This window comes from Aeromonas sp. V90_14 (genome assembly GCF_029967615.1).
Lineage (GTDB): Bacteria > Pseudomonadota > Gammaproteobacteria > Enterobacterales > Aeromonadaceae > Aeromonas > Aeromonas hydrophila.
The window spans coordinates 1-115,343 of the sequence record NZ_JASCAS010000003.1 but is presented as its reverse complement, the minus strand read 5'-3'; the positions used below and the strand labels follow the sequence as shown (position 1 = coordinate 115,343).

The 115,343-nt window shown below is 61.7% G+C and carries 88 protein-coding genes and 1 tRNA gene (1 of these 89 running past the window's edge); 46 read left to right on the top strand and 43 right to left on the bottom strand.

Going from position 1 to position 115,343, the window contains the following annotated elements:
• Nucleotides 1-1,560, bottom strand: the 5' portion of a protein-coding gene (locus QLG02_RS04125) for an ABC transporter substrate-binding protein (protein ID WP_011706430.1). Its footprint begins 60 nt before the window's first position; the window shows 1,560 of its 1,620 coding nt (coding positions 1-1,560); the start codon lies at nucleotides 1,558-1,560; the stop codon falls past the left edge of the window.
• Nucleotides 1,561-1,839: 279 nt separating this feature from the next.
• Nucleotides 1,840-2,475, bottom strand: coding sequence for a YchE family NAAT transporter (locus tag QLG02_RS04120; protein WP_016351085.1), 636 nt, complete (start codon nucleotides 2,473-2,475; stop codon nucleotides 1,840-1,842).
• A gap of 269 nt (nucleotides 2,476-2,744) precedes the next feature.
• Here QLG02_RS04120 and QLG02_RS04115 point away from each other — a divergent pair, with 269 nt between their 5' ends.
• From QLG02_RS04115 to QLG02_RS04065, 11 genes are all read left to right on the top strand, one after another.
• Nucleotides 2,745-3,377: a 2OG-Fe dioxygenase family protein gene (locus tag QLG02_RS04115; RefSeq protein WP_282464580.1), complete on the top strand. Its 633-nt coding sequence runs from the start codon at nucleotides 2,745-2,747 to the stop codon at nucleotides 3,375-3,377.
• Between the two features lie 295 nt (nucleotides 3,378-3,672).
• Nucleotides 3,673-6,336 carry a bifunctional acetaldehyde-CoA/alcohol dehydrogenase gene (gene adhE / locus QLG02_RS04110; RefSeq protein ID WP_016351087.1) on the top strand — a complete coding sequence of 888 codons (2,664 nt, stop codon included), beginning with the start codon at nucleotides 3,673-3,675 and terminating at the stop codon, nucleotides 6,334-6,336.
• A 109-nt stretch (nucleotides 6,337-6,445) separates the two neighbouring features.
• Nucleotides 6,446-7,681, top strand: a complete 1,236-nt coding sequence (locus tag QLG02_RS04105) for an HD-GYP domain-containing protein (protein ID WP_011706434.1) — start codon at nucleotides 6,446-6,448, stop codon at nucleotides 7,679-7,681.
• A 353-nt stretch (nucleotides 7,682-8,034) separates the two neighbouring features.
• Nucleotides 8,035-9,705: a sensor histidine kinase gene (locus QLG02_RS04100; protein ID WP_282464579.1), complete on the top strand. Its 1,671-nt coding sequence runs from the start codon at nucleotides 8,035-8,037 to the stop codon at nucleotides 9,703-9,705.
• A gap of 57 nt (nucleotides 9,706-9,762) precedes the next feature.
• Complete coding sequence (gene btsR / locus QLG02_RS04095; protein ID WP_041217000.1) at nucleotides 9,763-10,467, top strand: two-component system response regulator BtsR; 705 nt, start codon at nucleotides 9,763-9,765, stop codon at nucleotides 10,465-10,467.
• A gap of 140 nt (nucleotides 10,468-10,607) precedes the next feature.
• On the top strand, nucleotides 10,608-12,029 hold the full coding sequence (locus tag QLG02_RS04090; RefSeq protein ID WP_282464578.1) for a carbon starvation protein A: 1,422 nt from the start codon (nucleotides 10,608-10,610) through the stop codon (nucleotides 12,027-12,029).
• A gap of 289 nt (nucleotides 12,030-12,318) precedes the next feature.
• The gene (locus QLG02_RS04085) at nucleotides 12,319-12,657 is read left to right on the top strand and encodes a DUF3302 domain-containing protein (RefSeq protein WP_042064510.1); all 339 of its coding nucleotides are present in this window, start codon (nucleotides 12,319-12,321) and stop codon (nucleotides 12,655-12,657) included.
• A gap of 3 nt (nucleotides 12,658-12,660) precedes the next feature.
• Nucleotides 12,661-13,698: an HlyD family secretion protein gene (locus QLG02_RS04080; protein WP_282464577.1), complete on the top strand. Its 1,038-nt coding sequence runs from the start codon at nucleotides 12,661-12,663 to the stop codon at nucleotides 13,696-13,698.
• A gap of 114 nt (nucleotides 13,699-13,812) precedes the next feature.
• Complete coding sequence (locus tag QLG02_RS04075; protein ID WP_282464576.1) at nucleotides 13,813-15,573, top strand: DEAD/DEAH box helicase; 1,761 nt, start codon at nucleotides 13,813-13,815, stop codon at nucleotides 15,571-15,573.
• 131 nt (nucleotides 15,574-15,704) lie between these two features.
• Nucleotides 15,705-17,141, top strand: a complete 1,437-nt coding sequence (gene dacB / locus QLG02_RS04070; RefSeq protein WP_011706441.1) for a D-alanyl-D-alanine carboxypeptidase/D-alanyl-D-alanine-endopeptidase — start codon at nucleotides 15,705-15,707, stop codon at nucleotides 17,139-17,141.
• A gap of 142 nt (nucleotides 17,142-17,283) precedes the next feature.
• Entirely contained in the window at nucleotides 17,284-17,547 is a 264-nt protein-coding gene (locus QLG02_RS04065) for a GrxA family glutaredoxin (RefSeq protein ID WP_010633640.1), read from the top strand.
• 57 nt (nucleotides 17,548-17,604) lie between these two features.
• Here the strand turns inward: QLG02_RS04065 and QLG02_RS04060 are convergent, their stop codons facing one another.
• Nucleotides 17,605-17,817, bottom strand: a complete 213-nt coding sequence (locus QLG02_RS04060) for a DUF1653 domain-containing protein (protein ID WP_162901889.1) — start codon at nucleotides 17,815-17,817, stop codon at nucleotides 17,605-17,607.
• A gap of 379 nt (nucleotides 17,818-18,196) precedes the next feature.
• Between QLG02_RS04060 and QLG02_RS04055 the strand changes: the two genes are divergently transcribed.
• Nucleotides 18,197-19,411 carry a pyridoxal phosphate-dependent aminotransferase gene (locus QLG02_RS04055; RefSeq protein ID WP_011706443.1) on the top strand — a complete coding sequence of 405 codons (1,215 nt, stop codon included), beginning with the start codon at nucleotides 18,197-18,199 and terminating at the stop codon, nucleotides 19,409-19,411.
• A gap of 65 nt (nucleotides 19,412-19,476) precedes the next feature.
• Here QLG02_RS04055 and QLG02_RS04050 read toward each other — a convergent pair whose 3' ends face one another.
• A complete protein-coding gene (locus QLG02_RS04050) occupies nucleotides 19,477-20,952 on the bottom strand; it encodes a YfcC family protein (RefSeq protein ID WP_103828540.1) in 1,476 nt (491 codons plus the stop codon).
• Between the two features lie 163 nt (nucleotides 20,953-21,115).
• On the bottom strand, nucleotides 21,116-22,309 hold the full coding sequence (fabV, locus tag QLG02_RS04045; RefSeq protein ID WP_029300362.1) for an enoyl-ACP reductase FabV: 1,194 nt from the start codon (nucleotides 22,307-22,309) through the stop codon (nucleotides 21,116-21,118).
• A 326-nt stretch (nucleotides 22,310-22,635) separates the two neighbouring features.
• Between fabV and QLG02_RS04040 the strand changes: the two genes are divergently transcribed.
• Nucleotides 22,636-23,934: a PAS domain-containing methyl-accepting chemotaxis protein gene (locus QLG02_RS04040; protein WP_282464575.1), complete on the top strand. Its 1,299-nt coding sequence runs from the start codon at nucleotides 22,636-22,638 to the stop codon at nucleotides 23,932-23,934.
• Between the two features lie 59 nt (nucleotides 23,935-23,993).
• Here the strand turns inward: QLG02_RS04040 and QLG02_RS04035 are convergent, their stop codons facing one another.
• Both QLG02_RS04035 and QLG02_RS04030 read right to left on the bottom strand, forming a co-directional pair.
• Nucleotides 23,994-24,191 (bottom strand): hypothetical protein, encoded by a 198-nt coding sequence (locus QLG02_RS04035; protein ID WP_282464574.1) that lies wholly within the window; start codon nucleotides 24,189-24,191, stop codon nucleotides 23,994-23,996.
• A gap of 50 nt (nucleotides 24,192-24,241) precedes the next feature.
• Nucleotides 24,242-25,138 carry a DMT family transporter gene (locus QLG02_RS04030; RefSeq protein WP_282464573.1) on the bottom strand — a complete coding sequence of 299 codons (897 nt, stop codon included), beginning with the start codon at nucleotides 25,136-25,138 and terminating at the stop codon, nucleotides 24,242-24,244.
• 112 nt (nucleotides 25,139-25,250) lie between these two features.
• Between QLG02_RS04030 and rsxA the strand changes: the two genes are divergently transcribed.
• From rsxA to gloA, 8 genes are all read left to right on the top strand, one after another.
• Complete coding sequence (gene rsxA / locus QLG02_RS04025) at nucleotides 25,251-25,832, top strand: electron transport complex subunit RsxA (RefSeq protein ID WP_005302262.1); 582 nt, start codon at nucleotides 25,251-25,253, stop codon at nucleotides 25,830-25,832.
• Nucleotides 25,833-25,836: 4 nt separating this feature from the next.
• Nucleotides 25,837-26,400 carry an electron transport complex subunit RsxB gene (gene rsxB / locus QLG02_RS04020; RefSeq protein WP_011706450.1) on the top strand — a complete coding sequence of 188 codons (564 nt, stop codon included), beginning with the start codon at nucleotides 25,837-25,839 and terminating at the stop codon, nucleotides 26,398-26,400.
• A 6-nt stretch (nucleotides 26,401-26,406) separates the two neighbouring features.
• The gene (gene rsxC / locus QLG02_RS04015; protein WP_282464572.1) at nucleotides 26,407-28,965 is read left to right on the top strand and encodes an electron transport complex subunit RsxC; all 2,559 of its coding nucleotides are present in this window, start codon (nucleotides 26,407-26,409) and stop codon (nucleotides 28,963-28,965) included.
• Between the two features lie 3 nt (nucleotides 28,966-28,968).
• Nucleotides 28,969-30,021, top strand: a complete 1,053-nt coding sequence (gene rsxD / locus QLG02_RS04010; RefSeq protein ID WP_042064497.1) for an electron transport complex subunit RsxD — start codon at nucleotides 28,969-28,971, stop codon at nucleotides 30,019-30,021.
• A gap of 34 nt (nucleotides 30,022-30,055) precedes the next feature.
• Nucleotides 30,056-30,688, top strand: a complete 633-nt coding sequence (gene rsxG / locus QLG02_RS04005; RefSeq protein ID WP_282464571.1) for an electron transport complex subunit RsxG — start codon at nucleotides 30,056-30,058, stop codon at nucleotides 30,686-30,688.
• 16 nt (nucleotides 30,689-30,704) lie between these two features.
• The gene (locus QLG02_RS04000; RefSeq protein WP_282464570.1) at nucleotides 30,705-31,463 is read left to right on the top strand and encodes an electron transport complex subunit E; all 759 of its coding nucleotides are present in this window, start codon (nucleotides 30,705-30,707) and stop codon (nucleotides 31,461-31,463) included.
• A 14-nt stretch (nucleotides 31,464-31,477) separates the two neighbouring features.
• Nucleotides 31,478-32,119 (top strand): endonuclease III, encoded by a 642-nt coding sequence (gene nth, locus QLG02_RS03995; protein WP_017408071.1) that lies wholly within the window; start codon nucleotides 31,478-31,480, stop codon nucleotides 32,117-32,119.
• Nucleotides 32,120-32,262: 143 nt separating this feature from the next.
• The gene (gloA, locus tag QLG02_RS03990; protein WP_011706456.1) at nucleotides 32,263-32,676 is read left to right on the top strand and encodes a lactoylglutathione lyase; all 414 of its coding nucleotides are present in this window, start codon (nucleotides 32,263-32,265) and stop codon (nucleotides 32,674-32,676) included.
• A 65-nt stretch (nucleotides 32,677-32,741) separates the two neighbouring features.
• On the opposite strand, the gene QLG02_RS03985 is transcribed toward gloA, so the two are convergent.
• Nucleotides 32,742-33,617 (bottom strand): OmpA family protein, encoded by an 876-nt coding sequence (locus QLG02_RS03985; RefSeq protein WP_024944879.1) that lies wholly within the window; start codon nucleotides 33,615-33,617, stop codon nucleotides 32,742-32,744.
• 68 nt (nucleotides 33,618-33,685) lie between these two features.
• The gene (locus tag QLG02_RS03980; RefSeq protein WP_282464569.1) at nucleotides 33,686-35,659 is read right to left on the bottom strand and encodes a methyl-accepting chemotaxis protein; all 1,974 of its coding nucleotides are present in this window, start codon (nucleotides 35,657-35,659) and stop codon (nucleotides 33,686-33,688) included.
• 148 nt (nucleotides 35,660-35,807) lie between these two features.
• Between QLG02_RS03980 and rnt the strand changes: the two genes are divergently transcribed.
• Together rnt and QLG02_RS03970 are read left to right on the top strand one after the other, a co-directional pair.
• Nucleotides 35,808-36,467: a ribonuclease T gene (gene rnt, locus QLG02_RS03975; protein WP_029300258.1), complete on the top strand. Its 660-nt coding sequence runs from the start codon at nucleotides 35,808-35,810 to the stop codon at nucleotides 36,465-36,467.
• 259 nt (nucleotides 36,468-36,726) lie between these two features.
• A complete protein-coding gene (locus QLG02_RS03970) occupies nucleotides 36,727-38,049 on the top strand; it encodes a Na+/H+ antiporter family protein (protein WP_024944876.1) in 1,323 nt (440 codons plus the stop codon).
• 382 nt (nucleotides 38,050-38,431) lie between these two features.
• Here QLG02_RS03970 and QLG02_RS03965 read toward each other — a convergent pair whose 3' ends face one another.
• The 4 genes from QLG02_RS03965 to QLG02_RS03950 all read right to left on the bottom strand — a co-directional run bounded on the left by QLG02_RS03965 (nucleotide 38,432) and on the right by QLG02_RS03950 (nucleotide 44,643).
• On the bottom strand, nucleotides 38,432-40,327 hold the full coding sequence (locus QLG02_RS03965; RefSeq protein ID WP_199269029.1) for a DEAD/DEAH box helicase: 1,896 nt from the start codon (nucleotides 40,325-40,327) through the stop codon (nucleotides 38,432-38,434).
• 180 nt (nucleotides 40,328-40,507) lie between these two features.
• The gene (locus tag QLG02_RS03960; protein WP_282464568.1) at nucleotides 40,508-40,969 is read right to left on the bottom strand and encodes a hotdog fold thioesterase; all 462 of its coding nucleotides are present in this window, start codon (nucleotides 40,967-40,969) and stop codon (nucleotides 40,508-40,510) included.
• Between the two features lie 126 nt (nucleotides 40,970-41,095).
• The gene (locus QLG02_RS03955) at nucleotides 41,096-41,584 is read right to left on the bottom strand and encodes a hypothetical protein (RefSeq protein WP_282464567.1); all 489 of its coding nucleotides are present in this window, start codon (nucleotides 41,582-41,584) and stop codon (nucleotides 41,096-41,098) included.
• Nucleotides 41,584-44,643: an FAD-binding and (Fe-S)-binding domain-containing protein gene (locus QLG02_RS03950; protein WP_282464566.1), complete on the bottom strand. Its 3,060-nt coding sequence runs from the start codon at nucleotides 44,641-44,643 to the stop codon at nucleotides 41,584-41,586. Before QLG02_RS03950 ends, QLG02_RS03955 begins: the two co-directional genes overlap by 1 nt.
• A gap of 169 nt (nucleotides 44,644-44,812) precedes the next feature.
• Between QLG02_RS03950 and QLG02_RS03945 the strand changes: the two genes are divergently transcribed.
• From QLG02_RS03945 to QLG02_RS03935, 3 genes are all read left to right on the top strand, one after another.
• Nucleotides 44,813-45,739: a cation transporter gene (locus tag QLG02_RS03945; RefSeq protein WP_011706465.1), complete on the top strand. Its 927-nt coding sequence runs from the start codon at nucleotides 44,813-44,815 to the stop codon at nucleotides 45,737-45,739.
• Nucleotides 45,740-46,053: 314 nt separating this feature from the next.
• Nucleotides 46,054-47,589 carry a TerC family protein gene (locus QLG02_RS03940; RefSeq protein ID WP_282464565.1) on the top strand — a complete coding sequence of 512 codons (1,536 nt, stop codon included), beginning with the start codon at nucleotides 46,054-46,056 and terminating at the stop codon, nucleotides 47,587-47,589.
• Between the two features lie 188 nt (nucleotides 47,590-47,777).
• Complete coding sequence (locus tag QLG02_RS03935; protein WP_282464564.1) at nucleotides 47,778-48,899, top strand: alkene reductase; 1,122 nt, start codon at nucleotides 47,778-47,780, stop codon at nucleotides 48,897-48,899.
• Between the two features lie 83 nt (nucleotides 48,900-48,982).
• Here QLG02_RS03935 and QLG02_RS03930 read toward each other — a convergent pair whose 3' ends face one another.
• The gene (locus QLG02_RS03930; protein WP_282464563.1) at nucleotides 48,983-50,002 is read right to left on the bottom strand and encodes an adenosine deaminase; all 1,020 of its coding nucleotides are present in this window, start codon (nucleotides 50,000-50,002) and stop codon (nucleotides 48,983-48,985) included.
• Between the two features lie 214 nt (nucleotides 50,003-50,216).
• Here QLG02_RS03930 and QLG02_RS03925 point away from each other — a divergent pair, with 214 nt between their 5' ends.
• The 6 genes from QLG02_RS03925 to QLG02_RS03900 all read left to right on the top strand — a co-directional run bounded on the left by QLG02_RS03925 (nucleotide 50,217) and on the right by QLG02_RS03900 (nucleotide 56,389).
• Entirely contained in the window at nucleotides 50,217-50,966 is a 750-nt protein-coding gene (locus QLG02_RS03925) for an HAD-IIA family hydrolase (protein ID WP_011706469.1), read from the top strand.
• Between the two features lie 69 nt (nucleotides 50,967-51,035).
• Nucleotides 51,036-52,610: a cation:proton antiporter family protein gene (locus QLG02_RS03920; protein WP_282464562.1), complete on the top strand. Its 1,575-nt coding sequence runs from the start codon at nucleotides 51,036-51,038 to the stop codon at nucleotides 52,608-52,610.
• A gap of 127 nt (nucleotides 52,611-52,737) precedes the next feature.
• Nucleotides 52,738-53,106 carry a cupin domain-containing protein gene (locus QLG02_RS03915; protein ID WP_017408059.1) on the top strand — a complete coding sequence of 123 codons (369 nt, stop codon included), beginning with the start codon at nucleotides 52,738-52,740 and terminating at the stop codon, nucleotides 53,104-53,106.
• 193 nt (nucleotides 53,107-53,299) lie between these two features.
• Entirely contained in the window at nucleotides 53,300-54,964 is a 1,665-nt protein-coding gene (gene asnB, locus QLG02_RS03910; RefSeq protein WP_042066705.1) for an asparagine synthase B, read from the top strand.
• Nucleotides 54,965-55,143: 179 nt separating this feature from the next.
• The gene (locus QLG02_RS03905; RefSeq protein ID WP_282464561.1) at nucleotides 55,144-55,644 is read left to right on the top strand and encodes a thioredoxin family protein; all 501 of its coding nucleotides are present in this window, start codon (nucleotides 55,144-55,146) and stop codon (nucleotides 55,642-55,644) included.
• A gap of 121 nt (nucleotides 55,645-55,765) precedes the next feature.
• Entirely contained in the window at nucleotides 55,766-56,389 is a 624-nt protein-coding gene (locus QLG02_RS03900) for a glutathione S-transferase (RefSeq protein WP_282464560.1), read from the top strand.
• 78 nt (nucleotides 56,390-56,467) lie between these two features.
• On the opposite strand, the gene maiA is transcribed toward QLG02_RS03900, so the two are convergent.
• The 6 genes from maiA to QLG02_RS03870 form a co-directional block, all read right to left on the bottom strand.
• Nucleotides 56,468-57,106, bottom strand: a complete 639-nt coding sequence (gene maiA, locus QLG02_RS03895) for a maleylacetoacetate isomerase (protein ID WP_039214563.1) — start codon at nucleotides 57,104-57,106, stop codon at nucleotides 56,468-56,470.
• A 72-nt stretch (nucleotides 57,107-57,178) separates the two neighbouring features.
• The gene (locus QLG02_RS03890) at nucleotides 57,179-58,177 is read right to left on the bottom strand and encodes a fumarylacetoacetate hydrolase family protein (protein ID WP_044800255.1); all 999 of its coding nucleotides are present in this window, start codon (nucleotides 58,175-58,177) and stop codon (nucleotides 57,179-57,181) included.
• 11 nt (nucleotides 58,178-58,188) lie between these two features.
• Nucleotides 58,189-59,349: a homogentisate 1,2-dioxygenase gene (locus QLG02_RS03885; protein WP_011706477.1), complete on the bottom strand. Its 1,161-nt coding sequence runs from the start codon at nucleotides 59,347-59,349 to the stop codon at nucleotides 58,189-58,191.
• 47 nt (nucleotides 59,350-59,396) lie between these two features.
• Nucleotides 59,397-60,494, bottom strand: coding sequence for a 4-hydroxyphenylpyruvate dioxygenase (hppD, locus tag QLG02_RS03880; protein WP_017408053.1), 1,098 nt, complete (start codon nucleotides 60,492-60,494; stop codon nucleotides 59,397-59,399).
• Nucleotides 60,495-60,731: 237 nt separating this feature from the next.
• A complete protein-coding gene (locus QLG02_RS03875; protein WP_282464559.1) occupies nucleotides 60,732-61,400 on the bottom strand; it encodes an HAD family hydrolase in 669 nt (222 codons plus the stop codon).
• Nucleotides 61,397-62,056, bottom strand: a complete 660-nt coding sequence (locus tag QLG02_RS03870) for a TIGR01621 family pseudouridine synthase (RefSeq protein WP_282464558.1) — start codon at nucleotides 62,054-62,056, stop codon at nucleotides 61,397-61,399. The genes QLG02_RS03875 and QLG02_RS03870 overlap by 4 nt, the downstream gene beginning before the upstream one ends.
• An 86-nt stretch (nucleotides 62,057-62,142) precedes the next feature.
• Between QLG02_RS03870 and QLG02_RS03865 the strand changes: the two genes are divergently transcribed.
• Nucleotides 62,143-63,726, top strand: coding sequence for a GGDEF domain-containing protein (locus tag QLG02_RS03865; RefSeq protein WP_282464557.1), 1,584 nt, complete (start codon nucleotides 62,143-62,145; stop codon nucleotides 63,724-63,726).
• 65 nt (nucleotides 63,727-63,791) lie between these two features.
• Here the strand turns inward: QLG02_RS03865 and QLG02_RS03860 are convergent, their stop codons facing one another.
• The 4 genes from QLG02_RS03860 to QLG02_RS03845 all read right to left on the bottom strand — a co-directional run bounded on the left by QLG02_RS03860 (nucleotide 63,792) and on the right by QLG02_RS03845 (nucleotide 70,851).
• Complete coding sequence (locus QLG02_RS03860) at nucleotides 63,792-65,345, bottom strand: PAS domain-containing methyl-accepting chemotaxis protein (RefSeq protein WP_024944506.1); 1,554 nt, start codon at nucleotides 65,343-65,345, stop codon at nucleotides 63,792-63,794.
• A gap of 157 nt (nucleotides 65,346-65,502) precedes the next feature.
• The gene (locus QLG02_RS03855) at nucleotides 65,503-66,189 is read right to left on the bottom strand and encodes an AcvB/VirJ family lysyl-phosphatidylglycerol hydrolase (protein ID WP_017408048.1); all 687 of its coding nucleotides are present in this window, start codon (nucleotides 66,187-66,189) and stop codon (nucleotides 65,503-65,505) included.
• A 9-nt stretch (nucleotides 66,190-66,198) separates the two neighbouring features.
• Complete coding sequence (mprF, locus tag QLG02_RS03850; RefSeq protein WP_282464556.1) at nucleotides 66,199-68,748, bottom strand: bifunctional lysylphosphatidylglycerol flippase/synthetase MprF; 2,550 nt, start codon at nucleotides 68,746-68,748, stop codon at nucleotides 66,199-66,201.
• A 477-nt stretch (nucleotides 68,749-69,225) separates the two neighbouring features.
• A complete protein-coding gene (locus tag QLG02_RS03845) occupies nucleotides 69,226-70,851 on the bottom strand; it encodes an MCR-3-related phosphoethanolamine--lipid A transferase (protein WP_282464555.1) in 1,626 nt (541 codons plus the stop codon).
• 380 nt (nucleotides 70,852-71,231) lie between these two features.
• On the opposite strand from QLG02_RS03845, the gene QLG02_RS03840 reads away from it, so the two are divergent.
• Together QLG02_RS03840 and QLG02_RS03835 are read left to right on the top strand one after the other, a co-directional pair.
• Nucleotides 71,232-72,011 (top strand): membrane protein, encoded by a 780-nt coding sequence (locus tag QLG02_RS03840; protein WP_044800260.1) that lies wholly within the window; start codon nucleotides 71,232-71,234, stop codon nucleotides 72,009-72,011.
• Nucleotides 72,012-72,095: 84 nt separating this feature from the next.
• Entirely contained in the window at nucleotides 72,096-73,310 is a 1,215-nt protein-coding gene (locus QLG02_RS03835; RefSeq protein WP_282464554.1) for an MFS transporter, read from the top strand.
• 73 nt (nucleotides 73,311-73,383) lie between these two features.
• On the opposite strand, the gene QLG02_RS03830 is transcribed toward QLG02_RS03835, so the two are convergent.
• A tRNA-Ser gene (locus tag QLG02_RS03830) sits at nucleotides 73,384-73,471 on the bottom strand.
• A gap of 183 nt (nucleotides 73,472-73,654) precedes the next feature.
• Between QLG02_RS03830 and QLG02_RS03825 the strand changes: the two genes are divergently transcribed.
• From QLG02_RS03825 to QLG02_RS03815, 3 genes are all read left to right on the top strand, one after another.
• Complete coding sequence (locus tag QLG02_RS03825; RefSeq protein ID WP_016351136.1) at nucleotides 73,655-74,311, top strand: Bax inhibitor-1/YccA family protein; 657 nt, start codon at nucleotides 73,655-73,657, stop codon at nucleotides 74,309-74,311.
• A gap of 163 nt (nucleotides 74,312-74,474) precedes the next feature.
• On the top strand, nucleotides 74,475-76,628 hold the full coding sequence (gene yccS / locus QLG02_RS03820) for a YccS family putative transporter (protein WP_011706489.1): 2,154 nt from the start codon (nucleotides 74,475-74,477) through the stop codon (nucleotides 76,626-76,628).
• 20 nt (nucleotides 76,629-76,648) lie between these two features.
• Nucleotides 76,649-76,993: a TusE/DsrC/DsvC family sulfur relay protein gene (locus tag QLG02_RS03815; protein WP_011706490.1), complete on the top strand. Its 345-nt coding sequence runs from the start codon at nucleotides 76,649-76,651 to the stop codon at nucleotides 76,991-76,993.
• Nucleotides 76,994-77,050: 57 nt separating this feature from the next.
• On the opposite strand, the gene dedD is transcribed toward QLG02_RS03815, so the two are convergent.
• From dedD to QLG02_RS03775, 8 genes are all read right to left on the bottom strand, one after another.
• Nucleotides 77,051-77,851, bottom strand: coding sequence for a cell division protein DedD (gene dedD / locus QLG02_RS03810; protein ID WP_049049382.1), 801 nt, complete (start codon nucleotides 77,849-77,851; stop codon nucleotides 77,051-77,053).
• Nucleotides 77,852-77,925: 74 nt separating this feature from the next.
• Nucleotides 77,926-79,185, bottom strand: a complete 1,260-nt coding sequence (gene folC / locus QLG02_RS03805; RefSeq protein WP_282464553.1) for a bifunctional tetrahydrofolate synthase/dihydrofolate synthase — start codon at nucleotides 79,183-79,185, stop codon at nucleotides 77,926-77,928.
• A 2-nt stretch (nucleotides 79,186-79,187) separates the two neighbouring features.
• A complete protein-coding gene (gene accD / locus QLG02_RS03800; RefSeq protein WP_011706493.1) occupies nucleotides 79,188-80,051 on the bottom strand; it encodes an acetyl-CoA carboxylase, carboxyltransferase subunit beta in 864 nt (287 codons plus the stop codon).
• 119 nt (nucleotides 80,052-80,170) lie between these two features.
• Complete coding sequence (gene truA / locus QLG02_RS03795) at nucleotides 80,171-80,980, bottom strand: tRNA pseudouridine(38-40) synthase TruA (RefSeq protein ID WP_029300144.1); 810 nt, start codon at nucleotides 80,978-80,980, stop codon at nucleotides 80,171-80,173.
• Between the two features lie 133 nt (nucleotides 80,981-81,113).
• On the bottom strand, nucleotides 81,114-82,076 hold the full coding sequence (locus tag QLG02_RS03790) for an IS1595 family transposase (protein ID WP_282464552.1): 963 nt from the start codon (nucleotides 82,074-82,076) through the stop codon (nucleotides 81,114-81,116).
• A gap of 123 nt (nucleotides 82,077-82,199) precedes the next feature.
• Nucleotides 82,200-84,404, bottom strand: a complete 2,205-nt coding sequence (locus QLG02_RS03785) for a FimV/HubP family polar landmark protein (protein ID WP_282464551.1) — start codon at nucleotides 84,402-84,404, stop codon at nucleotides 82,200-82,202.
• Between the two features lie 275 nt (nucleotides 84,405-84,679).
• Nucleotides 84,680-85,696, bottom strand: a complete 1,017-nt coding sequence (locus QLG02_RS03780; RefSeq protein ID WP_016351142.1) for an aspartate-semialdehyde dehydrogenase — start codon at nucleotides 85,694-85,696, stop codon at nucleotides 84,680-84,682.
• A 141-nt stretch (nucleotides 85,697-85,837) separates the two neighbouring features.
• Nucleotides 85,838-86,968 carry a 4-phosphoerythronate dehydrogenase gene (locus QLG02_RS03775; RefSeq protein ID WP_282464550.1) on the bottom strand — a complete coding sequence of 377 codons (1,131 nt, stop codon included), beginning with the start codon at nucleotides 86,966-86,968 and terminating at the stop codon, nucleotides 85,838-85,840.
• A gap of 324 nt (nucleotides 86,969-87,292) precedes the next feature.
• Here QLG02_RS03775 and QLG02_RS03770 point away from each other — a divergent pair, with 324 nt between their 5' ends.
• Complete coding sequence (locus tag QLG02_RS03770) at nucleotides 87,293-88,039, top strand: phosphatase PAP2 family protein (protein WP_282464549.1); 747 nt, start codon at nucleotides 87,293-87,295, stop codon at nucleotides 88,037-88,039.
• Between the two features lie 71 nt (nucleotides 88,040-88,110).
• On the opposite strand, the gene QLG02_RS03765 is transcribed toward QLG02_RS03770, so the two are convergent.
• The 4 genes from QLG02_RS03765 to QLG02_RS03750 all read right to left on the bottom strand — a co-directional run bounded on the left by QLG02_RS03765 (nucleotide 88,111) and on the right by QLG02_RS03750 (nucleotide 92,957).
• Entirely contained in the window at nucleotides 88,111-88,941 is an 831-nt protein-coding gene (locus tag QLG02_RS03765; RefSeq protein WP_282464548.1) for a MetQ/NlpA family ABC transporter substrate-binding protein, read from the bottom strand.
• Nucleotides 88,942-89,317: 376 nt separating this feature from the next.
• A complete protein-coding gene (locus QLG02_RS03760) occupies nucleotides 89,318-91,069 on the bottom strand; it encodes an amidohydrolase (protein ID WP_282464547.1) in 1,752 nt (583 codons plus the stop codon).
• Nucleotides 91,070-91,135: 66 nt separating this feature from the next.
• A complete protein-coding gene (locus tag QLG02_RS03755) occupies nucleotides 91,136-91,993 on the bottom strand; it encodes an AraC family transcriptional regulator (protein ID WP_282464546.1) in 858 nt (285 codons plus the stop codon).
• Nucleotides 91,994-92,393: 400 nt separating this feature from the next.
• Nucleotides 92,394-92,957, bottom strand: a complete 564-nt coding sequence (locus QLG02_RS03750; RefSeq protein WP_282464545.1) for a cytochrome b — start codon at nucleotides 92,955-92,957, stop codon at nucleotides 92,394-92,396.
• A 707-nt stretch (nucleotides 92,958-93,664) separates the two neighbouring features.
• Between QLG02_RS03750 and QLG02_RS03745 the strand changes: the two genes are divergently transcribed.
• The 5 genes from QLG02_RS03745 to QLG02_RS03725 all read left to right on the top strand — a co-directional run bounded on the left by QLG02_RS03745 (nucleotide 93,665) and on the right by QLG02_RS03725 (nucleotide 100,232).
• Nucleotides 93,665-94,039: a hypothetical protein gene (locus QLG02_RS03745; protein ID WP_282464544.1), complete on the top strand. Its 375-nt coding sequence runs from the start codon at nucleotides 93,665-93,667 to the stop codon at nucleotides 94,037-94,039.
• Between the two features lie 15 nt (nucleotides 94,040-94,054).
• Complete coding sequence (locus tag QLG02_RS03740) at nucleotides 94,055-94,594, top strand: isochorismatase family protein (protein WP_282464543.1); 540 nt, start codon at nucleotides 94,055-94,057, stop codon at nucleotides 94,592-94,594.
• A 485-nt stretch (nucleotides 94,595-95,079) separates the two neighbouring features.
• Nucleotides 95,080-96,954, top strand: coding sequence for a S8 family serine peptidase (locus QLG02_RS03735; RefSeq protein ID WP_282464542.1), 1,875 nt, complete (start codon nucleotides 95,080-95,082; stop codon nucleotides 96,952-96,954).
• A 17-nt stretch (nucleotides 96,955-96,971) separates the two neighbouring features.
• Nucleotides 96,972-97,430, top strand: coding sequence for a hypothetical protein (locus QLG02_RS03730; protein ID WP_135320018.1), 459 nt, complete (start codon nucleotides 96,972-96,974; stop codon nucleotides 97,428-97,430).
• 420 nt (nucleotides 97,431-97,850) lie between these two features.
• Nucleotides 97,851-100,232 carry a glycoside hydrolase family 3 C-terminal domain-containing protein gene (locus tag QLG02_RS03725; protein ID WP_282464541.1) on the top strand — a complete coding sequence of 794 codons (2,382 nt, stop codon included), beginning with the start codon at nucleotides 97,851-97,853 and terminating at the stop codon, nucleotides 100,230-100,232.
• Nucleotides 100,233-100,317: 85 nt separating this feature from the next.
• Here QLG02_RS03725 and QLG02_RS03720 read toward each other — a convergent pair whose 3' ends face one another.
• The gene (locus QLG02_RS03720; RefSeq protein ID WP_282464656.1) at nucleotides 100,318-101,295 is read right to left on the bottom strand and encodes an AraC family transcriptional regulator; all 978 of its coding nucleotides are present in this window, start codon (nucleotides 101,293-101,295) and stop codon (nucleotides 100,318-100,320) included.
• A gap of 301 nt (nucleotides 101,296-101,596) precedes the next feature.
• Complete coding sequence (gene ppsA / locus QLG02_RS03715; protein WP_162498804.1) at nucleotides 101,597-103,975, bottom strand: phosphoenolpyruvate synthase; 2,379 nt, start codon at nucleotides 103,973-103,975, stop codon at nucleotides 101,597-101,599.
• A gap of 308 nt (nucleotides 103,976-104,283) precedes the next feature.
• On the opposite strand from ppsA, the gene QLG02_RS03710 reads away from it, so the two are divergent.
• Nucleotides 104,284-105,096, top strand: a complete 813-nt coding sequence (locus tag QLG02_RS03710) for a pyruvate, water dikinase regulatory protein (protein ID WP_005302533.1) — start codon at nucleotides 104,284-104,286, stop codon at nucleotides 105,094-105,096.
• Between the two features lie 90 nt (nucleotides 105,097-105,186).
• Here QLG02_RS03710 and QLG02_RS03705 read toward each other — a convergent pair whose 3' ends face one another.
• Nucleotides 105,187-105,474 carry a hypothetical protein gene (locus QLG02_RS03705; protein WP_010633583.1) on the bottom strand — a complete coding sequence of 96 codons (288 nt, stop codon included), beginning with the start codon at nucleotides 105,472-105,474 and terminating at the stop codon, nucleotides 105,187-105,189.
• Between the two features lie 362 nt (nucleotides 105,475-105,836).
• Between QLG02_RS03705 and QLG02_RS03700 the strand changes: the two genes are divergently transcribed.
• Complete coding sequence (locus tag QLG02_RS03700; RefSeq protein WP_010633582.1) at nucleotides 105,837-107,213, top strand: amino acid permease; 1,377 nt, start codon at nucleotides 105,837-105,839, stop codon at nucleotides 107,211-107,213.
• A gap of 249 nt (nucleotides 107,214-107,462) precedes the next feature.
• Here QLG02_RS03700 and QLG02_RS03695 read toward each other — a convergent pair whose 3' ends face one another.
• The 3 genes from QLG02_RS03695 to QLG02_RS03685 form a co-directional block, all read right to left on the bottom strand.
• On the bottom strand, nucleotides 107,463-108,167 hold the full coding sequence (locus QLG02_RS03695; RefSeq protein WP_282464540.1) for an SIMPL domain-containing protein: 705 nt from the start codon (nucleotides 108,165-108,167) through the stop codon (nucleotides 107,463-107,465).
• A gap of 56 nt (nucleotides 108,168-108,223) precedes the next feature.
• A complete protein-coding gene (locus QLG02_RS03690) occupies nucleotides 108,224-108,781 on the bottom strand; it encodes a hypothetical protein (protein ID WP_139393765.1) in 558 nt (185 codons plus the stop codon).
• Between the two features lie 86 nt (nucleotides 108,782-108,867).
• Nucleotides 108,868-115,299, bottom strand: coding sequence for a DUF5801 repeats-in-toxin domain-containing protein (locus tag QLG02_RS03685; RefSeq protein WP_282464539.1), 6,432 nt, complete (start codon nucleotides 115,297-115,299; stop codon nucleotides 108,868-108,870).
• Nucleotides 115,300-115,343 lie beyond the last annotated feature (44 nt).

Sequence of the window (115,343 nt, the reverse complement as noted above, 5' to 3'; positions counted from 1 at the left end):
GCCGCCCACGTAGGACTTGACCATGCGGGAGGTCACGTACTGATAGATGGGAGCGATCGGCATGTCCTTGGCCAGGATCTCTTCGGCCTGCACATAGAGCTTGTTGCGGGCATCGGCATCCACCTGATTGCGCGACTCGTTCATCAGCTTGTCAAACGCCGGATTGGAGTATTTGCCGTCGTTGTTGCCGTGGGTGGTCTGCATCAGATCCAGCATGGAAGAGGCTTCGTTGTAGTCGGCGATCCAGCCGGCACGGCCCACATCAAACTGACCCTGTTTCTTGGTTTCCAGGTAGGTTTTCCATTCCTGGTTGACCAGGCTCACCTGCACGCCCAGCTTCTTCCACATGGAGGCCACGGCAACCGCCACCTTCTTGTGGTTGTCGTCGGTGTTGTAGAGCAGCTCGAACTTGAGCGGTTTGCCCGGGCCGAAACCGGCTTCGGTCAGCAGCTCTTTCGCCTTGGCATCGCGCTCTGCCTGGGTCAGCTTGGACCAGGCCGGCGCCACCGGCTTGAAGCCGTCCACGAAATCAGGCACCAGGGTGTAGCCCGGAGTCTCGCCCTTGCCCATCACCTTGTCGGCGATCACGTTGCGGTCGATGGCATAAGAGAGGGCGGTACGCACCCGCACGTCATCAAACGGCTTGTGCTTGAAGTTGTACTGGTAGTAGTAGGTACCGACATAGCCGCTCACCTTCACCTCGTTCGGCAGCTCCTTCTTCATCTGCTTGAAGCGCTCGATGGGCATGTTGTAGGTGAGATCCACTTCGCCGGCCAGATAGCGGTTCAGCTCGGCGTTGGTGGACTGGATCGGCAGATAGGTCACCTTGTTGATGACGGTCTTGGCGTTGTTCCAGTAGTTCGGGTTGCGCTCGACGTCGACGCGCTCGTTGACCACCCAATCCTTCAGCACATAGGCACCGTTGGATACCATGTTGCCGGGCTGGGTCCACTTGTCACCAAACTTCTCGATCACCTTCTTCGGCACTGGGTAGGTGGTGGTGTGGGAGAGCATGCTGACGAAGTAAGGCACCGCCTTCTCCAGCTGCACCTCGAAGGTGTAGTCGTCCACAGCCTTCACGCCCAGGGTGTCGGCCGCTTTCTTGCCGGCGATGATCTCGCTGGCATTGACGATGGTCGGGATCTCCAGATACCAGGAGTAGGGAGACGCCGTCTTGGGATCCACGGCCCGCTTGAAGGCGAACTCGAAATCGTGGGCTGTCACGGGATCCCCGTTGGACCACTTGGCATCTTTGCGCAGGTGGAACACGAAGTGTTTGTTGTCCTTGGTTTCCCAGGACTCGGCCATGGCGGGAAGCACTTCCCCTTTGGGGCCGGAGGCAACGAGACCTTCGAACAGGTCGCGCAGAATATTGGATTCAACCGTTCCTTCGGTTTTGTGCGGGTCGAGAGTGGCAGGCTCGGAGCCATTGCCTTTTACCAGCTGCTGAACGTCAGCCAGTTTGGTACCTGCGGGAACATCGGCGGCTTGTGCCGCGTTGACACCGCCGAACAGTGCTGCCACCAAGAGGGTATTAATCATTGTTTTTTTATGAGTCATTTCCATACTCCACAAGAACATTCCATGCAATTTTCCATCAACGGGACAAGTACCCCGCAGCCAGCATAATTCCCTGACATTTCTGATAATGCAATAGATATTGTCAGGCAGGACTGGACTTCATGGTCAAAAAAGCAGCTTTTAACCAATTATTCAGAATTTAAATATCGCGTGATGGACGTTTTTTATACAAACCCGCTCGATTCTAGGAAATGACCAACAAAAAAGAAACAATAAAAAGCCGGTCACGAGGACCGGCTCCAACAAAACAGACCTGAATCACATCAATCCGGGGAAGACCCCCTTGATCCCCGCCACCATGATCTCGATGCCAAGCGACATCATGATGAGACCCATGATCCGGGTGACCACGTTGATGCCGGTGTTGCCCATCACCTTGAACAGCAGGGGGGCGGCGCGGAAGATGAGCCAGGAGCAGAAGGCAAACACCATCACTACCACCGACATCCCCAGCATCTGGGACCAGGTGCTCTGGCTGGCATAGACAATAGAGGAAGAGATGGCGCCGGGGCCGGCCATCAGCGGCAGCGCCAGCGGCACCACAGCGACAGATTCCCGCGCGGCGAGCTCCCCTTTCTCCTGCTTGTTGTGCTTCACCTCCCCCAGCTTGCCCTGCAGCATGGACCAGGCGATCAGGGTAATGAGCGAGCCGCCGGCAATGCGAAACGACGCCAGCGAGATGCCGAAACCATCGAGGATCAGCTGCCCCATGTACATGGAGACCAGCAGGATGATCATCACCGCAATGTTGGCGGTGGTGTTGGTCTTCATCCGCTCTTCCGGCGTTTGATGGCTGGTCAGGCTGACAAACACCGGCAACAGGCCGAGCGGGTTGATGATCGCGAACAAACCGATGAAAAACTTCAGATATAAAGAGACGTCAATTGCTGCCATAGGCGCCATCCAGAAGTAGAACGAGGCCCTGCGGGCCACCCCGATAAACCGTGCGTAAATTTACACCATGGCCGAAACCTTCACCAATCAAATAATCTCACCCTTTCCGTGGCTTTTCAGTTAGTTCCTCTAATGTCACGACGAAATTCAACATATCGAGTTGTTAATAAAGATTGTCGCCATTTAACACTCTGATAAAATCACTTCGAGTTTTATGCGGCCACGGAGTTTTGGCGCAACATTTCATCTTCGTAAAAAAGGATTTTGTAATGATTGATACGGACATCAAGTTGCAATGGCATCTGGATTCACTGCCCGCAGGCAGTGTCGCCCCGCTGCTGGGCTTCTTCGACCGGCTGCCGGTTGATCCCTATATCCAGGGCCGCTTTCGCGAACGCCGTTACGGCCGGGTTGAAAAAGAGGGCAGCCGCTTTTACCCCCTCGACAACGGCGTCTTCTTTCAGGCGGCCGCCATCAACAAGTTTTTGGGGGACGTGCCCAGAACCTATGCCGAGCTGGATCCCGCCTTCGTCGCCCACCCCACCTTCCAGCTGATGCTGGCCCGCTTTGCCCGCCATACCCGACTGGCGGATGGCCAGACCATCGGTATTCACCAGATGCGCATCGTCACCGGAGAAGGTGAAAGCGTGCCGCCCGCCCCGGAAGGCGTGCATCAGGACGGCTTTGATTTCATCGGGGTGTTCTTTTGTGGCAGTGACGGGGTCAGCGGCGGTGCCTTGCAGCTCTATCATGGATTAAAAGAACAACCATTTTTTCAACAACAATTAAACGCTGGCGAGTATCTGATCCTGGATGATCGCCGTTTCTATCACAATGCCGCCCCCATACTGCCCCAGGGTCCGCACAGGGGACACTGGGACGTAATCGTGCTAACTGCTTGAAAAATGGTGCGTGAGCCCCTGTTCACGCCCCATTCATCCCGCTTCTGGCCAACTCAACAACTGCGCAACATCTGGCAAACATGTATTGTGAAACAAAATTTCTTTTGTTCTTTTGTTACACATGATCCAGATCAAGTTTTTCTGAGTCAGCCCCGCTCTATAATCGACTCAGAAAGCGATTTAGTAAGGCATGTAAATACCCCGTTGTGGTGATTCTGTTCTTGACAGGGCATCTATAATTGCCGGGCATTGCCAACGTCTTACTAAACAGTTTTCAAATCATCAGGAGATAAACATGGCAGTAACCAATATGGCTGAACTGGATGCACTGGTCGCCCGCGTCAAAGAAGCACAGCGTGAATTCGCCAGCTTCTCGCAAGAGCAGGTAGACAAGATCTTCCGTGCCGCCGCCCTGGCCGCCAGCAATGCCCGTATCCCCCTGGCCCAGATGGCCGTGGAAGAGTCCGGTATGGGTATCATCGAAGACAAGGTTATCAAGAACCACTTCGCCTCCGAATACATCTACAACAAGTACAAAGAAGAGAAGACCTGCGGCATCCTCAGTGAAGATGACGAGATGGGTACCATCACCATCGCCGAGCCGGTAGGTATCATCTGCGGTATCGTACCGACCACCAACCCGACCTCCACTGCGATCTTCAAATCACTGATCTCCCTGAAGACCCGCAACGCCATCATCTTCTCCCCGCACCCCCGTGCCAAGAACTCCACCAATACCGCTGCCAAGCTGGTACTGGATGCAGCCATTGCCGCCGGTGCACCGAAAGACATCATCGGCTGGATCGATCAACCGACCGTTGAACTCTCCAACGCCCTGATGAAGCACAACGACATCAACCTGATCCTGGCCACCGGTGGCCCGGGCATGGTGAAAGCCGCTTACTCCTCTGGCAAACCTGCCATCGGTGTAGGTGCCGGTAACGTGCCCGTTGTCATCGACGAAACTGCCGATGTGAAGCGCGCCGTCGCCTCCATCCTGATGTCCAAAACCTTCGACAACGGCGTGGTCTGTGCCTCCGAGCAAGCCGTCATCGTGGTTGACTCCATCTATGACCAGGTGAAAGAGCGTTTCGCGACTCACAACGGTTATGTGCTGACCAAAGAAGAAGCTGACAAGGTCCGCAAGGTCATCCTGATCAATGGTGCCATGAACGCCAACATCGTGGGCCAGCCGGCGACCAAGATCGCCGAAATGTCCGGCGTGACCGTGCCTCCCACCACCAAGATCCTCATCGGTGAAGGTCTGGAAGTGTGTGAAGAGGAAGAGTTCGCTCACGAGAAGCTCTCCCCGACTCTGGGTATGTTCCGTGCCAAGAACTTCGAAGAAGCCGTCGAAATGGCCTGCACCATGGTCAACTTGGGTGGTATCGGCCACACCTCCGGTCTGTACACCGACCAGGATCGCAACGCCGACCGCATCAAGTACTTCGGCGACAAGATGAAGACCGCCCGTATCCTGATCAACACCCCGACCACTCAGGGTGGTATCGGTGACCTGTACAACTTTGCCATCGCACCGTCCTTGACGCTGGGTTGCGGTTCCTGGGGTGGTAACTCCATCTCCGAAAACGTGGGTCCCAAGCACCTGATCAACAAGAAGACAGTCGCAAAACGGGCAGAAAATATGCTGTGGCACAAACTTCCGAAATCCATCTACTTCCGTCGTGGTTCCCTGCCGATCGCCCTGGGCGACTTGGAAGGTAAAAAGCGCGCACTGGTCGTGACCGACCGCTTCCTGTTCAACAACGGCTACGCCGACGAAGTGGTTCGTCTGCTCAAGGGCCTGAAGATGGAAGTGGAAGTGTTCTACGAAGTAGAAGCCGACCCGACCCTGTCTGTGGTTCGCAAAGGCGCCGAGATGGCCCACTCCTTCAAGCCGGACGTGATCGTCGCGCTGGGCGGTGGTTCACCAATGGATGCGGCCAAGATCATGTGGGTGATGTACGAGCACCCGGAAACCGCGTTCGAAGATCTGGCCATGCGCTTCATGGACATCCGCAAGCGTATCTACAAGTTCCCGAAAATGGGCGTGAAGGCCGAACTGGTCTGTATCACCACCACTTCCGGTACCGGTTCTGAAGTGACCCCGTTTGCGGTCGTGACCGATGACGCCACCGGCATGAAATACCCGCTGGCCGACTACGAGCTGACCCCGAACATGGCCATCGTCGACGCCAACCTGGTCATGGGCATGCCCAAATCCCTGTGTGCCTTCGGCGGTATCGATGCCGTGACTCACGCCATGGAAGCCTACGTTTCCGTACTGGCCAATGAGTACTCCGACGGTCAGGCGCTGCAAGCCCTGAAACTGCTCAAAGAGTACCTGCCGTCCAGCTACCAGAACGGTGCCAACGACCCGGTTGCTCGCGAGAAGGTGCACAACGCCGCCACCATCGCCGGTATCGCGTTCGCCAACGCCTTCCTGGGTGTGTGCCACTCCATGGCTCACAAACTGGGTGCTGAGTTCCACATTCCGCACGGCCTGGCCAACGCCCTGCTGATCAGCAACGTGATCCGCTACAACGCCAACGACAACCCGACCAAGCAGACTGCGTTCTCCCAGTACGACCGTCCGCAGGCTCGCCGTCGCTACGCCGAAGTAGCCGACCACCTGGGTCTGACTGCCGCCGGTGACCGTACCGCCGCCAAGATCGAGAAGCTGCTGGTATGGCTGGACGAGCTGAAAGCCACTCTGGGTATCCCGGCCTCCATCCGTGAAGCCGGCGTGTCTGAAGCTGACTTCCTGGCCAAGGTTGACCAGCTGGCCGTGGAAGCCTTCGATGACCAGTGCACCGGCGCCAACCCGCGCTACCCGCTGATCAGCGAGCTGAAAGCCATCCTGCTGGACACCTACTACGGCCGTCCCTTCACCGAAGACGCTCAGGTAGCGGCCAAGGTAGAAGCCAAGGTTGAAGGCAAGAAGAAGTCCAAAGCCTGATAAGCTGAACCGACTCGAGAGCCCGCGCACATGCGCGGGCTTTTTTGTTTGTCTATCTGCTTAATTTTGCTAGCTTGTTCATAGGCATTCATGAAATGCGAGCTAGCGTATGGCGCTGATACAAGCCTCCATCGAGCAGTTGCGGGTAGGCCACTACATCCATCTCCCCACGGGATGGACCAACCACCCTTTTATGTTCAATGCATTCAAGATCAAGGATCAGCAGCAACTCGACATCATTCGCCATCTCGATCTCAGCCTGCTGATGGTGGATCCCGACAAGAGCGACCTGCCTATCGAACCCATCTTGCGCGGTGACATTCCTTCCGCCGGGCCTGACCTCTCGATCATCGAAGAGCTGGTGGAGAGCGGCCCTGCCCCGTTTGATGAGAAAGCCTTTCGCCGCTCCCTGCGCGCCGCCGACAAGGCCTTCGGCCAATCCATGTCCGAGCTGCGCGATGCGCTGGGGGCACTCAACCTCAAGCCGGACGAAGGGCTCGCCAACACGGCGCAGATAGTACGAAACGCTGCCGCCCGCATCAGTGCCCACGAAGGCCCGCTCGGTCTGCACCTCATTCGCAGCCCGCACACCGACATCCTGCTGCAGCACAGCCTGAACGTGGCCTTCATCGCCATGTTGATGGCCCGTGAGCTCGGCATGAACCCCATTGAAATCGAAGAGACCGGGCTGGCCGGCCTGGTGCACGACATCGGCGAGCTGAAGATCCCGACTCAGATCACCCAGAAACGGGGGGAGCTCAACAAGTCGGAACAAAACTTCCTCAACATGCACCCCCAGTACGGGCTGGAGATGCTGACCCAGTTGCAGGCCTTCGAGCCCAAGATCCGCCAGGTGGCCCATCTGCATCACGAGCGCCTCGATGGCAGCGGCTTTCCCCTTGGCATCAAGGGGGGCGAGATCCCGCCGCTGGCGCGGATCATCGGGCTGGTGGATTACTATGACGAGCTGCTGCACCCGCGCAACAGCGCCACGCCGGCAGCGCCGAGCCAGGCCATCAGCCAGCTCTACAAGCTGTCGCAGAAGAAATTCGACCAGGATCTGGTCAAACTGCTGATCAAGGTGCTGGGGGTCTATCCGCCTGGCTCGCTGGTGATGCTCTCCGACGACTCGGTGGCGCTGGTGCTCTCCACCGAGCCCACCATGCCGCTCAAGCCCAAGGTGTTGCCCTACATCAAGGCGCAGCGGCCGGAAGGGGTGGCGATGATCGACCTGCGGGAAGATGAGCGCACCATCAAATCATTTATCAAGCAAGAAGAGCTGGATGAGGGACAACGGCTGTTTTTCAACCTGACCCGACGCTTCTGTTACTATTTTGCCTTTTGAGTTATCCCCAGAAGCTGGGGATAACTCATTGGACAAACCTGAATAATCACTCGATTGCCCGCAAAATTGTTCGCCATCCACCATGGATAAAAAACGCCCAGCCAAGGGGCTGGGCGGAGCATGCCACCTCCGTGTGGCGTATCCAGCGGATACATTCATGCTCCATCCAGCAATATCAACCCTTGGGCGATTACACAAATATCAATTTAACATGCTGATTTAATATGGTTTTATTTCACGTTTCTGGCACACTGCGGCCGCAACTCCGCCCTGGCGCCCTGCAGAACAAGATCCTGTTCACATTTATTCAAGGTTGCCGCTTTTTTCGGCACGGACTCTGAGGAACGTTTTTTATGCAGTTGGTCCTCTCCCTGCTTCAACAGATGAGCGTCAGCCTGGTCATCGCCTACCTCTTTTCCAAGAGTCCGCTGCTGCGTCCGCTGGCCAACTATTCGGTCAGGCTGCCTCACAAGGTGCTCATCTACATTACCTTCTCCTGCTTCTGCATTCTCGGCACCTACGTGGGGCTGGATATCGACGATGCCATCGCCAATACCCGCGCCGTCGGCGCCGTGCTGGGCGGGCTGCTGGGGGGCCCGCTGGTGGGCTTTCTGGTGGGGCTGACCGGCGGCCTGCACCGCTATACCCTGGGTGGCTTCACCGATCTCGCCTGCGCCATCTCCACCACCTGCGAGGGGCTGCTGGGCGGGCTGGTGCACTGGCGGCTGATGCGGGCGGGCAAGATGGACGCCCTGTTCGAGCCGCGCATCGCCTTCTTCACCACCCTCTACGCCGAGATCATGCAGATGGTGATCATCCTGCTGGTGGCGACGCCATTCGATAAATCCCTGCTGCTGGTGCGCACCATCGCCACCCCCATGATCCTGGCCAACTCCTGCGGCGCCGCGCTCTTCATCAGCATGATCCGCGATCAGCAGCAGATGTACGAGAAGTTCTCTCGGGTCTTCTCCGCCAAGGCGCTCAATATCGCCAACCGCACCGTCGGCATCATGAGCCAGGGCTTCACCCCAGAGGCCAGCCACAAGATTGCCCGCATCATCCAGGAGGAGACCGGGGTCGGCGCCGTCGCCATCACGGATACCGACAAGATCCTCGCCTTCATCGGCATCGGCGAGGATCACCACCAGCCAGGTACCCCCATCACCTCGGCCATCACCATGCAGGCCATCGCCCGCAACAAGGTGCTGTTTGCCGACGGCAACAGCCAGCCCTACCGCTGCAGCATCTCGCCCCAGTGCCAGCTCGGCTCGGTGCTGGTGATCCCGCTGCATGGCGACGAGGGGGTGATCGGCACCATCAAGCTCTATGAGCCCAAGAAGCGGCTGTTTCTCAAGATCAACCACACCCTGGGAGAAGGGATTGCCAACCTGCTCTCCCAGCAGTTGCTGACCGGCCGGCTGGAGCAGCAGCAACGGCTGCTGGTGCAATCCGAGCTCAAGCTGGTGCAGGCCCAGATCAATCCCCATTTTCTGTTCAACACCCTCAACACCATCAGCGCCATCACCCGGCGCGAACCGGAGCGGGCGCGCCAGCTGCTGCTGCACCTCTCCCTGTTCTTTCGCAAGAACCTCAAGCGCCAGAGCGGCCTGGCCACCCTGCAGGAGGAGCAGGAGCACTGCCAATCCTATCTGGAGATCGAGCTGGCCCGCTTTGGCGATCGGCTGACGGTGCAAAACGAGATCCCGCCGGCCCTCGCCGACCTCAAGCTGCCGAGCTTCACCCTGCAGCCCCTCATCGAGAACGCCATCAAGCACGGCATCTCCACCCTGCTGGAGCAGGGGCACATCCGCCTCTACACCGAGCAGACGGCAGAGCGGGTCACCATCCACGTGGAGGACAATGCCGGCACCTGGCAGGAGAAACCGGCCGGCGACGGGCTCGGCATGACCCTGGTGGACCGGCGTCTCAAGAGCGCCTTCGGCAACCGCTATGGTCTGAGCGTCAGTTGCGAGTCCGACTGCTGGACCCGGGTCTCCGTCACCCTGCCAAGGGAGCTGCCATGATCCGGCCGCCGTCCCACTTCATCTTCACCCACCACCCCAGCCACGCAGGAGAACCTCATGATCCGCACCCTCATCGTCGATGACGAGCTTTACGCCCGCGAGGAGCTGATGCAGCACCTGGCCGCCGAGCCCGATATCGAACTGCTGGGCGCGGCGGCCAATGCCATCGAGGCGCTGCCGCTTATTCAGCGGCTCAAACCCGACGTGGTGTTTCTCGATATCCAGATGCCCAAGCTCAGCGGCATGGAGCTGGTCGCCATGCTCGATCCCCTGCCCCGCATCGTCTTTGTCACCGCCTTTGACGAGTACGCCATCCAGGCATTCGAGGAGAACGCCTTCGACTACCTGCTCAAACCGGTGGAGCCGGCCCGCCTCGCCAAGACGCTGGCGCGGCTCAGGCAAGATCTAACCCCCCAGCCCATGACGGCGCTCGCCCCCGCCATTCGCCACATCCCGGGCTACCTGCACAACCGGGTACGGCTGCTGCCCATCGAGCAGGTGGAGTACGCCTTCTCCGATCTCGGCGGGGTGCACGTGGCGAGCCAGGGCGAGCTGTTCCACACCCAGCTCACCCTCAAATCCCTGGAGGAGAAGACCCCGCTGCTGCGCTGCCACCGCCAGTATCTGGTGGCCCCGGCCGCCATCTTCGAGATCCGGCTGCTGGAGAACCAGCTGGCGGAGATAGTGACGCCGAGCGGCGCCCGGGTGCCGGTCAGCCGCCGCTACCTGAAGGAGTTGAAGGAGATGCTGGGGCTGGAGTAAGCCCCGCGATGTGAGCCGGATCACGAGCGCCGACCGCTCGGTCCGCCATATGGCCGCTCATGCCGTTTTACCTGCCGTCAACAGAGCAAGCCCCTACACTGGCCGCGCACACCCAACAATAACAAAGCAGGAGCGTAGCAATGATCTGGTTCTTCCTCTGTGTCGGCTTGCTGATAGCCGGCTATTTCGTATACGGCAAATTCATCGAACGGATATTTGGCCCCAAGCCGGAGCTGAAAACCCCCGCCATCACCATGGCGGACGGGGTGGACTATGTCCCCATGTCGGACAAGAAGGTCTATCTGGTTCAGCTGCTCAACATCGCCGGCGTCGGCCCCATCTTCGGCCCCATCCTGGGCGCCCTCTACGGTCCGGTCGCCATGCTCTGGATCGTGTTCGGCTGCATCTTCGCCGGTGCGGTGCACGACTACTTCTCCGGCATGCTGTCGGTGCGCGCCAAGGGCGCCTCGGTGCCGACCGTGGTCGGTGAACACCTCGGCACCACCGCCAAGCACTTCATGAACCTGTTCGCCGTGGTGTTGTTGATGCTGGTGGGCGTGGTGTTCGTGCTGAGCCCGGCTGGCCTTCTGGCCAACCTCACCTCCACCGATCTGGTCTACTGGATTGCGGCCATCTTCGCCTACTACATCCTGGCGACCATCGTCCCCATCGACAAGATCATCGGCCGTTTCTACCCCATCTTCGGCGCCCTGCTGGTGTTCATGTCGGTCGGCCTCATCATCGGCCTCATCGTCTCCGGCAAAGGCTTCTACAACACCGGGATGGATTTCTCCAACCTGCACCCGACCGAGCTGCCGCTCTGGCCGCTGTTGTTCATCACCATCGCCTGCGGCGCCGTGTCGGGCTTCCACGCCACCCAGTCACCGCTGATGGCGCGCTGCATGCAAAACGAGAGCTCCGGCCGCTTCATCTTCTACGGCGCCATGATTGGTGAAGGGATCATCGCCCTCATCTGGTGCACCCTGGGTCTCTCCTTCTACGACAGCACCGAGGCGCTCAACGCCACCCTGGCCAGCGGCGGCCCCTCTGCCGTGGTACACGAGGTCTCCACCAGCCTGCTCGGCACCGTCGGCGGCATCCTGGCCATCCTCGGCGTGGTGATCTTGCCCATCACCTCCGGCGACACCGCGTTTCGCAGTGCCCGCCTCATCGTCGCGGACTTCCTGAAACTGACCCAGAAGCCCATGGCCAAGCGACTGCTGATCGCCATCCCCATGTTCATCCTCGGCTTCATCATCTCCAAGGCCGAATTCGGGGTGATCTGGCGCTACTTCGGCTGGGCCAACCAGACCACCGCGGTGATGATGCTGTGGGCGGCGGCGGCCTACCTCGCCAAAGAGGGCAAGCTGCACTGGGTCTGCACCATTCCCGCCATGTTCATGACCGCCGTGGTGTTCACCTATCTGGCCAACGCCCCCATCGGGTTCGGGCTGGAGATGGGCGTCTCCACCATGATTGGGCTGGCCAGCACCCTGATCGTCACGGTGGCCTTCCTGATGAAATTCAGGCCCGCGCTGATCAACAAGCCCAGCGAAAGTTGATCCACGCCAACCATGTCAAAAAAGGAGCCATAAAGGCTCCTTTTTTTGCTGCTCATCTCATCGCACTAATGCCATACTCGTCCCGTAAGTTCTTGTCATGGATACGACTTTACGGACTTGCCCCCAATAACATCAGCGTCTGTTTTGACGACTTGGAAACCACTTAAGCTTCAGTACAACAAAACAACTTAAGATTTCGGGCCCGACAGGAGGGAAATCAGGTGGCTGACTGCCTTGCAGAGCCCTGATCCCAATGACAATGCGGTGCGTCAAGCCAGCGGAGGCGTAAATGGCACTCGATTATTTTGCTCTTGGTCTGCTTTTTTTTGTGGGTTTGGTCATTTTTTACGGGGTCATCGTCATTCACGACATTCCCTATGAAATAGCCAAACATCGTCAGCACCCCCATCAGGACGCCATTCACGTGGCCGGCTGGGTCAGTCTGTTCACCCTGCACGTGCTGTGGCCCTTCCTCTGGATCTGGGCCACCCTCTATCGTCCCGAGCGGGGCTGGGGCTTCAACCAGCGGCTGCAGCAGGATGAAGATGATATCCAGCAGCTCAAACAGGAGCTGGCCGACCTCAAGGCCCGCCTCAATTCCATCGAACAGACCGAGCAACAGGGATAAATCATGGACCTGCTACTGATCCTGACCTACACGGCCGTCTGCGTGGCCATCTTCAAAATCTTCCGTATCCCGCTCAACAAGTGGACCGTGCCCACCGCCGCGCTGGGCGGCGTGCTGCTCATCGGCACCCTGATCATGCTGATGAACTACAACCACCCCTACTCCGAGATGGCGCGCAACTACTATGTCTCCACCCCGATCGTGCCGCTGGTCAAGGGCCGGGTCATCGAGGTGCCGGTACAGGCCAATCAGCCGGTGAAGAAGGGTGACGTGCTGTTTCGCCTGGATGCCGCCCCCTTCCAGTTGAGGGCGGACAGCCTGACGGCGCGGGTTGAATCCAACCGCAACCACCTCAAGTCCATCGAGGCCAGGCTGCGCTCCGCCAAGCTCGACCGGGATCGCGCCAGCGACCTGATGCGCCGCGGCGTCGGCAAGCAGCGTGACCTCGACGTCACCCAGGCCAACGTGGACGACATCGTGGCCCAGCTTGAGCAACAACAGGCGACGCTGGAAGATCTGCAGGCCCAGCTCGACGAGGCCAAATATCAGGTCGCCCAGACCGTGGTCTATGCCCCGAGCAACGGCCACGTGGTGCAGCTCGCCCTGCGCCCCGGCATGATCGCCACCCCCTACATGTATCGCCCGGTGATGACCTTCATTCACGAGGATGAGAACGCCTATGTAGGCTGGTTCTGGCAGAACAGCATGCAGCGTCTGGCGGTGGGTGATGAGGCCGAAGTGGTGATCGACGGCATCCCCGGCAAGATCTTCCAGGGCCAGGTGACCGCCGTGATCCCGGCCATCGCCGCCGGTAACGTGCAGGCCAATGCCGGCCTGCTGGATCAGGCCAGTGCCGTTCAGCCGGGCCGCCTGCCGGTGCTCATCTCCATCACCGACCCCGAATGGCCCAAGTATCAGGTGATCGCCGGCGCCAGCGGCCAGGCTGCCATCTACACCAAGCACTTCCACCATGTCTCGGTGATGCGCAAGGTGCTGCTGCGCATGGCCAGCTGGATGAACTACGTCTTCCCCTTCCACTAAGCGAAGACGTCAACGCCAGCGGGCCGGCACCATGCCGGCCCGCTGTTTTTTGGCGCCAAGATCCCTATAATGGCGCCATCCTGCACCACCCCACATCGACACACCCAAGCCTGCATGTTCGTTCTCAGACCCTATCAGACCGACGCCGTCAACGCCGTGATCAGCCACTTTCGTCAGCACCCGGATCCCGCCGTGGTGGTGCTGCCCACCGGAGCCGGCAAGAGTCTGGTGATCGCCGAACTGGCCCGCAAGGCGCGCGGCCGGGTGCTGGTGCTGGCCCACGTCAAGGAGCTGGTGGAGCAGAACCACGCCAAGTACGAGGCGTGGGGGCTCAAGGCCGACATCTTCGCCGCCGGGCTCGCTCGCAAGGAGGCGAGCGCCCAGGTGGTATTTGGCTCGGTGCAGTCGGTAGCGCGCAATCTGGACGCCTTCGACGGGGCGTTTTCGCTGCTCATCATCGATGAGTGCCACCGGGTCTCGCTTGATGACGACAGCCAATACCATCAGGTGATTGAGCACCTCAAGGCCGCCAATCCGGCCCTCAAGATCCTCGGCCTTACCGCCACCCCCTATCGGCTCGGGCTGGGCTGGATCTACCGGCGCCACTACCACGGCATGGTCAAGAGCCACGGCGAGCGGCTGTTCGGCGACTGCGTGTTCGAGCTGCCGCTGCGCTTCATGGTCAAAAACGGCTATCTGACCCCGCCCAGGCTGGTGGATGCCCCTATCGTCCACTACGACTTCAGCAAGCTGGTGGCGCGGGAGAATGGCCTGTTCAGCGAGGCGGATCTCAACGGCGAGCTCAAGCGCCAGCAGCGGGTCACCCCCCATATCCTGAGCCAGGTGCTGGAGTATGCGGCCGACCGGCAGGGAGTGATGATCTTCGCCGCCACCGTCGAGCATGCCCGCGAAATTCATGGCCTGCTGGGCGCCAGAGGCCAGCAGGCCGCCCTCATCACCGGCGAAACGCCGGGGCCGGAGCGCGACGCCCTCATCAACGCCTTCAAGGCGCGCGAGCTCAAGTTTCTGGTCAACGTGGCGGTGCTCACTACCGGCTTCGACGCTCCCCATGTCGATCTCATCGTGATGCTCAGACCCACCGAATCGGTGTCGCTCTACCAGCAGATCGTCGGGCGCGGCCTGCGCCTCTCGCCCGGCAAGACGGACTGTCTGGTGCTCGACTACGCCGGCAACAACTTCAACCTGTTCGCCCCCGAAGTGGGGGAGCCTCGCCCCCACGCCGGTACCGAACCGGTGCAGGTACCCTGCCCCGCCTGCGGCTTTGCCAACACCTTCTGGGGCAAGACCGACGAGGATGGCAAGGTGATCGAGCACTACGGCCGCCGCTGTCAGGGGCTGTTTGAAGATGACGAGGGCAACAGCGAAGAGTGTGACTACCGCTTTCGCGCCAAGATCTGCCCCGCTTGCGGCAGCGAAAACGACATCGCCGCCCGCCGCTGCCAGAGCTGCGATCAACTGCTGGTGGATCCTGACGACAAGCTCAAAGAGGCGCTCAATCTCAAGGACTGCATGGTCATTCGCTGCGCCGGGCTGACGCTGAGTGCCGGGCGTGGCAAACAGGGGGAGCGGCTGGAAGTGACCTATCACGATGAGGATGGTCTCACCCTCAATGAGTACTTCGGATTTCACTCCCAGGGTGCACGGCGCTTGTTTCAACAGGTCTTTGTGCGTCATCATTGGCCCGCTCCGGGTCTGGAACCCGAATTTGCCACCCTGGCGAGCGTGCTGGCGGCGCAAAGCCAGTTCCGCCCCCCCGATTTCGTCATCGCCCGCAAAGCGGGGCGGTTCTGGCAGATAAAAGAGAAGATTTTTGATTATGAGGGTCGCTATCGCACCGCCAACTCGCTGGCGTGATGGCCAGTGGCGACCGGCATAAATCGTATGAATGGCTTTGCCACGGTCGATCCCGCATCGGCGGGTGAAACAAGGTTGAATTGTCAGGGCCGGCGCCACTGCCGAGCCCTTCGTCACGCTTAGAGGATGTTATGCAGCGGCTGTTGATTGGTTTTTGTGCTCTCTTTTCCCTGGCGGCCCAGGCCGCCCCGCTGACGCCCCCTCAGGGGGGCCAGTACGCCATCATAGTGCAGGGCAACAATGGGGTTGAATTTGCCCGCCATGCTGATCAGATGATCGCCCCCGCCTCCACCATGAAGGTACTCACCGCGCTGGCGGCCCGTCTCGAGCTCGGTGCCGACTTCCGCTTTGCCACCGACATTCAGGCTCAGCCCGGCGCCAAACAGGGTGATGCCATCAATGGCGACATCTGGATCAACTTCGTCGGCGACCCCACCCTGTCACGCATGGATCTGCTGGCCCTGTTCAAACAGCTCGGCGTGAACCGCATCAAGGGCAACGTCTACGTCAACACCGGCGCCTACAACGGCTATGAGCGCGGCAACGGCTGGTCGTGGGGGGATCAGACTCTCTGTTTCGCCGCCCCGGTCTCCTCGGTCATCATCGACAAGAACTGCGCCTACGGCACCATCACCGCCACCCAGATCGGCAAGCCGGCCACCGGCAACGTGGCCACCGGCGTGCCCATCGGCATCGGTGCCGACAACGTGGAGGTGATGAGCTATGGCGACATGGCGCGCCAGTTCTGCGCACTGGAAGTGGACATGGCCAAGGGCAATTTCTACGAGCTCAAGGGCTGCATCACCCCGAACAAGGAGCCACAGGGGCTGCGCTTCGCCATCCACGACGTGGAGGCCTGGGGCTGGGACAACATCCGCTGGGCCATGGACCGTGCCGGTATCAAGCATGACGGCCTGCTGCGGGTGACCCACAAGTCGCCGGACAATGCCGAGACGCTGGGTACTCACTACTCGGTCTCATTGCCGGTGATGCTCGCCAAGATGCTGAAAAAATCGGACAACCTCTACGCCGATACCTTCCTCAAGACCGTGGGTCGCCACTACTACAACAAGCCGGGCAGCTATCGCAGCGGCACCATGGCGGTGCGCGCCATCCTGACCAAGAACGGCATCGATCTGGGCAACGCCACCCTGGCCGACGGCTCCGGCCTCTCCGCCCACAACCTCATCAGCGCCCGCCAGATGCTGTCGGTACTGAACTTCATCCAGAAAAATGACGCCGAGCTTGGTCTCATCAAGCTGCTGCCGAGCTCCCAGGTGGATGGCACCCTGGCGTGGCGGCGCAGCGTCACCGCCCCCATGATGAAGAACAAGGTGCACGCCAAGACCGGCACCATCACCGGCACCTCCAACCTGGTAGGCTTCATCGATACCGCCGGCGGCCAGCGCAAGGCCTTCGTGATGTTCCAGCGCGGCCTGTCGCAGGATCCGGCGACCCACGAGCGCTACCGCGCCAGCAAGGCCGCCTGGCCCTGGACCGTGTTCGAGAAGGGAGTGCTGGAGAGCATCTATCAGCAGCAGCCGATCCAGATCGCCGATCAGGGTTGAACTGCCGCCCGGTGATTGATGATGACGGCCGGCGAAGCGCGCCTTATCGAAGATGACGAACGGCCATATCGACAATTTCCACTTTGACTAGTCACGAGGCGGGGCTATCCTGTCCCCAGCCTCATATGAATGGAGAAAGAACATGTTTGCAGTGATTTTTGGTCGTCCCGGTTGCCCCTATTGTGTCCGTGCCAAGCAGATCGCCGAGCAGCTGGTTGAACAGCGTGACGATTTCAAATTCCGCTACGTGGACATCCACGCCGAAGGCATCACCAAGGAAGATCTGGCCAAGAGCGCCGGCAAGCCGGTCAATACCGTGCCGCAAATCTTCCTGGACGAGCAGCACATCGGTGGCTGCACCGATTTCGAAGCCTATGCCAAAGAGAACCTGGGTCTCTACCAGTAAGCTCAGGTTGTGAAAAAGGCGCCATCAGGCGCCTTTTTTCATGGTCAATGGTCAGCCTCAGCCGGCAACCGGGGTGAAACGGCTCACCACGTCTCCCTGATGCTCGATCCACTCCATGAACATGGCCACCGGGCGGGCGTAGACGGCGCCATCCTGCTCGCTCTGGTAGATCACCAGCGGCTCCCCGGTTTCGGTGTGCAGGGCCAGGGTCAACACCTGATAATACCCACCCTTGAAATGGCGGTAGCGACCAACTGCGGGGGCTTGCATGGGAACTCCTTCGATATCGACGCCAGGCGGCGCCAGCATGGCGCGCAGACCACATGCTCTGCTTTTGGGGCCGGCGCCGACAAAAATAATGACATTTTTCACGCAAGCCAATCGTGCCAGCGAGAGTGAATATTTCAACACAGTCGGGTAGCTTTGTTAATCAGCCCCTCATCTTTCACTGGTGAAACTCGGTTACCACAAACGATCGTGCTGAATTTAACGTTTTGGCAACCCTGTTTCAGGGCTAAAAATCAGGGAATTCTACTAAAAAGAGGATTGTTCTAGCATTCAATTCTGTGAAGAATAGGGGAAAAGAAATTTGATACTAAAAAACGCCTTTTTCGCCAACGCGCCCCCAGGGGAAGGAATCACAGTCACCATGTTCACTATCGACAAGTCGCACAAGCTCGACGATGTCTGCTATGACATCCGCGGCCCGGTGCATAAAGAAGCTCGCCGTCTCGAAGACGAAGGCCACCGCATCATCAAGCTCAACATCGGCAACCCGGCCCCGTTCGGTTTCGATGCGCCGGAAGAGATCATCAAGGATGTGATCCTCAACATGCCGCTCAGCCAGGGCTACTGCGACTCCAAGGGGCTGTTCTCGGCCCGCAAGGCGGTGATGCAGTACTACCAGCAGAAAGGGATGCGCAAGGTCGACATCGACGACATCTACATCGGCAACGGCGCCAGCGAGCTCATCGTGATGGCGATGCAGGCACTGCTCAACAACGGCGACGAGATGCTGGTTCCCTCCCCCGACTATCCGCTGTGGACTGCGGCAGTGACCCTCTCCGGCGGCCATGCGGTGCACTATCGCTGCGACGAAGGGGCCGACTGGTATCCGGATCTCGACGACATTCGCGCCCGCATCACCCCGCGCACCCGCGGCCTGGTGCTGATCAACCCCAACAACCCGACTGGCGCCGTCTACGGCAGCGAGTTCCTGCTGGAAGTGATCGAGATCGCCCGCCAGCACAACCTCATCATCTTCGCCGACGAGATCTACGACAAGATCCTCTACGACGACATCTCCCACACCAGCGTCTGCACCCTGTGCGACGATGTGATGGTGGTGACCTTCAACGGCCTCTCCAAGGCCTACCGCGCCTGCGGTTTCCGTCAGGGCTGGATGGTCATCACCGGTCCCAAGGGCCGTGCCAAGGGCTACATCGAGGGGCTGGAGATGCTGGCCTCCATGCGGCTGTGTGCCAACGTGCCGATGCAGCACGCCATCCAGACCGCTCTGGGTGGTTACCAGAGCATCAACGAGCTGATCCTGCCGGGCGGCCGCCTGCGCCGCCAGCGCGACAAGGCGTGGGAGTTGCTCAACGACATCCCTGGGGTCTCCTGCGTCAAGCCCAAGGGGGCGCTCTACATGTTCCCGCGCCTCGACCCCAAGGTGTACGACATCCGCGACGACCAGAAGATGGTGTTCGATCTGCTGCAGCAGGAAAAATTGCTGCTGGTGCAGGGCACCGGCTTCAACTGGCCGGCGCCGGATCACTTCCGGCTGGTGTTCCTGCCCCGGGAAGAGGAGCTGGAAGAGGCCATCGGCCGTCTCGCCCGCTTCCTCAAGGGCTACAAGCAGTAAGCAAGACTCATGAAAAAGGCTCCCGCGGGAGCCTTTTTGTTGTCTGTCATTTTCTAGCCGCGCCATCAACCGTGCAGCAGGGCACCGGCCACCAGCACCGCCATGGTGATGAGGGCTACCCCGATGATGAAGGGCAGCACCCAGCGCACGAAGCGATCGTAGGGGATCTTGGCCAGCGCCAGACCGGCCACCAGATGGGCGGCGGTGGGGGCGAACAGGTTGATCCAGCCGGAGGCGGACTGATAGGCGGTGATCACCAGATCCCGCGAGATGCCGGAGAAGTCCGCCAGCGGCCCCATCAGCGGCATGGAGACGGTCGCCAGCCCCGAGGTGGAGGGGATGAAGAAGCTCAGGATGATGTGCACCAGATAGGCCATCAGGATGAACACCGACGACGACAGCCCGCTCACCAGCCCCTCGGCCCAGTGCAGTATGGTGTCGATGATGACGCCATGCTCCATCACCACATAGATGCCGCGTGCCACCGCCACCACCAGCGCCACCCCGATAAGGTCCCGCGCCCCGCTCAGGAAGGTTGCCACGTAGTTGGACTCCGGCATCCGGTTGATCAGCGCGATCAGGATGGAGGCGCTGAAGAACAGGGTGGAGAGCTCGTCGAACCACCAGCCCAGGGTGGGCAGCAGATCGATGCCCAGATCCGACCAGGGTACCACCGCATAGATCATCAGCAGGAAGGTGCCGAAGAAGACCAGCATGGTGAGCTTCTGCTTGCCGCTGAAGGCGAGGTTGCCGCTCTTCATCTGGGAGAACTCGTCGTCATAGGCGATGTCGGCCAGCACGGAGCGGGACTTGTCCTGCTGCACCTGCTTGGCGTAGCGCATCACGAACCAGGAGGCGAAGATCACCAACAGCAGCCACTGCACAACCCTAAGGCCAATCCCCTCACCGATGGGGATGCCGGCAAAACCGGAGGCGATGCCGGTGGCAAACGGGTTGACGGTGGAAGCGAGCACCCCGACCCCGGAGCCGAGCAATATGATCCCTGCCGCCACCATGCGATCGAAGCCCGCCGCCATCATCACCGGCACGATCAGTGCCCAGAAGGCCACCGTCTCCTCCGCCATGCCGAAGGTGGAGCCGCCGAGGGCAAACAGGGCGATCAGCACCGGGATCAGCAGCCGCTCGCGCCCGGCAAAGCCGCGCACGATGGCCCCTACCCCGGCATCCAGTGCGCCGCTCTGCATGGTCACCGCCAGAAAACCGCCGATGATGAGCACGAACAGCGCCACGTCGGCCGCCTTGTGAAAGCCCTGGATCGGCGCCTTGAGCACATCGAATACCCCCTGCGGTTGGGAGGGGAGCTCGGTGTAGCTGCCGGGCACCGGCAACAGCCGCTCGTCGCCGCTGTAGTCGGCCACGGCCGCCGCAGCAATCGGCTGCTGGGTCTTGGCCGTCACGTAGTTGTATTTGCCCGCCGGCAGCACCCAGGTCAGGGCCGCCATCAGGGCGATGATGATGAAAAGCAGGGTATAGACAGTGGGGAGTTGGCGCTTTTTGGGCGCCTCATGTGGAGTGGTCATAGCTTCCGTACCTCGGCAATGCCGTCATGTGATCCGATCACCGCCAGACTAGCGGGTTTGATATGGGAAAAAGGTGATCGCGGATAATAAAATTCCGCAACTTAGCGGGATTTTTGCCAAAAAAACAGGGCCCCGCGGGGCCCTGTTTTCACTTGGGTCAGACTCAGAGCTCGACCACATCGAATTTCACGTCCGGATTCACATCCGCATCGTAATCCACTTCGTCCAGCCCGAAACCGAACAGACGCAGGAACTCCTGCTTGTAACCGGTGTAGTCGGTCAGTTCGGAGAGGTTCTCGCTGGTGATGGACGGCCACAGGTCGCGGCAGGTCTGCTGCACGTCTTCGCGCAGTTCCCAGTCATCCATCCGGATGCGAGCCTGATCGTCCAGCGCCATGTCGGCAGCGTAGAGACGGGTGCGCATCATGCGGTCCACCTGCTCCATGCAGCCTTCGTGAATGCCCTTCTCCTTCATGATCTTGAAGGCCATAGAGATGTAGAGCGGCATCACCGGAATGGCGGAGGAGGCCTGGGTCACCACGGATTTCAGCACGGCCACGTGGGCGGTGCCGCCCTTGGCAGCCAGATCGCCACGGATGGCGGCGGCGGCGCGGTCCAGATCTTCCTTGGCGCGGCCCAGAGTACCGTGCCAGTAGATTGGCCAGGTCAGGTCGGTGCCGATGTAGGAGTAGGCCACGGACTTGGCGCCGTCGGCCAGCACGCCTGCATCGCGCAGGGCCGCCATCCACAGCTCCCAATCCTGACCGCCCATGACGGTGATGGTGTTCTGGATCTCTTCCTCATTCGCCGGCTCGACGGTGGCGGTGATGATCTGATCCTTGTTGGTATCGATGGCGGTGGTGGTGTAGACCTCGCCGATGGGTTTCAGGGCTGAGCGCACCACTTCGCCGGTATCCGGCAACTTGCGCACCGGTGAGGCCAGGGAGTAGACCACCAGATCAATCTGACCCAGATCCTGCTTGATGAGCTCGATCACCTTGGCGCGGCACTCGTTGGAGAAGGCATCGCCGTTGATGCTCTTGGCGTAGAGGCCCGCCTCTTTGGCGGCCTTGTCGAAGGCAGCGGAGTTGTACCAGCCGGCGGTGGCAGTCTTGGTCTCACTGCCGGCTTTTTCGAAGAAGACACCGAGGGTGGCAGCGCCAGAGCCGAAGGCGGCGGCAATGCGGGAAGCCAGGCCATAACCGGTGGAAGCGCCGATCACCAGCACCTTCTTGGGACCATTCTCGATGGTGCCCTTGGCCTTGGTATAAGCGATCTGGCGACGAACATTGGCTTCACAACCGACCGGGTGAGTGGTGGTGCAGATAAAGCCGCGAACCTTGGGTTTGATGATCATATAGGGTCTCGGATCCGTTTAATGGATGAAATCGGGGCATAAGATACCTCATCTTGCCGCGATAAGGTGCTCTGATGTGTTGAATCGCAGGGAAAATGAGCAAAGCGTGGGACAAATGCCGCCCAAGGAGCCTGCCGTCAGCCTGCCGGAGCGGGACCGACCTCCCCGCCCCTCTGTACGGCTTGCCAACATGGCAATATCGATAATGACAAAACAAACAATTAACCCTGATGGCTGAGGCGACGACCAAACAACCTGTACTAGTATTCAGCCGGTCGGGTATTGTCATGAAAGGCCTCACCAGGGTCTTAACAAGGAGCTCCGCCATGTTTTGGAATCGCACGGGTAAAAATGAACAGAGTGAACAAGCGGCACAGATCGCAGAACTTGGCGCCTTTGAGCAGGCCATCCAGTCACGGGTTCCCTATATCGAGTTCACCCCGGAGGGGGTGGTCACCTTCGTCAACGATCGCTTTCTCGCCATCGTGGGCTACACCCGGGAGGAGGTGATCGGCAAGCACCACAGCGCCCTCTGCTTTCCCGAGGACGTGAAAACCCGCGAATATGAGCTGCTGTGGCAGGATCTGCGCAGGGGGGAGTCGCGCAACGGCCGTTTCATCCGGCAGGCCAAATCGGGCAAGGCGGTCTGGCTCGAAGCCAGCTACTTCCCGATCCTCCTCGATGGCAAGGTGATCAAGGTGGCCAAGGTGGCCTCCAACGTCACCGAACAGCAATCCACCCTGGAGCGCACCCAGGCCCTGCTGGCGGCACTGGACAAATCCCTGGCCGTCATCGACTTCCAACCCGATGGCACCGTCATCACCGCCAACCAGAATTTCCTGCACTGCTTCGGCTACCGGCTGGACGAGGTAGTGGGCCAGTCTCACCGCATGTTCTGCGACGAAACCTTCTATCAGCAGAATCCCAACTTCTGGCGGGATCTGGGAACGGGCTCCATCCAGTCCGGGCTCTTCATGCGCCGTGGCCGCCACGGCGAGAAGATCTGGCTGGAGGCCACCTACAACCCCATCTTCAACCACGAGGGCAAGGTGATCAAAATCATCAAGCTGGCGAGCAACATCAGCGAGCGGGTGGAGAAGTCCATCTCGGTGCGCGAAGCGGCCCAGAAGGCCTGCGCCATCGCCGGAGAAACGGTGCTGAGCGCCGCCAGGGGACGGGAGGTGATCGACAAGGTGCTGGAAACCTCGGCCCACATCAACAGCTCGGTCAGTGAAGTCAGCCGGCAGATAGAGAACCTCAACCAGCAATCCAGAAGCATAGAGTCCATCATCTCCACCATCAGCAGCATCGCGGATCAGACCAATCTGCTGGCGCTCAACGCCGCCATCGAGGCGGCCCGCGCCGGCGAGCAGGGCCGCGGGTTCGCGGTGGTGGCCGATGAAGTGCGCCAGCTGGCGGCGAGAACCTCCACCTCCACCGGCGAGATAGTCTCCGTCATCCGGCTCAACTCCGACATCACCTCGAGGATCACCCAGACCGTCTCGGTGGTGTCGGACAAGGCGATGGCGGGCCAGGCCCAGGCCGACATCATCGCCGGCGTCATTCAGGAGATCATCGAAGACGCCAACTCGGTGTCGGACACCGTCAAGGGCCTCTCCATCTAGAACACCTCGCCATCACAACACACGGGGCCAGGCCCCGTGTTTTTTCTTCCGATCAAAGGTCAATCCCGCCCCGACAGATAGTGCCTGGCCTCCTCGTCGGCCTGCTGCAGGGCGCACTCCCACAGCTCGGCGATGCAGAGCCCCTCCTCGCCCACCGCTTCCTCTTCCAGCGCCTCCAGTGCCCGTGCATCGGCCAGGGTGAAGAGATGGTGGCCAACCAGCAGTCGCGCCTGCGCCAGTAACCTCATGTCACTCATGATCCCGCTCCTCGCTGCTACCTGCTCTGACTTTAGTCAATTTGCGGCCATCACAGGCCTGTGTTGGCCGCCGGCATCCGCACACGCCTGGCCGGCAGTTGCCCCACCGCGATCCCTAGCAGCACGGCGCCACAGGCCACCCATTGCAAGGCGTTGAGGGTCTCCCCCAGCAGCAGATAGGCCAACAGCAGGGTAAACACCGGGATGAGATTGACGTAGGCCGCCGCCAACGTCACCTTCACCTGGGTCACCGACCAGTTGTAGAGCAGGTAGGCCCCCAGGGTCACGCAGGCGCCGAGAAAGACGATGACCGCCATGTCCTGCCAGACCCAAGCCGTCGGCCAGGGTTCGCCAAAGGCAAAGGGGGCGAAAAAGAGGGTGCCGACGAAGGCCTGCAACGCGGTCAGGGTCAACACGCTGTAGCGGCTGCAGAGCTTCTTGAACACCACAGAGTAGGTGGCGGCGCAGAACATGGCCGCCATCTCCAGGCTGTTGCCAAGCAGGGCATTGGGGGCAAATTCATCCGTCCCACTGCCAAAACCGAGCAGCGCGATACCGAAGATGGCGATGGCAAAGCCGAGCAACTGACGGCGGCTCACCCGCTCGCGGATCAGCACGAAGGCCACCAGCGCCACGATGAGCGGCAACAGGGCACAGACCATGCCGGCCTGACCGGCACTGGTGTAGCGCAGGGCGTTGACCTCCAGCAGGAAATAGAGGCAGGGCTCCAGCGCCCCCATCAACGCCAGCCAGCGCCAGTCCCCTTTCTGATAGCGGAAATTGCCGAGACAGCGGTAGCAGCACAGCCAGCAGAGCGCCGCCACGCTCATGCGCATGAACAGCACCTGACCGAAGCCCCAGACCCCCAGCACGTGCTTGAGCGCGATGAAGGAGCTGGACCAGAGCAGCATCGCCAGGGTCAGGGTAAAAATGGGTAAAGGGCGCACGTTTCCTCCATGAAATTGGCTATTTGAATAATAACCATGCGGCCTTGCGGTTGTTAAAAGGCACCTAAAATCAGATAATACCGCCGCCTTCACACCGGATAACCAACCTGCAATGACTGAGTACCTGCTTTTATTGGTCGGCACTGTGCTGATTAACAACTTCGTGCTGGTGAAATTCCTCGGCCTGTGCCCCTTCATGGGCGTCTCCGGCAAGCTGGAAACCGCCATCGGCATGGGGCTGGCAACCACCTTCGTGATGACCCTGGCCAGCGCCTGTTCCTATCTGATGGAACACTATATCCTGATCCCGCTGAACATCGCCTACCTGCGCACGCTCGCCTTCATTCTTGTGATCGCCGTCGTGGTTCAGTTCACCGAGATGGTTATCCGCAAAAGCAGCCCCACCCTCTATCGTCTGCTGGGCATCTTCCTGCCGCTCATCACCACCAACTGCGCCGTGCTGGGGGTCGCCCTGCTCAGCATCAACGAGCACCACAACTTCATCCAGAGCATCATCTACGGCTTCGGCGCCGCCACCGGTTTCTCGCTGGTGCTGATCCTGTTTGCCGCCATGCGTGAGCGCCTTGTGGCCGCCGACGTCCCCACCCCGTTTCGCGGCGTCTCCATCGCCATGATCACCGCCGGCCTGATGTCGCTGGCCTTTATGGGCTTTACCGGCCTCATCAAGATATAGCGCTATGACTCACATTCTCTTTGCCGTTCTGGTGTTGGCTCTGCTGGCTCTGGCCTTCGGCATCATCCTGGGCTTTGCCGCCGTCAAATTTCATGTGGAAGCCGATCCCATCGTCGATCAGCTCGACGCCCTGCTGCCGCAAACCCAGTGTGGCCAGTGCGGCTATCCGGGCTGCAAGCCTTACGCCGAGGCGCTGGCCAATGGCGACCAGATCAACAAGTGCGTGCCAGGTGGCGATGCCACCATGCGCAAGATTGCCGACCTGATGGGGGTCGAGCCCCAGCCGCTGGGCGGCGCCGAGGCCGCCGCCCCCATCAAGAAAGTCGCCTTCATTCATGAAGATCAATGCATCGGCTGCACCAAGTGCATCCAGGCCTGTCCGGTCGATGCCATCGTCGGCGCCACCAAGGCGATGCACACCGTCATTGCCGACGAGTGCACCGGCTGCGATCTCTGTGTCGATCCCTGCCCGACCGACTGTATCGAAATGATCCCGGTGCCGACCACGGTCGACAACTGGAAGTGGGATCTGGCCAACGTCGCCATTCCGGTCAAGATAGTGGAATAAGTAACCATGCAGTCCTTACTCGAACGCATCAAAGCCGGCACTCTGTGGGATTTTCACGGCGGCATTCACCCTCCCGAGAACAAAGACCAATCCAGTCTCACCCCGGTGGTGGACGCGGGTCTGCCGCCCCAGCTCATCATCCCGGTGCGCCAGCACGCGGGTCCGGCCGGCGACCTGCTGGTGCGGGTCGGCGACAAGGTCAAGAAGGGCCAGCCGCTCACTCGCCATGACAAGGGGCGTTTCGTGCCGGTGCACGCCTCCACCTCCGGCACCATCACCGCCATCGGTCACCACACGGTGGCCCACCCCTCCGGTCTCGACGATCTCTGCATCACCCTTACCCCCGATGGCGAAGATGCCTGGGGCGAGCGTCAGGGCCGCAGCGACTACTGGAATCTGGAGCGGGGCGAGCTGCTCGAGCGCATCCAGCAGGCCGGCATCGCGGGCCTCGGCGGCGCCGTGTTCCCGACCCACAGCAAGCTCGATGGCCGCGGTCAGCTGACCGAGATCCTGATCGTCAACGGGCTGGAGTGCGAACCCTACATCACCACCGATGACCGGCTGATGCAGGAGTACGCCGACGAGATCATGGACGGCATCCGGGTGCTCAAGCATCTACTCAAGCCCAAGCTGACCCTGATCGGAGTGGAAGACAACAAGCCGGCCGCCATCGGTGAGCTGACCCGTCATGCCACAGACGAAGACGTACTGGTCAAGACGGTGCCCACCAAGTATCCCTCGGGCGGTGCCAAGCAGACCATCGAGCTGCTCACCGGCCGCCAGGTTCCCAAGGGGGGCCGCGCCGTGGACATGGGCATCATGGTGCTCAACGTGGCCACCGTGTTTGCCATCAAGCGCGCCATCATCGACGGCGAGCCGCTCATCTCCCGCATCGTCACTCTCACCGGCGACGCCTTCAAGAAGCCGGGCAACGCCTGGGTGCTGCTGGGCACCCCGGTGCGCTGGTTGCTGCAGCGTTTCGAGCTGCAGCCCGAGGCGGATCAGCGGGTGATCATGGGCGGCCCCATGATGGGCTTCACCCTGCCCCATGCCATGGTGCCGGTGGTCAAGGCCACCAACTGCCTGCTCTCCCCCACCCGGGCCGAGCTGCCGCCGCCCGGCCCGGAGCAGGCCTGCATTCGCTGCAGTGCCTGTGCCGACGCCTGTCCGGCCAACCTGCTGCCCCAAGAGCTCTATTGGTACAGCCGGGCCAAGGAGTACGACAAGGCCGAGGGGCTCAACCTGTTCGACTGCATCGAGTGCGGCGCCTGTGCCTGGGTCTGCCCGAGCGAGATCCCGCTGGTGCAGTACTACAAGATTGCCAAGGATGACATCCGCGAGGCACACGCCGAGGCCGAGAAGGCCGAGCGCGCCAAGCAGCGCTTCGAGGCCAAGCAGGCCCGCTTCGAGCGGGAAAAAGCCGCCCGCGAAGCCCGTCATGCCGAGGCTGCAGCCCAGCGTCGCCAGGCCATGACGGCGGCCGGCGGGGAAGATCCGGTGGCCGCGGCACTGGCCCGCATCAAGGCCAAACAGGACGCTGCGCCGGTTGGCGCCAGCGAACTCGCACCGGACAACAGCGCCATGATTGCCGCTCGCGAGGCGCGCAAGCAGGAGGCCATCGCCCGCCGCGCCGCCAAGGCGGCCGCCAGCGAGCCCGGCTCGGCCCAACCCGATGCACCGGCAGCGGACGGGCAGGATGCCAAGAAAGCCGCCATTGCAGCGGCGCTGGCCCGTGCCAAGGCCAAAAAAGCGGCTCAGGAGCCAGCCGAAGCAGCGGCTGTGGATAGCCCTGCTGCTGCGTCTCAGTCTGACCCCGTTGCCGATACGGATCCCAAGAAGGCGGCCATCGCGGCAGCCATTGCCCGCGCCAAAGCCAAAAAAGCTGCCAGCACGCAAGGTGATGAAGCGGCTGCGGATAGCCCTGTAGGCGCGCCCCAGTCTGACACCACCGCCGACGCAGATCCCAAAAAGGCCGCCATTGCTGCCGCCATCGCCCGCGCCAAGGCCAAGAAGGCCGCTCAGGCGCAAGGGGACGCAACCGTGACCGAAAGTGAAGAGACCGCCGTGGCAGTCCCTGCAACAGCGCCGCAGCCTGACTCAGCCGCCGACGCGGATCCCAAGAAGGCGGCCATCGCAGCTGCCATTGCCCGCGCCAAGGCCAAGAAGGCCGCTCAGGCGCAAGGGAATGCAGCCGTGACCGAAGGTGAAGAGACCGCCGTGGCAGCCCCTGCCGCAGCGCCGCAGCCTGACTCTGCCGCCGAGGTCGACCCCAAGAAAGCGGCCATCGCTGCCGCCATCGCCCGCGCCAAGGCCAAGAAGATCGCTCAGGCGCAAGGTGAGGAGGCCGTTGCCAAGCCCGCAGAGGTGCATGACGAGGAGGCCACAGCCAAACCCGAGGTGACCACAGTGGCGGCACCGGCTGCCGATGCGTCGCAGCCAGCCGCCGATGCGGATCCCAAGAAAGCGGCCATTGCCGCCGCCGTGGCCCGTGCCAAGGCCCGCAAACTGGCGGCCGAGGTAGCAGCCCAGGCCTCTCCTTCTCCATCGACCGACAAGAGCCACTGATCCATGTTCAATATCGCGAGTGCGCCGTTTGCCCACAACCGCAAACAGACCCAGACCCTGATGTTGCTGGTGATCCTGGCCTGCCTGCCCGGTTTTCTGGCGCAGAGCTGGTTCTTTGGTTGGGGCACCCTGATCCAGATCCTGCTGGCGCTGGTCACGGCGCTGGCCTCGGAGGCGCTGGTGCTGCGCTTGCGCGGACGCCCCGTCAAACCGGCCCTGCTGGATGGCAGCGCGGCCCTGACCGCCGTGCTGATCGGTCTCTCCCTGCCGCCGTTGCTGCCCTGGTGGATGCTGGTGCTGGGCACGGCGTTTGCCATCATCATCGCCAAACACCTCTATGGCGGGCTCGGCCAAAACCTGTTCAACCCCGCCATGGTGGCCTATGTGCTGCTGCTGGTCTCCTTCCCGGTACAGATGACCAGCTGGCTGCCGCCCTCCAGCATCGCCGCCTATGACATCGGCTTTGGCGATGCGGCCTCGGTGATCTTCACCGGCTTCAGCCTCGACGGTTACAGCATGGCGCAGCTCAAGCAGGGGGTGGATGGGCTGACCATGGCCACGCCGCTCGACACCCTGAAAACCGGACTGACTCAGGGCCTCACCGCCGGCGAGGTGATGACCCACACCGTCTTCGAAGGCTGGGGCGGCATCGGCTGGAGCTGGGTCAACCTCGGCTACCTGCTGGGCGGCCTGTTCCTGCTGCAGCAGAAGGTGATCAACTGGCGCATTCCGGGGGCCATCCTCGGCGCCTTGCTGCTGGCGGCCACCCTGGGTTATCTGATGACCCCGGATGCCACCGCCACCCCCATGTTCCATCTGTTCAGCGGCGCCACCATGCTGGGGGCCTTCTTCATCGCCACCGATCCGGTGAGTGCCAGCACCACCCCGCGCGGTCGCCTGGTCTATGGCGTGCTCATCGGCGTGCTGGTCTATGTCATCCGCCGCTTTGGCGGCTACCCGGATGCCTTCGCCTTTGCCGTGCTGCTGGCCAACCTGTGCGTTCCGCTGATCGACAGCCTGACGCGCCCGAAAGTCTACGGAGCCCGTCGCAAATGAACCTGGCGCACACCTCACCCTCAGGAATGATGCAATGTTAAAGAGCATGCGCAAAAACGGCGTCACTCTCGCCCTGTTTGCCCTCGCCTGCACCGCCGTGGTGGTGCTGACCAACGAGCTGACCCAGGGGCGGATCGCCCATCAGCAGCAGCTGGAGAAGCTGCGCACCCTCTCCGCCCTGCTGCCGGAGGGGAGCTATGACAACGATCTGGTCGCCAGCTGCAAGCTGGTGCAGAGCCGACGCTATCTGGGCAGCGACCAAGCCATGCCGCTCTACACCGCGACCAAGCAGGGCGAAATCACCGGTTACGCGCTGGAAACCGTCGCCCCCGACGGCTACAGTGGGGCCATTCGCCTCATCGTGGGCACCGATGCCAAGGGCGCCGTGAGCGCGGTACGGGTGTTGGCACACAAGGAAACCCCCGGCCTTGGCGACAAGATCGAGCTGAAGAAGTCGGACTGGATCAACAGCTTCGTCGGCAAGTTTATCAGCCACGACAACGAGGCCAATTGGGCCGTGAAGAAAGACGGCGGCGAGTTCGACGCCTTCACCGGTGCCACCATCACCCCCCGGGCCGTGGTCAAGGCGGTGAAGAACCTGTTGCTGCTGCAACAGGAGCACCCAGAGTTGCTGCGCGACGCCCCCGCCTGTGACGCCACCCCCTAACGCCGGAGCACAAGCTATGGAACAAGTCGATGTGATTGACGGGCAGAGCCCGCTCACCGAGAGCAATGGCCGCCGCGAAGAGCTCAAGGAGCTGATGCTGCAGGGGCTGTGGAAGAACAACCCCTCGCTGGTGCAGGTGCTGGGCCTCTGCCCCACCCTGGCGGTCTCCTCCACCTTCACCAATGCGCTGGGGCTCGGCCTTGCCACCATGGCGGTGCTGGTCAGCTCCAACCTCGCCATCTCGCTGGTGCGCAACCTGGTACCCAAGGATATTCGCATCCCGGTCTACGTGATGATCATCGCGGCGCTGGTGACCAGCGTGCAGTTGCTGATGAACGCCTACACCTACGGCCTCTATCAGGCGCTCGGCATCTTCATCGCCCTCATCGTCACCAACTGCGTCATCATCGGCCGGGCCGAGGCGTATGCCTCCAAGAACCCGCCACTGCTGGCGGCCCTCGACGGCTTCATGATGGGGCTCGGCTTTACTCTGGTGCTGCTGGTGCTGGGCGGGCTGCGCGAGATCATCGGCATGGGCACCCTGTTCGACGGTGCCGACCTGCTGCTGGGAGAGTGGGCCAAGTCACTGCGCATCGAGCTGTTCCACGCCGATGCCAGCCTGCTGCTGGCAATCCTGCCCCCTGGCGGCTTCATCGGTCTCGGCCTGATGATCGCCGGCAAGAACGCCATCAACGACTGGATGGGTCGCAAGCAGAGCGCCGAGAAGGCCCACTGCAGCGTGCCGGCCGCGGGTGCCCGCGCGACCCAGCTCTGAGCCAAGAGAGAGCCATGAACAATCAGAAACGTAGGCAGATACTGGAGCGACTGCGGGACGACAACCCCCACCCCACCACCGAGCTCAACTTCAAGACGCCGTTCGAGCTGCTGATCGCCGTGCTGCTGTCGGCCCAGGCCACCGATGTCAGCGTCAACAAGGCCACCGACAAGCTCTACCCGGTGGCCAACACCCCCCAGGCCATGCTGGAACTGGGGGTAGACGGGGTCAAGGAGTACATCAAGACCATTGGCCTGTTCAACACCAAGGCCGAGAACGTCATCAAGACCTGCGCCATCCTGCTGGAGCGCCACGGTGGCGAGGTGCCGGAGAACCGCGAGGCCCTCGAAGCCCTGCCTGGTGTCGGCCGCAAGACCGCCAACGTGGTGCTCAACACCGCCTTCGGCTGGCCCACCATCGCCGTCGATACCCATATCTTCCGGGTCTCCAACCGCACCGGTTTTGCGGTGGGCAAGAACGTCGATCAGGTGGAGGAGAAGCTGCTCAAGGTGGTCCCTGCCGAGTTCAAGCTGGACGTGCACCACTGGCTGATCCTGCACGGGCGCTACACCTGTCTGGCTCGCAAACCGCGCTGCGGTTCCTGTATCATCGAGGACTTGTGCGAGTACAAGGAAAAGGTCTACCCGGAGAGCTGAACACGGCTGCCGGCTCGCAAGCGGCGCAGCCATGGCGCAGCCATGGCGCCGCTCCTGGCGAGCACGGGCTTGAGCCAAGCGCCGGTATCCGCCACCCTGGGCGGCACCCATACCACAAGAACCACTACCCGGAGAATTGAGCAATGAGAATCCTGCATACCATGTTGCGCGTCGGCGATCTGCAACGCTCCATCGACTTCTATACCCGAGTGCTGGGGATGAAACTGCTGCGCAAGAGCGAGAACAGCGAATACAAGTACACCCTGGCCTTCGTCGGCTACGGTGACGAGAAAGATGAAGCGGTGATCGAGCTCACCTACAACTGGGGTGTCAGCGAGTACGAGCTGGGCTCGGCCTACGGTCACATCGCGCTGGAAGCGGATGACATCTACGCCACCTGCGAGGCGCTGCGCGCCGCCGGCGCCAAGATTACCCGCGAGCCGGGCCCGGTCAAGGGCGGCACCACCGTCATCGCCTTCGTGGAAGATCCGGACGGTTACAAGATTGAGCTGATCGCCAAGAAGGATGCCGGCAGCGGCCTCGGCGACAGTTTCTGATCCAGACTGATCCCCAGAAAAACCAAAAGAGCGCCAAGGCGCTCTTTTTTATGGATTCGTTTTCTTCAGATGGCGCCGTTGCGGCCCATGTTGATCACCACCCGCCGGTTCTTGGCGCGACCATCTTCGGTTTCGTTGGAGGCGACGTGCTGCTTCTCACCGTGCCCCTCCACCGAAATTTTGCCGGGTTCGATGCCCAGATCCACAAACACCTTCTTGATGGCATCGGCCCGTTTCTCGGATAGCTTCTGGTTCGGCCAGCGGCCGCCATAGCTGTCGCTGTAGGCGTCGATCACCACCACGTCGATGCTCTTGTCCACCTTCACATACTCGCCGATCATCGCCAGCCGTCGCTTGGAGGCCAGCGACAGCTCGTCACTGTTCTTGTCATAGGTGAGCACGCTGAAGGCGATGTCGTTGAAACTGTAGGGCAACAGGCCATTGAGGCAATCCACGAAGGCCTGATATTTGACCCGGAAGTTGACCGAGGAGAGCGAGACCCGCACCGGTCGATTCTGCCGATACCAGTCGCGGTACTGGAAGGTCGGCATGCGCCCCCCTTCCAGCTCGTCCAGCATGGTCCAGGCAGTCTGCCCCTCCACCAGCCCGTCAAACTGCTGGTAAAAGCGCAGCTGGCTCACTTCCCGCCCGGCGATGCCGGGGCGCCAGACCGGCGGCATGATGCCCAGGCTGACCGTCTGGGTCTGGGCCTGCTGGCGCAGCCCCTTGAGCTCGAAATCCAGGTTGATCTTGCGACCGGCGCGGCTGACAAATGCCCCCGTGCCCCAGTTGGGGATGGGGTGCTCGAGCCGGCACTCCACCTGGGTGTCAGAGGTCAAGCGCCAGACGGATTGATCCAGGCCGGCACCGAACTCGGTGACTCCCGCCTGTAACTGCATACTCACGGATATGCTGACCAACCCCAACATCCAAGCGTTCAACTGCCTGCCCTCCACACGATCTCAGGTTAGATATCGGCAGGGGCAGGACAAGCTTTAGGGCAAACCGATCAGTGGGTCGAGGCGGCGTCCATCAGTTTGAAGCGAGCGATGCGCCCCGCCAGCTCCCGCGCCAGCTGATCCAGCTCGGCGCTGTTTTGCTGCAGGGTTTCCGAGTGCTGGCGATGCGCCTCGTACACCTCGCGGATGGTCATCACGTTGTGCTGGATGTCGTCGGTGACATAGCGCTGCTCCTCGGTGGCGGTGGCCACCTGGGCGGTCATGTCGCTCACCTTGCGCACCTCGTTGACGATGTCGGTCAGCTCGCTGCCCGCCCGCTTGGCCTCGGTCACGCTCAGCCCCGCCTGCTCGGTCCCCAGGTGCATGGCGGTCACCGCCTGATTGGCCCCCTGTCGCAGCCGCACCAGCATCCGCTCTATGTCGTCGGCGGCCTGCTGGGTGCGCGACGCCAGCGCCCGCACCTCTTCCGCCACCACCGCAAAACCGCGGCCGGATTCGCCGGCGCGGGCCGCCTCGATGGCGGCGTTGAGGGCCAGCAGGTTGGTGCGATCCGAGATCTGCTTGATGAGGTTGAGCGCCTCGCCCACCGATTCGGTGTCCTGATGCAGGCTGTCCACCAGCTGCTGGGTATCACTCAAGGTACCCGCGACCTGCTGGATGGCATCGATGGTCTGATCCACCTCTTTGTCACCCTGCCGGGCCCGGCCGATGGCCTGCTGGGTCGCCAGCGAGGTCTGGGTCGCGTTGCGTGCGATCTCGGCAACCGTCGAGGCCATCTCGGTAGCGGCCGTCGCCACCAGATCCACCTGACCAAACCCCTTGGCCACTCCGGCGTTGACTTCGGCAATGACGTTGGCCGAGGCGGCTGCGCTGCGGGCCAGCACCTCGCAGGAGCGGCGCACCGCCAGCATCAGCCCCTCCAGATGTTCGAGGAAATGGTTCAGATCCCGCGACAATGCCCCCAGTTCATCACCGGATCGCCAGTTGACCCGCACCGTCAGATCGTTCTCCTGCACCAGCCGCTTGAAGGTATGGTGCAGAGCCATGAAACCCAGATGCAGATCCCGCACTACCCGCCAGCAGACAAAGCTGGTAAGCAGCACGCACAGCAGAACCCCGGTGGCGGCCCACCAGAAGTCGCTGGCGCTCTTCGCCCGCATCTGGTCCACCCGCTCGGACAACTGCTGATAGAGGCGGTCTTCGCTCTCCTTGAGCAGGCTGATCTTGTCGGTGCTCAAGGCAAACCAGGCCTCGGCATCCACCCCGAAGCCACCGCTGGCCGCCTTGTCCAGCGCCAGCTTCTCCATGGCGGCCACCTTGCTCACCACCGGCGAGGCCAGGCTGTCGGCCAGCAGCTGGCGCTGGGAGGGGCTCGCCACCGCCTGGAAACGCTCGAGATAGGTATTCTGGGCCGCCAACAGGGAGATGAACTGCTGCAACAGCGCCGGCGTGAAGCTGTCACGGCCAAACACGTTGCTCAAGGTCGCCCGCTCCAGCCCCATCCGCTCCTTGCTCTGCAAGAAGGCGGCATAGGCATTGGTCTGCAGCGCTATGGTGGCATCCCGGCTATTGATGCTGATCTGATCCACCACCGCCAGCAACTGGGTGATCATCCGGGTATAGAAGCTGACTTGCTCCGCCACCTCGACCCCCAACGCACTGACCCGCTCGCGCATGGCGGTGAGCCCGGCCAGCTCCTGCTGCACCTCTTTGAGCGCCAGCAGGGCGGGATCCTCACGAAAGCGCTGCAGCAGGGTATCGACCTGCTTGCGCTGCGCCGGCAGGGCATCGCGGAACTTGTTGCCACCGGAACCCAGGAAGCCGGCCGACATGCCGCGCTCCTTTTGCAGCTCGTGGGCCAGCTGCGCCGCTTCCTGCACCACCGCCAATGCGGCCTGGGCCTGACTCATCTCCTGCTCGACCCGATAACGCTCATAGACGTATCGGCCGGAGAAGAACAGCAAGGCCAGCAGTGGCAGGCAGACCACCAGCAACATCTTGTGCGCCAATCCCAGCTTCTTCATCGTTGCTCCCCATTCCATTGTTGAAGTGGTCAATTATAAGCCCGCGTGTCGATAATAGAATCGGCCACCGTGCCGATGGCGGCCGATGAGGGACAAAGGCCGGCTTTTTTGCCATAATGCCGCCTCATTTCACGCCGACCGAGATACCATGACCGACGCTGTTCACACCCTCAAGGGCCGTTTTCGTGGCTTTTACCCCGTCGTCATCGATGTTGAAACCGCCGGGTTCAATGCCAGAACCGACGCCTTGCTGGAAATCGCCGCCTATACCCTCAAGATGGACGAGCAGGGCTGGCTCGTGCCCGACCAGATCTTCCATTTTCATGTCGAGCCGTTTGAAGGGGCCAATCTGGAAAAAGCGGCGCTGGAGTTCACCGGCATCGACCCCTTCAATCCGCTGCGCGGCGCCGTCAGCGAGAAAGAGGCGCTGACCGAGATCTTCAAGGGCATCCGCAAGGGGATGAAGGAGCAGGATTGCGGCCGCGCCATCATAGTGGCCCACAACGCCACCTTCGATCACGGCTTCGTCATGGCCGCCGCCGAGCGGGCCGGCCTCAAGCGCAATCCGTTCCATCCGTTTGCCACCTTCGACACCGCCGCCCTCTCCGGCCTGGCGCTGGGCCAGACGGTGCTGGCCAAGGCGTGCCAGAGCGCGCGCATTCCGTTTGACAATAAAGAGGCGCACTCCGCCCTCTACGACACCGAGCGCACCACCGAGCTGTTCTGTCATATCGTCAACCGTTGGAAGAGCCTGGGTGGCTGGCCCCCGGCCCACCCGGACGAGGTGGCCGACGACGCCAGCGAGTAACGACGCCCCCTTCTCAAGAGGCTGCCACGGCAGCCTCTTTTCTTGCGCTATTTGGCAAGCCATCTGGTTTGACCAGAATGTCGAAAAAAGGCCCATCCAGCACCGTTTTTTACCTCTCAAGACTCATCACCGAGGTTGAACCGCCGGGAATGCTGTAGATAGGCCATTCACCTGATTTTTTACTCGACATTTGTCACATTTTTCGCAAACTAACTGCCTTTCACACGACAGACAGCAACACAAACTATAAGGAAAGCAAATGAATCCTGTTGTTATCGCGGTGGCGCTGATGCTGGTGCTCAGCCTGCTGCGGATCAATGTGGTGGTCTCTCTCGCCATCGGCGCCATCGTCGGCGGCCTGATCGGCGGCCTCTCCCTCGAACAGACCCTCAGCACCTTCAGCGGTGGCCTGGGTGGCGGCGCCGAGATCGCCCTCTCCTACGCCATGCTGGGGGCCTTCGCAGTCGCCATCTCCCGCTCCGGCATCACGGATCTGCTGGCGCGCAAGGTGATCAGCCAACTCGGCAAGGATGCCAGCAGCTCCCGCATCCTCTGGGTCAAGGCCCTGCTGCTCAGCTCGGTGCTGGGGGTCTCCATCTCCTCCCAGAACCTGATCCCGGTTCATATCGCCTTCATTCCTATCCTGATCCCGCCACTGTTGCACGTCATGGCCCAGATGCAGATCGACCGCCGTCAGGTGGCCTGCGTCATCACCTTTGGCCTGACCGCGACCTATATGCTGCTGCCGGTGGGCTTTGGCGGCATCTTCCTCAACAACATCCTGGCCAAGAACCTGATCGACAACGGCGTGCCGGTCGAACACAGCCAGCTGCCGCTGGCGATGGCCATTCCGGTGCTGGGCATGTTCGTCGGCCTGCTGATCGCCGTCTTCTTCAGCTACCGCAAGCCACGCCAGTATGATCTGGAGAAGATCCTGGCCGCCGAGCCGGAAACGGTCGATCTCAACCTCAACCACATCTGGGTCGCCCTACTGGCCATCGCCGTGGCGCTGGGGCTGCAGCTGATGACCAACAGCATCGTGCTGGGGGCGCTGGCCGGCTTCGTCATCTTCACCTGTGGCGGCGTCATCAAGTTCCGCGAGAGCCAGGATGCCTTCACCCAGGGCGTGCGCATGATGTCCCTCATCGGCTTCATCATGATCTCCGCCGCCGGCTTCGCCGCCGTGATGAAAGAGACCCACGGGGTGGAGAGCCTGGTACAGGCCGTCTCCGGCATGATGGCGGGCCACAAGGGGCTGGCCGCCTTCCTGATGCTGCTGGTGGGCCTGCTCATCACCATGGGGATCGGCTCCTCCTTCTCCACCGTACCCATCATCGCCACCATCTATGTGCCGCTGTGCCTGCACCTCGGCTTCTCCCCCCTGGCGACCATCTCTCTGGTCGGCACCGCTGGCGCACTGGGGGATGCGGGCTCTCCCGCCTCCGACTCGACCCTGGGCCCCACCTCGGGCCTCAACGCCGACGGCCAGCACGACCATATCTGGGACAGCGTGGTGCCCACCTTCATCCACTACAACATCCCGCTCATCATCTTCGGCTGGATTGCCGCCATGGTGCTCTAAGCCCCCAAGATAGATGCATAAACATAAAAGGCGACCCCAGGGTCGCCTTTTTGCTGCCTTCATCGCGATGGCATAGGCCCTGACAAACCAGCCCGGGTGCCCCTCTCAGCCTGCTCTTGCTGCTGCATCCTTCCCTTTATGCAGACGTAGCTTGCACCAGCCATCGGCAATCCTGCACTTGTCCGCCTCTTACTTTCTGCACCATCCCATTCCATCCACACACAGCCAGGACGATGTCAGGCCAACCCATCGGCGATATCAAGGGTGCGCCATGGACTTCCCCATCCACATCACCCCATGTGGCACTGCAATGTCGCCTGGGTGAACGACGGGCAACAAAAAGGCCGCTCGATGAGCGGCCTTTTTAGCTAGCAGTCAGGGTTTAGCTGTCGCGGCGCTTGCCGCCGAATTTGCGACCCTTGTCGAAACCGCCTTCACGGCGATCCTTGTTGAAGGGACGGTCACCCTGCGGACGGCGATCCTTGTTGAAAGGACGGTCGCCACGGAACGGACGATCACCGCGGGGCGGACGGGGAGCAGTGTTGCTGCCGGCCGGCACTTCGGTGTAGCGAGTGATCTGCAGCGGACGCTGGCAGACACGGGCCTTCTTGATCACTTCCAGCACGTCGGCGCTCATGCCCTTGGGCAGATCGACGGTGGAGAAGTCATCGGCGATGTCGATGTTGCCGATGAAACGGCTCTCGATGTTCGCTTCGTTGGCGATGGCACCCACGATCTGGCCCGGCTTGACGCCGTGATGGGCACCCACGTCGACGCGGTAGCGCTCCATCTCCACGTCCGGGTTGTCTTTGAGCGGACGCGGCTCCAGGGACGGCATGCGACGAGCCGGGCGATCGCCACGGTCGGCGAAATCACGGCCACCACGGTCGTTGAAGTCACGACGCTCGAAACCACCGCGATCGTTGCCGGCGTTGAACACCGGATCAGGAATGGAGTCATCCAGCAGCAGCGGTTGGTCACCCTGTACCAGCTTGGCCAGTGCGGCAGCCAGCTCCAGCGGATCGGCAGAGTCTTCTTCGATCAGCTCGTTCACCAGATTCACGTAGATCTCGAGCTCTTCGCCCATCATGGTTTCGCGGATCCGCTCCTTGAACTTGGCCAGACGGTGCTGGTTGATGTCCTCGGTGCTCGGCATCTTCATCGGCTCGATGGCCTGACGGGTTGCGTGCTCGATGGCGCGCAGCATGCGACGCTCACGCGGTGCCACGAACAGGATGGCTTCGCCCTTGCGACCGGCACGACCGGTACGACCGATACGGTGAACGTAGGATTCGGTGTCGTAGGGGATGTCGTAGTTCACCACGTGGGTGATGCGCTCAACGTCCAGACCACGGGCGACCACGTCGGTGGCGATCAGGATGTCCAGCTGGCCTTGGCGCAGCTTGTCGACGGTACGTTCACGCAGCTTCTGCGGAATGTCACCGTGCAGCGCTTCACAGGCGTGACCACGGGCAGCCAGCTTGCCAGCCAGCTCTTCAGCGGCGTTCTTGGTGCGTACGAACACCAGCAGGGCTTCGTAGGGCTCGACTTCCAGCAGACGGGTCATGGCGTCCAGCTTGTGCAGACCGGTCACCTGCCAGTAACGCTGGCGGATGGTGGTAGCGGTCGCAGTCTTGGAAGCGATCTTGATCTCTTTAGGCTGCTTCAGGTGCTTCTGGGCCACACGACGGATCTGCTCCGGCATGGTGGCGGAGAACAGGGCAACCTGACGACCGGCCGGGCACTGTTCCATGATCCAGTCCACGTCGTCGATGAAGCCCATGCGCAGCATCTCGTCCGCTTCGTCCAGCACCAGGGCTTTCAGGCCGGAGAGGTCCAGGTTCTTGCGACGGATCAGGTCCATCACACGGCCCGGGGTACCCACGACAACCTGAGCACCGCGGCGCAGGGCGCGGGTCTGGGTTTCGTAGGAGGCGCCGCCATAGATGGGCAGCACGTGGAAATCAGGCATGTGGTGGGCATAGCGTTGGCACGCTTCAGCCACCTGCAGAGCCAGTTCACGAGTCGGTGCCAGCACCAGGATCTGGGTGTTGCGGTTACCAGCTTCCAGACGAGACAACAGAGGCAAGGCAAAAGCAGCGGTCTTCCCTGTACCGGTTTGCGCCTGCCCCAGCAGATCGTGGCCCGCCATCAGGTGGGGAATTGCTGCGGCCTGGATGGGGGACGGGCGCTCATAGCCCACGTCCTGCAGCGCTTTCAGTACAGGCGCGGCCAGTCCAAGCTCACTAAAAAGGGGCAGTTGTTCGGTATCAGACATAGATTCTTCCAGATTAAGGCAGGCGGCTAACACCGCGGAATAGCAAAAAGGCGGCGATTATAGCGCCACTTTGTTCTGCTGTCTTGAAAAATGTGATAAGCCTCTCAAGACGTTGGCAATTATAGAGGGATCTTGCGACTATGGCTTGCTTATTTTTCACTCATGGTGCGTTATTGCAGATCACGCTTCGCCAGAGTCCTTGTCCCGCTTGTGTTTGAGCACCGCCATGGTCAACCGGCTGGTGCACAATAAACGACCACGTTCATCGCGAATTTCTATCTGCCACACCTGAGTCGTCGCCCCCAGATGCAGTGGCGTGCAGCGCCCCGTCACCACCCCTTCCCGCTTGGCTCTCAGGTGGTTGGCATTGACCTCCAGCCCCACGCAGTAACTGTCGGGCCCGACCGCCATGTTGGCCGCGAGCGATCCCAGCGTCTCCGCCAACACCACGGATGCGCCGCCGTGCAGCATGCCAAGCGGCTGATGGGTGCGGTGATCTACCGGCATGGTGGCCTCCAGCCAGTCGGGACCAAAGGAGGTGTAAACGATGTCGAGATGGGCCATCAGGGTGTTGCGGGAGCTGGCGTTGAGCCCTTCAAGGCTCATGGGCTTGCGCCAGATGGGGCTGCTTTCTTGACTCATGGTGAGCGGACTCCTTGCGTGATCAACGGGTTATCGCTGCGCCGTAGCGGCAAACCAGCAGTGTCGGCGAAAAAGGAGCAAAAAAAAAGATACCCACGCTGGGGCATCTTGCATCGAGGTTGACTCTCACCAGGGATAGGTCACCCCTGGCCACTCGGCCCAGGGCTGGTCCCGCCCCGGCAGGCGCGGCGCGGGCCACTGCCATACCTTGCCGAGCCAGGTGCGCAATTCGGCCTCCAGTTCGGCATCGGTGAGCGGCGCTTCGGCCACCTTCCAGAAGAAGAGCTCCACCGCTACCTCCGGCAGCACCGAGGGGTAGAGGTAAACCCCGCCCCAGAACTCGGGCTCCCGCGCCGGGCTCCAGAGACCATAGGCAAAGGAGCGTTTGGCCAGAAACTCGGAGTACTGCCACTCCAGATCGGCCTCGTGCTGGCTCAGGCTGAAATTGGCGGAGGGCCACACATCGTCCGGGCGAAACAGCTGATGAAGCTGCTCGCGCTCGCGCAGCATGGCGACGAACTCCACCACCGCCTGGGTCGGATTGACCGGCAGCAGCAGGAAGTGCGGGTGCCGATAGGCTTGCGGCACCCGAAACCGCTTGGGCAGCGTCAGCATCAGAGCAGTTCCAGCAGGGCCTGCAGTGGGTGCTTGAGTTTCTCCCCCTCCATCCGCTTCACCTGGCTGCGGCACGAATATCCGGTGGCCAGACAACGGGCTTGTGGCAGGCGAGCCAGGGGCTCGGCCCAGCTCAGGCCATAGATGCCCTTGGAGTTCTCCACCTGTTTGGCATCGTGGCCATAGGTACCAGCCATGCCGCAACAGCCCACCGAGACCGGTTGCAGCGTGGCACCGAAGCGGCGGAACAGAGTGCTCCAGTCACCGTGGGTCGACGGCTTGGCAGTCTTCTCGGTGCAGTGGGCGAACAGATACCAGGGCGCGGCGCCGGCGTCCGCTTCTCGCACCGGCAACACTTCGGCCGGCAAGGAGAGCAGCCACTCCTGGGGCAGCAGCACCTGGAAGTCACCGCGGGCGGGGCCGAGCGCCTTCACGTATTCGTCCCGATAGCAGAGCACCAGGGAGGGATCGACCCCCACCATGGGGATGCCGAGCGCCGCCACCTTGTTGAGGAACTGGGCGCTGCTGGCCGCGGTACGGGCAAAGGCGCGCAGGAAACCCTTCACGTGCTGGGGCTTGCCGTTGGGCTTGAACGGCAGCAGATAGGGCTGCAGGCCGAGCTTGCTGGCGAGCTTCACCAGGTCGCGCACCACGGGGGCGTCGTAGTAGCTGGTGAAGGGATCCTGCACGATGAGCACCACTTTTTGACGCTGCTCGGGACTCATGGCCTCCAGGCCCGGCAGATCGAAATAGCGGGCGCGATGGTCACGCAGCTCCTCGGCCAGGGTCGGCACGCTCAATAGCGGCACGTCCACCATGCCGATGCTCTTCTCGGTCGCCTTCTGGGCCCACTCTTTCTCGAGGAAGAAGTTGACCAGTTTCGGCGCCTTGGCCAACAGGGGGGCATAGCTTTCCACCGTGCCGACGAAGTAATCCTTGGGTCCACGCAGATAGCGGCTGTGATAGAGCTGCATGAAGCGAGCGCGGAAGGTGGGCACATCCACCTTGATGGGGCACTGGCTAGTGCAGGCTTTACACGCCAGGCACCCCTCCATCGCCTCCATCACCTCGTGGGAGAAGTCATACTCGCCGCGGGCGCGGGCCACCGTGTTGCGAAACTTGTCGACAATCTGCTTGAAGCGCAGACCACCGCTTTGCAGCGCCACCTCCTCACTCAGCGGATCGAAGCCCTGCTGTGCCAGCTGGCGCAGCCATTCGCGCATCAGGCCGGCCCGCCCCTTGGGAGAGTGACGGCGATCGCGGCTGATCTTGACCGAGGGGCACATGGGGGAGTCGGTCTCGAAGGTGAAGCACAGGCCGTTGCCGTTGCAATCGAGGGCCCGGGTATAGCTGGTGCGCACCGCCAGCGGGATCTGGCGGTCGAACTTGCCGCGCTTGGGCCCGTCCACCGACACTAGCTCGGCGCCGCTGCCATAAGGCATGCAGATCTTGCCCGGGTTGATGCGGTTGGCCGGGTCGAACGCCCCCTTGACCCGTTGCAGCTCCTCCCACAGCTCGCCGAAGAAGGCGGGGCTGTATTCGGAGCGAAAGCCCTTGCCGTGCTCCCCCCACATCAGGCCGCCGTATTTGGCGGTGAGCGCCACCACCTGATCGGAGATGCGCCGCAGCAGCACCTCCTGCTCGGGATCGCACAAGTCCAGCGCCGGACGTACGTGCAGCACCCCGGCATCGACGTGGCCGAACATGCCGTAGTCAAGGCCGTGAGCATCCAGCAGGGCACGAAACTCCATGATGAAGTCCGCCAACGACTCCGGTGGCACGGCGGTGTCTTCGGTGAAGGCCACCGGCTTCTTGCGCCCTTCGGCGTTGCCAAGCAGCCCCACCGACTTCTTGCGCATGGCGTAGATGGTCTCGATGCTGGCCAGGTGGTTGCACACCTGATAGCCGATGATCCCCGCCTCCCCCTTGGCCAGCAGGCCATCGATACGGCGGCACAGCTCGGCCACCTTGGCCTTGTGCTCATCCTCGTCGGTATCGGCAAACTCGACGATGTTGAGCCCCTGCAGATCCTTGCCCGGCACCTCCTGAATGAACTCTTTGACCGAGTGCCAGATGATGTCGGCGCGAGCCAGCCCCAGCACCCGGGAGTCCACCGTCTCCACCGACAGCGCCAGGGCCTCGACCATAAAGGGGGCGTTGCGCAGGGCCGACGGGAAGCTGTCGTACTTGACGTTGACCAGGGTGCGGTAGCGCGGGATGGGGGTGATGTTGAGCCTGGCTTCGGTGATAAAGCCCAAGGAGCCTTCCGAGCCACACAGCACCCGGCTGACGTCCAGGGTGTCGGTATCGGGTTGATAGAGGTGCTTGAGATCGTAACCGGTCAGAAAGCGGTTGAGCCTGGGGAAGGTCGCTTCGATGTCGGCGCGCCGCTCGCGGCCGATGCGATAGAGGGTGCGATAGATCTCCCCCTCACGGTTCTCGAGGGCCAGCTTGTCCGCCAGACGCGGGCCGGTCACCGGCTCGGTTGCCATGAGATCGCCGTTTTCCAGCACGGCTTTGAGGCCGAGCACGTGATCCGAGGTCTTGCCGTACACCAAGGAGCCCTGCCCCGAGGCGTCGGTGTTGACCATGCCCCCCAGAGTAGCGCGGTTGGAGGTGGAGAGATCCGGTGAGAAGAAGTAACCGTGGGGTTTGAGATAGGCGTTGAGCTGGTCTTTCACCACCCCGGCCTGGGCCCGCACCCAGCCCTCTTCCAGATTAATTTCCATGATCTGGTTCATATGGCGCGAGAGATCGACGATAATGCCGCCGCCCAAGGATTGACCATTGGTGCCGGTACCGCCGCCGCGAGGGAAGAAACTCAAGGTCGCGTACTCGGGCCCCTGGGCCAGCTTGAGCATCACCGCAATATCGTCCGCACTGCGCGGATAGAGAACCGCCTGAGGTACTACCTGATAGACGCTGTTATCCGTCGCCATCGCCAACCGGCTTGCATAAGACTTTTCGATATCACCACGAAATGCTGATCGCGCCAGCAACTCAAGAAACTGCAGGGTTGTAGGTGACAAACTGTCCTGGTAATCGAGTCTCGGGATCATGAATCCTTGTTCCCTTCCTTTGCTTGATGCCGGAACTCCGGCGACAACGACCGTTCGGGCCAGCCTCTTCGCGGGCCCCCGAACCAGTCCGCTCACATGTGAGCGGGCAGTATATCAGCTAGAAAACCGCTTGCGCGCGCAATCTTCACCATTTGAAAGGAGGACTTTTATGGCTCATTACAGCCATGTTATCAGTACGCTTATTCGCACCGAAAAACAGGCGCTGACCCTGTCGCTGTTTGGTTGCATCACCTTTGCCATTTTCGGGATCGGCTATGGCCTGTTCGTCGGTTCCAACGCCATCATGCTGGACGGCATCTTCACCCTGTTCAGCATGGGCATGACGGGGCTGGGCCTCATCACCGCCTACCTGGTTACCCGCCCCTCCGACGCCCGCTTTCAATACGGCTACGCCCACTTCGAACCCATCGCCAACGTCATCAACGGCACCATCATTCTGCTGCTCTGTCTGGCGGCACTCTACAACGGCCTCACCACCCTGCTGGCGGGCGGACGGGAGATCGATCTCGGCCACGCCCTCATCTATGCCGTCGTCTCCACCTTCTTCTGCGGCATCATCTACCGGGTCGAGGCCGACGTGGCCGAGCGGGTCAACTCCGAGCTGGTGCGGGTAGACTCCAAGGAGTGGCTGGTCGACACCCTGCTCAGCACCACCCTGCTCATCGGCTTCGTGGTCGCCATCGGCCTCGATGCCATCGGCTACGGCCACTACAACCGCTACATAGACCCGGTGCTGGTCTCCCTGCTGGCCCTGTGCGCCACCCTCATCCCCATCAAGGTGCTCGGTCGTAACCTGCGAGAAGTGCTGAAGATCGCTCCCAAGGGGGATGTCTCCCGGCTGGTGGCCAGCGAAGTCGAGGCCCTGCGCCTGCGCCATGGCATCGAGTGCTACAGCCATCTGGCGAAAAGCGGCCGCCGCTTCGATCTCGAACTCAACATTCTGGTAGCCCCCGGCCAGGAGTGGCCCGTCGAGCGCCAGGATGCCCTGCGCCAGGAGCTCTGGTCCCGCCTCGGCGATACCCTGGGGGACGCCTGGCTGTCGGTCTGCTTCACCCGCGAGAAACGCTGGCTGTAAGCCGCACGGCGGGGCTTGCCTGGCAAGCTCCGCCCGCTCCTGTCACCCCGCTGGGTGAGCCCACCTTTCCCCCTGCGCTGCCCGCCCCCTCTTGCCAAATACGGGATTCCCGTTATCATCAGGGCTCACTTTTAACCCGAGGTTTCATTGCCCATCATGGACAATCCCCGAAGTTGCCCTTCGTTTCTTCCCGTCAAAGCCTATCTTTATCTGCTTAATCAGCGCCTCTGAATAACGCCATTGCCTTGCTGTCACTGCGGCTATCGTACGCCGTGCTCACTCTCTGCTCTGTCTGTTTTTATTGAGGTCACTACATGGAATTGCTGCTGGATCCCCACATCTGGATCGGTCTGTTTACCCTGATCGTCCTGGAAATCGTGCTCGGGATCGACAACCTGGTCTTCATCGCCATCCTGGTGAAAAAGCTGCCCCCCGCCCAGCGGGACAAGGCCCGCGTCATCGGCCTGTCGCTGGCCCTGCTGATGCGCCTGGGGCTCCTGAGCGTGATGTCCTGGCTGGTCACCCTGACCACCCCCATTTTGCACCTGTGGGATCACCCCTTCTCCGGTCGGGACCTGATCCTGATGGGGGGCGGCCTGTTCCTGCTGTTCAAGGCCACCTCCGAGCTGCATGAAAGGCTGGAGGCCAAGCCGCCCGAAGACGGGCCGGTCGGCGTCTACGCCAGCTTCGGCGTGGTGATCACCCAGATCCTGGTGCTGGATGCCATCTTCTCGCTGGACTCCATCATCACCGCCGTCGGCATGGTGGAACACCTCGGCGTCATGATGGCGGCCGTCACCATCGCCATGCTGGTGATGGTGCTCGCCTCCAAGCCGCTGACCCGCTTCGTCAACGCCCACCCCACAGTGGTGGTGCTCTGTCTGAGCTTCCTGCTGATGATCGGTTTTAGCCTGGTGGCGGAAGGGTTCGGCTTCCATATTCCGAAGGGTTACCTCTACGCGGCCATCGGCTTCTCGGTGCTGATCGAGTTCTTCAACCAGCTTTCCCAGCGCAGTGCCGAACGCCACGAGGCCAAGCAGCCCCTGCGCGAGCGCACCACCGCCGCCATCTTCAAGCTGATGGGCAGCAAGGCGTATCAGGACCGACCGGACGACGATCTGGACGCCCCCGCCGCCGAACCGATCAGCTTTGGCGAGGAGGAGCGCTACATGGTGACCGGGGTGCTGTCGCTGGCCGAACGCTCCATCCGCACCATCATGACCCCGCGCTCCGAGATGGCCTGGATCGACGTCAACGACTCCAACGACGAGATCCGCGCCCTGCTGCAGCAGGAGCCCCACAGCCTGTTCCCGGTCTGTGACGGCGGTCTGGACGAGGTGATCGGGGTGGTCAAGGCGCGCGACCTGCTGTTTGCCCTCAACGAAGGGCAATCCTTGAGCGAGCTGGCCAAGCAGAACGACCCCATCATAGTGCCGCAGACCATCAACGTGATTAAGCTGCTGGCGGAGCTGCGCCAGGCCAAGGGCAGCCTCATCCTGGTGGCCGACGAGTTCGGCGTGATCCAGGGGCTGGTGACCACCCACGACCTGCTGGAAGCCATCGTCGGCGAGCTGCCCGATGAAGATGAAACGCCAGACATCGTCCGCGATGGAGAAGGCTGGCTCATCAACGGCAGCACCAACATCCACCACGTGGAGCAGGTGCTGGAACACGAAGGGCTGGTGAGCGAGAGCGACGAGTACGTGACCCTGGCCGGCATGCTGCTCTCCCACTTCGGCACCCTGCCCGCCCCCGGCCAGCAGTTGCAACTGCAGCAGCTCGGCTTCGAGGTGGTCGAGGTGAGCGAGCGGCGCATCGAGCGGGTGCGCGTCATGCCGCTGGAGGCCTGACGCCATTGCGTGAACCATGCTGAAAAAGGGGGCCTTGCTGGCCCCTTTTTTTATTCAGGCGCCTCCCCCTGCCACTCCCTCTTTTCACCATTGCTGTCATCAGCACAATTCTTTTCTGCAATTACCCCTCTTTTTCGCAAGGGATGCCGGCACTAGAGTGAGCCCATCATCACCATGAGGAATTCACCATGCACCACGATCACCTGTTCTGCCCCCTGCGTCTCGGCCAGCTGCACCTCAACAATCGCATCGTCATGCCTCCCATGACCCGCTCCCGCGCCAGCCAGCCCGGTGACGTGGCCAATGCCATGATGGCCACCTATTACGCCCAGCGCGCCGGGGCCGGCCTCATCATCAGTGAAGGCACCCAGATTGACCCCATGGGCAAGGGCTACGCCTGGACGCCGGGGATCCACAGCGCCGAACAAGTGGCCGGCTGGAAGCAGGTGACCGACGCCGTCCACGCCAAGGGCGGCACCATGTTCGCCCAGCTCTGGCACGTGGGTCGGGTCACTCACCCTGACAACCTCGGCGGTGCCCAGCCCATCTCCTCCTCCGCCATTCAGGCAAAAGGGGTACGGGTGTTCGTCGACAACGGCAGCGATGCCCCCGGGTTCGTCGAGACCGTCACCCCGCGTGCCATGACCCAGGCCGATATCGACGCGGTAGTGGGCCAGTTCCGTCAGGCGGCTCGCAACGCCATGCTGGCCGGTTTTGACGGCATCGAGCTGCACGCCGCCAACGGCTACCTCATCAACCAGTTCCTCGACTCCGAATCCAATACCCGCACCGACGGCTACGGCGGTTCGCTGGAGAACCGGCTGCGCTTCTTGAAAGAGGTGACCGAGGCGGTCTGCAGCGAGATCGGGGCCGACCGGGTCGGGGTGCGCCTCGCACCGCTCACCACCCTCAACGGCACCGTGGATGCCAACCCGCAGGAGACCTACCTGGCCGCAGCCCGCCTGCTGGGCCGGCTCGACGTGGTCTACCTGCACATCGCCGAGGCAGACTGGGACGATGCCCCGCTGATGGCGGAGGGCTTCAAGCAGGGGCTGCGCGACGCCTTCCCCAACACCCTCATCTATGCCGGCAAATACGACGGCGAGCGGGCCCGGGCGGCGCTCGAGGCGGGCTGGGCCGACATGATAGGCTTCGGCCGCCCCTTCGTGGCCAATCCCGACCTGCCCGAGCGGCTGCGCCACGGTTATCCGCTGGCCCCTCACGATCCGGCCACCCTGTTCGGCGGCGGCGAAAAGGGCTTGATTGACTACCCGACCTATCAGGCGGCCCCCCTGCCCCACACGGCCTGAGCCCCCCCTGGCATAAAAAAACGCGCCCACCAGAGATGGTGGGCGCGTCGTTTTTTGCCTTGCATGCTTGCCAACGTCTCAGGCTAATGAAGGCTGACCCCGTAGCAGGCGGCGTAGCTTCTGATCTCCCGGGTCAGCCGCGCCTTGTCGGCCAGGCTCAACCAGCTCGCCTCCACCGCGTTCAGTGACAAGCGGCAGAGCTGGTTCATGCTGGCCCCCAGTTCATGGGCCAGGGCATGGAAGTTGGCATTCATGTAGCCGCCGAAATAGGCGGGATCGTCGGAGTTGATGGTGACGCACAGCCCCTGCTCCAGCAGCGCCAGCACGTTGTGGTGGGCCATCTTGTCAAATACCTTGAGACGGGTGTTGGAGAGGGGGCAGACGGTGAGCGGCAGCCGGGTATCGGCCAGATAGCGCAGCAGATCGGGATCGTCGACGCAGCGTACCCCGTGATCGATGCGTCGCACCTCAAGCTCCCGGATGGCCTGCCAGATATACTGCGCCGGCCCCTCTTCGCCGGCGTGGGCCACCACCGGCAACCCCAGCTCGCGGCAGCGGGCAAAGACCCGGGCAAACTTGCTGGGCGGGTTGCCCTTCTCCCCCGAGTCGAGGCCGATGCCGTGAATGCGCGACAGGAAGGGAGTAGCCTGCGCCAACGTGGCAAAGGCATCCTCTTCGCTCAGGTGGCGCAGGAAGCTCATGATGAGCCGCCAGCTGATGCCAAACGCTTTCTCCCCGGTCTGCAACGCCCGCTCGATGCCGCCCAGCACGGTGGCGAAGGGCACGCCGCGGGCGGTGTGGGTCTGGGGGTCGAAGAAGATCTCCACGTGCACCACCTTGTCGGCGGCGCAGCGTTCCAGATAGGCCCAGGTGAGATCGAAGAAATCCTGCTCGGTGACGAGCACGCTGGCCCCCAGGTAGTAGAGATCGAGGAAGGATTGCAGACAGTCGAACTCATAGGCGGCGCGCACGCTGGCCACGTCGGGCCAGGGCAGGGCCACGCCGTTGCGCTGGCCCAGGGCAAACATCAGTTCCGGCTCGAGCGAGCCTTCGATATGGAGGTGCAGCTCCAGCTTGGGCAGACCGGCAATAAAGTTATCCATGATGACGGCTCCATCGGTTCACAGACAGCGGGACCAGCCAGTGGCAGAGCGGATCCCTCCCCTCTGTCGTTCATTGTGCACCTATCTCTGTTTATGGGGGAGACTTGTCATCAAACAGACTTATAATGGCGTCACAAAAACAACATAACTATTTGAAGATCTTGAGAGTTGGCGCAACTTTCCGCCGCCTCTTGCGCCTACACAAGGAGTCCCCATGAAGAAAAACGTCATCTGCGACATCGACGGCGTCATCCTGCACAACAACGATCTGGTGCCCGGTGCCGACCGCTTCGTCCACCGCCTGCTGGAGCAGGGCAGCAAGCTGCTGTTTCTGACCAACTACCCGGCCCAGACCCAGAAAGATCTGCAAAACCGCTTCCGCTCCGCCGGGATCGAGGTGCCGGAGGAGTGCTTCTACACCTCCGCCATGGGCACCGCCGACTTTCTCAAGCGCCAGGATGGCAAGAAGGCCTATGTGATTGGCGAAGGGGCGCTGACCCACGAGCTCTACAAGGCCGGCTTCACCATCACCGACATCGACCCCGACTTCGTGGTAGTGGGCGAGACCCGCAACTACAACTGGACCATGATGCAGCTGGGGGCCAAGTTCGTCGATCAGGGGGCCCGCTTCATCGCCACCAACCCCGATACCCACGGCCCCATGATGCACCCGGCCTGCGGCGCCCTGTGCGCCCCCATCGAGCGGATGACCGGCAAGAAGCCCTTCTACGTCGGCAAGCCGAGCGCCTGGATCATCCGCGCGGCGCTCAACCGGATGGAGGCCCACTCCGACGACACCATCATCATCGGCGACAACCTGCGCACCGACATTCTGGCGGGCTTCCAGGCCGGCCTCGAGACTGTGCTGGTGCTCTCCGGGGTGAGCAAGGTGGCCGACATCGACCGCATGCCGTTTCGACCGAACCACATCTTCGACTCAGTGGTGGATATCGACATCGTCTGATCCCTGCCGGCTGACGGGCCGGCCTGGCGCAAGGCCCTGGTCTGCCTCGTTACCCCTGAAGGACGCGCAATGGAACCTGTCATGATCGCCGTGGCCTTCGGCTGCGGCATGCTGGTCAACCTCATCGGCCTGCCGCCCCTGCTGGGCTTTCTGGCGGCCGGTTTTCTGCTCAACGGCATGGGCTATCAGAACACCTCGGCCCTGAACGAAATCGCCGATCTCGGCGTCACCCTGCTGCTGTTCACCATCGGCCTCAAGCTCAACGTCAAGATCCTGATGCGGCGCGACGTGTGGGGCACCACCAGTTTGCACCTGCTGCTCTCCACCCTGCTGTTCACCGTGGTGCTGCTGGTGTGCAAGGGGCTCGGGCTGGCGCTGGCCCTGTCGCTGGACTGGCGGCTGGCACTGCTGCTGGGCTTTGCCCTCTCCTTCTCCAGTACCGTGTTTGCGGTCAAGGTGCTGGAGGAGCGCAGCGACATGAACGCCCTCTATGCCCGCCTCGCCGTCGGCGTGCTGGTGATGCAGGATCTGTTCGCGGTGGCCTTCCTGGCGGTCTCCAGCGGTCAGTGGCCCAGCATCTGGGCGCTCTGGATCCTGGGCCTGCCGCTGCTGCGCCCCTTGCTGCTGAAACTGCTGGAGCGGGCCGGTCACGGCGAGCTGCAGGTGCTGTTCGGGATCTTCCTGGCACTGGTGGTAGGGGCCGCCGGCTTCGAGGTGGTGGGGCTCAAACCCGATCTGGGGGCGCTGGTTATCGGCATGCTGCTCGCCTCCCACCCCGCCTCCGCGGGGCTGGCCAAGTCGCTGTTCAACCTCAAAGATCTGTTTCTCATCTGCTTCTTTCTCACCATCGGCCTCAACGGCCTGCCGACCCACGACACCATGTTGCTGGCGCTGGCGCTGGTGCTGGCCCTGCCGCTCAAAAGTGCGCTCTACTATCTGGTCTACAGCGGCGCCCACCTGCGGGTGCGTACCGCCCTGCTCTCCACCCTGGCGCTCACCAACTTCTCGGAGTTCGGTCTCATCGTCGCAGCCATCGCCGCCAAGGCGGGCTGGATCTCCCACGAGTGGCTGGTTGCGCTCTCTCTGGCGCTGGCAGCCAGCTTCATGATCTCGGCCCCCCTCAACGGTCAGAGCGAGCGCATTTACCATCGGCTTGGCAACTGGCTGCGCGGCATGCAGGCCACCACCCTGCACCCGGAGGACAGGCCCATCGAGCTCGGCGATGCCGAGGTGATCATCCTCGGCATGGGGCGGATCGGTCAGGGCGCCTACTTCGAGCTGGAGAACAAGTACGGCACCGTGATCCTCGGGGTGGAAAACGACAGCGAGAAGCTGCCCACCCTGCGCGCCCAGGGCATGAATGTGATCGAGGGGGACGCCACCGATACCGATTTCTGGGACAAGGTGCTGCTTTCCAACCAGGTCAACCTGGTGCTGCTGGCCATGCCCCACCACTCGGGCAACCTCTACGCCATCGAGAAACTGCGCAGCCACGGCTTTGCCGGCAAGATTGCCGCCATCGTCCGCTTCGAGGACGACATCGCCTCCCTGAAAGAGCAAGGGGTGGATGCGGTGTTCAACGTCTACGACGAAGCGGGCAGCGGCTTCGCCCGCCACGTCATCAAGCGGCTGCAGCCACGCTGACGGGGGGCGGCGGCCCCCTTGGCAAGGGAGGCGCTATCGTTTACGTTATGCGCAACCTCGTTTAATAAAACGAACAATTACGGGGCCTGGATGGCCCCGTTTTTTTATCCCTTGCCAAGGAGGCAGCATGAAGACCCTCAACGACTGGATCCTGCTTGACCGCCATGAGGCGGCCCCCACCCCGCTGATGCCCGCCCCCGAGCGCCTGCGCGCCGGCAATCCGCGCCAGACGGTATGGAACCACTACTCCGACCCGAGCCAGCAGTTTCACGTCGGCTTCTGGGCTTGCGAGCCCGGCCGCTGGGCCATCCACTACACCGAGCACGAATATTGCCAGCTGCTGGAGGGCGAGGCGGTGATCCACGACGGCCAGGGCGGCAAACTGCCCCTCAAACCCGGCGATCAGTTCGTCATCCCGGCCGGCTTTGTCGGGGAGTGGGAGACCCTCACCCCCTGCCGCAAGCTCTATGTGATCTTCGAGCCCGCCGCGACTTGACGTCTGCGTCAACCCGGGCCGCCGTAGCCGCCCTTTTTCAGGCTGACCGGGTTGACGTGTACGGCATGATTTTCTGCGGTTTTCCCGCTTGCAAAAGGTTTTTGCACTAGGCATTGTGATTGGCGAGGAATGTAAATGGAATTTCGAGCCCGAATGTGGGGGGCTCATATAAAAATCAAGAGGATTACCGCCAATGTGTTCTATTTTCGGCATTCTGGACATCAAATCCGATGCGGCCGCGCTGCGCAAATCGGCGCTGGAGATGTCCAAGCGATTGCGCCACCGCGGTCCTGACTGGTCCGGCGTCTACAGCTCCGACAAAGCCATTCTGGTGCACGAGCGCCTGGCCATCGTCGATCCGGGCAACGGCGCCCAGCCGCTCTACAACCCCGAGCGCACCCACGTGCTGGCCGTCAACGGCGAGATCTACAACCACAAGGAGCTGGAGAAGCACCTCAAAGTCGATTTCCAGTTCCAGACCCACTCCGACTGCGAGGTGCTGCTAGCCCTCTACAAGGAGAAGGGCCCCGCCTTCCTGGATGACCTGAACGGCATCTTCGCCTTTATCCTCTATGACGCCGAGCAGGATGCCTACCTGATTGGTCGCGACCACATGGGGATCATTCCCCTTTACACCGGCCGCGACGAGCACGGCAACTTCTACGTTGCCTCCGAGATGAAGGCGCTGGTACCGGTCTGCAAGAGCGTCGAAACCTTCCCGCCGGGACACTACCTGTGGAGCAAGGATGGCGAGCTCAAACAGTGGTACAAACGCGACTGGATGGAGTACGGCGCGGTCGAGCACAACGTCAGCGACAAGGCCGAGCTCAAAGCCGCGCTGGAAGCGGCGGTCAAGCGCCAGCTGATGTGCGACGTGCCCTACGGCGTGCTGCTCTCCGGCGGGCTGGATTCGTCCGTCATCTCCGCCATCACCAAGCTCTATGCCGCCCGTCGGGTTGAAGACGATGGCAAGAGCGAAGCCTGGTGGCCGCAGTTGCACTCCTTCGCCGTCGGCCTGGAAGGCTCGCCGGATCTCGCCGCCGCCCGCAAGGTGGCTGACCACCTGGGCACCATTCACCACCAGATCCACTTCACCGTGCAGGAAGGGCTGGATGCCCTGCGGGACGTCATCTATCACCTCGAGACCTATGACGTCACCACCATCCGCGCCTCCACGCCGATGTACCTGATGGCCCGCTACATCAAGGCGATGGGGATCAAGATGGTGCTCTCCGGCGAAGGCTCCGACGAGCTGTTCGGCGGCTACCTCTACTTCCACAAGGCGCCCAACGCCCGCGAGTTCCACGAAGAGAACGTGCGCAAGCTCGCTTCACTGCACCTCTATGACTGCCTGCGCGCCAACAAGTCGATGGCCGCCTGGGGGGTGGAGGGTCGCGTGCCCTTCCTCGACAAGGAGTTCATGGATGTGGCGATGCGCCTGCAGCCTGCCGACAAGATGTGCGGCAAGGGCAAGATCGAGAAGCACATCCTGCGCGAAGCGTTCGAGGATCTGCTGCCCCACGAAGTGGCGTGGCGCCAGAAGGAGCAGTTCTCCGACGGCGTGGGCTATTCCTGGATCGACAGCCTCAAGGCCATGGTCGAGGAAGAGGTGACGGATCAGATGTTCGAGGCGGCGGCCTTCCGCTTCCCCGTCAACACCCCGCTCACCAAGGAGGCCTACTTCTACCGCGCCATCTTTGACGAGCACTTCCCGCTGGAGTCCGCCGCCCGCACCGTGCCCTACGGCAAGTCGGTCGCCTGCTCCACCCCGACCGCGCTGGAGTGGGATGCCAAGTTCAAGGAGATGGCCGACCCCTCCGGTCGCGCCGTGATGGACGTCCACCAGCAGGGTTACTGATCTGCCGGCGACCTTCCTTGCCTGAATACCAAGCCCCTCCTGCGAGGGGCTTGGTTTTTTCCCGCCGACCCATTCCCGCTTTTTGCATAACAAGCGCCCATCTCGCCCTTGGCGGCCGGGCTCGCTCGTGTCACATTGTTGCGGCTTGGAAGCAACCACAACAACACAAGGAGCACGTGATGAACCGACTGCTATTGCCGCTGGTGCTTGGCACCGCCCTGTTTCATGGCGAGGCGTACAGCGCCGGCCACCTCTGGAGCCAGACCCTGCCCGATTACAGCCAGGGCTATGACGAGCAGCGGGACCCGGCCCGCGATCTCGCCGCCGCCACCGCCAAGGCCAGTGCCGAGGGCAAGAAAGTCCTGCTGCTGGTGGGCGGCGAGTGGTGCAGCTGGTGCCAGGAGATGAACCACTTTCTGGACCAACAACCCGATCTTGCCAGCCAGCTCAACCGCACCTTTGTGGTGGTCAAGGTGAACGTCAGCAAGCAGAACAAGAACGAGTCCTTCCTCAAAGGATATCCCGAGTATCTGGGGGTGCCCCACTTCTACGTGCTGGATGCCAAGGGCAAGCTGCTCGAATCCTTCAACACCGGGCTGCTGGAGAAGGGTGACGGCTACGACGGGGAGAAATTCGGCAAGTTCATCGCCTTCTTCCAGCCCAAGACCACCCACGGCTGACTCGCCAATCGATGCAATCAGGGCCCTGCACGGTCGGTGACGGTGCTGGGCCTCGATGGCCATGCAAGCAGGGGTTGTAGGCCTGCGGCAAGCCGGCCATCCCCCCGACAAGGACGAAAAAATGTTACGGATACTGGGCAAAGCCTCCTCCATCAATGTGCGCAAGGTGCTGTGGACCTGCGCCGAGCTGGATCTCCCGTTCGAGCTGGAGGAGTGGGGGTCCGGCTTCAAGCCGACGGATACCCCGGCGTTCCTAGCACTCAACCCCAATGCCATGGTGCCGGTCATTCAGGATGACGACTTCACCCTGTGGGAGTCGAACACCATCATCCGCTATCTGGCGGCGCGCTACGGCGACAACGCGCTCTATCCCGTCGAGGCGAGAGCAAGGGCCCGGGTCGATCAATGGATTGACTGGCAGGCATCGGACTTGAACAGCGCCTGGCGCTACGCCTTCCTGTCGCTGGTGCGGCGCTCCCCCCAGCATCAAGACCATCAGGCCCTTCACGCAGCGTGCCTGCAGTGGTCTCACTGCATGGGGATCCTGGAGAGACAGCTTCAAGCAGCGGGGGGATATGTGGCCGGCCCCCACTTCTCGCTGGCGGACATTCCCATCGGGCTGTCGGTCAACCGCTGGCTGGAGACGCCCTATGATCGTCCGCAACTGCCGGCCGTGAACGACTACTACCAGCGACTGGGCGAGCGGCCCGGCTTTCGGCGCTATGGCTGCAACGGAACGCCCTGAGGCGAACGGAAAGGGAGGGAGTTGGCAGAGTGAACACGGCAGGCCGGGCCGGGATGACCGGGCCCGGCCTGCCGTATGTCAGGGCTGGGCATCCGGCTGCTGCTCTGGCGCGGCCTTGATAAAGGCCTGCAGTTGCTCGCAGTTGGCGACGATGCGGTTGATGGTGGGGTAGTCTTCCAGCGACATGTCGTAACGGCGGGCGTTGTAGACCTGGGGCACCAGCATGCAGTCCGCCAGGGTCACCTCGTTGCCGACGCAATAGATGCCGGCGGTGGTCATCAGCAGTTGCTCCAGCGCGGTGAAGGTCTCGTCAATCCAGTGGCGATACCACTCGTCGCGATGTGCCTTGCCCTGCCCCAGCGACTGCTCCAGATAGTTGAGCACCCGCAGGTTGTTGAGGGGGTGGATGTCGCAGGCAATCATGTTGACGATCTGGCGTACCCGGGCACGCTCCTGCGGGGCAGAGGGCATCAGCGGGTGGGCGGGATAGGTTTCGTCGAGATACTCCATGATGGCCACCGACTGGCCCACCTGCACCTCGCCATCCACCAGAAACGGCACCAGCCCCTGAGGGTTGAGCCGACGGTAGGCCTTCTCGCGCTGCTCGCCCTGCCGCAGATTGACCGGATGCTGCTCATAATCGAGCCCCTTGAGCTGCATCACGATCCGTACCCGATAACTTGCCGATGAACGCCAATATCCAAACAACTGCAACATAATCTGTCCCTGTGTTGGCAGGTGCAAGGGCACCTGCCGCTCACCAGCCGGCCTCGTATCCATGCTGGCCCCTCACTTCGTCTGACTGGCCCCCGCCGGCGTGACCCGCTGCAAAATGGTGCCAAACAGACTCATCCCGTTGCGATCCTGCATCGCGATGGACACTGTATCACCAAAGCGCAGAAAGGGTGTAGTGGCTTGACCTGACTCGATAATTTCCAGCATTCGCAGCTCGGCGAGGCAGGATGAACCGCGGCTTCGGTCGTAGTTGGAGACGGTGCCCGAGCCGATGATGCAACCCGCCCCGAGCGGCCGGGTCTTGGCGGCGTGGGCGATCAGCTCATAAAAGTTGAAGGTCATGTCCACCCCGGCGTCGGGGGCCCCGAACAGGGCACCGTTGAGGTGGGTTTCGAGGGGCAGGTGCACCTTGCCATCGCGCCAGTCATCCCCCAGCTCGTCCGGGGTGATGGCCAGCGGCGAGAAGCTGCTGGAGGGCTTGGACTGGAAGAAGCCAAAGCCCTTGGCAAGCTCCCCCGGGATGAGGTTGCGCAGGCTGACGTCGTTGACCAGCATCAGCAGCTTGATGTGGCCGGCGGCCGCCTGCGGGCTGGTGCCCATCGGCACGTCGTCGGTGATGACGGCGATCTCCGACTCGAAATCGATGCCCCACTCCTCCGACCCCATCGGGATGGTGCCACGGGGCGGCAGGAAGCTGTCCGAGCCCCCCTGATAGATCAGGGGATCGTGCCAGAAGCTTGCAGGCATCTCGGCGCCGCGGGCCTTGCGCACCAGCTCCACGTGGTTGACGTAGGCGCTGCCGTCGGCCCACTGGTAGGCTCGCGGCAACGGGGAGAGACAGGCCGTCTCGTCGAACGGGAAGGCGTCGGCGCAGGCGCCATCGTTGAGCTGCTGATAGACGGCGGTCAGTTTGGGCGCCAGTTCGGCCCACTCGTCGAGGGCCGCCTGCAGAGTGGCGGCCAGCTGCGGCACGCGCACCGCACGGCTCAGATCGCGACTCACCACCACCAGGGCGCCGTCCCGTTTACCATTGTTCAGGGTTGCCAGTTTCATAGGGATTCCTCTTATTTGCCGTTCGTGGCTGGCGTGAGTTCCGGGCGCAACCAGCTGGTGACGTAACGCGGGTTCTCCACCCCGTCACACAGGCTGCCGACGTTGAGTGCATCGCGGGTATCGAGCATCACCGCCACCTCGTCGGTGAACTTCTTGGCGTAGGCCTGACCCGCCGCAAACGCCTTGGGATGGGGGCCGTGGGTAAAACCGGCGGGATGGAAGGTGACCATGCCTCGCTCGATGTTGTCCCGGCTGAAGAAATCCCCGGCGTGGTAGAAGAGCACCTCGTCGTAGTCGTCGTTGCTGTGATAGAAGGGCACCTTGAGGGCGCCGGGATCGCTCTCGATGGGGCGCGGCACGAAGGTGCAGACCACGAACCGGCTCGCCACGAAGGTGGAGTGGGCCGAGGGCGGCAGGTGGTAGCGGTGGCTCATCAGCGGGCGGATGTCCCGCCAGTTGAGGCGCACCACGCAGAGATCCCCGTGCCACCCTTGCGCATCCAGCGGATTGAACGGCCAGGTGATGACCGAGACCTGGTTGTGACGCTTGACCTGCAGCGACCAGGGATTCTCATCCTGCTGGGCCAGGAAGCGCTCGTTGATGGCCGGCACGTCCAGCGCCGCCGGATCGAAGATGGCGTGATTGCCCACCAGCCCCTTGTCCGGCAGCTGGTAGCTGTCGTTGGTTGCCTCGATCATCAGGATGAACAGGGGCGCCGTCGGCTCGATGCGCCACATTGTGCCGCGGGGGATCACCAGGTAGTCGCCATCGCGCAGGGTCAGGTGACCGTAATCGCAGTAGAACTCACCGCTCCCTTCGTGGATGAACAGGAGCTCGTCGCCATCGGCGTTGCGCACCAGAAACGGCATGGGCTCATGCAGGCGCCAGATGCGGTAGCGGCAATGGGGGTTGCTCAGAATATCCGGCATCACCCAGGGGGAGAGTGAACTCACCTCCTCGCCGAGGGCGTTGAGATCGAACAGGCGCGGGCGCAGCGGCCCCTCCCAGTTGACCCAGTCGGTGGGGGCATGCTTGTGGTGCATGTGGGTGGCCGGCCCGAAAAAGCCGGAGCGGCCCAGTTCGCGCTCATAGATGGCCTGCTCGGGCAGGTCGGCATGAGCCTGACGGGAGTGTGTCCCCTCACGGTGGGGAAAGTTAATCCAGTTGCGCATCGCCAACCTCCCTTGCTTGACAACCAACCCGCCCGTGGCGGTTCCCGTTACGCATCATTGAGCACCCCGCGACGGATCTGATCCAGCTCGATGGATTCGAACAGTGCCTGGAAGTTGCCCTCGCCAAAGCCTTCGTTGCCCTTGCGCTGGATGATCTCGAAGAACACCGGGCCGATCACGGTGTCGGTGAAGATCTGCAGCAGAATGCCATCCTTGGTGGGGGAACCGTCAATGAGGATGCGCAGCTCTTTGAGCGCCGCCAGATCCTCCTGGTGCCCCTCGACCCGGCTGTCCACCTTCTCGTAGTAGGTGTCCGGGGTCGGCATAAAGCCGGTGCCACGGCCGCGCAGGGTACGGATGGTGTGGTAGATATCGCTCGACGCCATGGCGATGTGCTGGATCCCCTCCCCCTTGTACTGGCGCAGGTACTCCTCGATCTGGGACTTGTCGTCGGAAGATTCATTGATGGGAATGCGAATTTTGCCGCAGGGAGCTGTCATGGCGCGGGAATGCAGCCCGGTCAGCTTGCCCTCGATGTCGAAGTAGCGGATTTCGCGAAAGTTGCCGATCCGCTCGTAGAAATTGGACCAGACATCCATGTTGCCGCGCTGCACGTTGTGGGTCAGGTGGTCAATCTCGTACAACCCGGCATCCACCTCGGCCATGCGTGCCTGCCAGTCGGGATAGAAGACGAAGTCCACGTCATAGATGGAGCCCTTGTCACCGTAGCGGTCGACGAAAGAGAGGGTGCTCTCGCCGATGCCGTAGATGGCGGGGATGTTGAGCTCCATGGGGCCAATCTTGCCGACGAACGGCTTGGCGCCCTTGCCGATGGCGTACTGCTGGGCCTTGCCTGCATCGCTCACCCGAAACGCCATGCCGCAGACGCTCGGCCCGTGCAGGCTGGCAAACTGCTCGGCCTGGGAGTGGGGCTCGGCATTGACCACGAAGTTGATGTCCCCCTGGCGGTAGAGCCAGCACTGCTTGTGCTTGTGCTGCGCCACCTCGGCAAAGCCCAGCGAGACGAACAGCGCCTTGAGGGCGGCAATCCCTTTGGCATCCGGCGCCGTGTACTCGACGAATTCGAAACCATCGGTACCGAGCGGATTGATGGTGTGAGTACGGGCAGAAGAAGTGGTCGTCATGATGCGCTCCTTGCGATTGACTGATAACGAAGAGGGTCACACCGGGGCGCTGCGGGCAGCCGCCACCGGCATTGTTAACAACTTGTTTCATTAGAGGTGGCGGCGCGGCGGAAGAGAAGAGGCGGCGTTCAGATAGTTTGCCGGGGGGGACGGCCAAAAGATGTAAATAGATTGTGACATTGAGGCCGCAGCCTTGTGGCGCGCTCGGTGGCGTCCCGCAAGGCTGTCAGTTTTGCCTTACAGGGACCAGTATCTGGGCTCGATACGGGGCAATGCCTGCCGCGCCTGTTGCAGCCGCGCCGGGGTGGGGTTGATGAGCCAAGCCGCCTGCCCCTCTGCCAGCAGTGGCAAGTCGTGCAGGCTGTCGCTCAGGGCCAGGGTGGCGCCGAGGGAGTGGATCCCGGGCAGGATCTTGTGCTGGCCGTGGCAGTAAAAACGCGGCATCAGGCCGCCGAGGCGATAGTGCATCCGCGAACCCAGAATGCGATGGGGCAGATGGCCGGGCAGTTGCTGATGCAGTTGCCCCCGCACCAGGGCGCGAGGGCTGGCGGAGAGCACCCAGCAGCGCTGCCCTTCGGCCAGCAGCAGGGCGCGTGCCTCACGAAACAGTCCAGGCCGGGTACGGCAATAGGCCCGCACCAGGCGTCGCCACCCCAGCGGCGAGAGCCCGAGGGTGATAGCCCACCAGATCAGTGAAATGCCGCGCCGGCGCTGGCTTGGCAGCAGATAGACCAGCCCGCCCAGAGCCATCACCGGCCACAGCAGCAGCGGCCAGATGCGACGACGCAGGATGAAACGCAGCAGCCCGGCATGGCTGTCATCCGGCGCCAGGGTGTCGTCAAAATCCGCCAGGATCCAGCCGCTGGCGGGCAGATCCGGCACGCCTGGTACTGTTGCCCCCTTCATTCGGCCAGCCCCGCGATGGCGGCGTGCAACTCAGGCAGCACAAACAGCGTGCCTTCGTCCGGCGGGCAGACGAAGTCGAACGCCTCCCCCGCCAGGGTGAACGCGAGGCGCCAGGCGTGCAGATAGCCGCGATCGGCCGCCGTGCCGCCGTAGCGCTCATCGCCGAGGATGGGCGCCCCCACGCTCTTCAAGGCCACCCGGATCTGGTGGGTCTTGCCGGTCTGAGGCTTGATGCGATAAAGGCGCAGCCCCTCGCGCACCGAGACGGAGTCGAACCAGCTGATGGCCGGGTTGTCCTGGCTGCGCGCCAGCATCCAGCTGCCACCCCGCCCCTTCTGCATGTCCCCCTTCACCCAGCCTTGCTTCTTCTTGGGCTTGCGATCGGAGAGGGCCAGATACTGCTTGCTCACTTCCCGCGCGGCAAAGGCCATGCTGAGGGCCCGGTTGGCCTCGGTGGTGCGCGCCAAGAGCACCAGCCCGGAGGTCATCTTGTCGAGCCGATGCACCGGATAGAGCAGCAGACCGGTGTCGGCCTTGACCCGACTGACCAGCCCCGGATGGAGCAGGCCGGCCTCGTCGGTCTCGTCATGCATGCCGAGCCCGGGCCCCTTGTTGATAACCATGAAATCTTTGTGCTGCGCTAGTATCAGGTACATCAATAACCCTTTAGAATGTTTTTAATTACAAGAACATGACCCTGCGGGGTCGCACCCCATGAACACTCAGAACAAGACTCGCACGGATGAAGAGATACCTGCTTTGGCTGCTGCTGATTGGCATCAGTCACGCTGTTCCCCTGCGGGCCAGCGAATCCACCCTTGAAGCGCCGGAGCGGGTCGTACTCCAGCTGCGCTGGCTGCATCAGCCCCAGTTCGTTGGCTATCACATGGCCAAGGCCAAAGGCTTTTATGCCAGTGCCGGGCTGGACGTCGAGATACGGCCCGGCGGCAAGGACATCAGCCCGGTAGAAGAGGTGCTGAGCGGGCGGGCCGACTTCGGGGTCGGCAACACCGAGGTGCTCACCAGCTACGCCAGCGGCCAGCCACTGTTGGCGCTTGCCAGCGTCTACCAGCACTCCCCGTCCATCTTTCTGGCTCGCCGTGACAGCGGCATTCTCACCGTTGACGACATGCGTGGCAAACGGATCATGATGTTTTCGGCCCATCAGGACGCCGAACTGCTGGCCACCCTGTTCTATCAGGGGCTCAATGAGCACCAGCTCATCCCGCTGCCCACCTCGGTCAACATCGAGGATCTCATCGAGGGCCGGGTCGACATCTTCAACGCCTACCTCAGCAACGAGCCCTTCTATCTGGAGGAGCGCGGCATCCCCGTCTCCGTCATCAATCCGCGCAACTACGGCATCGATTTCTACAGCGACATCCTGTTCACCACCCAGGCGCAGGAGCGCGCCCATCCGGATCGGGTGGCCCGGTTTCGGGCCGCAAGCCTGGCGGGTTGGCGCTACGCCCTCGCCCACCCTCAGGAGGCCATCGCCCTGCTGCGCAAGGAGTATGGCGTCAACCGCAGTCAGGCCCACATGGAGTACGAGCTGCAGGTGAGCAAGGAGATGATCCAGCCGCTCTATGTGGAGATCGGGTATATGAATCCCGATCGCATGGCCCACATCATGCAACAGCTGGTCGAGATCGGGCTGGTGTCCAAGCCGGTCTCCTTGCACGAGTTTCTCTATCAGGCCCCTTCCGAGCAGTGGATCTTCTGGCGTCCCTGGTTCCTGCTGAGCCTGGCGGCCTGCGTGCTGATCCTGCTGCTGGCCCTCTATCTATTGATGTGCAACCAGCGGCTCAATCGCGAGATTGCCCTGCGCCGCCAGCGGGAGGAGGAGATCTGGCAGCTCGCCCGCCGCGACCCGCTCACCGGCCTGCCCAACCGGCTGAGCCTGATGGAGCGGCTCGATGCCCAGGTCAAGGGCCCGGCCCCCGGCTGCCTGCTGTTTTGCGACCTCGACGACTTCAAGCAGGTCAATGACAACTTCGGCCACAGCCACGGCGATGCCCTCCTCTGCCAGCTGGCGGAGCGGATCAGCCGCAGCCTCGGGCCACAGCACTTCTTCGCCAGACTGGCCGGCGACGAGTTCGTGCTGCTGTTGCCGGGCCATGATCAGGCGCAGGCCGACGTCATCGCCGAGCAGATCAGGGCCGTCATGCAGTCGCCGTTCGAGGTGGAAGGGGTCCCGCTGGCGGTCGGCATCAGCGTCGGCATCAGCCAGTACCAGCCTGGCTGGCGCGCCGAGCAGTGGCTGATCCAGGCCGACCGCGCCATGTACCACGACAAGGGGGCCCCTCTGGCTGAGTCCCCAGGCTGATCCAAACTCCGACAGCACAAGGCCACCCGCGGGTGGCCTTGTTGTTGTATGGATGGCAGCGGTGACTAACCGAAGGTCTGCCCCAGGGATTTGAGCTGTCTGGCCTTGGTCAGCAGGATCTCGCTCGACTCGTCGACATCATGCATCTTGCTGCTGTTGGCATGGGAGTGCTGAGAGATGAGGTTGACGTTCTGGCTGATGTTCTCCACCACCGCCTGCTGCTCCTCCGCCGCCGCCGAGATCTGGGCCGAGAAGTCCATCACCAGCTCGATCTCCGTCAGTACCTGATGCAGGCTGTCCGACCCCATTCGGGTCATCGCTACGCAGGCCTGAGTCTGTTGCAGGTTGTTCTGCATCATCCCCTTCCAGCCGTTCAGGGTGCGCTGGATCTGGCCGATGCTGCTCTGGATCTGTTCGGTCGCCTTGTGGGTGCGGGTAGACAGGGTGCGCACCTCGTCCGCCACCACCGCAAAGCCACGCCCCTGTTCGCCGGCCCGGGCTGCCTCGATGGCGGCGTTGAGCGCCAGCAGGTTGGTCTGATCGGCGATGCCCTGGATCTCTCCCATCAGCACCCCGATGCGATCCGACTCGCTGGCCAGCGCCACCGCCGAGGCAAAGGCGTGCTCCGCCTCCTTCGCCAGATCGGTGATCTTGTGCTCGGTCTCGATCAACTGCTGATCCGTGTGCTGGCAGTGAGCCTTGGCCTCGGCAATCTGGCTGTTGGTGTCCTGGATGTTGCGGGCGATCTCCTGGGCCGTGCTCGCCATCTCGGTGATGGCGGCCGCCATCTGCTGGGTCTGGGCATCCTGCTCGGCGATGTCCGAGCTGGCCTCGCTGGAGGCGCTCTTCAGATGCACCGCCAGATCCTGCAGGGCGTGAGTGGCATCATCCACCCGGCCGAGCACGGTGCGAATACGGGCCTGCAGCAGCTTGATGTGGAAGTCGGCGATGGCACTTGGCTCCTGGCCCGAGTAGATGAGCCGGGTCAGGCTGTCGTACTCGCCGGCCAGTTGCTGCAGGTAACGGGGGGTGGTGATGAGCTCGTGGCGATAGAGCAACCCCAGCAAGATCAGCGGCAGCGCCATGTAAAGCGCGGCCCAGCCGCCCAGTTGCACGGTGCCGAGCCAGCCCAGCGCCAGCAACCCGGCCACCGCTACCCCGTGGCGCAGCCGCGCCAGCGAAATCCTGGGCTTGCCGCCGCCCTGCTCGGCCGCCCGCAGCCGCGCATAGGTACGGGCTGCGATCTGCTTCATCTGCGGATCGGCGCGGCAGCGCACCGACTGGTAGCCGCTGATCTTGCCCTGCTCGAAGATGGGGGTGACGTAGGCATCCACCCAGTAATAACGACCATCCTGGCAGCGGTTCTTCACCATGCCGCGCCATGGCTGGCCCTGCTTGAGTTTGCCCCACAAGTCGGCAAATGCCGCCTTGGGCATGTCAGGATGGCGCACCATGTTGTGGTGCTGCCCCACCAGCTCGGCCCGGCTGTAACCGGCGACCCGGCAGAAGTTGTCATTGGCGTAGGTGATCACGCCCCGCAGATCCGTGGTGGACACCAGCTGTTCATCAGCTGCGAAATCCACTTCCTGATCAACAAGATGGCCTTTTTGTTCGCGCATGTAGCCCCCACTCTTACGTTGTTGCTCAGTAGAGTGTTGGGAAGCAATCAGCACCTGTAAAGGTCAATGCAAAAAGATTCTGACGGGGCGAGAACGGATCGGGCCGGCAGGAAATAATCATTGATTTAAATCAATATTTCCTGCCGGCGCGCGATATTTATTGCAGTGAAAGATGGCTGGCAATGGTCTTGAACAGCACCGGGTAGTCATCCTCGAAATGGTGCGAACCGGGCAGGGTCACCGTGGTCACGTTGGGCTGCTGCAGACGGGGACAGAGCCGCACCGGCGAGTCGTCATCCGCCCCCTGCACGCAGAGCATCGGCAGGGTGTGGATGGCATTGACCTCGGGCTGGGTGGGATAGCTGCCCGCCTTGTCGTGGGTCACCATGTCGCTGACGTGGATCTCGAAGTCAGAGGCGGTCGAGGGCGAGAGCATCACGGCCCCGACCAGGCTCTTGCGATAAGGTTCGGGCAACCGGTTGATGACGAAGGGCACTATCTCGGCACCAAACGAGAAGCCCACCAGCAGCCAGCGCTGGCGCCCCCAGCGGGACTGGTAATCATCCAGGATCCGCACCAAGTCGGCGGTGACCTGCTGTGGATCCTTCTTCTTCCAGTAGTAGGTGAGCGAGCTCCAGCCCACCACCGGCATGCCGTGCTGCTGCAGCTGGGCGCTGAGCCCCTTGTCCAGCGCCGCCCAGCCGCCGTCACCGCTCATGAACACCACCATGGGGGCGCTTGAAGCTTGTGCCACCGGCAGCTCCACCAGCCCCAGCTCCTCTTTCACCGGCGCGGCAGAGAGTGAAAAGGCGCAGCACGCCAGCAGCAATAACAGGATTTTCATGGCCGACTCCTATTTTTTGATGAGCCCGAACGGGCCTCGGCTGATCAGGGATATCAGGTTGGTCAGCACCCTCGGCAGCACCAGCTTGCTGGTACAGAGCAGGTAGCGCGGCTCCCAGTCCGGCGAGAACTTCTCCTTGTAGCGTCTGAGCCCCTGGAAATTGTAGAAACGGCTGCCCCGGGTGAAGATGGTGTTGCCAAGCCGGGTCCAGTAGCCGCTCAAGGGGTGATCGTTGAAACCGGACATGGGCGCCATGCCGAGGTTGAAGCTGGCGTAGCCCTCGGCCTTGCCCCACAGCAGCAACTCGACGAACAGGAAGTCCATGATGGGCGCCGTGCCGGTGTCCAGGCTGTAGCGCATCAGATCGATGGAGAGGCTCTCCTTGTTTTCGCTGACCCAGAGGTTGGCAAAACCGACGATCTGCCCCTCGTGACGCACCAGCGCGGCCGGGCTCAGGCTGAGGTAGGCGGGCTCAAAGCTGCCCACCGAGAAGCCCTTCTCCTTGCCCTGCTTGCTCTGCAGCCAGGTGTCCGATACCTCCTTGAGGCGCGGTAACAGTGCAGGCACGCATTCAGGCGCCACCACTTCGAACGACAGCCCCTCCCGCTTGCCCTTGGCATGGCTCTGACGCAGGTTGCGCAGCCGGCTGCCGGCCAGCTCGAAGGCTGCCAGATCGACGATGGCCTCCTCCCCCAGCTTGAACGGGATCAGGCCCAGCTCCAGATAGAGCGGCAGGTAGCGTGCCGACACCTGATAGAACACCGGGCTGGCATCGTGCTGATCGCACAGCTCGCGAAACTGCCAGAGCAGCTCCTCGATAAGCTCAGGCTGACCGATGGGATCCCCCATCACGATCCAGCCATTGCCCTCGACGCCGTACATCAAGAACGCCTCGCCGCCGGGATGAAACAGCAGCGACTTGTCGCCAAGCTGGGCCAGGTAGCCATGACCGCCCCCCTCCCGCAGCACCAGGGCATGGGCGCGGGCCAGCTCCTCTGCTTCCGGCTTGCGCCCGGAGACCCGCAGCGGCGCCAGCAGCTGGGCTACCCCGACCACGGCCAGCACGGCCACCACGCTGCCCATGGCCCGCAGCCCGCGGGAGGCGGCACCATGGGGCGAGAAGTGGAACCAGAGGGCGTGGTCATATTCCACCTGGCGGTAGGAGAAGAGCAGCAGCCAGAGCGCCCCCAGCAGCACGGCCCCCACCGAGATGAGCCAGCCCGGGGTGAACTGGGCATGCAGCAGGGAGCCCTTGCGATAGAACAGCGAGCGGCAGGGAGTGATGATGAGCAGGAACAGCCCGAGCAGCAGGGCCGACTCCCAGTCGAACCCCTTGAGCAGGGAGAAGATCATCCCCAACCCCAGCAGCAGCTGGGTGATGCGAAACGCCGCATCGTGGCGCCGGTAGAGGCTGCGGGCCAGCAGGATCAGCAGCACGCCGCTGACGCTGCCAAGCACATGGGAGAGCTCCAGCAGGTGCAGCGGCAATACCTGCAGGAACATCTCGATGCGTCCGCGCATGGTGGGGATCATCCCCGAGCAGAGCAGCAGGCTGCCCGCCGCGAACGCCCCCAGACTGATCAGCGCCGGCAGGAACTCGCGCACTGCGGTCATGATGCCCTGCAGGCGGCTCCAGCGCGCCTTCTGCTGCAACAGCTCTTGGCTGGTGAACAGCAGCAAGGCGCACAGGAAAGGCAGCACATAGTAGATGCAGCGATAGAGCAGCAGGGAGGCCAAGAGCTTGTCCACCGGCAGGTATTTGGCCAGCAGCAGGCTCATGCTCGCCTCGAACACCCCGATCCCGCCGGGCACATGGGCCAGCACCCCGAGGAAGCTGGCCAGCACGAAGGCACTGAGCAGCACCGGATAGGAGACGCTGTCCGCCGGCAGCAGCACATAGAGCACGGCGGCAGCGGCCATCCAGTCCAGCAGCGCCACCAGCAGTTGCAGCAGCCGGGTTCTGAATACCGGCAACACCAGCTCGTGGCCACGCCAGACCAGCGCGGGTTTTGGCCAGAACAGGTAGCCAAGCACCGCCAAGAGCGCCAGAGCGCCCGCCACGTTGAGCAGCTGATCGGCCCACAGCGGCCAGTCCGGCAGCAAGGTGGTAGCCTGCCCCACCAGCAGTGCCGTGCCCCCCCAGGCCAGCAGGCCGAGGAAGAAGGTCACCGAGCAGAAGACGATGATCCTGGCCACCTCCCCGGTGCCGAGCCCCAGCGACGAGTAGATGCGATAGCGCACCGACGAGCCGGTCAGCAGGGCGAAACCCAGAGTATTGGAGAAGGTGTAGGCGATGAACGAGGTGACCCCCACCTGCTGCCAGGGCAGCCGCTTGCCGAGGGCGTGCACCGCCAGCATGTCGTAACAGCAGAGGCAGGCATAGCTGAGCAGGGTCAGCAACAAGGCACCGCCCAGCAGCGGCAGCGGCAAAGACCAGATGGCCAGCCGGATGTCGTGCCAGTGCCAGAGGTGAGTCAGACGATAGAGCACGGCCAGCGCCGCCCCCAACAACAACAAGCTACATAACGGGCCTAACCAGATAAACAGATGACGCCGCATTGCCGATCCCTACCAACGCGAGGCCATGGCCATGCGCGTCACGTTGCTGAACATGGCCACCCGCAGCGGGGAGCGCTGACCGCACTCCTTCGCGCCTTGGCCTTCAAATAGATGTTTTATGGGCCGTGGGCGGCGAACGGTCGGCATTGATGACATGGCCAGTTTGGCCCTGGCTGCCCGGAAAATGCCCCCGCCCAGCATGGCATCCCACTTTATATCGACTTTTTTGCAAAAGACGAGCCTTGCCCCCTAAATAAAATTACTCAGCTGCTGGCAGATTAATTCACCGCTTATCCTGGCGGTCAGCCCCGCCACATCCCGTTGGCGCACAGCACAATTAATGAGCAGTGACATCATACACCAGATAACGCGCTTTACCCGACCCATCTGGTCAGGTTGGCAAGCCGCTCACGGGTTATCATCAGGCTGCGCCCAAATAAAAAGGGGAGCCAGGCTCCCCTTTATCTCAATATGGCGTTACTGCACGCTGCGACACTGGCTGAAGATATCCAGCTGCTGGTCATATACCGCCGTATTCACATCCCAGATCCCCAACATGGACGAGAACAGGTTGTCGTGGGAATAACGGGTATTGGCTGCCTTCTGCTGCAGACAATCGAGGTTCATTCCCTTCTCTTTGGAGAAACCGGGCGACATCCACACCTGCATGGGCACCCGGGTCTGATCATCCGGCGCAAACTTGTAAGGGGTACCGTGCAAATAAAGCCCCAATGCCCCCAGTGACTCGCCATGGTCGGAAATATAGATCAGCGCCGTGTTGTATTTGTCTTCATATTTCTTCAGCCGTTCGATCATGCTGGCAATCACAAAATCGGTGTAGCGAATGGTGTTGTCGTAGGTATTCTCCAGCTCCTGATCGGTGCAGTTTTCGATATCGCTGCGCTGACAATCCGGCAGGAAATGGCGATGCGACCCCGGATAACGCTTGTAATAGGTCGGGCCATGGCTGCCGATGAGGTGAAAGCCCACCAGCTTGTCCCCCTTCATGCCGGCCAGCTCGTCATCCAGCCCCTCCAGCACCACCTCGTCATAGCAGGTGTTCTTGTCGCAGAACTTGGGGTGATCCTTGGGCTTGATCACCATGTTCGGCACCCGATCGCATACGCCCTTGCAGCCGCCGTCATTCTCCTTCCAGAAGATGGAGATACCGCTCTTTTGCAGCACATCCAGCAGCCCTTCGCTGTTGCGGGCCTGGTTGCCGTCGAACTGGTTGCGCCCCATGTTGGAGAACATGCAGGGCACAGAGACCGCCGTCGCCGTGCCGCAGGAGCGCACGTCGTTGAAGGAGATGATCCCCGCCTGCTTGCTGGTGAAGGGGTTGGTCTCCTTGTGATAGCCGTTCATGGAGAAGTTCTTGCCGCGCGCCGTCTCCCCCACCACCAGGAACATCATGGTCGGCTTGTCTTTGCCGGCCACCCGCTTGGCGTCGTCACCCATCCGCTGGAACGGCACCGGCTCCGCCAGATAGCGTTTGTAGAGATACTTGGTGGTGCTGTACATGTAGTTGGCCGGCGTGATCTCCCGGTTCAGGGTCTGGTTGTTGCGCCCGACCGAGGCATAGTCCTGATAGTAGGCCGCGGCGATGATCCCCAATACCGCCAGCGAGGCCAGCATGGAGAGCCCGCGCTGCAACAGGCCCTGATACCATTTGGCCGGATATTCTATCTTGACGAAAAACAGCAATACCGCCGGCAGCACCCCGGCCAGCAATACCCAGACCACGATGGGCACGCTCAGGTAGGAGTAAGCCTCGCTCTGGTTGGTCTCAAAGATGTTCTGGATCATGTCGCCATCAAACAGCACCTTGTATTTCATCATGGTGTAGCTGGCAATGGCACCGGTGATAAACAGAAAGGCAAAGAAAGGCTTGATGAAATAACGCACAGAGAATGGCATGAATACAAAGTTCAATGCCGCTACCAATACGATGGGAATGGAGATGGCAAACCCGATTTTAAAATGCTCAAGCTGCGTCAATATCTCATAAAAATGCAGCAGGACTGGCCAGTTGAGCAAGAAGGCAAAGATAAATGCCAACAACAAAATAAATGGAACAATTCTTATTCTAAGAAAAGAAGGCATGCATATCTCCCTGTTACGCTTCTTTATTACACGTCGAAATAGCCGAACCAGAGTCGACACGCCGATATTTGGCGCCGGATAGTAACAGCGTGCTGAAAACACCAAATATACTATTTTCAAATATCTTCAATAATGTGATGTATATCAACAATCATCAGCAAACCGACAGCCTAGCCGACGATACTTAAGGAAAAATTAAGATACCCGTGTTATGCGGCCGCTCAAAAAACAGCCATGCATATACGACTCTCCTCCCCGCCAGGCGCCCGCACCACTCTTTTTCAAGACGGCCGCTCGTCCTTAAGTTTTGCTTAAGACTGCTCGGCGAGGCTGTTCCCTGACGAGTCCTCGTCACACGACAGATGCGAGAGAGGGTTAACATGCACAACAGCAACAGCGCAGCAATCAGCAAGGTACCAGAGATCACCCTGGCGTTCTGGGTCATCAAGATTCTGGCGACCACCCTGGGGGAGACGGGGGGTGACGCCGTCTCCATGTCGATGGAACTCGGTTATCTGGTGAGCACGGCCATCTTTGCCGTGATCTTTTTCGTGTCGGTCAGCGCGCAGATCGCAGCAACCTCCTATAACCCCCTCCTTTACTGGACCACCATCATCGCCACCACCACGGTCGGCACCACCCTGGCAGACTTTGCCGATCGCTCGCTCGGGCTGGGCTATGCCGGTGGTTCCACCCTGCTGCTGGCCTTGCTGATGGGCTCCTTCCTGCTCTGGTATCGGCTGCAGGGCAGCATCTCCACCGGCAGCATTACCACCCCGCGCACCGAGCTGTTCTACTGGGTCACCATCATGTTCTCCCAGACGCTGGGCACCGCACTGGGTGACTGGACCGCAGACGAGGCCGGCTTTGGTTATGCAGGCAGTGCCGTGCTGTTCGGCGGCATGCTGGCCGCCATCGTGGCGACCTACTACCTGACCCGGGTGTCGCGGACCCTGCTGTTCTGGGCCGCCTTCATTCTGACCAGGCCGCTGGGAGCCGTGGTGGGGGATTTTCTGGACAAGCCGCTCAGCAAGGGCGGGCTGGAGCTGAGTCGTTACTCCGCCTCCTTCACCCTGCTGGCCGCCATCGCCGCGCTGGTGCTGATCTCCACTCTGCGCAACCGGCAACCGGTCCAGGCTGAACTCGATATCGAACAGTAATCACGCAGCAAGCCAGCCCGGCCGCCTCTGGGTCGCCGGGCTGACTATGCTCTGTGGGAATTGATGCGAGGCAAGGCTCCCCCGATGACGACAGGCAACAGACAAGACCCGGCCCCTCCCTCCCGCCAGATCCCGCGCGGGGTCTGGGTGCTGGGCTTCGTCAGCCTGCTGATGGACATCTCGTCCGAGATGATCCACAGCCTGCTGCCCCTGTTCATGGTGACGGTGCTCGGCAGCAGCGCCCTCACCATCGGGCTCATCGAAGGGATGGCGGAGGCCACGGCACTGATGGTCAAGGTCTTCTCCGGCACCTTGAGCGACTATCTGGGGAGACGAAAGGGGTTGGCCCTGCTCGGTTACGGGCTGGGAGCCCTGACCAAGCCGCTGTTCGCCATCGCCACTGGCAGCGGGTTGATACTGACCGCCCGCCTGCTGGACAGGATTGGCAAAGGCATTCGGGGCGCCCCCCGCGATGCACTAGTGGCCGACCTCACCCCCCTTGAGCTGCGCGGCGCCGCCTTTGGCCTGCGCCAGTCCCTCGACACGGTCGGCGCCCTGCTGGGGCCACTGCTGGCCGTCGGATTAATGCTGCTCTGGCACGATGATTTTCGCGCCATCTTCTGGCTCGCGGTCATTCCTGGGCTGGCCTCGGTCACCCTGCTCGCCATCGGCCTGCGGGAACCCAAAGAGAGCGATGGGCGCGAGCGCCGCAACCCCCTGCGGCGCGACAACCTGCGCCGGCTGGGTAAACCCTATCGCTGGGTGCTGCTGATCGGCGCCCTGTTTACCCTGGCCCGCTTCAGCGAAGCCTTTCTGGTGCTGCGTGCCCAACAAAGCGGCATGGTGCTGGCGCTGGTGCCGCTGGTCATGGTGGCGATGAATCTCATCTATGCCCTCAGCGCCTACCCGTTCGGCCGCCTCTCGGACCGCATGAGCCACCTCACCCTGCTGATCTGGGGGTTGTTGGTACTGATTGCCGCCGATCTGGTGCTGGCGACCAGCACCCACTGGGTCGTGCTGCTGGCAGGGGTGATGCTGTGGGGCATTCACATGGGAATGACCCAGGGGCTGCTGGCCGCCATGGTGGCCGCCACGGCCCCGGCGGATCTACGCGGCAGCGCATTTGGCTTCTTCAACCTCATCTGCGGCCTCGCCATGTTGCTGGCCAGCCTGCTGGCCGGCCTGCTGTGGGACCATCTGGGCCCCTCCTTCACCTTCTACGCCGGCGCCGCCTGCTGCTTGCTCACCCTGCTAGTACTCAGCTGGTACAAGCCACCTATGTCCACCACGGCGCCATAACCCGAAAACGCCGGCACCCGGACAGCAAAAAGCCCCCGGCAACCAAGTTGGTTACCGGGGGCTTTTCTAAAGATGGCGGAGGAGGTGGGATTTGAACCCACGGATGGTCGCCCATCGCCGGTTTTCAAGACCGGTGCATTCAGCCGCTCTGCCACCCCTCCGAACGGCGTGCATACTACGTCAGCCCCTTGTTCATATGCAATACATATTTGATTTGGGATAGTAGGGGGCAACAGGCTGGGGTGGGGCTTGAAATCAGCGCTCGTCATCCCGACATTCAGTGCATACAATGCGTTAACGAGGCGGATTGCCGCCTCACCCCGGAAATCAAGAGGACACCCAAGATGGATACCCGTTCTATCTATACCGGCACCCAGAGTGCCGCGCGCGATACCAACAAGGTACTGCGCAACACCTATATGCTGCTCTCCCTCACTCTTGGCTTCTCTGCCGTGGTGGCCGGGGTAGCCACCGTGATGAACATGCCGCCCCTGCACTGGGCCATCTTCCTCATCGGCGTCTACGGTCTGATGTTCCTGACCGAGAAAAATCGCGAAAACGGCATGGGGCTGGTGTTCACCTTCGCCCTGACCGGTCTGCTGGGCTATAGCCTCGGCCCCATCATCAACATGTACATGAACAATGGCGGCGGCGAGATCGTGATGACCGCGCTCGGCGGCACCGCGCTCACCTTCTTCGGTCTGTCGGCCTATGCCCTGACCACCAAGCGTGACCTCTCCTTCATCGGCGGCATGCTGTTCGTCGGTTTCTGGGTACTGCTGGTGGCCATGATCGCCAACATCTTCCTGCAGATGAGCGCCCTGAGCCTGGCCCTGTCCGCCATGTTCATGCTGTTCTCCTCCGGCGCCATCCTGCTGACCACCCAGCAGATCGTGCGCGGCGGCGAGACCAACTACATCTCCGCCACCGTCACCCTGTACGTCTCCATCTACAACATCTTCCTGAGCCTGCTGAGTCTGCTTGGCGGCAACCGCAACTAATCAAACACCCCGCTTCGGCGGGGTTTTTATTGGCTCCTGTTTCTGTCAGGATAAGTTGTAAATCAAGGATATGAAGCGAAGTGGCCCTGATCCAAATCAGGGCCGTTTCGTTGTTGACCGGTTATGCTCTGGTTTTCGTTTCGCTCAAGGGTTGCGCTCTCCCATGCCCATGGATTTCTCTGGCCTGTTGCGCCGTTTGCTGACTGACAGTCATATCTATTTTGCCCTCAAGGTACTGCTGGCCATCATGGGGCTGCTTGCCTTCACCCTGGCGACCGGCGACATCCAGCTCACCGTGCTGCTCTCCCTCGGGGTGGTGGCCGGCGCCATCGCCGAGACCGACGACAGTCTGTGGGGCCGGGTCAAGAACCTCGCCATGACCCTGCTCTGCTTCCTGTTCGCCTCCCTGTGCGTGCAGTACCTCTTCCCCACGCCCTGGCTGTTCGCCCTGGGGCTGGCGGGTTCCACCTTCATCTTCGTGATGGTGGGGGCGCTCGGTCAGCGCTACGCCACCATCAGCTTCGGCTCCCTGCTGATTGCCATCTACACCATGCTGGGGGCCGCCAAGGCGCCGGATCTCTTCTATCAACCGCTGGCCCTCGGCGCCGGGGCTCTCTGGTATGGCCTGGTGTCGCTGGTCTGGCTCTGGCTGCTGCCCTACAAGACCCTGCACGAACAGCTGGCCCAGAGCTACTTTGCCCTCTCCCGCTATCTGCTGGAAAAATCCCGCTTCTTTCCGGCCGACGAGCACGGTGCTCAGGCCATTCGTCACAACCTGGCCCAGCTCAACATCAACCTGGTCAACGCCCTGACGCTCACCAAGTCGGCGCTCAACGCCCGCCTCAGCACCCGTCACCGGGCCTCCCCCGAGCTGGCCAGCCTGCTGCGCCTCTACCTGCTGGCGCTGGAGATCCACGAGCGGGCCACCTCCAGCCACTACCCCTACAGCAAGCTGGAGGCCGAGCTCAAGCAGGGCATCGTGCTGGACGGCTTTCAAGAGGTCTTTTTGCAGCTCTCCGAGGCGTGTCAGCGGCTCGGCTACGCCATCCTGGTGCACAAGCCCTATGCCCACAACAAGCGCATCCACTGGACGCTGGAGGCCCTCGGCGATCAGCTGGAGTTCACCCACCTCAAGCAGCACTACCCGAAAACCCTGCTGACGCCGATGAAGTTTCTGCGCCGCAATCTGGCCAGCATCAACCAGCTGCTGCAAAGCGCCGAAGAGCTGCAAAATCCCGAGCAGGCCCCGCAGAGCCTGCCGCCCCTGGCCCGCCCCGCCCGCCTGCCACTGCTGACCCAGCTCAAACAGCACCTGACCCCAAACTCCATGGTGTTTCGCCATGCCCTGCGGCTGTCGCTCGGGCTGGTGGTGGGCTATGGCATCCTGCAGGCGTTCCACCTGGACAAGGGTTACTGGATCCTGCTGACCGTACTGTTCGTTTGTCAGCCGAGCTACAGCGCCACCCGTCGCCGGCTGGTACAGCGCATGCTCGGTACCTTCGCCGGCCTGCTGGTGGGGATCCCGGTGCTCTGGCTGTTCCCGGAATTGCACGTACAGCTGGTGGTGATGGGGCTGGCCGCCTTCCTCTTCTTCACCCAGGTGCGCAGCAACTACAGCGCCGCGGTCTGCTTCATCACCCTCTACGTGTTGATGGCGTTCAACCTGCTGGACGGCATCGGCTTCGCCATCCTGGGGCCGCGCATGCTCGATACCTTCCTCGGCTGCCTGCTCTCCTACGCCCTGGTGGCCTGGCTGTGGCCGGACTGGCAGTACAAGCGGCTGCCAACCCTGATCGCCAATTCACTCTCCGCCAACGCCCGCTATCTCTCGGCGGTGCTCGCCAGCCTGCAACAGCAGCGGGATGAGTCCATCGACTACCGGGTAGCGCGCAAGAGCGCCCATCTGGCAGACAGCGAGCTGGCCATGGCCTGGCAGAGCATGCTGGTGGAGCCGCAAAAGCGCCGTCGCTTCCTCGATCTCTGCTTCACCCTCACCTGGCGCAACCACGCCCTGCTCTCCTACATCTCGGCGCTGGGGGCCCATCGCGACAAGCTGGAGGCCATCGGCGAGCTGGACGAGATCAGCCGTCACCTGAGCCACACTCTGGAGCGGGCTGCCGGTCACCTGGCGGGAGAGATGCCGGAGCAGATCGAGGGGCAGTGCCCGGTCATCACCCCGGACAGCAGCGAGGAGCAGCTGATGCTGACCCAGCAGCTCAACCTCATCAGCCAGCTGGCGGATGAGTTGCTCACCCTGGCCAACGAGAGCCGGTTGCTCACCCGGGAACAAGGCGCTACCATGCCCGCCCAATCCTGACAGGCCACAAGGAGCCCACCATGTCCGAGCATCACCAGCTGGAATTCAACGGCCAACTCATCGAAACCGATGCCAAGGGTTATCTGCTCAACAGCAACGACTGGAGCGAGGCGCTGGCACTGGTACTGGCCGAGCAGGAAGGTATCGTGCTGGAGGAGCCGCACTGGGAAGTGGTGCGCTTCGTGCGCGCCTTCTATCTGGAGTTCAACACCTCCCCCGCCATCCGCGCCCTGGTCAAGGCGATGGAGAAGCAGTATGGCCCCGAAAAGGGCAACAGCCGCTACCTCTACAAGCTGTTCCCGGAAGGCCCCGCCAAGCAGGCCACCAAGATTGGCGGCCTGCCAAAACCGGTGAAATGCATCTAAAAAAATACCGCGCCCATCCAAGATGCAGCGCGGTATTTTTTTACCTTGTCGACCCTCTTAGGGGTTGTAAGCCACCACGGAACCACTCAAGCCGGTCATCTGGCCGATGCGGCTCTGCATGCCCTGCAGCTTGGCCTTGGAGACATCCGGCCCGATGAAGACCCGGTTGAGCTGACCCTGGACCGGCGTGCGCGGCGAGGTGTGCGCCGAGTAGCCCGCAGCCCGCAGCTTGCCCACCAGCGCATTGACGCTGTCGACGTTCTTGAAGGCGCCGAGCTGCAGGATCCAGCTGCCCTGGGCCGGCGCAGTAGCGGCAGGCGCCGGGGCTGTCGTCGTGGTCGGTTGTCCCATCTTGCTGGCGATGAGATCGTCCATCGACTTGATCTGGCCCGCCTGCGGCTTGTTCTCAACCGGTTTTTGCACCTCGACCGGCTTGGGCGGCACCACCTTGGGCTTGGGCTGCTCCACCGGTTTCTTGGCGATCACTTCAGGCTTGGGCTGGGGCTTGACCACAGGCGGAGTGACGGGCTGGGTCACCGGCTTGGCGGCCGGTTGCTGCACCGGCGGCTGGCCCTGCTTGGCCCCCAGGGTTACCGGCTCAGATACCTCTTCCACCTGCCACTGCTCGGCGGCAGAGGCCTGCTGCTGGCTGGCCAGGTGTTCCGCCGGCAAGGTGCTGGCGGCCGATACCTGCAAGGCGGGCTTGGCGGGCTCCAGCTCCGGGCGCAGCGGGATCTTGGCAAACGCCTCTTCCTTCTGCTCCAGCTTGTGGCCGTCCATCAAATCCGGCAGAAAAATGACAACCAGGGCCACCAGGATGACGGTGCCCACCAGACGGTTTTGAAACTTAGAGGCCAAGTTGAATCCTACCTTTACGTAACTCAATATGCGATTCGGCTCCCCGCCAGAGGGCCGGGGAGCCGGGGTGTGGCCTAGACGGCGACACCCGCCAGAATGTCGGCAACAGTGTAAAACGAACCAAACACAATGACCATATCATCAGGACTCGATGCGGCCAACGCAGCAGCATAGGCCTGCCCCACGCTGTCACAGGTGGTCGCCGGCCCCCGCTCGCTACCAAGGGCGGCCGCCAGCTGGGCCGCGCTCGCCGCCCGCGGGCCGGTCAGACTGGCCAGATACCATTCGCCGATGAGACCATCAAGCTCGGCAAGCGACCCCGCCATGTCCTTGTCCTTGAGCATGCCGACCACGGCGCGGCGCACGCCGGTGCAGGGCATCTTGCGCAGCTGGGCGGCCAGATAGGCTGCTGAATGGGGGTTGTGGGCCACATCGACGATGACCAGCGGCGCGCTTTGCAGTTGCTGCATCCGCCCGGCCAGCCGGGCATTGAGCAGCCCTTGCCGAATAGCCTCTTCCGGCAGCGGCAGGCCGAGGGACTCCAGCGCCGCCAGCACGGTGACCGCGTTCATCAGCGGCAGGGCCGGTTTGGGCAGGTCGTGCCACTGATGAAGGCCGTGATAATCCCAGCCGCTGGCATGCTCATCGCCACGAAAATCAACGCCGACCTGACGCAGGCAGGCACCGAGGCGGGCTGCCTCGCTGGCGATGGTGACGGGTGGATTGGGCTCACCGCTGATGGCGGGTTTGCCGGCGCGATACACCCCCACCTTCTCCACCGCCACCGCCTCGCGGGTATCCCCGAGCCAGTCGCAGTGATCGAGCGCAATGGAGGTGATCATGGCGACATCGGACTCCACCACATTGGTGGCATCGAGCCGACCGCCCAGCCCTACTTCCAGCAGCAGCACATCCGGCGCGGCGCGCCGGAACAGCCACAAGCCCGCTAGGGTGGCGAACTCGAAGAAGGTAAGGGCAATCTCGCCGCGGGCCGCTTCCACCTCGGCAAAGGCGGTGCAGTGATCGCTGTCGGCCAGTTCGGCCCCGTTGATCCGCACCCGCTCGGTGAAGCGCAGCAGATGGGGAGAGGAGTAGACGCCGACCTGGTAGCCGGCTTCCATCAGTATGCTGGCCGCCATGGCACAGCTGGAGCCCTTGCCGTTGGTGCCCGCCACCGTGATCACCTTGAACGGCAGTTGGGTTAAGCCCATGCGGCGGGCCACGGCACCGACCCGATCCAGCCCCATGTCGATGTTGACCGGGTGGATCTGCTCCAAATAAGAAAGCCAGTCGACCAGCGACCGGCTTTGGGATTGTTGCATGTTGGAACTCATCTTCACTCTTCGATGACGTGAGTATTCAGCATTTTGGCGAGCAGGCTGGCCAGACGGTTGCGCATCTCGCGGCGATCGATGATGAGGTCGATGGCGCCCTTCTCCAGCAGGAACTCGGAGCGCTGGAAGCCTTCCGGCAGCTTCTCGCGCACGGTCTGCTCGATGACGCGCGGACCGGCAAAGCCGATCAGTGCCTTGGGCTCGCCCACGTTGATGTCACCCAGCATGGCCAGACTGGCGGAAACGCCACCCATGGTGGGGTCGGTCAGCACGGAGATATAGGGCAGGCCGGCCTTGGACAGACGGTCCAGCGCCGCACTGGTCTTGGCCATCTGCATCAGGGAGAACAGCGCCTCCTGCATGCGGGCACCACCCGAGGTGGAGAAACAGACCAGACCACGGCCTTCCTTGATGCTCTCCTCGACGGCGCGCACGAAGCGGGCACCCACCACGGAGGACATGGAGCCACCGATGAAGGAGAACTCGAATGAACAGGCGACGACCGGTACCCCCTTGAGGGTCCCCTTCATCACCACCAGCGCATCTTTTTCTCCCGTCTCTTTCTGGGCGGCAGACAAACGATCCTTGTAGCGCTTGGAATCCTTGAATTTCAAGACATCCTGCGGCTCCAGCTCGGCACCGATCTCGGTGCGGCCCTGCTCGTCGAGAAAGCTCTCGAGACGGGCACGGGCGCTGATGCGCATATGATGATCACACTTGGGGCACACTTCGAGATTGCGCTCCAACTCTGCCCGGTAGAGCACCTGTTCACAAGCACTGCACTTGGTCCACACCCCTTCCGGAATGTTGTGACGACGAGGTGTAGTGATCTTGCTCTTGGGAAGGATCTTCTCAAGCCAGCTCATGGAATTCCTTAATGCTTTTGTGCCTGACAAAACGCATCGAGCCTAGATTGTTCAATGACTTAATAGCTCGATGGCAATAAATGACGGATCATTAAACCACAAATTTTCGGGGCCAGTTACTAAAAACTGGTCGTACCCGGTGCCGAGTCCGGCAGCCACAACGGGCCCAGCGGCATCCGCGGCAACCCCAGCTCCGCCGGGTAATCCACGTCCACCAGATAGAGTCCCCCCGCCTTGGCAGTCGGGCCCGCCAGGTTGCGATCCCGGGCTGCCAGCACCTCGGCAATCCACTCCACCGGCTGGAGCCCCTGCCCCACCAGCAGCAGGGAGCCGGTGATGTTGCGCACCATGTGGTGCAGAAAGGCGTTGGCCTTGATGTCGAGCACGATATAGGGGCCGGAGCGGCTGACACACAGGTGCGTCACATTGCGCCAGGGGGTGTTGGACTGGCAGGCGACGGCCCGGAAGGTGCTGAAGTCATGCTCCCCGAGCAGGCTCTGGCCCGCCTGGTGCATCAGATCGGCATCGATGGTTTCGTGGTAGTGACTGACGCCACTGCCGAGGATGGCCGGCCGGTAGTTGTGGTTGTAGATGACGTAGCGGTAGCGACGGGCGGTGGCGCTGAAGCGGGCATGAAACCCCTCGTCCACCTGCTTGACCCAGCGCACGGCGATGTCCGGCGGCAGGTTGGAGTTGAGACCCAGGGTCCAGGCCCCTTCGGCGCGATTCGCATCGGTATCGAAGTGGATCACCTGGCCGGTGGCGTGGACACCAGCATCGGTGCGCCCTGCGCACTGGATGGAGACGGGGTGATTGGCAATCCGGCTGAGGGCCTTTTCCAGCTCCTCCTGTACGCTGATCACTTCGCGCTGACGCTGCCAGCCGAAATACCGGCTGCCGTCGTATTCAATACCTAGGGCAATTCGCATGGATAAACTTGTCTTCTGATGAAAAGGGGCGGTGAACGAAACGGGGCGGATTATACGCGTCTCGCCTCAAAAATCCCAAATAGCCGCGTCCAGGCCAGACCAGGCGCCAGAAACACCGATGCCAAAAACAAGGCTATGTCCCAATTACGTGTTGCATGGGGCGCCCCAGCGCCTCATGCAAGCAACGTGAGATATTCACTTCTTGCCCATAGCGCTCCAACATCCTGCGCCAACCCAGATAATTCCTCAGATAGTGGGTCGCGACCCCATGGAACCGTTCCATCCACTCCTTCAATCGCCTATGGTACCCGTTCACATGTTGGATGTGATATGCACCCACCACCCGCTCTCCCGCACGGTTGTGCACCACTTGGTGGGTCATGCCCTGCGACTTGCTGAAACTGGCATACACCCCAGCGCCATCGCTGCACAGGACGGCATCCAGGGCGATAAGTGGCTCAAGCACTGCCTTCACTGCCCTAGCATTCAGCCGTTCTAACTGGAAATCAGCCAGGTGGCCTGCTCGGTCTTGCACCACCATCACCGGGATGTAATCCGGCCCTGTGCCTCGGGTAGGGCCTTTGCCTCCACGATGGCGGGCCGGGCGAGGTAATCCGCGCTGGCCTTTGAAAGATTCCAAGAAGAAGGTCTCATCGACCTCGACGATACCCTCTTCCCGTACCGCCTGGTGGCTGGCCATGGCCTTCAGGAAGCGGTGACGCCACAAAAAGGCGGTGTTTTTACCGACCCCACAGCGGAGCGCCGCCTGCCGGACGGTCAGACCGTCGATGAGGGCCTGTGCATAGTCTTCCCAGCATTGTGGCTTGCGAAGTCGGGCGAGAGGCGTGTTGGTGAGAACGGAACTGGTGCGCAAACACTGCTTGCAGCGATAACGGCGCAGCCCTCGAGACCAGCCCCAGGGAGCCAACTGTGTGGCCTCAGCCTGGCAGTGAGGGCAGCATTGGCATGCGGGGAGTTGAGTGGCCAACGAGGTGATGGGGTGAGGGGTAGTGAGTTCATGTTGCGCGAGACGACGCTGACGCAAAGTGAGTAATGGGAAGAGGGACAGTAGATGTTGAAAGGCTTGGGTATCCATGATGGAGGCCCTCAAGGTGATGACCTACTTCAAAATTAGCCTTTCAACACATAACTGGGACAGAGCCAAAAACAAGGGGCAGCCCATCGGCTGCCCCTGCTTTCACCACTGTGCGCTGGCTCTCTAGCCAAGGCGCTTGAGCAGCTTCTCGGCCTCGGCCCGTTGATGCTCGGTGCCCTGCTCTGCGGCTTCTTGCAGCAGTTCGCGGGCGCTATCCTTGTCATCGATCTCGAGGTAGGCACGGGCCAGATCCAGCTTGGCACCCACACCGCCATCGTCGGCATCCACGTCAAATCCGGTGGACTCCGGCAGCACCTCGGGGAAGCCATCCAGCCCCACGTCCAGCGAGAAGCCTTGATAGGGTTCCTGCTCGGTAGTGGTGGCGTCCGCCTCGGCCAGCAGCTTGTCGATCTCGACATAGCCGCTCTCCTGGGCCTGCTCCCGTGGCTTCACTTCGCCCGGGTGGGACTCCACCTCGGCGAAGGCATCCTCGAAATCAGCCAGTGCCAGCTCGTTGGGATCCCACTCCAGATCCGCAGCGGCCTCCTGTTTCCCCTTGGTGGGCTCGGGCTCCAGCCCCAGCCCCAGCTCCGCCAGCAGCTCATCGGCACTGGCATCGGCCGTGGCACTGGCCGCCTTGTCGGCGCCCGGCTCGGCAAAGGCGGTCTCGAAGTCGCTCAAATCGAAGGAGGCGAGATCCTCGTCGCTGACCATGGGGTCGGTATCGGGCTGACCGTCATCGCTGCCGTCCAGCGCCAGATCGGCTTCCAGGTCTGCATCCAGCTCGGCGAACAGGGCTGCCTGCAGCTCCTCTTCGCTCATGATCTCGTTGCCAGCCTTGGGCTTGGGATTGAATTCGCTGGCAAGGTCCAGATCCGGCTCGGTGTCGAGGGTGATGGACTCGTCATGGGCCAGATCCAGCTCGGGCACCAGATCCGGATCCCGGATGGCGGCCTTGGCGGGCGGGGCCGGCTCGGCATCGAAGCTGGCCAGATCCATCTCGCCATCGTCGCTGAACACCAGATCGGCCGGCGCAGCAGGCTCTTCCACCGCCATGTAGCCATCCGGCGTGTTGAGATCCGGGCGCGGTCGTACCGGCTCATCGTCGGTGATGCCGACCGTCATCAGCTCGTCAAATTCGCTGCTCTCCTGATCCATCACCATGGCGGTGGATTCGGACAGGCTCTTCTCCTGCTCTTCCAGCTCGCGACGGGCCCGCGCCCGCAGCCACAGGGTCACCAATGCCAGCACCAGCAGCACCGGCAACAGGATGATCATGGCCAGGTTGAGCGGCGAGGAGAGCAAGTCCATCAGCCAGTTCTGCTTGGGCTCGGGGGCCGGTGCCACCGGCGGAACCGGCTTGGCCTTGAGCTCGGCAATCTCTTTTTGCAGCGCGGTCTGATCCTGCAACTGGGCCTTGAGAGTCTCCACCTCTTCGGTCAGGGATTGCAGCCGCAGCTTGAGCCTGTGGTTCATCTCGGTGACCTGGCCGAGCTGGGCATTGGCATCTTCCAGCGCCAGCGCCATCTCGGTGGAGGGCTTGCCGACCGGTTGATTGACATCGGCTGGCAACGGCGCCGGTGCGCTGGCCGTGGCGGCGCTGGTGGCAGCCGCCTGGCTGGCGACCGGCTCGGGAGCCTTGGCAACCGCCTTCACCTCGGTGGCCGGCTGGGGTGTCTCCACCTTGGGTGCCGGGGCCGGAATGGGCGCCGCCTTGGCGGGCGCGACCTTGGCTACCTCGGGTTTGGCCGGCTCGGCCGCCTTGGTCGGGGCTGCTTTGGTGGTCACCGGCTTGGCCAGCGGGGTATGCTTGCTCGCCAGGTATTTCGGGCTCAGCCCTTTCCAGCTGGCGTTGTCACTGCGGAATTTGGCGCGGGCCTCGGCATCGGTGATGACGCTGGCCTCGGCGGTGGTGGGCAGCTGGATGCGCGAGCCCACCAGAATGTGGTTGATGTTGCCGTCGGCGAAACTGCGGGGGTTCTTCTCGTAGATCGCCACCATGGTCTGATAGACGCTGACACTGCTGGAGGGACGGTACTTGCTCGCCAGGCTCCAGAGGGTGTCGGTGGGACGAATGGGGCCATAACTGCCGGCATTGCTCGCGACCTGCCGCACGATCGGCTGGGCCGTGGCTCGGCTGGGTTGGGACGTGGCGCGGGGAGCGGCGACAGGTTGTGCCAGCGGCTGGGAATTGACGGCGGGCGGAGCCGGCTCGTCCGGGCCTTTGAGCTCAACAAAAAAAGGCTCCCGCGCCGAGTCTTCGGCCTGGGCCGTGCCCAGCAGACCCAATGCGAGTAGCGTTGCCAATGTTATGCGGGAATGTCCCATATTCGTTCCTTCGTATGACGGCCCTATCACATTGAAAAATCTGGATAGTTACCCCAAAACAGTCGGTTCAATATAAATCAGGCTCAGGTTGCAAGCCAGCAGTCCGACACATTTAGCACCCAACTTGCCCCTGAGTGTAGGAAAAAACTTAATCAGTTGATATCGCGAAAAATTCTCGCGTCAGCAGAGTGCGCCCCCGGTCACATCCACCCCATGGGTGCACAGGCTGGCAGCCTGGCGGATTTCCCTCCCCGCCAGGCCAATGGACCCGACGATCAGAGGTAATCGCGCACCAGCAGTTCGGCAATCTGCACGCTGTTGGTCGCCGCGCCCTTACGAACGTTATCGGCCACGATCCACATATTTATACCGCAGGGGTGAGAAATATCCTGGCGAACCCGGCCCACCAGCACCTCGTCCTTGCCGGTTGCGTCGCGCACCGGGGTCGGATAGTCGTTCTCGTCGTCAAACAGGGTGACGCCCGGCGCATTGCGCAGCAGCTCCTTCACCTGTTCGGCGTCGAGCGGCTGATGCAGCTCGACGTGGACCGCCTCGGCATGGCCGTAGAACACCGGCACCCGCACGCAGGTGGGGTTCACTGCGATGCTGGCATCCCCCAGGATCTTCTGGGTCTCCCACACCATCTTCATCTCTTCGCGGGTGTAGCCGTTGTCGGTGAAGCTGTCGATCTGCGGGATCAGGTTGAAGGCGATCTGCTGCGGATAGAGGCTCGGCTCCACCGGACGACCGTTGAGCAGGTGGGCGGTCTGTCCCGCCAGCTCGCTCACCCCCTCCTTGCCGGAGCCGGAGACGGACTGATAGGTCGCCACGTTGATGCGGGCGATCCCCACTTCATCGTGCAGCGGCTTGAGCGCCACCAGCATCTGGATGGTGGAGCAGTTTGGGTTGGCGATGATGTTGCGGTTGCGAAAATCGGCCAACGCATCCGGGTTCACTTCCGGAATGACCAGCGGGATGTCTTCGTCGTAACGGAAGCAGGAGGTGTTGTCGATGACGATACAGCCGTGCTCGGCGGCAATCGGCGCCCACTTGGCAGAGACCTCGGCCCCGGCAGAGAAGAGGGCGATCTGCACCTGGCTCCAGTCAAACTCCTCCACATCCAGAATTTCGACGTTCTTGCCGGCAAAACGCACCGTATCGCCGGCGCTGCGGCTGGAGGCCAGCGGATAGAGGGTGGCGATCGGGAAGGCACGCTCTTCCAGGATCTCGATCATTGCCTCGCCCACGGCGCCGCTGGCGCCCAATACCGCTACGTTGAATTGCTGACTCACTGCTGTTCTCTCCTATGATGGTGCCGGTGACGCGCGCTGGCATCACCGCTGGCAGGCGGACCTGCCTGATAGCGGGTCTGGCGTCGGGCCAGACCAGGTATGGGCGGGACAAGGCCCCGCCCCTTCAAGTATGTAAAGTGTTCAGTCTGGCTGGCAGACAAACCCGAGCCGGGCCAGGGCATCGCCGGCAAACGGCCCCTTCAGCTGCAGGGAAGAGAGCTCGCGCCGCTCCGGGTAGTGTTTGCGCTGCTCATCGAAGCTGCCCGCCACACCGAGTCGGTTGCGAAAACGGGCGTCATCGCGGCGCACGTCATAAATAAGGTGGACCAGTTGCTTGATCAAGGCTTGATCCGCCGGCTGGCCCGGAGTCACCTCGCGCACCTCGGGAATAGGCAGCAAGCTCTGCAGATCCTGGCGCGGTGTGCGCCCCAGCTGCCGGCAGAGAGCTTCATAGAGCATCCAGGTGCCACGGGCCTTGCCTTCCAGGCTGTAACCCGCGATGTGCGGGGTCGCCAGCTCAGTGTGGGGCACCAGGGCCTGCAGCGGCTCCGGCTCCCCTTCCCACACGTCCATCACCAGCCGCAGCGGCGCCTGACTCTGCTGGCGCGCCAGCAAGGCCTGGTTGTCCCACACCTCGCCACGGGAGGCGTTGATGAGGATCTGCCCAACCGGGCGGGCGGCAATCTGCGCCACATCCAGCAGATGGAAGGTGGCGTCCGGCCCCTGACGGGTGATGGGAACGTGGAAGCTGACGATGTCGGCCTCAAGGGCCTGCTGGTAGTCGACAAACTGCGCCGCCTCGTTGGCCTCGGCAGCGCGGGCACGGGGCGGATCGCAGCGCAGCACCCGCATGCCGAGCGCCTCGGCCTTGCCTGCCACACACTCGCCGGTATTGCCGGCACCGATGACCGCCAGGCTCATCTCGCTCAAGTTGAGCTCATGGCGCTCGGCCAGCACCAGCAGGGCGGAGAGCACATAGTCGCCGACCGAATATTTGTTGCAGCCGGGGGCGCTGAAGAAGGGAATGCCCCGCTCGGCCAGCAGCCCCTTGTCCACGTGATCGGTGCCGATGGTGGCGGTGCCGACGAAGCTCAGTCGTGGGCAGCTGGCCAGCAGCGCGGCGTCCACCCGAGTGACGGAGCGCACCAACAGCACGTCGGCCTCTTGCAGATCCGCCGCCTGCATCTGCCTGCCGGGCAACGGGATGACCTCGCCAAATTCGGCAAACAGCTCACGGGCGTGGGGCATATTTTCATCAACGACGATCTTCATCTGGCTCTCTCACTTCGCTAGCGGCCACAAGCGCGCCATTCTAGCCCAAACAGACCGAAGTTTCAGATGCTTATTCATCCATGAGCGGCCACCGCCGCGACTTTCTGGCGGGAACCTGCGCGCTGCTGACCCATCTCTGCTCAACCGAGTGGGACAGTCTGCACAAGCAACCTCGGATGCTCCCCCTCGCCACCAGCCGGATTGGACTCGGCGGGTCGGCCATCACCACACTCATTTGTAACCCCGTGTTACAGCGAGCGGGGCGCGACTTGACCGAGCGGACTGGGCTGGCACAATGGCGCCTCTTTTTTTTGCTGCCCAGGAATGGGCACCTTGCCGAGCCCCGTTATGCCGACTCACGCCTCTTCCCTGCCGCGCCGCCAGGTGCTGTGTTTCAGTGCCGCCCTGATCCTGCCGCTGCTCCTGCTGGCCTGCCTGCCCTGGCAACCGTTCATGAGCCAGGCCCTGCACTCGGACTGGCTCTGGTGGCCCTACGCCCTCACCCGCATGGTGGATGTGCCCGGCATCGGCGTCAGCATCCTGGCCCTGCTGCTGCTGACCCGACACAAGCTGACGCTGAGCCTGCCGGCGCTGCTGGCCCTCGGCGGCGCCCTGTTTGCCGTACTGGCCGGCGACTGGCTCATCAAGAGCCTGATCAAACATCTGACCGAGGAGCCCCGCCCTTACCTGCTCTGGCTGGAGAGCCAGCAGCTGATCCCCGCCATCCAGCAGTTCTATGCCGGCAAGGTGGAGGTGCGCAGCGAGCAGGTCCATGCCGCCAGCCAGCTGCTGGCGCTGCCCGAGTGGCTCGCCAACCACTGGCAGGCGGAGGTGAACTACGCCTTCCCTTCCGGCCACAGCATCGCCGCCATGAGCCTGGCCCAGTTCTTCGGCCTGATCTGGCTGGCGCGCGCCCCTGCCGGCGCCTGGCTGCTACCGCTGTGGGCCATCGGTATCGGCCTCTCGCGCATGCTGATCGGCATGCACTGGCCGCTGGATGTGCTGGCAAGCGCCCTGCTCGGCAGCCTCACCGCGCTGTTTGCCGCCCGCTGGTGGCTACGCCATTACTGACGTCCGCACGACACAAAAAAACAGGCACCCGCGGGTGCCCGTTTTTGTTCAAAGCCTGTGACGCTGGCCACTCAGTTGCTGGCGCTCGCTCCCTGCCACCCTTCGGGGTACTTGTAACCGACGAAGCGCTTGGCGGCATAAGCCTTGAAGGCGGCCGAGTTGTAGGCTGCTGCCACGTCTTTGGCAAAAGGCTTGTCCGCATCGGCACTTTTTACCACCACCCAGTTGATAAAGTCGTAGCTGCGCTCAAGGAACAGCCCGGAGCTGAAGGGAATGCCGCTTGAGGCGGCAAAGTTGCCGTTGATGACCGAAAAGTCCACGTCTTCGCGCGAGCGGGGCAGCTGGGCCGCCTCCAGCAACACCAGCTTGAGGTTGTGCGGGTTTTGCACCACGTCGAACTCGCTCGCCTTGAGCGGGTTGATCCCCTCCTTCAGGGTCAGCCAGCCCAGGTCCTGCAGCATCAGCAGCGCCCGCGCCTGATTGGTGGGGTCGTTCGGAATGGCCACCGTGCTCCCCTCCTTCACCGCCTTCAGATCTCCCAGCTTGCCGGCATAGAGCCCCATGGGGCCGGTCGGCACCTGGGTGATGGGGGCAAGCGACAGCCCCCGATCCTTGGCAAAGCTATCCAGATAGGGCTTGTGCTGGAAGCAGTTCACATCGAGCGAGCCGTCGGCCAGCGCGATATTGGGGGTCACGTAGTCGGTGAACTCCACCAGTTTGACCTGATAACCCTTGGCTTCGAGCTGCGGCTTGATGGAGTCGGTCACCATGTCGGCAAAATCCCCTACCGTGGTACCGATGACGATCTCCTGTTTGGCCGGATCGGCGGCCAGCGCCGCCAATGGCAGAGTACCGGCCAGCAGGGCCAGGGCGGAAAGGGTAAAGAAGGAACGACGCTGCATAAAAACTCCCTGTAAACATCTCAACGGCTGGCGCGATGGCAGAGTCGTGCTTGAACAACTAAAACCATCTAGCCATCCAAACGGCTAATTAAACACACCATAACAGAGCCGTTTCTCTTCGCCAAGCAACAAAACCGGGCAAGCTTAGTCGGGTGACAAGCAAGACCGCTTTGCGGCTTGGCCTGGCTTCTAGTGGTCTACATACAGCGCACATCTATTGAGGAAACAACACTTCAATAAAAAAGGGACTGCCGGCGCAGTCCCTGAAATAGGTTCATGCAAATAACATATGCCTGAAATTCTGTGAATTTAAAATAGCAGGACTAATCGCCAGCCAATTGGCTCTCCAAAGAAGCCACTTCTTCTTCACTCGGGATTAGGGTGCCTGATAGACCAGCTTGCCCTTGAACATGGTCCAGAGCACCTTGGTCTCTTTGATCTGCTCGCTTGCCACCTGCTCCAGATTGCGATCCAGCAAGATCAGGTCAGCACTCTTGCCTGCGCTGATGGAGCCAATCTCTTTCTCCTGCCCTATCACCTTTGCGGCGTTGAGGGTATAGGCCTGCAAGATAGCCTGACGGCTGATCTGCTCACTGGCGGGGGGCAGCAAGCCAAGCTCCCCTTGTCGGGTGATCGCGGTATACATGGCGAGGAAAGGGTTGGGGCTGGAGACCGGCCAGTCACTGGCACCGGCGATAATGGCGCCGCTTTGCAGCAGGCTGCCTGCCGGATAGAGGCGGGCCAGCAGGGCCGGGGGCACTTTCCCTTCCAGCAGCATGGTGGTCGCTATGTTTTTCCCGGCCCACAGCAGTTGCATCGATGCGGCCACATTGAGCGGTTTGAAGCGGGCAATACTGGCCGGGCTCACCACCTCCAGGTGGGTGATGCTGTGCAGCAGGTGGTGATCCTGATTGTGGGCCCGGGCATAGGCGATGGCATCAAGGGATTCTCGGACGGCCCGATCGCCGATGGCATGAAAATGAGCGATCAGTTGATGGGCATCCGCGGTGCGGATCAGCTCGTTGAAACGCTGCTTGTCCAGATCGTCCTTGCCGCTGTAACCGGGACGGTTGAGGTAGGGCTCGCTCAACTTGGCGGTCTGGGATGGAAACTCGATGACGCCATCTTGCAGGATTTTTATCCCCACCAGTTTAACGTCCGGGGCATCTTGAAACTGCTGTTGCAGCGCCAATACGTCATCAATGATGGCGGGTGATGAGTGGATCCCCACCAGTGCCAGTGTGGATACATGCCCGGTCAGCTTGCCTTCCCGGGAGAGCATGCTGTACGCCGGCAGCAGGCCAGTGTCGCGGCGATCCGGTTCGGCGTTGAAGATGGGCGCAAGGGGGCGAATGTTGCTGATAGGGTCCATCCAGGCGGTAATGCCCACCTGATTGAGCTGCTTGGCGGCGGTCATGATGGCATTGGCAATCGTCTCGTCGCTGACGGAGGGCAGCGCCTTGAGGATGGCATCCCACCCGCCTTCCGAGGCAAAGCCATTCAGCTTGCCGGATGAGGTGAGACCAAAATTGCCTTTCAACGGGGCATAACGACCGGCAAGGGACTCGGCATCAATGCCTGCCTTGCGCAGCATGGCCTGATTGGCCCAACCGGTGTGGGCATCCGACCCGGCAAGCACCACCGGGATCTGCCGGTATTGTGGGCCATTGAACACCTGATCGAGCAGGGGAAGCTGATGCCAGTAGTCGAGGGAAACATTGCTGTATAGCTGCACATCACCCAGTGTCAGGCGGGGATCATCCTTGCTACGGGTCAGAAATTGCTGCACCTGCTCAACCTCATTCATTGCATCGGGAAAGTTAACCGTCATCCTTTGAAAGCCGGCAAATGCCGCATGAACATGGCTGTCGATGAGCCCCGGCATCAGGTACTTTCCTTTCAGGTCAAGGCGTTTGGCGTGGCTGCCGAGGCGGGTGCTGACCTCCTGATAGCTGCCGACCGCCACGATCTTTTTCCCTTCAATGCCGACCGCCTCCGGGTGAGGGTTCGCCGGATCTCCACTGTAGATGGTGCCGCCAAAGATCAGAGTCTGGGTTTGTGACTGAGCATTGGCGGCAGCGGGAAGCGCTACCAGCAGGCTAGCGAGAAACAGCGTTTTGATATTCATGGGCATGACTCCGTCGCTTCGGCGCTCTAAGGCACCGAAGTGGGTAAGTGGAAATGGGGTATCGGCTTATGGGTCGATAAGCGGGATACAGATATCAAACACGTAATGATCCCGGTCGGGGTCCGTGCCCCCGTGGTATTGCTCGTAACACGGGCGATCGTCGCAGTTCAGCCCTTGGCCCACTACCCAGCGAAATGCCGTCTCCCAGCAGGCGACCAGTTGATCGCCACGAGCGATAAACTGACATACCGCATAGGGACCCGCGGCTATGGTCTGGGTGGTTAACTGGCGCCCAGTGGGGATCTTTGGCCCCAGCTCAATGCAGACGTCAGTACGGCAGCGGGTCTCATCGGTGATATCGGGGATATCCCAATAGAGGCTCAGGGTATCCGCCGGTGTCATCGCCTCGTCTGAGGCGAACAGCGCGAGCAAATCCCGATGGGCTTGCTCGCAGGTCTCCTTGCCATAGGGGCCAAAGCGGCGCATGTACGCCACGTGCCGGGCGGGCATCTGCCTGACGCTTGCCCCCTGCAACAGACCCGGGTATTCGGTGACCGGGTGCATGACCAGGTCATCATAGGTTTCAAAGGGAAGGGGATCGTTTCCAATCTTGCTTTTCCAGTTTCCCCCTTGCTGCTGGCGGTATTCCGAAGGGCTCATGGCGAAGTGCTGACGAAAGGCCTTGGCGAAATTCTGGGAGCTGGAGAACCCGGCGGCCAGCGCCAGGGTGGTGATGTCGCTCTGGGGGGAGGCGAGCAGGCGACGTGCTGCACGCTCCATGCGCAGGCGCCGGGTAAATCCGGCAATGGTCTCGCCAACCATCGTTTTGAAAATGCGGTGGAAGTGAAAGGTGGAGATGGCCGCCGCCGCCGCGACCTCATCCAGACTCGGGTTGTCATCCAGATGGTGGCTGATGTAGTCCATCGCCTTGAACACAGGTTTACGGTAGTCCAGACAGCGCTCCTTGCTAGCGACGAAAAGTCAGCATTAGAATTGGATTTAATCAAAGCCATCGGCACTTGTCGAACTCGTCAGACATAAGCTGGCCGCTCATCATCGCATTTATAATCTCTGGTACCCCAATCGCAAGTCGCGTGCAAGCAAGCAGCAATGGTTTGTTCGTAAAAAGAAAATAGAAGTTAGGGCTTGTGGAAGCCCCCCCCATCTTGGCAAGATAATATTGTATCGTGCTCACTCCGCTCGCCTTTAATTAGCTTCGTTATCTCTCAAACAATACTGGTAAAGAACCTTCCACCGGAGGGCTTATAGCGTATTTAGATACGAACAACAGGCGATCAGTGATACCAGCCATCGACACAACTATTTATTGTCGGCCAAGCATCCGCAGTAACGTACCATCTTTATCCAGCAGGTGATGTTTTACCGCACCAACAATATGAATCAATAAAAATACCAGCATGATATAAGGCATATAGATATGGATTGCATGTGCAGCACTTCTCAGCGCTTCACTGTATGGAACAACATTGGCAGGATCATTACCATCCAGGTTCATGGGAATAATAGACAGACCCAAAATGGCCACTCCACGACCAGTAGCCCCAGAATATAGCATGCCAGAGACAGGAATAACTAATGTTGAAACAAGCAACCCCAAGTGAATCATCTTGGCTGCCAATACCTCATGACGAGGATATTGTCGAACTGACACAATCCCCCTATTACCTAGCCGGATGATGATCCGAGGCACAACAATCAGCAATGCTATGACTCCCATGGATTTATGTAAGGAGTAGAGATCCCACATTTCAAATTTAACCATCAGATAGCCTAACAGGGTTAGTCCAATCATCAATAAGGCGACTAGCCAGTGCAATAATATTTTTAGACTTCCTAATGGAAGTGTGCGATTGATTATCATATTCATGCTTCTCTTAATTACCAATGCAATGAGGTTCCGTCAAAAGAGGATTCTGATAGTCTTAGAGTGAACGAAAACACCCATATGATATGAATGTCTTTAGGATTTTGCGTTTCCAATCTTGCTTTTTATTGAAATGAAATTTCAACAAACAATGCCATTTGAAAACCAACTTGGTTTCAATACGGTAATCTTCAACAACAAGGCCACAGCCATTCCCTTTATTACATGCATGAGAGCGATAAACTTCATCCTAGTACTCAAAACACAGGACAATTGAATGAAATCCATCTGGGAGTACTGATGATGCACAAGAAAAGGTTTACACACAGACAGAAGATAACTGGCTATCACCGTCATTGTCTGGCACAGATAACAATATCTGCTTCCGTAGTTGGCCATGGGGAATAAATACAGCTGTCAGGTAGGATAGGTAATGGTTTTTGTTAGGACGCTCAGCGCAGCCCACATGGTCGACCGATATTTATAACTCAGTTGCAACCACCATCTCGAAAGGGATAAGGCACTGCTCGATGGGGGATTTAGCCAATAAATATCCAACCAAATTTACATTTTGCATTACTTTATTTTTGACCTGCTTCGGCCCTACCGGTAGTTTTCAGGAACGATTCGCAGAGTCACCTGCCCCATAGGGCGTTGTCATACCATCCGAATCACCTCAAACCGAATAGATACCACCTTCAGGAGTAACCATGACCCCCAAACAACACCTGCTCGCTAAGGCCATCTTTATCGTTGCCACCATGCTCTCCCTCGCCATGATTGCATTCGTTGCCTGGGCCGTCGTCACGGTCAGTCCGCTCCACCCGGCTGACATGGCACCGTCGCAGAGCCTCAGCCTTGGCCTGGCAACCGCCATCGCCCTGTTTGTGCTCGCCTTCAACTATGTGGCGTACCGCGGGCTCACCGAACAGGTGACGGCCTTCAAGGTGGTCTTCTGGTGCTTCATCGCCCTGCAGTTGTTCGCCTTTCCGATCGGCACCGTCATCGCGCTGACCCTCATCTATCTGTGGAACCAGTCGCGCGCTTCCCTCGCCCGCCCACTCGGCGCCACTGTCTCACTCTGATCCTGGAGAGTATCCATGCTGACCACCACGAACACCGGCCTGCTGGTCGTCGATATTCAAGGCAAACTGGCCCGTCTGGTCGAGGGGAGCGACACCCTGATCGCCAACACCGCCAGACTGGTGGCGGGGGCCAGACTGCTGGGCCTGCCGGTTGTCTGGTTGGAGCAGAACCCGGACAAGCTCGGGGCTACCGTGCCCGAGCTGCAGTTGATGCAGGCAGGCGATCTTGTGCTGCCCAAGCACAGCTTCGGCGCCCTGGGGGAACCGGCACTGGCCGACGCCCTCGCCCGCCAGGGCGTCAGCCACTGGCTGGTATGCGGCATCGAGGCCCATATTTGCGTCTACCAGACGGTGCTGGGGCTGCTGGATGCGGGCAGCCAGGTGTCGCTGGTGGTGGATGCGGTGTCGTCGCGCAGCGCCACCAACCGGGAGCTCGCCATCCACAAGCTGGCGGCCCACGGGGCCGAACTCACCTCGGTGGAGATGTGTCTCTACGAGCTGCTGGGCGATTGCCGCCATCCGGCCTTTCGATCCATTCTGGCGTTGATCAAATAGCTCTCCTGCCGGATGGCCTCTCCATCCGGTCATCCGACGTTTCGCGCCATTCTGGCTCTGATCACATAGCCTTCCCTGCCGACCAGCGACTTCATCCGACACGGCGCCATTGGCGCCGTGTGGCTTGCCTGCACTGACCCTCACTCTGCTTTCGATCTCGGCAGCCCCCGCCAGCGCGGTACGCCTCCCATTGCGCGCCACTCCGCCCGCCCCCTTTTGCACCGGCTTGCCCCGCCAAAAGTTAACAAACAGTTACTAATAGGTTGATCTACAAAGATAAATATCAACACCAGTCAGCTGAGAAAAGTTCTCAATACAGCACATAAAAGGATTCACAGGAACCCCCACATGGTCTGTAAAACATTTGTTGTGGGATTTTTTTGAGCCTTATCTCAGAATCAGAATGAGTGCTTTTTGACTCTGTTTTTCCCGTGTATAGATGCCAGTCGCACCCAGGACGGTGCGATATAAGATGGAGTTTATTAATGAGAAAAACATCGTTAGCGTTGGCAATCTCGGCCCTGTTCTCGGCCCTGCCCATCGCTTCAGTTCAGGCGAGTGAGAGTTGCACCCCATTGACCGGCAAGGAAGCCGGCCTCGATACCGGCCGCAGCAGCGCAGCGCGCTGCCTGCCCGGCATCAACCCGCTGCAGGATCAGCAGTGGCACCTGCTCAACAGCGGCCAGAATGCCTTCAGCTCCCGTGGCGGCGTGGCAGGCAACGACCTCAACCTCTGGTGGGCACACCGTACCGGCGTGCAGGGTCAGGGCATCAACGTGGCCGTGGTGGATGACGGCCTGGCCATCGCCCACCCGGACTTGGCCGACAATGTGCGCCCCGGCTCGAAGAACGTGGTGACCGGCAGCAGCGACCCCACCCCGACCGATCCGGACAGTGCCCACGGCACCTCGGTCTCTGGCCTGATCGGGGCGGTCGACAACGGCATCGGCACTCTGGGGGTGGCCCCCCGTGTCCAGCTGCAGGGGTTCAACCTGCTGGATGAGCGCAGCAAGCAGCTGCAGAAAGACTGGATCTATGCGCTGGGTGGCAGCACCGCCACCGCCGACAACCGGGTCTTCAACCAGAGCTACGGCATGAGCCTGGTGGATCCGCAAAGCGCCAGCGGGCTGGATCAGGTTCAGCTCGATCGCCTGTTCGAGCAGCAGACCCAGCAGGCACAGGGCGCGGCCTACATCAAGGCGGCAGGCAACGGCTTCAACCGCATCGCCGCGGGTGACTACATGTTCAGCCGCACCGGTGTCCTGCCCAAGCTGCCGTTCGAGAACAGCAACATAGACCCCTCCAACAGCAACTTCTGGAACCTGGTGGTGAGCGCCATCAACGCCGACGGAGTACGTTCCTCCTACTCCAGTGTCGGCAGCAACGTCTTCCTGAGCGCCCCCGGCGGGGAGTACGGTACCGATGCGCCGGCCATGGTGACCACGGATCTGCCCGGCTGTGACATGGGCTACAACCGCACCGACGATCCCAGTACCAACCGGCTGCACAACAACCCGCAGCTGGATGCCACCTGCGACTACAACGGCGTGATGAACGGCACCTCGTCGGCTACCCCCAACACCTCGGGCGCCATGGCGCTGCTGATGTCCGCCTATCCGGATCTGTCGGTGCGGGATCTACGCGATCTGCTGGCCCGCAACGCCACCCGCATCGATGCCGGCCAGCAGCCGGTCCAGGTCAGCTATACCGCCGCCAACGGTCAACCCCGCCAGGTCACCGGCCTGGAAGGGTGGGAGCGCAACGCCGCCGGCCTCTGGTACAGCCCCACCTACGGCTTTGGTCTCATCGACGTGAACAAGACCCTGACGGCCGCCGCCAACCACACCCCGCTGCCGCCGCTGGTGCAGCTGCCGGCTCAGAAGGTCACGGTGCCGCGCAGTGAAGGGAGCATCGCGGATGTGGGCAGCAGTGCTACCCGCTCCAGCACCCAGGTGGCGCAAGCCTTGACCGTGGAAGCGGTCCAGGTCACGGTGAGCCTGGATCATCAGCGCCTGCCCGACCTGCTGATCGAGCTGGTCTCCCCGTCCGGCACCCGCAGCGTGCTGCTCAACCCCAACAACAGTCTGGTGGGGCAATCCCTCGACCGGCAGCAGCTGGGTTATGTGCGCACCAAGGGGCTGCGCGACATGCGCATGCTCTCCCACAAGTTCTATGGCGAAGCGGCCCAGGGCGAGTGGCGACTGGAGGTGACCGACGTCTCCAACAGCAGCCGCCAGCTGACGCTGGTTGACCTCAACACCAACCGCCGCAGCACCCTGACCGAGCGCAACAACAGCCAGCCGGGTCAACTGCTCAACTGGTCCCTGCGGGTGATCGGCCACGACGCCGCCCGCTCATGATCACAAGGAGTCACAAGATGAAACACAGCTTACTCGGCCTGGCCCTCGCCGGCCTCCTGGCTTCGGCCGGCGTACACGCCGCCGATGAATCGGTGGTGATCGACGGCAAGCAGTACCGCACCATCGAGGTGAACGGTCAGACCTACCTCACCCCGGACAACGGCAGCAAGCAGCGGGTCGCCCGCAGCGCGGACGGCAAGGCGCCCCGACAAACCCTGCGCAGCGGCGACGTGCTGCTGCAAGGGGTGGCCAGCCCTGAGCTCACCGCCAGCGGCACCCTGCTGGTGGAAGCCGATGACAGCCAGGCCAGCGCGCTGGCCAGCCGGCACGGCCTGCGCTTCAAGCAGAGCAGCGGCGGCATCGCCCTGCTGGAGGCCAAGCCGGGCACCGATCTGAACGCCGTCGCCACGGCGCTCAAGCAGGAGGGAGTCAAGGTGCAGATTGAACTTGCCGGGGCCCTCAAACAGCCCAAGTGAGCCGTCCCGGGCCATTGCCCTGGCATATCAGCTGATCTTCGAGGGGGCCGCCGGCCCCCTCGCGTGTTGCTCGCAGCCATCCTCATTGGCCATCAGGCCACCCGTTTCCCCAATCTCCCCTGCCCTTTTCCCCTCTTGTCACTTTCAGCCCTTGGTTTGGCACCGCCTTTCGATGCGATCTTGCTCACAACTCGGCACCCTTGCTCCCACCGGCACATTTCTCGCTCCCCCGGGGCAAGGCGGCCCTCGCCCGGCTTGTTAACCTGCCTGCAGCCAAACGCCGGCCCACGGGCCCGTTTGGCCTTCCTTGCGATATCCAATGGCAGCCGCCAGCAGAGCGGCCCAGCCCGGGCGGATGTCTTGCGCCCGGTGTCGATATCTCCTTTCTATTTTTATTCAGACAGTTACGAGGACGTCTTCATGCCTATCACCACAAAATTGAAAGCGGTTTCACTGGGTGTCAGCCTGGCGCTGGCCGGCCTGCTGGTCGGTTGCAACCAGAATGACTCGGATCCCCTGGTCAAGGACGATGCCTATTACCGTGGCCAGGCCGAGGCCATGGTGGCCAAGCTGACCCTCGGCGAGAAGCTGGACCTGCTCTCCGGCCCAGGTTACGGCAGTGCCAACGGCGCCATCAACGTCAAGCAGGACGTGCCCGGCGTGGCGGGTTACATCAACGGCGTGCTGCGCAGCGCGGACGGCATCGACATTCCGGCCCTCAAACTGGCGGACGGGCCGGCCGGGATGCGGATCAACGCCAACCGCGACGGTGACAGCGCCAGCTACTACGCCACCGCCTGGCCCATCGGCTCGCTGCTCGCCTCCAGCTGGGACGTCAAGCTGGTCAAGGCCGTCGGCGAAGCCATGGGGGACGAGGTGCGCCAGTACGGGGTCGACATCCTGCTGGCCCCGGGCATGAACATCCAGCGCAACCCGCTCAATGGCCGCAACTTCGAGTACTACTCGGAAGACCCCCTGCTCACCGGCAAAATCGGTGCCGCCATGGTCAACGGGGTGGAGAGCAACGGGGTGGGCACCACCATCAAGCACTACTTCGGCAACAACTCCGAGACCAACCGCAACCAGATCAACGACATCGGCGAACCGAGAACCTTCCGCGAGATCTACCTGCGCGGCTTCCAGATAGCGGTGGACGAGGCCCAGCCCTGGGCGGTGATGACCTCCTACAACAAGGTCAACGGCACTTATGTCAACGAGCGCAGGGATGCGGTGACCGACCTGCTGCGCGGCGAGTGGAAGTTCGACGGCCTGGTGATGTCCGACTGGTTTGCCGGCGACGTGGCCAACAACGCCTACAAGCAGGTGCTGGCGGGGCAGGATTTGATCGAGCCTGGCAACGTCAAGGAGCAGTTGCAGCAATCCATCGAGCACGGCGATCTCGACGAGGCCAAGGTAAACGAGGCCGCCATCTACATCCTGACCCAGGTGATGAAGAGCCCCTCCTACAACCAGCTGGCCATCAGCAACAGCCCGGATCTGACCGCCCACGCCAAACTGGCCCGTCAGGCCGGTGCCGAGAGCATGGTGCTGCTGCGCAACGACGCCGCGACCCTGCCGCTGGCGGCAAGCAGCACCCTGGCCAGTTTTGGCATCAACCAGATCAACACCTACAAGGGCGGCACCGGCAGCGGGGATGTGAACGCCGCCAGCACCACCACCATCGCGCAGGGACTGGCGGCACGCTTCCCGGTCAACGAGGCGTTGCAGAGCTACTACCGCGATTTTTACGAGAACAACAAGGTCTATCACGAGGGGCAATTTGGCGCCAAGGGCTACTACACCTGCGCCGAGGCGCCTATTAGCGACGATCTGGCGGCCCTGATCGCCAATGCGGCCACCACCCAGCAAGCCGCCGTCATCAGCATCGGCCGCCAGGCCGGGGAAGGGGCGGATCGCAGCAGCGGCAAGGGGGACTATCTGCTCGGTGATGACGAGCGCGCCCTCATCGAGGCGGTGAGCAGCGCCTTCCACGCCCAGGGCAAGAAGGTGGTGGTGGTACTCAACGTCAACGGCGTCATCGACACCGCCCAGTGGAGCGACAAGGTGGATGGCATCTTGCTGGCCTACATGGCCGGCCAGGAGACCGGCCACGCGGTGGCGGACGTGCTCTCCGGTGCGGTCAACCCGAGCGGCAAGCTGGCCCAGAGCTTCCCGCACAGCTACGCCAGCGTTCCCTCCGCCGGCACCTTCCCGGGCGAGGACACCGACGGGGACGGCGAACCGGACGATCTCTACTACAACGAGGGGATCTACGTGGGCTATCGCTACTACAGCACCTTCGAGCAGGCGGTCTCCTACCCGTTCGGCTTCGGTCTCTCCTACACCAGCTTCAGCTACACCAGCCCCGCCATCGCCAGCAATACCCTGGAGGGTGGCAGCGCCGGCAGCCTGGTGCTGACCGCCACCATCACCAACACCGGTGCCGTGGCAGGCAAGGAGGCGGCCCAGGTCTATGTGAGCGCCCCCGAGGTCAAGCTGAAGAAACCGCTCATCGAGCTCAAGGCCTTTGCCAAGACGGCGCAACTGGCACCGGGGGCCAGCGAACAGCTGAGCTTCACCATTCCGGCCAGCATCCTCGCCAGCTTCGATGAGGCCAGCAACCAGTGGATCGTGGAGCCGGGTCGCTACAGCGCCTACATCAGCCCCTCGTCGGATGTCTTTGCCAGCACGCCGGTCAGCTTCACGGTGAGCAAGGAGATAGTGGTGAGCAACACCACGCCAGGGGCACTGGCACTGCCGGCCGGAGTGGATCCCGCCAGCGTCACCACAATCACCCGCTAACAGAGCCGGGCACCCAACCCGGCCTTGCCCGAAAATTGCCCAGCAATGACCCGACCACGGGACCGGCCTTGCGCCGGTCCCGTTTTTATTGGCGGGCGTTGCGATAGGCCAGCGGCGTCATCCGGGTGTTGGCCTTGAAGAAGCGGTTGAAGGCGCTCTGGGACGAGAAACCGACCCGATCGCTGATGTTCTGCAGCGGTTGATCCCCCTCGCCCAGCAAGCGGCAGGCTTCGCTCACCCTCGCTTCCCTCAGCAGGGTCGAGAAGCTGCTCCCCTCCCCCTGCAATTTGCGATTCAGGGTCCAGCGGCTGACATTCATGGCCGCGCACACCTCCTTGAGCAGGCTCTCGTCGCTCTCCAGCTCCCCTTCCCGGATCTTGTGGCGGATCCGCTCCCCTACCAGATAGGCAAAGGGGGCCCGCTCGGCGATGTCGGCGCAGATCTGCGCCAGCTGGGCCAGTTGCAGATGACCCAGCGGCTCATTGTAGCAGTGGCTAGGGCAGTCGAGTTGGCCGTTGTCGATGGTCAGGGTGTTTTCCCCCTGCTCCCAGCGGCAGCGGGCTCCAAAGAACTGGTCCAACAGTTGATGGCGTGGTGGCGGCAGTCCCGTGAAACCCACCGAGACCCGGGGATCCGCCAGATAGACCCGCAAAATCCGGTAGAGGATGATGAAGTTGGGGATGGCTTGACTTGCCCCCAGGCTGGCAGGCCCCTGATTGACATACAGGTATTGGCTGGCCTGCGCCCCCCGTCGCACCCGCAGCTCGTCACAACTGCCGATGATGGGGCGATAGGCCAACAGCACCTCGAGCGCCGCCCGCGGCGAGGGCTGGTTCAGGCACAGGCTGATGAGCGGCGGATAGTGCTGGTAGAGCTGGCCGATGTCGTAGGAGAGGATGGTTTCGTGAAAACTGGCCAGATAGGGCTGCATCAGTTGCAGCATCCGGTAGTGGCTGTGGGCCGGCAGCCGGCCCTGCTCCCGCTCGATGTCGAACGACGTGAGGCCGCCCGCCATCAGAATGGCATCGGGATCACCCCCCTGCTGCTGGCAGGCTCCCAGCATTCGTCTGATCACCTGGTTTGATACGCTCTGTGACATCTGCCGTCCTGGCCTCCGTGCTGACAGGAAACTGCTCGTGATCCCCCGGCCCGCCACTGGCGGCGGGCCTGCCACCCCGTGCAGCGGGCTGGCGCGACCATTATGGGGCGGTTGCAAAGCGAGCAGATGTAACGGAGTGTAAAAGCACGCGCCAGCGCGCCATTTTGGGCACATCTGGCCACCATATCGGACCAGTTGCGTCAGGTTCGGCCATGAAAAATGGCGCCCGTGGGCGCCATTTTGATGGGAGGCTGTGCAGCCTGCGTCAGCTCGCCTTGTGCTGCTCGGCCAGATAGAGCCAGGTGTCGACCACGGTATCCGGGTTGAGGGACACAGAGTCGATGCCCTGCTCGACCAGCCAGGCGGCGAAGTCCGGGTGATCGGACGGCCCCTGGCCGCAGATCCCCACGTACTTGCCCGCCTTGCGGGCGGCGGCAATGGCCATCGCCAGCAGCGCCTTGACCGCCTCGTTGCGCTCGTCGAACAGGTGGGCGATAAGCCCCGAGTCCCTGTCAAGTCCAAGCGTGAGCTGGGTCATGTCGTTGGAACCGATGGAGAAGCCGTCCACGTGCTCGAGGAACTTGTCTGCCAGGAGGGCGTTGCTCGGGATCTCGCACATCATGATCACCTTGAGCCCCCGCTCGCCACGGCGCAGACCGTTCTCGGCCAGGATGTCGATCACCTGCTCTGCCTCGCCTACGGTGCGCACGAAGGGGATCATCACCTCGACGTTGGTCAGCCCCATGACATCACGCACCCGCTTGATCGCCTCGCACTCGAGGGCAAAACAGGGGCGGAAGCTGTCGGCGATGTAGCGCGACGCACCGCGGAAACCGATCATCGGGTTCTCTTCATGAGGCTCATAGCCACGGCCGCCCACCAGGTTGGCGTACTCGTTGGACTTGAAGTCCGACATCCGCACGATCACTCGCTCCGGCCAGAAGGCGGCAGCCAGGGTGGCGATGCCCTCGGTCAGCTTGGCGACGTAGAACTCGCGCGGGCTCTCGTAGCCGGCGATCATCTTGCCGATGGTGGCCTTGAGCTCGGGGCTCTGGCTGTCGAACTCCAGCAGCGCCTTGGGGTGTACCCCGATCATCCGGTTGATGATGAACTCGAGACGGGCCAGACCGACACCGGCGTTCGGCAACTGGGCGAAGTCGAATGCTCTGTCCGGGTTGCCAACGTTCATCATGATCTTGATGGGCAGGCGCGGCATGTTGCCCACCTCGGTCACCGCCACGTCAAAGTCGAGTTCGCCGTCGTAGATGAAACCGGTGTCCCCTTCCGCACAGGAGACGGTAATGAGTTGACCCGGTTCAATGCGCTTGGTGGCATCACCACAACCCACCACCGCCGGAATGCCCAGCTCGCGGGCGATGATGGCGGCGTGACAGGTGCGACCGCCCCGGTTGGTGACGATGGCGGAGGCCCGCTTCATGATGGGCTCCCAGTCCGGGTCGGTCATGTCTGTGACCAGCACGTCGCCGGGCTGCACTTCGTCCATCTGGCTGATGGAGGAGATGACCCGCGCCGGGCCCGCGCCGATCTTGTGGCCGATGGCGCGCCCCTCGATCAGCACCTTGCCCGCTTGCTTGAGGGCGAAGCGCTCGAGGGTGTTGGCCTCCTGGCGGCTGCGCACGGTTTCCGGGCGCGCCTGGACGATGTAGAGCTTGCCATCCTGCCCGTCCTTGGCCCACTCGATGTCCATCGGCCGGCCGTAGTGCTGCTCGATGATGAGGGCCTGCTTGGCCAGCTCCATCACTTCGGCATCCGTGATGCAGAAGCGGCTGCGCTCGGCCTCATTGGTGTCGACGATCTGTACCTGGCGGCCATGGCTGGCATCGCCGGAATAGGTCATCTTGATCAGCTTGGAGCCGAGGGTCTTGCGCACCACCGCCGGGCGTCCTGCCTTGAGGGTCGGCTTGTGCACGTAGAACTCGTCGGGGTTGACCGCCCCCTGCACCACCATCTCGCCAAGGCCTTGAGCGCCGGTGATGAACACCACGTCGTTGAAACCCGACTCGGTATCCAGGGTGAACATGACGCCGGAGGCGGCGAGATCGGAACGCACCATGCGCTGGATCCCGGCCGACAGGGCGACACCCTTGTGGTCATAGCCCTGATGCACCCGATAGGAGATGGCGCGATCGTTGAACAGTGAAGCAAACACATGCTTGACGGCAATCATGACGGCGTCGATGCCGCGCACGTTGAGGAAGGTCTCCTGCTGGCCGGCAAAGGAGGCATCCGGCATGTCTTCCGCAGTGGCGGAGGAGCGCACCGCAAAGGACGCGTCAAGTCCACCGCTGAGCTTGTCGTAGGCAACCCGGATCGCCTGTTCCAGCGCGCTCTGGAAGGGGGCTTCGATCACCCAGTCACGGATCTGCTGGCCGGCCCGGTTGAGGGCGGCGATGTCATCCACATCCAGGCTGTCGAGCAGATCGTGGATCTTGCCGTTGAGGCCGCTTGACTCCAGAAACTCGTTAAACGCAAAGGCGGTGGTGGCAAACCCACCCGGCACCGACACTCCGGCACCAGAGAGGTTGCTGATCATCTCGCCAAGGGATGCATTTTTGCCGCCAACTCGTTCTACATCCTGCATTCCGAGTTGCTCGTACCAGAGTACGTACTGTTGCACTTGCATGTCTCCAGGTTGGTGGGCACTGTGCCGCCATGGCACCTTGTGCGCCAGTTTATGTGCGTTATTGTCTGTTTCTACTGTTGCCAACGACCATGAAAACGTTTTCTACTTATTGTCAAAAAAATCCCCGAGCAAGATTTGGGGATGGTCGAATGACACAGACATTCTACAATGCCAACACAAAAAGGTAACGACTCAGGTTTGCAAGCCACTTCACAACTTGGGCACGGCAGACCGGTTGACAAAAACGATATGGTTTCGAGAGATACTTCTTGCTTGTCAGCTCGCCGCCCCCCTCACAGGAGCCCCCAGTGCACACCGTATTCTATGTTTCAGACGGCACCGCCATCACCGCCGAAGTGTTCGGCCACGCCGTGTTGAGCCAGTTTCCGCTGGCCTTCGAGCAGATCACCATTCCCTTTGTCGAAACCCTGGAGAAGGCGCGCCAGGTACGGATGCGCATCGACGAACAGTTCCGCCAGACCGGGGTACGCCCCATTTTGTTCCACACCATCGTCGATCATCAGGTGCGCGAGGAGGTGCTCAAGGCCCAGGCCAGCAGCCACGACTTTCTCAACACCTTCGTCAGCCCGCTGGAACACGAGCTTGGGGTGAAGGCCGAACCCAGGCTGCACCGCACCCACGGCATGGAGAACCGCAAGCTCTATGACGACCGCATCGAGGCGGTCAACTTCGCGCTGGCCAACGACGATGGCATCACCACCAAGGAGTACGAGGAGGCCGACATCATCCTGATCGGGGTCTCCCGCTGCGGCAAGACGCCGACCAGCCTCTATCTGGCACTGCAGTTCGGCATTCGCGCCGCCAACTACCCCTTCATCGAACAGGACATGGGAGTCCTGGATCTGCCGGCCGCCCTCAAGGCCAATCGCCACAAGCTGTTCGGCCTCACCATCGCCCCCCAGCGGCTGCACGAGATCCGCAATCAGCGCCGCGCCAACAGCCGCTACTCCTCGCTGGAGCAGTGTGAACAGGAGCTGGCCTGCGTCGAGCGGCTGTTTCGCCAGGAGGCGATCCGCTTCCTCGACACCAGTTCCCACTCGGTGGAAGAGATCAGCGCCAAGATCCTCGAGGCCACCGGCCTGCGCCGTCAGCTTTATTAAGAAACGCCGCCCGCCGGCAAGCTGACGACACGGCAAACGCCAATAAAAAAGCGCCGGATACAACCGTATCCGGCGCTTGTCGACTGGACCTCAGCGGGGCTGGGAGCCCGGGCGGTTCAGCTCTTTGTTGTTCATCAGCATGGCGTAGAAGTTGAGCACACCGTGACGCCGGCGTACCCGCTCGGTCAGCCAGAGGGCCGGTAGCAGGCCGATGGCACCGGCGATCAACAAGACCGTCCGCAAGTGCATCACCAGATAGTCATCACCCTGCACGGCCCACACCAGCAGGCACCCGGCCGCCATGGTCAGCAGCAGGGGCGAAAGCCATACGGTGAGCCACAGCGCGACGGCCAGCAAACTGCCAATAATACGTTGCATGAAGTGCATCCTTGTTGCAAAGGAGGCTTCATAAAACAGGAATTGCCGACAGAGTCAACCAAACCGCGCCCAACTGCTCACAATACAACCAAACACTTCCCTGCCAGCTTCACCGCTCTCTAAAAACCTGCCTTTCGCCGAAAAAACCAGCGAATGATGAGGAAAACAGGTGCATCGGCGATGGATTATCACTATTCTGCTTCCGTTGGTAGTCGCCATAAAAAACAGAAAGCGGCTCACTGTAACGAAATAAATACGGATTTCGTCACGTTTCAGGCACGCTTCGCCGTGCACGGTCACATGGAGTGACCCGACGGACGAGATGACAGACGAATGACTTCAGAAGACGTAAGGAAGGAAGAATGGATCTTCAACAAAACGGCGAGGAGCTGAAACGCGGTTTGAAAAACCGCCATATCCAGCTCATCGCACTGGGCGGCGCCATCGGCACCGGCCTGTTTCTCGGTATTGCCCAGACCATCAAGATGGCGGGCCCCTCCGTGCTGCTTGGCTATGCCATCGGCGGTTTTATCGCCTTCCTGATCATGCGCCAGCTGGGCGAGATGGTGGTGGAAGAGCCGGTAGCCGGCTCCTTCAGCCACTTCGCCTACAAATACTGGGGTGACTTCGCCGGCTTTGCCTCCGGCTGGAACTACTGGGTGCTCTACGTGCTGGTGAGCATGGCCGAGCTGACCGCGGTGGGCATTTATGTCCAGTACTGGTGGCCCGAGATCCCGACCTGGATGTCGGCGGCCTTCTTCTTCGTGCTGATCAACGCCATCAACCTCTCCAACGTCAAGGCGTTTGGCGAGATGGAGTTCTGGTTCGCCATCATCAAGGTGGTAGCCATCATCGGCATGATCGGCTTTGGCGGCTACCTGCTGGCCAGCGGCAACGGCGGCCCGGACGCCAGCGTCAGCAACCTGTGGGCCCAGGGCGGCTTCTTCCCCAACGGCATCAGCGGCCTGGTGATGGCGATGGCGGTGATCATGTTCTCGTTCGGCGGGCTCGAGCTGGTCGGCATCACGGCTGCCGAGGCCGACAATCCAGAGAAGAGCATCCCCAAGGCCACCAATCAGGTGATCTACCGGATCCTCATCTTCTACATCGGCGCCCTGGCCGTGCTGATGTCCCTCTACCCCTGGGGCAAGGTGGTAGAAGGTGGCAGTCCCTTCGTCATGATCTTCCACGCACTGGACAGCAATCTGGTGGCCACCGTGCTCAACATGGTGGTACTGACTGCGGCCCTGTCGGTCTACAACAGCTGTGTCTACTGCAACAGCCGCATGCTGTTTGGTCTGGCCAAACAGGGCAACGGCCCGCGCAGCCTGCTCAAGACCAACAAGAGCGGTGTGCCGGTGGTGGCCATCTCCGTCTCCGCCGCGGCAACCCTGCTGTGCGTACTCATCAACTACCTGATGCCGGGCAAGGCGTTCGAACTGTTGATGGCGCTGGTGGTCTCCGCCCTGGTCATCAACTGGGCCATGATAAGCCTGGCGCACCTGAAGTTTCGCAAGAGCAAGCAGGCCGAAGGTGTGGTTCCCAAGTTCAAGGCGTTCTGGTACCCGTTCGGCAATTACCTCTGCCTCGCCTTCATGGCCGGCATCCTGGTCATCATGTACCTGACCCCGGGCATCCAGATCTCGGTACTGCTCATCCCGGTCTGGATCATCGTGCTGGCCATCGGCTATCAGTTCAAGCAGAAGCGCCAGGCTCGCGTTGCTGCCAACCTGGGCTGATGGCATCAGCCTCATCGCCCCTCAAAAGCCGGTCACTGACCGGCTTTTTTCTACCCGGATATTACCCCTGATGGCTGGCACCGCCCGCCGCCCTTCACCAGTCCACCATGACCCTGTGATCACGCGCTCAGCAAGCGGCCATCGCCAGCCCTCTCTCTTTCGCAAGCATCCTTGCGCGTCTAAAAACAACAAGCCCGAGACAGAGTGCTCGGGCTTGTTGCAAAAAGGCAGGTAGAAAACCACGCAGGATTATTCCAGCAGGAAGACGGCTTCCACGTTGTCCGTGATGGTGATCTGCTGCTGTTGGTAGCTGTTTTCAATCATGTCGGCGGCAGGTGCCATGGCAGCAGCCTTGAGGGCCCGGCTGTAGATCGGCATGGGGCTATTGTTGCGGTACTCGACGCTGTAAACCTTGCCGAGTTTCATGCCAAACGCCTTGGCCAGAGACTCAGCCTTGTTTTTGGCATCTTCAACCGCTCCGAGGCGCGCCTGCTCCTTGATGGTTTGCGGCGCCTTGAGCCCGTACTCAATCTGGGACACGGATTCCAGCCCGGCCTTGAGTGCGGTGTCCATCAGCTCGCTCAGCTTGTCGAGTTGATAGAGTTTGACCGCAAGCTGGCGCTGGGCACGGTAGCCCACCAGCTCCGGCTTCTTGTTCTGCGGATACTGGTATTCCGGAGAGATCACCAGATTGCCCGCCTCCACGTCGCTGCGCTTGATGCCCAGCCCTTCCAGCTGGCCAAAAAAGGCGGCAACCTTGCCATCTACCTGCTGCTTGGCCTTGATGCCCTGTTTTTCCAGCGCCGTCACGGAGACATTCAGCGTCAGCATGTCGGGCTCGGCTTTTTGCTCGGCATAACCGCTCACCACCAGATGGGGGGCTTGCGGCACTTCAAGGGCAAACAGGGGGGCACTGATAACCAGGGCTGACAGGGTAAGCAGGGGACGCCACATAAAAAAAGACCTCAATCTATTGGAGTGAGGTCATTATGCCCGTCGTCGAATGGGATTCATATATCGTGCAACGGCGGGATCTGATCCAGCACCTGATTGGTCATATCGATATTGATGCTGATCTCGCCACCCGGCAACCCCTGATGAGCAGCGGCCAGTGGCGTGGCACTGCGGGAACCCAGCAGCACATCATCATCAAAATGGAAGGAGTCCCACGACAGAACATGTCCGGCCAGCGGAGCTACCGGCTCCGTCATCGTGGTGGTCACTAGGGGGGCACAGTCGATGTTGTCGGAGTGGCCGAGCAGATCCTGCAGGCAGACATCGCTCAAACTCTGCAACGTATACTCCTGCTGCCCCTGTTCATGACCGACCAGCACCATCATGTGGGGTGGCTCTGCATCGACAGCTGGCGTGAATGAGATAGTGGCCGCCGCAAAGTCCACATTCAGTGAACCAGCAACCTCGCCATCATCACTCTCCAGATCCAGCGCATCAATCCGATCACCCGCCATCGTGGCGTGATAGCCAAACTGGCCGGTACAGGTAATGCTGCCCTGCCCGTCCCAGCTATAGCGAATGCCATCGATATCGACCCAATTAAATGACTGCATGGTGACCCTCTCCTGTACTGCCGCTATCTTAGCCGCCCCCTCAGTCAAAAAACAGGGGCCAGGTATTACCCGGCCCCCTTGGCTGGTTACGGATCAACCTTGAGGTTGCCGTCATCCAGCAGTTGCTTGATGATGTCGTGGTTGGTCGTCAGCCCACCGCTGTGATCCAGATCTAGGCTGCCCTGGAACTGTACCGTCAGTTGTGAACCACCGCTGGTAAGGCCATTTGTATCAATGGTCAGCTTGTTGGTTGCAGTATCAAACTTCAAGTAGTTGTCCAGTGCCGTCGCCAGATCGTTGTTGTTGGCTGCCGAGGGAACACCAACCAGCAGATCCGACAGATCCAGTACATCACCACCGCTGGTCGGATTACCCAACGTGAAATCAGTAATGTTGTCGGTACTGCCATCCGCATCGCCAGCAAGCCACTTGAAGGTATCGCTACCGGCACCACCCGTCATGGTATCGCTACCCAGACCACCGATCAGCAGATCCTTGCCATCGCCTCCTTGCAGTATGTCGTTGCCAATCCCGCCGATCAGGGTATCGTCGCCAGCCTCCCCGTAGAGAGTGTCGTTGCCGCTGCCACCATCCAGCACGTCGTTGCCCTTGCCACCAACCAGGGTATCCTTGCCACCCATTCCGTACAGCAAGTCATCACCATCACCGCCGGACAAGATGTTGTCCAGACTGTTGCCCGTGATGCTGTCACCGAAATCAGACCCGATGGCGTGCCCTTGCGTGCTGTTGAAGGTCACATTCACACCGCTGGCAGAACTGTCGTAGTCCAGGGTAAACGGTGCTTCCGGCAGCAGGCTAAGACCAATGTTGCTGTGGACTGCATCACCATCTCCATCCGTCAGCGTGACCGGCAGCTGCAAACTGACCGGGAGCCCGGGAGTCGCCACACTGGAACCGAAGTCCCCAATCTTGAAGGTGCTCCCTGCGTCATATTGGAACTCCAGGCTGTTGTAACCATCTGCGGTATACGCCGCCAGTTTGGTATTGGATATCACCCCGGCGACTGTCGCGACATAAGCCACGCCAGCGGTCGGATCGTCATCGGTAAAGTTGACCGTAAAGCTGTGGCCTCCCACCGAGACAACCTGGGACATGCCTGCACCGATACTGACGATCCTGGTTGAACCGTTGTAGCTGATTGCCACAGCGGTCAGCGACTCCTTGTTGCCATCGCCAATATCGTTGTCATTGTCCACATCCTGACGGGCTACCAGTTTTACACTGGAGCTGCTATTGATCGCCGTAAACATGGCGGAGGCACCATTTACATCGTAGTGAGCCTCAAAGGCATGGGTCTGGTTTGCCAGGACGCCGTAGGAGCCACCACTGACCGGAGAGCCTGTCAGGTCGATGACAAAATCGATCCGCATTGCCTCACCCGACCCGACGGATGAACCGCCACTGATCCCCCCCGTATTGGCAGAGGTGTTTACGGTGCCACCATCCACACCATTGGTCATCGCCGTCAACAGCAGATCCTTGCTGTTGTCATTCGCCGCCGTATTAAAACCGGCCCAGGAAGCATTACCACCGACGAAGTTGTATCCCCCACCATTGAAGTCGATCGTGGTCTGTCCACCATCTACCTCACCAATCATCTGAACCTGATAGGTCCCGGATGCAGGTTGCAGGGTGGCAATGAACACAGTACCCGCCGCCGTTGCGGCAGTCAGCGTAATGCCATCCGAAGACAAGGTATAGGTGACAGGCAAACCGCCCGAGGTCATGCCACTGCTGCTGCCATTCAAACTGCTGTCGAACCGGATTGAACCACCATCCCCCCCGTAGTTGTTGGACAAGGTTCCATCACCATCCAGCAGGAAGATGCCAGTCACCCCGGACTGATTCAGCATGACACCCATGGCAGGCGTCATGACAACCGGCACATCGTCTTCAACCTGTACGATGAAGTCGCGAACCAGCGTCACGTTATCCACCCCTTCGTGGGCCGTGATCGCACTGGACAGATTCAACGCCTTCAGTTCCAGGTCGTTGCCATCAGCCAGAGCATGATCAATCGGGCCTTGCAGGGTAAAGGTGTAATCACCATCAGCCTCAACAGCCAGCGTGAAGATGGGTTTGCTGCCTGCCACCGCAACCAGGGTATCGACTCCGACACCGTGGATGATGCTGTAGGTAATCGCCACACCACCTGAGGTCAACGCAGGCAAACCAGCTGTACTGCCGACGCCGAAATTGACGCCGATACTGTCGACCACCATATGGGCCAGAGAGCCTGCAACCGTGGTCAGGGCCGGGTTGTTGCCAGGCAGACCGGCAGGCAAACCATCTTCGAACACGGAAGCCGTGATCGGGGTGGTATCCAGTACCAGTATCTTCAACAGGGCGCTGGAGGTGTCACCATCGGCATCCACAATGGTGTAGGTAAAGGTCTCCTGTGTATCGACGGCCACATCATTGGGCGGAGTGTAGGAGTAGGAACCGTCCGCATTCACGGTCAGATGCCCACCCAGAGGTGTGGTGATGGAGCCGGTCGTTCCTCCTTGCACCAGGAAGGTCACCACATTGCCATTCACACTGTCCGCGACCCCGACATAAGCGGCCGGATTGCTGACGGTAAAGCTGACCTGCAATACAGTCACAGGGGTATCGGCGCCGGCACTGTCCATACCGGCACTGGCATCCACATCTGTGATCACATTGCCGGTAGCAGGCGGCGGCACGGTGGCCTGGAGTGTGGCGTCCAGGTCATAGATGTTGTTGACCAACGTGACGGCATCCCCATGATCCTCCACCAGACCAAGCTGAGCGATCGCCGTCGCATTGCCACTGACGTTCAACCCCACCGCGTAAACCTCAACATTGTTGCTGTTCACAAAGCTGGTCCAGCCGGCCGGGACATTCCCCTCGTTGGGAGCGCCATCCGACAGGAAATAGACCTTGGTTTCATACCCAGCCAAAGCAGGGTTCGCCAGATCCGCCGTCAGTTGATTCTGCGCCAATACGAGTGGTGCGTTGTAGTTGGTACCGCCACCATCTGTCGGCAAACCGGAAATACTGGCCTTGGCCACATCAGGATCACTGGTTTGCGGGATCAATACAGCTCCACTGGCAAAATCAATGACCGTGAAGACCAGCGGCACACCCAGCGCCACATAGGAGTCGATCATGTGGTTTAGTGCATCCTTCGCCAGCTCCAGGCGATTTGGCGAACCATTTGTCGACGTACCGATCTGCCACAACATGCTGCCTGATGTATCGATGACCATCACCAGATTGAAGGGTGGCAACCCTGCTTCAGTGATAACGACGCTGTTGTCTTTGGCTGTCGGTACATCGTCTTCGAACCGGATGTTGCCACCGAGGTCCGCACTCACCGTCCCGGTCGCGGTGTCGTTGTCACCATCCACCACCGTCACGGTCGCACTCAGCAGCACCTTGCCATTGGCCAGGCTGATGAGGTTGTTGTCGTTGCTGTTGTCCACGTCCTCCGGCAGATGGTCCAGCTCCGCCGACTGCGTCAGCGTCACCGTGCCATTGCTCGCCACGCTGATACGGAACACCTCCCCGGCCGAAGTCGAGCCAACGATGTCGCTGCCCACCTTGGTCAGGGTGATGGCCAGCCCGTTGCTGGTCAGCCCGCTGTTGCTGTCGGTCACGCTCAGGCTGTAGCCACTCACCGTGGTGGTGCCCGGACCGTCCGCGCCATAGCTCGGCACCGCCGCCGCCAGGAACGCCGCCGCAAAGCTGCCGGTCGCCGTGTCACTGGCCGACCCGATGGTCTGCGCATCCTGGGTGGTCAGGGTGATGCCACCGTCCACCACCGCGTTGATGGTCACGCTCGGTACGTCGTCCTCGAAGCTGATGTTGCCGCCAAGATCCGCACTCACCGTGCCCGTCGCGGTGTCGTTGTCGCCATCCACTACCGTCACCGTCGCACTCAGCAGCACTTTGCCATTGGCCAGGCTGATGAGGTTGTTGTCGTTGCTGTTGTCCACGTCCTCCGGCAGATGGTCCAGCTCCGCCGACTGCGTCAGCGTCACCGTGCCATTGCTCGCCACGCTGATACGGAACACCTCCCCAGCCGAGGTCGAACCCACTATGTCGCTGCCCACCTTGGTCAGGGTGATGGCCAGCCCATTGCTGGTCAGCCCGCTGTTGCTGTCGGTCACGCTCAGGCTGTAACCGCTCACCGTGGTGGTACCCGGACCATCTGCACCATAGCTCGGCACCGCTGCCGCCAGGAACGCCGCCGCAAAGCTGCCGGTCGCCGTGTCACTGGCCGACCCGATGGTCTGTGCATCCTGAGTGGTCAAGGTGATGCCACCGTCCACCACCGCGTTGATGGTCACGCTCGGTACGTCGTCCTCGAAGCTGATGTTGCCGCCAAGGTCCGCACTCACCGTCCCGGTCGCGGTGTCGTTGTCGCCATCCACTACCGTCACCGTCGCACTCAGCAGCACCTTGCCATTGGCCAGGCTGATGAGGTTGTTGTCGTTGCTGTTGTCCACGTCCTCCGGCAGATGGTCCAGCTCCGCCGACTGCGTCAGCGTCACCGTGCCATTGCTCGCCACGCTGATACGGAACACCTCCCCAGCCGAGGTCGAACCCACTATGTCGCTGCCCACCTTGGTCAGGGTGATGGCCAGCCCATTGCTGGTCAGCCCGCTGTTGCTGTCGGTCACGCTCAGGCTGTAACCGCTCACCGTGGTGGTACCCGGACCATCTGCACCATAGCTCGGCACCGCTGCCGCCAGGAACGCCGCCGCAAAGCTGCCGGTCGCCGTGTCACTGGCCGACCCGATGGTCTGTGCATCCTGAGTGGTCAAGGTGATGCCACTGTCCACCACCGCATTGATGGTCACGCTCGGTACGTCGTCCTCGAAGCTGATGTTGCCGCCAAGGTCCGCACTCACCGTCCCGGTCGCGGTGTCGTTGTCGCCATCCACTACCGTCACGGTCGCACTCAGCAGCACCTTGCCATTGGCCAGGCTGATGAGGTTGTTGTCGTTGCTGTTGTCCACGTCCTCCGGCAGATGGTCCAGCTCCGCCGACTGCGTCAGCGTCACCGTGCCATTGCTCGCCACGCTGATACGGAACACCTCCCCAGCCGAGGTCGAACCCACTATGTCGCTGCCCACCTTGGTCAGGGTGATGGCCAGCCCATTGCTGGTCAGCCCGCTGTTGCTGTCGGTCACGCTCAGGCTGTAACCGCTCACCGTGGTGGTACCCGGACCGTCCGCGCCATAGCTCGGCACCGCCGCCGCCAGGAACGCCGCCGCAAAGCTGCCGGTCGCCGTGTCACTGGCCGACCCGATGGTCTGCGCATCCTGGGTGGTCAGAGTGATGCCACTGTCCACCACCGCATTGATGGTCACGCTCGGCACATCGTCCTCAAAGTTGATGTTGCCACCCAGGTCCGCACTCACCGTCCCAGTCGCGGTGTCGTTGTCGCCATCCACCACCGTCACGGTCGCACTCAGCAGCACCTTGCCATTGGCCAGGCTGATGAGGTTGTTGTCGTTGCTGTTGTCCACGTCCTCCGGCAGATGGTCCAGCTCCGCCGACTGCGTCAGCGTCACCGTGCCATTGCTCGCCACGCTGATACGGAACACCTCCCCGGCCGAAGTCGAGCCAACGATGTCGCTGCCCACCTTGGTCAGGGTGATGGCCAGCCCGTTGCTGGTCAGCCCGCTGTTGCTGTCGGTCACGCTCAGGCTGTAGCCACTCACCGTGGTGGTGCCCGGACCGTCCGCGCCATAGCTCGGCACCGCCGCCGCCAGGAACGCCGCCGCAAAGCTGCCGGTCGCCGTGTCACTGGCCGACCCGATGGTCTGTGCATCCTGGGTGGTCAAGGTGATGCCACTGTCCACCACCGCGTTGATGGTCACGCTCGGTACGTCGTCCTCGAAGCTGATGTTGCCGCCAAGATCCGCACTCACCGTGCCCGTCGCGGTGTCGTTGTCGCCATCCACTACCGTCACCGTCGCACTCAGCAGCACTTTGCCATTGGCCAGGCTGATGAGGTTGTTGTCGTTGCTGTTGTCCACGTCCTCCGGCAGATGGTCCAGCTCCGCCGACTGCGTCAGCGTCACCGTGCCATTGCTCGCCACGCTGATACGGAACACCTCCCCAGCCGAAGTCGAGCCAACGATGTCGCTACCCACCTTGGTCAGGGTGATGGCCAGCCCGTTGCTGGTCAGCCCGCTGTTGCTGTCGGTCACGCTCAGGCTGTAGCCACTCACCGTGGTGGTGCCCGGACCGTCCGCGCCATAGCTCGGCACCGCCGCCGCCAGGAACGCCGCCGCAAAGCTGCCGGTCGCCGTGTCACTGGCCGACCCGATGGTCTGTGCATCCTGGGTGGTCAAGGTGATGTCACCGTCCACCACCGCGTTGATGGTCACGCTGGGGCCGTCATCCTCGAAGCGGAACACGCCGTTGGCACCCAGATCTACCGCCGCACTGGCGCTATCGCCATCGGCATCGGTCACGGTCTGCACCAGGGTCAGCACGCCCTGACCCAGCGTCAGCGCCACGCTGTCATCCGCATTGGTGGTGTCGCCGTGCCAGACGTTGTCCA

Coding starts and splice junctions, on each gene's coding strand:
- QLG02_RS03855 (WP_017408048.1), bottom strand. CDS start 66,189: ATGAAAATCCTGTTATTGCTGCTGGCGTGCTGCGCCTTTTCACTCTCT.
- QLG02_RS04040 (WP_282464575.1), top strand. CDS start 22,636: ATGTTTTGGAATCGCACGGGTAAAAATGAACAGAGTGAACAAGCGGCA.
- QLG02_RS03775 (WP_282464550.1), bottom strand. CDS start 86,968: ATGAAGATCGTCGTTGATGAAAATATGCCCCACGCCCGTGAGCTGTTT.
- hppD (WP_017408053.1), bottom strand. CDS start 60,494: ATGACGACCACTTCTTCTGCCCGTACTCACACCATCAATCCGCTCGGT.
- QLG02_RS03960 (WP_282464568.1), bottom strand. CDS start 40,969: ATGAGTCAAGAAAGCAGCCCCATCTGGCGCAAGCCCATGAGCCTTGAA.
- QLG02_RS03955 (WP_282464567.1), bottom strand. CDS start 41,584: ATGCTGACGCTGCCCAAGCGGTTTCGGGTGCCGCAAGCCTATCGGCAC.
- QLG02_RS03865 (WP_282464557.1), top strand. CDS start 62,143: ATGAAGAGATACCTGCTTTGGCTGCTGCTGATTGGCATCAGTCACGCT.
- rsxA (WP_005302262.1), top strand. CDS start 25,251: ATGACTGAGTACCTGCTTTTATTGGTCGGCACTGTGCTGATTAACAAC.
- QLG02_RS03835 (WP_282464554.1), top strand. CDS start 72,096: ATGACGACAGGCAACAGACAAGACCCGGCCCCTCCCTCCCGCCAGATC.
- folC (WP_282464553.1), bottom strand. CDS start 79,185: ATGAGTTCCAACATGCAACAATCCCAAAGCCGGTCGCTGGTCGACTGG.
- rsxD (WP_042064497.1), top strand. CDS start 28,969: ATGTTCAATATCGCGAGTGCGCCGTTTGCCCACAACCGCAAACAGACC.
- QLG02_RS03745 (WP_282464544.1), top strand. CDS start 93,665: ATGACCCCCAAACAACACCTGCTCGCTAAGGCCATCTTTATCGTTGCC.
- QLG02_RS03905 (WP_282464561.1), top strand. CDS start 55,144: ATGAACCGACTGCTATTGCCGCTGGTGCTTGGCACCGCCCTGTTTCAT.
- QLG02_RS04120 (WP_016351085.1), bottom strand. CDS start 2,475: ATGGCAGCAATTGACGTCTCTTTATATCTGAAGTTTTTCATCGGTTTG.
- QLG02_RS03965 (WP_199269029.1), bottom strand. CDS start 40,327: ATGTCTGATACCGAACAACTGCCCCTTTTTAGTGAGCTTGGACTGGCC.
- QLG02_RS03750 (WP_282464545.1), bottom strand. CDS start 92,957: ATGAATATGATAATCAATCGCACACTTCCATTAGGAAGTCTAAAAATA.
- QLG02_RS04115 (WP_282464580.1), top strand. CDS start 2,745: ATGATTGATACGGACATCAAGTTGCAATGGCATCTGGATTCACTGCCC.
- QLG02_RS03980 (WP_282464569.1), bottom strand. CDS start 35,659: ATGAAGAAGCTGGGATTGGCGCACAAGATGTTGCTGGTGGTCTGCCTG.
- rsxB (WP_011706450.1), top strand. CDS start 25,837: ATGACTCACATTCTCTTTGCCGTTCTGGTGTTGGCTCTGCTGGCTCTG.
- QLG02_RS03725 (WP_282464541.1), top strand. CDS start 97,851: ATGCCTATCACCACAAAATTGAAAGCGGTTTCACTGGGTGTCAGCCTG.
- asnB (WP_042066705.1), top strand. CDS start 53,300: ATGTGTTCTATTTTCGGCATTCTGGACATCAAATCCGATGCGGCCGCG.
- gloA (WP_011706456.1), top strand. CDS start 32,263: ATGAGAATCCTGCATACCATGTTGCGCGTCGGCGATCTGCAACGCTCC.
- ppsA (WP_162498804.1), bottom strand. CDS start 103,975: ATGCAAGTGCAACAGTACGTACTCTGGTACGAGCAACTCGGAATGCAG.
- QLG02_RS03845 (WP_282464555.1), bottom strand. CDS start 70,851: ATGCCTTCTTTTCTTAGAATAAGAATTGTTCCATTTATTTTGTTGTTG.
- QLG02_RS03735 (WP_282464542.1), top strand. CDS start 95,080: ATGAGAAAAACATCGTTAGCGTTGGCAATCTCGGCCCTGTTCTCGGCC.
- QLG02_RS03860 (WP_024944506.1), bottom strand. CDS start 65,345: ATGCGCGAACAAAAAGGCCATCTTGTTGATCAGGAAGTGGATTTCGCA.
- accD (WP_011706493.1), bottom strand. CDS start 80,051: ATGAGCTGGCTTGAGAAGATCCTTCCCAAGAGCAAGATCACTACACCT.
- btsR (WP_041217000.1), top strand. CDS start 9,763: ATGATCCGCACCCTCATCGTCGATGACGAGCTTTACGCCCGCGAGGAG.
- QLG02_RS04035 (WP_282464574.1), bottom strand. CDS start 24,191: ATGAGTGACATGAGGTTACTGGCGCAGGCGCGACTGCTGGTTGGCCAC.
- dacB (WP_011706441.1), top strand. CDS start 15,705: ATGCAGCGGCTGTTGATTGGTTTTTGTGCTCTCTTTTCCCTGGCGGCC.
- QLG02_RS03840 (WP_044800260.1), top strand. CDS start 71,232: ATGCACAACAGCAACAGCGCAGCAATCAGCAAGGTACCAGAGATCACC.
- QLG02_RS03970 (WP_024944876.1), top strand. CDS start 36,727: ATGAATCCTGTTGTTATCGCGGTGGCGCTGATGCTGGTGCTCAGCCTG.
- QLG02_RS03690 (WP_139393765.1), bottom strand. CDS start 108,781: ATGCAGTCATTTAATTGGGTCGATATCGATGGCATTCGCTATAGCTGG.
- QLG02_RS04065 (WP_010633640.1), top strand. CDS start 17,284: ATGTTTGCAGTGATTTTTGGTCGTCCCGGTTGCCCCTATTGTGTCCGT.
- QLG02_RS03920 (WP_282464562.1), top strand. CDS start 51,036: ATGGAACCTGTCATGATCGCCGTGGCCTTCGGCTGCGGCATGCTGGTC.
- QLG02_RS03705 (WP_010633583.1), bottom strand. CDS start 105,474: ATGCAACGTATTATTGGCAGTTTGCTGGCCGTCGCGCTGTGGCTCACC.
- QLG02_RS03930 (WP_282464563.1), bottom strand. CDS start 50,002: ATGGATAACTTTATTGCCGGTCTGCCCAAGCTGGAGCTGCACCTCCAT.
- rsxG (WP_282464571.1), top strand. CDS start 30,056: ATGTTAAAGAGCATGCGCAAAAACGGCGTCACTCTCGCCCTGTTTGCC.
- QLG02_RS04100 (WP_282464579.1), top strand. CDS start 8,035: ATGCAGTTGGTCCTCTCCCTGCTTCAACAGATGAGCGTCAGCCTGGTC.
- nth (WP_017408071.1), top strand. CDS start 31,478: ATGAACAATCAGAAACGTAGGCAGATACTGGAGCGACTGCGGGACGAC.
- fabV (WP_029300362.1), bottom strand. CDS start 22,309: ATGATCATCAAACCCAAGGTTCGCGGCTTTATCTGCACCACCACTCAC.
- QLG02_RS03925 (WP_011706469.1), top strand. CDS start 50,217: ATGAAGAAAAACGTCATCTGCGACATCGACGGCGTCATCCTGCACAAC.
- QLG02_RS04075 (WP_282464576.1), top strand. CDS start 13,813: ATGTTCGTTCTCAGACCCTATCAGACCGACGCCGTCAACGCCGTGATC.
- QLG02_RS03765 (WP_282464548.1), bottom strand. CDS start 88,941: ATGCAGCGTCGTTCCTTCTTTACCCTTTCCGCCCTGGCCCTGCTGGCC.
- QLG02_RS04105 (WP_011706434.1), top strand. CDS start 6,446: ATGGCGCTGATACAAGCCTCCATCGAGCAGTTGCGGGTAGGCCACTAC.
- QLG02_RS04000 (WP_282464570.1), top strand. CDS start 30,705: ATGGAACAAGTCGATGTGATTGACGGGCAGAGCCCGCTCACCGAGAGC.
- QLG02_RS03760 (WP_282464547.1), bottom strand. CDS start 91,069: ATGAATATCAAAACGCTGTTTCTCGCTAGCCTGCTGGTAGCGCTTCCC.
- QLG02_RS03695 (WP_282464540.1), bottom strand. CDS start 108,167: ATGTGGCGTCCCCTGCTTACCCTGTCAGCCCTGGTTATCAGTGCCCCC.
- QLG02_RS03825 (WP_016351136.1), top strand. CDS start 73,655: ATGGATACCCGTTCTATCTATACCGGCACCCAGAGTGCCGCGCGCGAT.
- maiA (WP_039214563.1), bottom strand. CDS start 57,106: ATGTTGCAGTTGTTTGGATATTGGCGTTCATCGGCAAGTTATCGGGTA.
- QLG02_RS03945 (WP_011706465.1), top strand. CDS start 44,813: ATGGCTCATTACAGCCATGTTATCAGTACGCTTATTCGCACCGAAAAA.
- QLG02_RS04085 (WP_042064510.1), top strand. CDS start 12,319: ATGGCACTCGATTATTTTGCTCTTGGTCTGCTTTTTTTTGTGGGTTTG.
- QLG02_RS03940 (WP_282464565.1), top strand. CDS start 46,054: ATGGAATTGCTGCTGGATCCCCACATCTGGATCGGTCTGTTTACCCTG.
- QLG02_RS03935 (WP_282464564.1), top strand. CDS start 47,778: ATGCACCACGATCACCTGTTCTGCCCCCTGCGTCTCGGCCAGCTGCAC.
- QLG02_RS03875 (WP_282464559.1), bottom strand. CDS start 61,400: ATGAAGGGGGCAACAGTACCAGGCGTGCCGGATCTGCCCGCCAGCGGC.
- QLG02_RS04050 (WP_103828540.1), bottom strand. CDS start 20,952: ATGACCACTCCACATGAGGCGCCCAAAAAGCGCCAACTCCCCACTGTC.
- mprF (WP_282464556.1), bottom strand. CDS start 68,748: ATGCGGCGTCATCTGTTTATCTGGTTAGGCCCGTTATGTAGCTTGTTG.
- truA (WP_029300144.1), bottom strand. CDS start 80,980: ATGCGAATTGCCCTAGGTATTGAATACGACGGCAGCCGGTATTTCGGC.
- QLG02_RS03755 (WP_282464546.1), bottom strand. CDS start 91,993: ATGGACTACATCAGCCACCATCTGGATGACAACCCGAGTCTGGATGAG.
- QLG02_RS04055 (WP_011706443.1), top strand. CDS start 18,197: ATGTTCACTATCGACAAGTCGCACAAGCTCGACGATGTCTGCTATGAC.
- QLG02_RS03950 (WP_282464566.1), bottom strand. CDS start 44,643: ATGATCCCGAGACTCGATTACCAGGACAGTTTGTCACCTACAACCCTG.
- QLG02_RS03770 (WP_282464549.1), top strand. CDS start 87,293: ATGGGCACCTTGCCGAGCCCCGTTATGCCGACTCACGCCTCTTCCCTG.
- QLG02_RS04080 (WP_282464577.1), top strand. CDS start 12,661: ATGGACCTGCTACTGATCCTGACCTACACGGCCGTCTGCGTGGCCATC.
- QLG02_RS03885 (WP_011706477.1), bottom strand. CDS start 59,349: ATGCGCAACTGGATTAACTTTCCCCACCGTGAGGGGACACACTCCCGT.
- rsxC (WP_282464572.1), top strand. CDS start 26,407: ATGCAGTCCTTACTCGAACGCATCAAAGCCGGCACTCTGTGGGATTTT.
- QLG02_RS03890 (WP_044800255.1), bottom strand. CDS start 58,177: ATGAAACTGGCAACCCTGAACAATGGTAAACGGGACGGCGCCCTGGTG.
- QLG02_RS03815 (WP_011706490.1), top strand. CDS start 76,649: ATGTCCGAGCATCACCAGCTGGAATTCAACGGCCAACTCATCGAAACC.
- QLG02_RS03915 (WP_017408059.1), top strand. CDS start 52,738: ATGAAGACCCTCAACGACTGGATCCTGCTTGACCGCCATGAGGCGGCC.
- adhE (WP_016351087.1), top strand. CDS start 3,673: ATGGCAGTAACCAATATGGCTGAACTGGATGCACTGGTCGCCCGCGTC.
- QLG02_RS03720 (WP_282464656.1), bottom strand. CDS start 101,295: ATGCTGGGAGCCTGCCAGCAGCAGGGGGGTGATCCCGATGCCATTCTG.
- yccS (WP_011706489.1), top strand. CDS start 74,475: ATGCCCATGGATTTCTCTGGCCTGTTGCGCCGTTTGCTGACTGACAGT.
- QLG02_RS03785 (WP_282464551.1), bottom strand. CDS start 84,404: ATGGGACATTCCCGCATAACATTGGCAACGCTACTCGCATTGGGTCTG.
- QLG02_RS03870 (WP_282464558.1), bottom strand. CDS start 62,056: ATGTACCTGATACTAGCGCAGCACAAAGATTTCATGGTTATCAACAAG.
- QLG02_RS03740 (WP_282464543.1), top strand. CDS start 94,055: ATGCTGACCACCACGAACACCGGCCTGCTGGTCGTCGATATTCAAGGC.
- QLG02_RS04090 (WP_282464578.1), top strand. CDS start 10,608: ATGATCTGGTTCTTCCTCTGTGTCGGCTTGCTGATAGCCGGCTATTTC.
- QLG02_RS03700 (WP_010633582.1), top strand. CDS start 105,837: ATGGATCTTCAACAAAACGGCGAGGAGCTGAAACGCGGTTTGAAAAAC.
- QLG02_RS03790 (WP_282464552.1), bottom strand. CDS start 82,076: ATGGATACCCAAGCCTTTCAACATCTACTGTCCCTCTTCCCATTACTC.
- QLG02_RS04060 (WP_162901889.1), bottom strand. CDS start 17,817: ATGCAAGCCCCCGCAGTTGGTCGCTACCGCCATTTCAAGGGTGGGTAT.
- QLG02_RS03900 (WP_282464560.1), top strand. CDS start 55,766: ATGTTACGGATACTGGGCAAAGCCTCCTCCATCAATGTGCGCAAGGTG.
- QLG02_RS03730 (WP_135320018.1), top strand. CDS start 96,972: ATGAAACACAGCTTACTCGGCCTGGCCCTCGCCGGCCTCCTGGCTTCG.
- rnt (WP_029300258.1), top strand. CDS start 35,808: ATGACCGACGCTGTTCACACCCTCAAGGGCCGTTTTCGTGGCTTTTAC.